Below are 115,343 nucleotides of genomic sequence, written 5' to 3'. Positions count from 1 at the left end.
CCAAAGGTGCACTCGAATACGGCACGCAAATGGTCGGCGGCGTAACGCCGGGCAAAGGCGGCCAAACGATCGATTTCGATCTGGAGAACGGCTCCAAAGTAACGCTGCCGATCTTCAATTCCGTCAAAGAAGCGGTTGCCGCTACGGGCGCTACCGCATCCGTCATCTACGTCGCGCCTCCGTTCGCGGCCGATTCCATCATGGAAGCGGTGGACGCGGAGCTTGACCTCGTCATCTGCATCACGGAAGGCATTCCGGTGCTCGACATGGTCAAAGTCATGCGCTACATGGAAGGCAAGAAGACTCGCTTGATCGGCCCTAACTGCCCGGGCGTCATTACGCCGGGAGAGATCAAGATCGGCATCATGCCGGGTTATATCCATAAAAAAGGCCATGTAGGCGTCGTGTCCCGTTCCGGTACGTTGACGTACGAAGCGGTTCACCAATTGACGACCCGCGGCATCGGCCAATCGTCGGCGGTCGGCATCGGCGGCGACCCGGTCAAAGGATCCGAGTTCATCGATATCCTGAAGCTGTTCAACGAAGATCCGGACACGTACGCGGTCATCATGATCGGCGAAATCGGCGGAACGGCAGAGGAAGAAGCGGCGGAGTGGATCAAGGCGAACATGACGAAGCCGGTCGTCGGCTTCATCGGCGGCGCTACGGCTCCGGCCGGCAAGCGCATGGGACATGCGGGCGCGATTATCTCCGGCGGCAAAGGCACGGCGGCCGAGAAGATCGCCACGCTCGAAGCCTGCGGCGTCCGCGTCGCTCCTACGCCTTCCGACATGGGCGCGACGCTCGTCGCCGTCCTCGAGGACAAAGGCTTGCTGGAGAAATGCAAAGGCTAATCGCAGACGCGCAAGCGATTGCGCGAGCGATAACAGAATAACGGCTTAACGGCAAGGCAAGCAGCCTTCCGCACCCTCCGATCGAGGGCGTGGAGGGCTGTTTGCCGTTGTTCCGACGCGTTTAATCAGAGAGGACGGGATTCGATATGGCATTCAGCAGAAACAGACCGGCATTAACGCTCGGGGACGTTCGCAAATCGCGAATGACGAGAGAGCTGCTCATCGCGCTGCACGAGACGCCGGGCGTCGGAGATCTAACGATATGCGGCATCGTGCAATACGGCATGCGGCATCCGCAACGGTTGCTGGGCAACGCGGAGTCGTTGCGAGCGGGCGATTGGCGGGAGATGGGGCTGTCGGACGCCCAAGCGGCGGCCGTCGTCGACAGCTTGCGCCCGGAAGCGCGCAGGCGGCGCGCGCAGCGATACCGGGAATCGGATATCGGCATCATGACGTACCTGGACGATCGCTATTCTCCGATCTTGCGGGAAATCTCCGATCCGCCATGGGTGCTATATTATAGAGGAAACTGGGAGTTGGCGCATCGCCCCGCGGTCGCCATCGTCGGCACGCGCCAAGCGACCGCTTACGGCCGCAAAGTCGCGGAGGAGCTCGGCGCGGGCTGCGCGCGGCGGATGACCGTCGTCAGCGGGCTGGCGCGAGGCATCGACGCGGCGGCCCATATCGGCGCCTTGCGCGGCGAACAAGGCACGATCGCGGTGCTCGCGTCTCCGGTAGATCAGTGCTACCCTCCGGAGCATCGCCGCTTGTACGACGACATCGTAAGGACCGGGCTCGTGCTCTCGGAGACGGTGCCGGATTCGCCGCTCCATCCCGGCATGTTCCCGATGCGCAACCGCGTCATCGCGGGGCTGTCGATGGGCGTCGTCGTCGTGGAGGCGGCCGGGCAGAGCGGCGCGCTCATCACCGCCGACCTCGCGCTCGGCTACAATCGCGACGTCTTCGTCGTGCCGGGACCGATCAACTCTCCGCGCAGCAGGGGGGTACTCGAATATTTTCGCAAGGGCGCCGCTCCGGTGCTGGACGAGACGGATATTTTCACGTCGTATAAGTATCGGTTGCCGCCCGAACCGGAGCGCTCCGAGGACGCTCCCGCGAAGGCCGAGGCAACGGGAACGGCAGAGGCGGAATGGACGCCGGAGGAGCGCCTCGTCTACGAATTGGTGCTCGACCGTCCCCGTTCGATCGACGAGCTGACGGAGGAATCTGGCATGACGTTTGGACTTTTGCAATCGGTTCTGCTATCTTTGTTAATAAAACGAAGAGTTCACCAGCAACCCGGTTCCGTATATAAGGTCCTATAGCGTAGCGAAAGGCGCTTCGCGGCAGGACTTGTCGACCGTAGGAGAGGAGGAATGGACGTGGCCGATTCACTCGTAATCGTGGAATCCCCGGCGAAAGCCAAGACGATCGGTAAATATCTAGGCAGCAAATTCATCGTCAAAGCGTCCATGGGCCATATTCGCGATTTACCAAAGAGCCAGATCGGGGTAGAGGTCGATAACGACTTCCAACCGAAGTACATCACGATCCGCGGCAAAGGCAGCGTGCTCAAAGAATTGAGAGACGCCAGCAAAAAAGTGAAAAAAGTATATCTCGCGGCCGACCCGGACCGCGAAGGAGAAGCGATCGCCTGGCATCTCGCCCATTATCTCGAACTGGACGAGAAAGACGCCTGCCGGGTCGTATTCAACGAGATTACGAAGCAGGCAGTCAAGGACGCGTTCAAGACGCCGAGACCGATCGACATGGATCTGGTCAACGCCCAGCAAGCGCGAAGGGTGCTCGACCGTCTCGTCGGCTACAAGATCAGCCCGCTGCTATGGAAGAAGGTCAAGAAGGGGCTGAGCGCCGGACGCGTGCAATCGGTCGCCGTCAAGCTGATCTACGACCGCGAGAACGAGATCAAAGCGTTCGAGCCGGAAGAATATTGGAGCATTACCGCGCATCTGCTTAAAGGGAAGAACGCGTTCGAGGCGAAGTTCCACGCGCTTAACGGCGAGAAGAAGGAACTGAAGAGCGAAGCCGACGTGAAGGAAGTCGTGGCGCTGCTAGGGAACAAACCGTTCGAAATCGGCGAAGTGAAGGAGAAGGAGAGACAGCGTAACCCGTCTCCACCGTTCATCACGAGCTCGTTGCAGCAGGAAGCCGCCCGCAAGCTGAACTTCCGCGCGTCGAAGACGATGCAGATCGCCCAGCAGCTGTACGAGGGCGTCGATCTCGGCAAAGAAGGCACAGTCGGACTTATTACCTATATGCGTACCGACTCGACGCGGATTTCGCCCGTCGCGCAAGAAGAAGCGAAAGCCTACATCGAGGAGCGCTACGGCGCCAAGTTCTATCCGGAGACGCCGCGCGTCTATATCAAGAAGAACGCCAACGCGCAGGACGCCCACGAAGCGATTCGTCCGACGTCCGTCCTTCGCGACCCGGAATCGGTCAAAGCGTTCGTGTCCCGAGATCAATTGCGCCTCTATAAGCTCGTATGGGAACGGTTCGTCGCCAGCCAGATGGCGTCCGCGATTCTCGACACGATGACCGTCGACTTGGCTTGCGGACCGGTGACGTTCCGCGCCAACGGCTCCAAAATGAAATTCGCCGGCTTCACGAAAGTGTACGTCGAGGGCAACGACGACGGCACGACGGACGAAGACCGCTTGCTGCCGGCGTTGTCGACCGGCGAGAGCGTTCAATCGCAGCAGATCGATCCGAAGCAGCACTTCACGCAACCGCCGCCGCGCTATACCGAGGCCCGCCTCGTGCGGGCGCTCGAGGAGCTCGGCATCGGTCGTCCGAGCACGTACGCGCCGACGCTGGAGACGATCCAGAAGCGCTATTACGTCGCCATCGAGGAGAAGAAATTCGTGCCTACGGAGCTCGGGGAGCTCGTCATACAGCTCATGGAGGAGTTCTTCCCGGAAATTCTCGACGCCGAGTTCACCGCCCATATGGAAGGCGATCTCGACCACGTCGAAGAAGGCAACCAAGATTGGGTCAACGTCATCGGCGACTTCTACAAGTCGTTCGAGAAACGGCTTGCGGTCGCGGAAGAAGAAATGAAGGAAGTCGAAATCCGCGACGAACCTTCGGACGAAATCTGCGACAAGTGCGGCAATCCGATGGTGTACAAGATGGGGCGCTTCGGCAAGTTCCTTGCTTGCTCCGGCTTCCCGGACTGCCGCAATACGAAGCCGATCGTGAAGGCGACCGGCGTCACTTGCCCGAAGTGCAAGGAAGGGCATATCGTCGAACGGCGCAGCAAGAAGGGCCGCATGTTCTACGGCTGCGACCAATACCCGGCTTGCGATTACGTCTCTTGGGATAAGCCGATCGCCAAGCCGTGCCCGGATTGCGGCGGCATGATGGTGGAGAAGCGGGTGAAGGGCGAGTCGCATTACAATTGCACCGTCTGCACCCACTCGGAGGAAGCCGCGGAACCCGATGAAGCGGCCGAGGCGGATATCGATTATTAAAGCAGGCAGCAGGAGGATTCGGAAGTGAGCGATCTACGATCCGTGACGGTAATCGGCGCAGGCTTGGCCGGGAGCGAGGCCGCTTGGCAAATCGCCAAGATGGGCGTCCCCGTCACTTTATACGAAATGCGTCCCGTGCGCAGCACGCCCGCCCACCATACGGACGGATTCGCGGAGCTCGTATGTAGCAACAGCCTTAGAGCGAACGGACTTACGAACGCGGTCGGCGTCTTGAAGGAAGAGATGAGAAGGCTCGATTCGCTCGTCCTGGCAAGCGCGGACTTGCACGCGGTGCCCGCGGGCGGAGCGCTCGCGGTCGATCGCGACTTGTTCTCGGGGGAAATCACTAGAAGATTGAAAGAGCATCCGCTCGTTACGGTCGTGACCGACGAGGTGAAGGAGATTCCGAAAGACGGCATCGTCGTCGTCGCGACGGGTCCGCTCACGTCGCCGGAGCTGTCCGAGAGCATCAAGCAAATGATGGGCGAAGAATACTTCTACTTCTTCGACGCGGCGGCGCCGATCGTCGAGAAGGATTCGATCGACATGGAGAAGGTGTATCTCGCGTCGCGCTACGACAAGGGCGAGGCCGCCTACTTGAACTGCCCGATGAACGAAGCCGAATTCGATGCGTTCTACGAGGCCATAACGACCGCTGAAGTCGCGGCGGTGAAAGATTTCGAGAAGGAAATGTATTTCGAGGGCTGCATGCCGATCGAAGTCATGATGAAGCGAGGCAAGCAGACGGCGCTCTTCGGACCGATGAAGCCGGTCGGCCTCGTCGATCCGCGCACGGGCAAGCTGCCGCACGCGGTCATCCAGCTTCGCCAGGACAACGCGGCGGGCACGCTGTACAATATCGTAGGCTTCCAGACCCACTTGAAGTGGGGAGAGCAGAAGCGGGTGTTCTCGATGATCCCGGGTCTGGAGAACGCCGAGTTCGTCCGATACGGCGTCATGCATCGCAATACGTTCATCAACTCGCCGAAGCTGCTTCATCCGACGTACCAATTCCGCGGCCGCGATACGCTGTTCTTCGCCGGTCAAATGACGGGCGTCGAGGGCTACGTGGAATCCGCCGCCTCCGGAATGATCGCCGGAATGAACGCGGGCAGGCTCGCGCAAGGACTCGAACCGCTCGTGCTGCCGGCGCATACGACGCTCGGAAGCATGGCGCAATATATTACGACGGCGGACTTCAAGCACTTCCAGCCGATGAACGCGAACTTCGGATTGTTCCCCCCGCTGGGCCATAGGGTGCGCAGCAAGAAGGAGAAGAACGAAGCGATCGCGGCTCGGGCGCTGGAGAGCGTTGACGCATTGAGCGAGCAGTTGAAAGGCAACGAGGGCGGCGAAGTCGCAGCCCACTGAAGCAGCGGCAGCTTCCATCCGGAAGCCGCCGCTTTGCCGCTTTAACGGTGACCCCGGGTTTTTACCAATTGACGATCGAGGAGGCACGATCCATGGACATGAGCTTTCACGCGACGACGATATGCGCGGTTCGCCATAACGGCAAAGGGGCGATCGCGGGAGACGGCCAAGTGACGTTCGGCAACAGCATGGTCATGAAGAACAGCGCCAAGAAAGTGCGCCGGTTGTACCGCGGCCAAGTGGTGGCCGGTTTCGCGGGCTCAGTCGCCGACGCGATCACGTTGTTCGAGAAGTTCGAGGGCAAGCTCGAGGAGCATCACGGCAACTTGCAGCGCGCGGCCGTCGAACTCGCCAAAGACTGGCGTTCCGACCGCGTGCTGCGCCGCCTCGAGGCGATGATGATCGTCGTCGACGCGACCGGCATGCTGCTGCTCTCCGGCAACGGGGAAGTCATCGAGCCTGATGACGGCATTCTGGCGATCGGATCCGGCGGCAGCTTCGCGCTGGCGGCGGCACGCGCGCTCGTGCGCCACGCCCCCGCGATGGACGCCAAGGCGATCGCCCGCGCGGCGCTCGAGACCGCTTCGGAAATATGCGTATTCACGAACGCCAATCTGGTCGTCGAAGAGATTTAGGAGAGAGTTCGTAGTGAGTGGGTTCGAGCCCGACGAAGATTCAATAGGAGGCGAAGAGAATGAACGAGAAGCTTACGCCCCGTCAGATCGTGACGGAGCTCGATAGATACATCGTCGGCCAGAAAGCCGCCAAGCGCTCCGTCGCCGTCGCGCTGCGCAACAGGTATCGCCGCAGCCTGCTGCCCGAGCAGATGCGGGACGAGGTCGTGCCGAAGAACATTCTGATGATCGGCCCGACGGGCGTCGGCAAGACGGAAATCGCCCGCAGGCTCGCGAAGCTCGTGCACGCTCCTTTCATTAAAGTAGAGGCGACGAAATTCACCGAAGTCGGTTACGTCGGTCGCGACGTCGAATCGATGGTACGCGACTTGGTCGAGACGGCGATTCGGATGGTGAAGGAAGAGCGCACGGAGAAAGTGAAGGACAAGGCGGAGCAGGCCGCGAACGAGCGGCTGGTCGCGCTGATCGTTCCCGCGCCGGCGAAGCCGAAGACCGGCCGCAATCCGCTCGAGATGCTGTTCGGCGGCAACAGCACGCCCGCGGACGAACCGGATCCGGTCGATCCGAGCTTGGAAGGCAAACGCCGCGACGCGAAGACGAAGCTCGAAGCGGGACTGCTCGAGAAGGACATCGTCGAGATCGACGTCGAGGATGCGTCCCCGAGCATGCTCGATATGTTCTCCGGACCCGGCCAAGAACAGATGGGCCAGAACATGCAGGAGATGCTCGGGCAGTTCATGCCGAAGAAGCGCAAGAAGAGACGCTTATCCGTGAGCGAGGCGCGCAAGGTGCTCGTCGTCGAAGAAGCGAATAAACTGATCGACATGGACGACGTGATCTCGGAATCGGTTCGCAGAGCCGAGCAGTCGGGCATTATTTTCATCGACGAGATCGACAAGATCGCCAGCCAAGGCCGCGGGCAAGGTCCGGACGTGTCCCGGGAAGGCGTGCAGCGGGACATCCTGCCGATCGTGGAAGGCTCTACGGTCATGACCAAGTACGGGCCCGTGAAGACGGACTACGTGCTGTTCATCGCCGCGGGGGCGTTCCACGTCGCGAAGCCTTCCGACCTGATTCCGGAGCTGCAAGGCCGCTTCCCGATCCGAGTGGAGCTGACGAGCTTGACGGACGAAGATTTCGTCCGCATTCTGACGGAGCCTCAGAACGCGCTGACGAAGCAATACACCGCGTTGCTCGAAACGGAAGGCATCGCCGTGACGTTCACCGAAGCCGCGATCGCCGAGCTCGCCAGAATGGCTCAGGAAGTGAACCGCAACACCGAGAACATCGGCGCGCGCCGGCTTCATACGCTGCTCGAGAAGCTGCTCGAGGATTTGTCGTTCGAAGCGCCGGAGCTGCAGCTCGAGGAAATGTCCATTACGCCGGAATACGTGCGGGAGAAGCTTGCGAGCATTGCAAGCAATCGCGATTTGAGTCAATATATTTTATAGCTTAAAGCGAATGATTGATTGTTGGGCAACACCTAGGAGGAAACAAACACATGACGCTGTTGATGAAAACCCGCACGCTGAACCGGCTGCTTCAGAGGGCGGCGGGCAAACCGCTCAACTTCCGCGAAATGGCGGAAGGCTTGCGCGAGACGATTCAAGGAGACGTATTCGTCGTCAGCCGCCGCGGCAAAATTCTGGGCGCCGCTCACTCCGCGGTTTTCCAGGACATGTGGCTCAGGCAGGAGCAACCGGAAGAGCTTCGATTCCCGGGCGAGACGAACGATCGGTTGCTTCGCATCGCGGAGACGGTCGCCAACGCGACTCCTTCGGAGACGCTGTCCCCCGTGCAGGAAGCGTTCGCGAACGCGGTCGTAACGATCGTGCCGATAATAGGAGGCGCGGACCGCCTCGGTACTTTAGTCCTAGCAAGAGAGAATCACTCCTACGGGGACGACGATCTGATACTGGCGGAATACGGGTCCACGATCATAGGAATGGAAATTTTGCGCGAGCGGGCGGAGGAACGGGAAAGCGAAGCAAGGAGCAAAGCGATCGTATCCGTCGCGGTCAATTCGCTGTCGTTCAGCGAGCTGGAGGCGGTCGAGCAAATATTCGAGCAGTTGGAAGGCAAAGAAGGGCTTCTCGTCGCCTCGAAAATCGCCGATCGCGCGGGCATTACGAGATCGGTCATCGTCAACGCGCTCCGGAAGCTCGAAAGCGCCGGCGTCATCGAGACGAGATCGCTCGGCATGAAGGGGACGTATATCCGGATCATCAACGTCCAGTTGCTTCAAGAGCTCCAGCACCGCAAAAACTAAACAATAACTAAACAAAAACGCATCGCTAATAGATAAAGCCCTGATCTTCGATTTTGAAGATTAGGGCTTTATTCTTATTGTCACGAGACAACATGTCGTAGATGATGTTCTTAGAATTTTTTAATCTGTCACAACATGTAGATTATTTTGTTGAAAGTCCGAATCTCGTGTCGATTTAAGCAGGAATATAGCGTAGAAGTGTTGAATGTAAAAGAGTCGTATTGTGAGAGAATTGTCATGAAAGCTCGGGAAAGAGGCGACGAGAATGGATTTATTGGGCGGTGCATCGTTTCAACGCCTGGAAAGCGCGATCAACGCCGCATCGATGCGGCAGCGCGTGTTGGCGAACAATATCGCCAACGTGGATACGCCTCACTACAAAAGGTCTGACGTCGCGTTCGAAGAAATGCTGACGCAGGCGATCGGCAATCAGGACGGCTTGCAAGGTACGTTGCCCGGCCGCGTGACGAACGCGAAGCACATCCCGATCAACGGATCGTCTTCCGCCGCCGTGCCGAAGCCTCTGGTCGTCACGGAAGATTCGACCTCGATCAACAATAACCGAAACAACGTCGACATCGATAAAGAAATGTCGCTCATGGCCGAGAACCAACTGCGGTACAACTTGTTCGTACAACAGGTTAACCACGAAGTGAAGATGATGAGAACCGGAATCGAAGGGAGGGCGTAACGGATGAAGCTCGGAGGATTCGATATAAGCGCGTCGGCGTTGACCGCCCAAAGGCTTCGTATGGACGTCATCTCCTCGAATATCGCGAACGCGGAGACGACGAGAGCCGGTTACGTAGACGGTCAATTCGTGCCCTACCGGCGCAAGACGGTCGTCGTGGAGCCTTCGCAAACGTCGTTCCGCGATCTGCTGAACCAGCAGCTTGACGGTTCCGGGTCGCAAGGCGTCAAGGTGACGAAGATTCAAGAGGACCAGACGCCGTTCAAGCAAGTGTACAACCCGTCCCATCCGGATGCGGACGCCAGCGGAATGGTGTTCATGCCGAACGTCGACATCATGAAGGAAATGGTCGACATGATCTCCGCGTCCCGCTCCTACGAAGCGAACGTGACGGCGCTTAACGCCAGCAAGGCCATGTTCATGAAATCCTTAGAGATCGGCCGCTAGAACGAATAGAAGCGGCTATACGTACATTGCGAGAACGGGGGCGCTAAATAATGATTACGAACAATCTCATCACTCCGGTGAATCTGGGATCCATAAGCGGCATTAAACCGGCGGAACGCCTGACGACGCCTGCCGAAGCGACCGAAAGCTTCGCTACCTTCCTGAAGCAAGCGATCGACGGCGTGGCCGCGCAAGAGACGAACGTACATAAGGTGAACGATCAATTCATTATCGGACAAGCGGACGTGAACGACGTGCTGATCGCTTCGTCCAAAGCCGAGCTCAGCCTTGCCTTAACTTCACAGGTGCGCAATAAGGTCGTAGAGGCTTATCAGGAAATCATGCGGATGCAACTATAATCGCGACATTATGACGTAGCTTTCACACGAAGGGCGATTCGCATGAACGACCGCGCGTCGCCCGGCGTGCTAACCGCTGGTGAGGTGAAATCGTGAACGAGAAGTGGGCAAGGGTTCGAGAAAGGACGCTCGGTTTCTGGAACCAGTACAACAAAACGCAAAAGTGGGTACTTGCCTCGACGGCTGTGCTGCTGCTTTTCATCATCATATTTCTAACGAGTTATTTCACGAAGACGGAATATTCGATCGCTTATCAGAACTTGGACGAGACGGATGCGGCCGCGATCATTCAATACCTGGACGGCAGCGGAATCAGTTATAAGCTGAGCCCGGACGGCACGAGCATCTCGGTGCCCAGCGCCTCGGTAGCCAAGGTCAAAGTCGACGTCGGATCGCAAGGGCTCGTGCAGAACGGTTCCGTCGGATTCGACGAGCTGAGCCAGGCGTCGTCCGGCATCGGATCGACCGACAAGGAATTCGAGGTCAAGCTGCGCAACGCGCTGAACGGCGAAATCCAGCAGTTGCTCTTAAGCAAGCAAGGAGTAGCCAGAGTCAAGGCGATCGTGACGTTGCCGGAAGAGAGCGTGTTCCTGAACGAGTCCGACCGCGAGAAGGCGATCGCCTCCGTCGTCATGACGTTCAAGCCCGGCTATCGTCCGAAGCAAGAGGAAGTCGACAGCTACTTCAATCTCGTGAAGTCGGCTGTGCCGAATCTCGCGATCGAGAACATCACGGTTAGCAACAGCACGGGCGGAGATTTGTCCCCGTCCGCGCAGATCGGCGGAAGCGGCGCCGTAGGCGGCGACCTGTTCGAGAGCCAGGCGAATATCAAGACGGCGTTCGAGACCGATCTGAAGCGGAACATCCAGTCGTTCCTGTCCCCGATCGTCGGCATGGACAACATCGTCGTCAGCGTCGTATCGTCGCTGAACTTCGATAAGATCCAGACGCAGGAGCAACTCGTCCAACCGTTGCCGGACAACGACAACAACGGCATCAAGATCAGCGAGCAGACGTCTTCCGAGACGTACACGGGAACGGACGGCCAGACCGGCGGCGTGGCGGGCACCGGAGAGACGGACATCGCCAACTATCCGGGCGGTTCGAGCTCCGGCACGACTTCCTCCGAGAAGACGTCGTCGACCGTGAACTGGGAAGTCAACCGCATTACTAATAATATCGACCGCGGACCGTATAAAGTTAACGACCTTACGATTAATGTCGGCGTTGACTCCGCGGTCATGGACGACGCGAAGCGTACGGAGATTCAAGGCGCGCTCGTCAGAAGCGTGCGCGTCCTGCTCGCCGAGTCCGGGCTCGACTTGACGGATGAGCAGATGGCCGATCGCGTATCGGTTATCGCGCAGGCGTTCGAAGACGGATCCGCAGGCGCGAGCGGCGGCGCTTCGAACTCCGGATACTTGCTCGCCGGCATCGGTTTGCTGGCGCTCGCGTTGCTCGCCGGAGGCGGATACGTCGTCTACAGCCGGCGCAAGAAAGCGGCGCGGGAAGCGGCGGAACTCGCCGCGATGCCTCGCTCGGAATTGCCGACGATCGATATCGACAACGTCGCCAACGAAAGTCAAGTGCGCAAACAATTGGAAAGCCTTGCCAAGCGTAAACCGGATGAATTCGTTAATCTTCTCCGGACTTGGCTCGTGGACGAATAGAGGTGGCAGTGGTGGCGAAACCCTTTCAACTATCCGGACGTCAAAAAGCGGCCATTCTGCTGATTACGTTAGGACCGGACGTCTCCGCGCAAGTGTTCAAGCACTTGCGCGACGACGAAATCGAGCAATTGACGCTCGAAATCGCGAACGTCCGCAAAGTGGACAGCTCGGAGAAGGAATCGATCCTGAGCGAATTCCACCAAATCTGCGTCGCGCAAGAGTACATTTCCCAAGGCGGCATTACGTACGCCAAGGAAATCTTGGAGAAGGCGCTCGGATCCCAGAAGGCGCTGGACATTCTGAACCGGCTTACGGCAACGCTGCAGGTTCGGCCGTTCGACTTCGCCCGCAAGGCGGAGCCGTCTCAAATTCTCAACTTCATTCAGAACGAGAACTCTCAGACGATCGCATTGGTGCTTTCTTACTTGCAGCCCGAGCAATCGTCGGCCGTGCTCTCCTCGCTTCCGCAGGATAAGCAAGCGGACGTCGCCCGGAGAATCGCTCTCATGGACAGCACGTCGCCGGAAGTCATCGCGCAAGTCGAGCGCGTGCTGGAACAGAAGCTGTCGGCTACCGTCACGCAGGATTACACGAACGCGGGCGGCATCGAAGCGATCGTTCAAATCCTGAACGGCGTAGACCGCGGTACCGAGCGCACGATTCTCGATTCTCTGGAGATTCAGGATCCGGAGCTCGCGGAAGAGATCAAGAAGCGGATGTTCGTGTTCGAGGACATCGTCAACCTGGACAACCGTTCCATCCAGCGCATCATTCGCGACATCGACAACGCCGACCTGCAATTGGCGCTCAAGGTGGCCAGCGAAGAAGTGCGCGAAGCGATCTTCCGGAACATGTCGAAGCGGATGTCCGAGACGTTCAAGGAAGAGATGGAATACATGGGACCGGTTCGGCTCAGGGACGTCGAAGAAGCGCAGACCCGAATCGTATCGACGATCCGCAGGCTGGAAGAGGCAGGAGAGATCATCATCGCGCGCGGCGGAGGAGACGATATAATTGTCTAATCTGATCAAATCCTCTCATGTCATCTCGCTGGAAGATTTGAAGAAGGTCGAAATTCTGCAAAGAATCGCGGTTTTACCGCAAAATATTTCGCGATCCGACAGCGCAACCGAAGGAAATCAGGAGCCCGACGTCGAAACACAAACGTTGAAGGACCGGATCCTGACGGATGCGGAGGATACCGCGCAGGCGATCGTCGCCGGCGCGATGGAGGAAGCCGAACGCATTCGCGAAGAGGCCAAGCAAGCGGCGGAAGCCTGGTGGCAATCGAGAAGGGAAGCCGACGACGAGCATCGGGAAACTCACGCGAGGCAAGGGTACGAGGAAGGCTATCGCACCGGAGCCGAAGAAGCCGCGGAAGCGGTCGGCCGTCAGTGGGACGACCGCATGAAGGAAGCCGAGAACGTCGTCGCGCAAGCTTACATAACGAAGGAATCGGTCGTTGCGGAGGCCGAACGGTTCGCCGTCGAGCTAAGTTGCTCGATCGCGGAGAAGATCATCGGCCGGCAATTGAACGAGGCGCCGGAGATGGCGCTGAAGCTGTTCGGACAAGCGCTCTCCCGAAGGAAAGAACAAGGCGTCATCGTACTATGCGTATCCCCGGCGCAGCTTGCGTTCGTGCAAGCGGCGAAGGATGAACTTCTATCGAGCCTGGATTCCCAAGCGGAGCTGCAGATCGTTCCCGACTCTTCCGTCAAGCATGGCGGATGCATCGTTCGGTCCGCATACGGCAGCATCGACGCGCGGGTAGACACGCAGTTGGAAGCGATCAAGCAGCAATTGCTTCGCATCGCCGACCAAGCCGCGGAGGAGGCGATCCGCGATGCAGGAGCTTGACGCAAGGCGTTACGCGGAAGCGCTAAGGCAGATCGACCCCGTAAGAGTGAACGGCAAGGTCATGCAAGTCATCGGTCTTACCGTCGAATCCGAAGGGCCCGACGCGAGTATCGGCGACGTATGCGCGATCCATCCGATGAAAGGCGGCGCCCCCGTCTTGGCCGAGGTCGTCGGCTTTCGGAACAATCGCGTGCTGCTGATGCCGTTAGGCGAGTTATATTCGGTAGGCCCCGGCTGCGACGTCGTCGCGACGGGCGGTCCGCTAACGGTGCAAGTCGGCTCGGAGCTGCTGGGCAAAGTGCTGGACGGGCTCGGGAGACCGCTGGACGGATCTCGTCTTCCGACGCGGATGGCGCATTACTCGACGCACAGCGTCCCCAGCAATCCGCTCATGCGTCCGAGAGTAACCGAGCCGCTCGGTATCGGCGTTCGCGCCATCGACGGATTGCTTACGGTAGGGCAAGGCCAACGGATCGGCATCTTCGCCGGTTCGGGGGTAGGGAAGAGCACCCTTCTCGGGATGGTCGCCCGCAATACTTCGGCAGACGTCAACGTTATCGCGCTCGTCGGAGAACGCGGCCGTGAAGTGCTGGAGTTCATCGAACGCGATCTCGGACCCGAAGGTCTCGCGCGCTCCGTCGTCATCGTGGCGACGTCCGATCAGCCGGCGCTCGTCCGGATGAAAGGCGCTTTGATCGGAACGACGATCGCGGAATATTTCCGCGATCGCGGGATGAACGTCATGCTGATGATGGATTCGGTGACGAGGTACGCGATGGCGCTTCGGGAAGTCGGACTCGCCATCGGCGAGCCGCCGGCGACAAGAGGCTACACGCCGTCGGTGTTCGCCGCGCTGCCGAAGCTGCTGGAGAGGGCCGGGACCGGTCCGACCGGATCGATCACCGCGTTCTATACGGTGCTCGTAGACGGAGACGACATGAACGAACCGATCGCCGACGCGGTGCGCGGCATACTCGACGGGCATATCGTGCTGCACCGGAACTTGGCGAACAAAGGTCATTTTCCGGCCATCGACGTCCTGTCCAGCGTAAGCCGGGTCATGAAGGACATCGTAACCAAAGATCAGCAGAGCGCCGCGGAGCAGTTGAAACGGTTGCTCTCGATCTATCGCGACGCGGAGGATTTGATCAATATCGGCGCCTATCAACAAGGGTCCAATCCCGATATCGACAAGGCGATCCAATACATCGAATCGATCCGCGCATACACGCAGCAACGTACGGACGAGAAGATCACCCTGGAGGAAGCGCAAGAGAGGCTGCTAATCGATTTCTTCAAACGATAGGCGGCGCCGGCGACCTCGAATCCGATCATGCGGGAGATGACCTTAAGCGACTATGCGATTCCAATATCCGTTGCAGAAGATCGTCGATCTGAAGGGCAGCGAGAAGTCGATGGCCGAATGGGAATACGCCGCCGCGCTCGGCAAGCTTCGGCAAGAGGAAGAGAAGATGGCCGATCTGGTCCGGGAGCAACGCGAGCTCGAGCAGACGCTCGAACAGACGGCGCTGCGGCCGACGCCTCTCACGAGGATCAACGCGTTGCAGCAATATTTAGAAGTGCTGGGCGAGAGAATCAAGCTGCAGCGCGAAGACGTAAGGTCCGCGGCCTTCGAAGCGGAATATCGGCAGAGCCGTCTAGCGGACCGGATGATCGACGAGAAAGTATGGTTGAACGCCAGGGATCGCGCGCATGAACGATTCAAGTTCGAATGGCTGAGCAAGGAACAGAACGAGCTCGACGAAATCGCGATCGTTCGCGCGGCAGCCGCTTCTCGACTGGCGTAACGATCGGCAGACGATTCCAATAGTAGAGTTCGTATAACGTATTCGATAGACAAGGAGGGAGAAACGTGGCGAGCGCAGACGTGGAGAAGGAAAGTTACAGCGGCTTCGAACGCTTTCTCTTCTTCGTTACCCCCATCTTGTTCACCGCCGTATTGCTCGGCGTGCTGCTCTTGATGTTCAACGCGGAGTGGCGTCACGCGGCGCAGGATCTTGGCAATAAGATTCCGCTCGTGAAGTCGATCGTACCGGATCCGGCCGAACCGGAACCGACGGAAGCGTCGACGGACGAGGAATTGACGGTGAACAACGCCAAGGACAAGATCGCGGAGCTTAACGCGTTGCTGACGGACCGGGATAATTCGCTTCGGCAAGCGACGGAACAAGCGCAGCAGGATGCGAAGAAGATCGAAACGATGCAAGCCGAGCTCGATTTGCTCAAGCAGGAAAGCACGGATCGAACGATTACGGCCGATGCATACGAGGACAAGATCGAATCGCTGGCCGACATGTACGCCAAGATGACTCCGAGCAAAGCCGGACCGATCCTCGAGAATATGACGCTCGACGAAGCGGCGCTCGTGCTTGGCGCGATGACGACGGAACAGCGCGGCAAAGTGCTCGAGCGCATGACGCCGAAACGCGCGGCCGACGTCACGATGAAGCTGAAAGACGCGGAATCCGTGAACGACCGCGAAATCGCCGCGCTGCAATCGCGAATCGCGGAGCTCGAGGTCGGAGCGGGCGAGGATGCGACGACGTTGGATTCGGCGGAGCTTAACCGGACGTTCTCGGCCATGGCTCCGGACAGGGCAGCCGACTTGCTGCTCCAGATGGCCACGACGAGCCAGTCGAAAGCGCTGCGCATTCTCGGCGTCCTGGATAACGCTTCGAGGTCGGCCATTCTGGCGGAGATGACGGCAACGGACAAGAAGACGACCGTCAACCTGATCAGCAAGCTGATGCCCGTAAATCCTTAAGCGGTTCCCTCTATCCGCTCAAGCGCAAGACCATGCGATTGAAAGGAGGTGAATACAAGATGAATATGTCGATCGCTTCGGCACCTATGGCCGTAAGCACAGCTACGACGACCTCTCAGACCGGAGCTTCGAACGGAGCCGCCGGCGGCAACGGATTCGCGGGCGCGCTCGTTCAAGCCATCAACGGTACGACGAACGCCCAGTCTCAAGGCGGAACGCCGGTGCCGCTCGGATTAGCCGGACTGCTCGGACAGCTGGGGTTGTCGCAGTCGAACGCGGAGACGAACGATCTCATGCAGCTCTTATCCGATCTCGTGGAACGGCTTGGACAGCTGGAAGAGGGCGAATCGCTAACGGACGAGCAAATGAGCTCGCTAGCCGCCCTGTTGGCCGCATTCCAAGGCGTCATGCAAGAGCTCTCGTACGCGCAATCTACGAACGTATCGACTTCGGACGATGGTTCGGCGACGCTTATCCCTTTATTGACTACCGCTGAATCGCAATCGAATCCATCGGCGGTCGTTAGCGGACTCAGACAGACATTGCAGCAAATCGCGACGATGCTGGAGAACGATGCGGGCTTCGCGGCGGGAACTTCGGCGCTGAACGGCGAGATCAAGACGTTGTTGCAGGCGCTCGGTAACCAGTTGCCGGCAGCGAACAACGCCAATGCGACGCAAGCTAGCGCCGAGCAAACAGACGACGCGACTGCGGTAGAACAACGCGGCGAAGCTCCTAAATCGAACGACGCAGCTAACGCGAACGTCTCGAAGGAAGCGATGAACCAATCGCAGACGGTTGCGGTCGAGACCAAACGCTCCGCCCCCGCGTTGCGCGATCCGGTGTGGAGATTCCAAGTCGTAGACAACGCGAACGTCTCCGCCGAGAGCCAGAGCGCGAACGTCGCGCCGGTACTAGCCGGAGAGGAAGCATCCGAGACGGGAAGCCAGCAAGCATGGACGCTGCTGACGGGCGACGCGAAATCGACCGAAGCGCTGCAAGCGAAACCGGTTTTGCCGGCGCAAGTGCCGGTACAACAATTCGCGGAGCAATTGGACAAATTCCTCGTGAAGCAGTTTCTGCTGACGCAAGGCAATGGCATTACGGAAGCGAAATTGACGCTGACTCCGGAACATCTCGGTCAAGTCGATATTCGGATCGTCATGCAGAACGGACAGTTGACCGCGCAGTTCATGGCAGAGAACGGCATGGCTCGCGATATGCTCGAGAACCAGATGGCGCAGCTTAGAGCGTCGCTGCAAGCCCAGGGCTTGCAAGTCGACCGCTTGGAAGTCGTGCAGCAATCTTCGTCCTCGGCTAGCGCTTCGTTCATGCAGCAAGATCATCGCCAGCACGCCTCCGGCGGCAACGGCAACAACGCGGACGGAAACGGCGGAGGAACGTACGACGAGAAGCTCGGCTTCGAAGACGAGCTCGAGAGAACGACTACGCTTCGCGAGATCGGTTATGGCAGCTCGCTGAACGTCACGGCATAACGCCGTATGAAGGAGGTGACACCCGTGGCAAACAGCGTCGTGGGCACGATGAACGTATGGCCCTATTACTCGGCCAGCAACGTTCAGGCGGCCGCAAGGCAACCCGTGAAGGAATTAGGCAAAGACCAATTCCTGCAAATTCTCGTTACGCAGCTTCGCAACCAGGACCCGATGCAACCGCTTCAAGACAAAGAATTCATCGCTCAGATGGCGCAATTCTCCTCGCTCGAGCAGATGATGAACATGTCCAAGGAAGTGAGCGCCCTGAGGCAGTCGGCAGGAATGGTAGCCGGACTGATCGGCAAGTCGGTAACTTGGTTCGAATCGACGGAAGAAGGCGGCGTAACGGAACGCGGAGGCACCGTAGACTCGATCGTATGGAGAGACGGCTTGCAGTACGCGAAAGTTCAGAACGCGGAAGTTCCGATCGACGAAATTCTATCCATATCCGAGCAAGCTGCAACGGGCGGCGAGTCGGAGGTGAAGTGACGTGAGTGACCGGATCGTCGCCCACCAATTCACGACGGGGCGCGCCGGACCGATTCAGGTTCATCGCAACGTCAACCGCAACTCCGCCGAAGCTAACGCGAACGGCGTATCGTTCAAGGAACTGCTTGATCGCCAGCAGTTGAAGTTCAGCACGCACGCGCAGCAACGATTGGAACAGAGGGGCATCGTGCTGATGCCGGATCAACTGAACCGGATCGCCAGCGCGATAGACCAGGCGGCGGCCAAAGGCGCGAGAGACTCGCTCGTCCTGTTCAAGGACATCGCGATGATCGTGAACGTGCCGAACCGTACGGTCGTAACGGCGATGGACGGCAATTCGATGCGGGAGCACGTCTTCACGCAGATCGACAGCGCGGTCGTCGTCAGCTAGACAAGCAATTCGGGCTGGTCCTTCTCATTAGGGAGCCCTTGGCCGCGGACCGATTGAAGCGGCTATATTCCAACCATTTACGGGAGGTATTCCTCACATGTTGCGTTCTATGTACTCCGGCGTGTCCGGCATGCGCGGCTTCCAGACGAAGCTCGACGTCATCGGCAACAACATCGCCAACGTGAACACGATAGGCTTCAAAGGCGGCCGCGTCATGTTCAAAGACATTCTCAGCCAATCGATGTCCGGCATTACGGCTCCGGTCGAAGGAACGTCCGGCGGCGTCAACGCCAAGCAAGTCGGCCTGGGCGTCGCGATCGCTTCGATCGATACGGTCCATACGCCGGGCAGCGCGATGACGACGAACGTTCCGACGGACTTGCGTATCGACGGCGACGGATTCTTCGTCGTAAGTCCCGGCGAAGACGGCCCGCAATATTTAACCCGCGCCGGCAACTTCACGCTGGACGCGAACCGCCAGCTCGTTAACGGCGACGGAATGTTCGTCATGTCGGCCGACGACGGCGGCATCATCACGCTGGACGAAGGCGTAACGGCGTTCTCGATCTCGCAAGACGGCACGATCGTCTCCATCGACCAAGACGGCATCGCGACGCCTACCGACTTCCGCATCGGCGTAGCGAAGGTCGTCAACCCGGGCGGCTTGGAGAAAGTCGGGGGCAACCTGTACCGGATGACGCCGAACGCGAACCCGGAAGGCGAGCTCGTCGTAGGCGGCGCGGCGGATTTGGAAACCGGAACGGGCGCGATCATCGCGGGACAATTGGAAATGTCTAACGTCGACCTGACGAACGAGTTCACGGAGATGATCGTCGCGCAGCGTGGCTTCCAAGCGAACTCCAGAATCATCACCACTTCCGACGAAATTCTGCAAGAAGTCGTCAACCTGAAACGCTAATTGATCTGAACTACTGCCCCGGGAGAGCTGGCGCGGCCAGCTTCTCCCCAGGCAGCTTGGAGGGCCTAGGTTATGATACTCGTAACGCGGCTTAACGGCACCAAGCTCCACTTGAACGCCTTGTTGATCGAGACGGTGGAGGAAATGCCCGACACGCTAATTACGCTTACGACTGGCAAGAAGTACATTGTTACCGAAAATTCTTCGGACGTAATCCGGGCCATCCGGCATTACTTGCGCAGCATCGGCGTGTTAGCGGCGATTACCAGCAAAGCGGACACGCAATCGGAGGGAGCTTCGTCATGAAAAAACTGTTGCCTTGGCTTGTATCGCTGTTACTGGCGATTACGCTCATCGCGATCGTCGTCATTTATTTCTGGTCCACGATGTTCGAGGACAAAAAGTCCGCGGATCCCGACCAAGAGGCGAAGGAGAGCGTCGAGAACGTTCAAGCCGCCCCGCCGATTTCTGCGGATGAAATGCTCAAAGTTACTTCCGAATTAACCGATATCAAGACGAATTTGTCCGATCCGGATTACATCGTCATCCTGAGTTTCGCCTTCACGCTCGAAGACGAGGATGCGAAGGAAGAATTCGACAAGATCAAGGACATCAAGATCAAGCCGCTCGTCAACCGCGCGCTGTGGGTCATGAGCCCGGAAGACATGAGCGGAACGAAAGGCAAAGACCAGCTTACCGCCGGCCTGATCAATTCGGTTAACTCCGTGCTCTCGGAAGGTAAACTAACGAAAGTGGAAATTACCGATTTCATGATCTCGCCGATCTAATATTATCCAAGTTCACAGGCAGAAAGGGGTGAGAGGTTTGGTTGATGTTCTGTCGCAAAATGAGATAGACGCGCTTCTAGCCGCGCTGTCTTCCGGTGAAATGGACGCGGAGGAGCTCAAAAAAGAGGATACGCAGAAAAAAGTGCGCGCGTACGACTTTAAACGCGCGATGCGGTTTTCTAAAGATCACCTTCGGAGCTTGACGCGTATCCACGAAAATTTTGCGCGCTTTTTGACAACCTATTTCTCCGCTCAGCTACGAACGTTCGTGCAAATCAACGTTGTACAAGTAGAACAGCTTCCTTACGATGAATTCATTCGCTCCATCCCGAAGATGACTGTGCTTAATATTTTCGAAGCGGAGCCGCTAGAAGGCCGGATGGTACTCGAAGTGCATCCGAACGTCGCGTTCGCCATGCTGGACCGGTTGCTCGGCGGCGCGGGTTCCGCTCCTTCGAAGATCGGCAGCCTGACCGAGATCGAAACGATCATCATGGAGAAGATTTTCAGCCGGGCGTTCGAGAGCCTGCAGGAAGCGTGGCGGACGATCATCGATCTTCAGCCCCGTCTGGAAGCGCTCGAGACGAATCCGCAGTTCATGCAGATCGTATCGCCGAACGAGACGATCGCCCTCATTTCCTTAAGCACGAAGATCGGCGACACGACGGGGATGATCAACCTGTGCATCCCTCATATCGTTATCGAGCCGATCATGCACCGGCTGTCCGTTCACCATTGGTTCGTCAACCAGAAGAAATCAAGAGCGCCCGAAGAACAGCAACTGCTGGAACAGCGGGTCAGCAAGGCCAAGCTTCCGATCATCGCGGAATTGGGCAGCTCCCGCATCTCGGTCCGGGAATTTCTCAGCCTCGGCGTCGGGGACGTCATCGCGCTCCACAAGACGACGGAAGAAGGCTTGGAAGTCAAGGTCGGGGACAAGGTGAAATTCATCGCCAGCCCGGGTACCGTGCGAGACAAGATGGCGATTCAGATCGATGAAATCGTCAGCGAAGGAGTGGAAGAAATCAATGACGAGTAAAGACTATTTGTCCCAAGAAGAGATCGATGCGCTGCTTCGCCAATCGTCCGGCGGCGACGATACGCCGGCATTCGGCGGCTCGGCTTACCCGGTCGAATTGACGATCGACGATTACTTGACGCCGCTCGAGCAAGACGCGCTCGGCGAGATCGGCAACATTACATTCGGTAGCGCTGCCACCGCGTTGTCCACGCTGCTCGGCCGCAAAGTCGATATTACGACGCCGACCGTGAACATAATCGCGCGGGAGCAATTCGAATCGGAATTCCCGAGACCTCACGTAGCGGTTCATGTCCGGTACGTCGACGGATTCGAGGGCATCAACTCGTTAGTCATCAAGTCGCACGACGCGCAAGTTATCGCGGACTTGATGCTCGGCGGAGACGGCAGCGTTACTTCCGAGGAACTTAACGAGATTCACATCAGCGCCGTTCAGGAAGCGATGAACCAGATGATGGGTTCGTCAGCGACGTCGATGTCGACGATCTTCAACCGACTCGTGAACATTTCGCCTCCCGGCATCGATATTATGGACGTCCCCAACAACTCCGGCGTTAGCAACCTGCCGACGGAGGAAGTGTACGTCAAAATTTCGTTCCGGCTCAAAATCGGCGATTTGATCGATTCCACCATTATGCAGTTGCTCGCGGTTCCGTTCGCCAAGGAACTCGTTCGCTCGCTGATGGGCGGCGTCGAGGAATCGGCTCCCGCGCCGCAACCGGCAGTCGCTCAAGCGCCGCCGCAACAGGCTTACGTCGCTCCTCCGCAGCAGGCGCCGGCTTATGCGCAAGCGCCTCCGCCGGTACATCAAGCGCCTCTGCAGCCGAGTTACGCACCGCCTCCGCAGCCGAGCTACGCGCCGCCGATGCCTGCTCCGTATCCGCAGACGCTCGGCGCCGCGCCGAATCGGAACGTGAACGTGAATCCGGTGCAATTCGCCAATTTGCAAGGCGGCGGCTTCGCGCAGGCGGACGACACGAACCTCAGTCTACTGCTCGATATACCTCTGAAGGTGACAGTTGAGCTAGGTCGCACGAAGAAGCAGATCAAGGAGATTTTGGAGCTGTCCCAGGGCTCGATCATCGAGCTCGACAAGCTGGCGGGCGAGCCGGTGGATATTCTCGTCAACAACAAATTGATCGCCAAAGGCGAAGTCGTCGTAATCGACGAGAACTTCGGCGTACGCGTCACGGACATCGTTAGCCAATGGGATCGGGTCCAAAAAATCCAATAAGCACATCGGGAGGAAATTGAAATGGCAAATCGCATCCTTATCGTAGACGACGCAGCATTCATGCGCATGATGATTCGCGACATTTTGACGAAGAATGGGTATGAGGTAGTCGGAGAAGCGCAAGACGGTTCGCAAGCTATCGAGAAATACAAAGAGCTTCACCCGGACCTCATCACGATGGACATCACGATGCCAGAGATGGACGGCATTACCGCGCTCAAGGAAATTCGCAAGCTCGACGCGAACGCCAAAGTCATTATGTGCTCCGCCATGGGCCAACAGGCAATGGTTATCGATGCGATTCAAGCAGGCGCCAAAGACTTCATCGTGAAGCCGTTCCAAGCCGACCGCGTTATCGAAGCGATCAAGAAAACATTGGGTTAAGTCAGGAGGCGTCATTAATCGATGCGAGGATTTCGACTGTCTGAAGATCTCCCCAAGGCGGGCTCATCATGGGATTTACTCTGGGTATTGTTCGTCCTGGGCATTATCGTCGGACTGATCGTTCTATCGCTTCGATTTCTCGCGAAGCGTAACCGCGGGTGGTGGATGAACCGCTCGCTTCGTTCGTTAGGGGGCTTGACGCTCGGTACGAACAAGTCGGTGCAGATCGTCGAATGGAACGGACGGATTTACGTCCTTGGCGTAGGCGAAGACATTACGCTGCTGGAGTCGATTACCGATACGGAGACGGTGGCCGCCTTGTTGGCGGACCACGATTCCTCGGAAGTCGCCAAGGGGAACCCGTTGCCCGCGTGGCTGCGCAAGTGGACCGCGCGCAACGACCCGCAAGCAGACGAATCGCCGGCCAACGGCGCGAGCACCTTCGAGAAGACGCTCGAGAGCCGGCTCCGCGAGATGACCGAGAGAAGGCAGCGGGTGGAGCAGCTCATGGATCAACGCCGCGGCCCAGATCGGACGGATGAGGAATGAATAGAAAATGGCTCTATAGCATTGCCGCGGCAATGACCGCGTTCCTCGCATCGGGGAGCACGGCATTCGCGGAAGGTTCAATCATAACGATAGGCACGGGAAGCGAAGACGGTCAAGTAGGCGCATCGGCCCTATCGCTTTTGTTGCTTATTACGATTCTAAGCCTTGCGCCGGCAATACTCGTACTCATGACAAGCTTCACCCGGATCGTCATCGTGCTCGGATTCGTCCGAACGTCTCTCGGCACGCAGTCGATGCCGCCCAACCAGGTATTGATCGGTCTCGCGCTGTTCTTGACGCTCTTCATCATGGCGCCGACGTTCTCGCAAGTGAACGAACAAGCGCTTCAGCCTTACTTGAAGGGCGAGATCAGCCAGACCGTCGCCCTCGAGAAGGCCGCCGACCCGATGAAGGAATTCATGTACAAGCATACGCGTCCGAAAGACCTGCTCTTGTTCATGGAGTACACGAAGACCGAGAAGCCGGAGACGTATAAGGACATCCCGATTACGGTGCTCGTGCCGGCATACGCGATCAGCGAGCTGAAGACCGCTTTCCAGATGGGATTCATGATCTTCGTGCCCTTCCTCATCATCGATATGGTCGTCGCCAGTACGCTGATGGCGATGGGGATGATGATGCTTCCGCCAGTCATGATATCGTTACCGTTCAAGATCTTGCTCTTCGTGCTCGTCGACGGTTGGTACCTGATCGTGAAGTCGCTGTTGACCAGCTTTAGCGCTTGAGTAGAACGTATGCGCATATCCATGCGGGAGGGACAAGATGAGCACCGAATTCATAATCGGACTTGCCGGTCAGGCACTATATACCGTACTGAAAATCAGCGCGCCGATGCTCGGAATCGGATTGATCGTCGGTCTGCTCGTCAGTATCTTCCAAGCGACGACCCAAATTCAAGAGCAGACGCTCGCGTTCATACCTAAAATCGTCGCCGTGTTCGTCGCCATTTTGCTGTTCGGTCCGTGGATGCTTAATCTCATGATGGACTTCACCAGCAATTTGCTCGGAAACTTGGCGAATTACATTGGATGATGCCCAAATGAATCTACTCATGCAGGCATTTCCTGCTTTTCTGCTCGTGTTGTGTCGAATTTCCGCGTTTTTTGTAGTGGCGCCGATTTTTTCGTCCCGGACGTTTCCGCGCACGATTAAAGTCGGGCTGGCGTTCTTCGTCTCAGTCATGGTGTTCCTGACGATCGGATACGATACGAGCATCGTCGCTGACGGCAGTTACGTTCTGGCGATCATGCGAGAAGTGTTCGCCGGATTGCTGATCGGATACGTCGCTTACTTGTTCTTCACGATCGTGCAAACGGCGGGCGGCCTCATGGACTTGCAAATGGGCTTCGGCATCGCCAACATCGTCGATCCGTTCACGGGCGCATCGGCGCCGATGCTCGGCAACCTCAAGTACATGTTGATGATGCTCGTCTTCTTGTCGATCAACGGCCATCATTACTTGCTGACGGCAATCATGAACAGCTACGAATGGCTGCCGCTCGACAACAAGCTGTTCGAGACGTATTACGGCGGCAACATTACCGAATTCCTGACGCGGACGTTCGCGGATACGTTCCTGCTCGCGCTGCAAATCTCCGCTCCGATCGTCGTCACGATGTTCTTGACGGACTTCGGTCTCGCGTTGCTCGCGAGAACGGCGCCGCAATACAACGTGTTCGTCATCGGGGTGCCGATCAAGATTCTCGTCGGATTGGCCATTCTCATCCTGCTGCTGCCGGGCTTCGGAGCGCTGTTCCAGATGCTGTTCGACCACATGTATAACGCGCTTGAGAAGTTGTTCGTCGTCATGCAAGGGAAGTAAGGAACCGATTACTCGCTAGCGGCTAGGAGGAAGCATCGTGTACCGTTATCGCCTGAGGATGAATTTGCAGTTGTTCGCGGGCGAGAAGACGGAAAGGGCGACGCCCAAGAAGCGCCAGGAAAGCCGTCAAAAAGGCCAAGTCGCCAAGAGCATGGAAATTCCTGGTGCCTTAATCTTGCTGGCGACGATCTGTTGCTTGATCATGTTAGGGCCGTTCTTCAGCCATCAAATCAAAGGCATGTTCAGCGACATCTTCATGCATCGCTTGGAAATGGAAGTGTCGGAGGAGAACGTCCTCAGCATGTTCACGCACTACGCGATCGAGATTCTGAAGTTTCTCGCGCCGATCTTCATTATCGTCATCATCGTCGTATTCGGAGCTTCGTACGTGCAGATCGGTTGGCTGATTACGGGCGAGCCGCTCAAACCGAAGCTGGAGAAGCTGAATCCGATCAACGGCATGAAGAGCATGTTCGGAGTCAGAGCGCTCGTCGAGTTTCTGAAAAGCTCGTTAAAGCTGACGATCATCGGTCTCGTCGTCTTTATCGTCATCATGTCGGAGAAGAACGAGTTCCTGAAGCTGGCGTCCGTTCCGATCCAAGACATCTTCGACTTCGTCGCGGGACTCACGATCCGGCTAGGACTGTTCGTCGCCGTTCTGCTGTTCGTACTCGCGATCTTCGATTACATGTACCAGAAATACGAATACGAGAAAAACTTGAAAATGAGCAAGCAAGACATTAAAGACGAGCACAAAAACGCCGAGGGCGATCCGCTGATCAAAGGGAAAATCCGCGAGAGGCAACGCCGGATGGCGATCATGCGGATGATGCAGGAAGTGCCCAACGCGGACGTCATCATCACGAACCCGACCCACTTCGCGGTCGCGCTTCAATACGACGGCTCCAAGATGGACGCGCCGAAGGTCGTCGCCAAAGGGCAAGACTATCTGGCCTTGCGCATCCGGGAGATCGCCAAGGAGCACAACGTCATGACCATGGAAAACAAGCCGCTCGCCCGCGCGCTGTACGAACGGACGGAAATCGGGGAAAGCGTTCCCGCCGACCTGTTCCAAGCGGTAGCGGAAGTGCTGGCATACGTATATCGGCTTAAGGGCCGACGGAAATCTTAGCTTGATAGAAACTCCCTACATAATCGCTTCGAGATTTCATACGCGAGGCTCGGTTTCAAAGGTTGCTACGAAATTCGGTCGGCTCGCGACCGGTGCGCCTCTATAAGATCGGAGAATCTCTCGAAGAGTGCAGAGGGAAAGGGTTGTTACGAAGAGTTTACGTCCGCCTTTCGAATCGAATGGCAACCGTCATCCATCAGTTCAAGCCATTCGATGAGAACAGCGGCGGAGTAATAACCCTTTCCCGGCGCACGGCTTCGGCGGGAGCGAGCATTAGATCTTTAAGACTGCACCGTAAAGCGAGAGAACGTTGTTGAGGGGGTTGGCGGCATGAAAATTCGGGACTTAAGCATATTGGTCGGCATCATCGGCATCGTCCTGATGTTGGTCGTTCCGATTCCCGCGGGTTTGCTGGACATTTTGCTGATCATCAACATTTCGATCGCGATCATGATCTTGTTGATCGCGATGAATACGCAAGACGCGCTTCACTTCTCCATCTTCCCTACGTTATTGCTCATTACGACGATATTCAGGTTGGCGCTTAACGTCTCCACGACCCGCTTGATCTTGTCGGAAGCGGAAGCCGGTCACGTCGTCGAGACGTTCGGACGGTTCGTCGCGGGCGGCGAAATCGCCATCGGATTCGTCGTATTCCTTATTCTGGTCGTCGTTCAGTTCATCGTTATCACGAAAGGTTCGGAACGCGTAGCCGAAGTCGGCGCGCGCTTCACCCTCGACGCGATGCCCGGCAAGCAGATGAGCATCGACGCGGACTTGAACGCCGGACTCATCAACGAACAGCAAGCGAGAGAGCGGCGGGAGAAGATCGAGAAGGAAGCCGACTTCTACGGCGCGATGGACGGCGCGAGCAAGTTCGTCAAAGGCGATGCGATCGCTTCCATCATCATCGTATTGATCAACCTCATCGCCGGCTTCATCGTCGGCATGGTATTCCATGACATGTCCGCCATGGAAGCGCTCGAGACGTATTCGATCCTGACGATCGGCGACGGTCTCGTGAGCCAAATTCCGGCGCTCTTGATCAGCGTCGCCGCCGGCATCATCGTTACGAGGGCGGCTTCGGAAGGGAATCTGGCGCACGACGTTACGAAGCAAATGCTCCGTTATCCGAGACTGCTGTATATCGTAGCGGGTACCGTCGCGCTGCTCGGCATCGCGACGCCGATTCCGATGCTTAGCACGATTCCGTACGCGGCGCTCCTTGCGATCGTAGGGTATCGGCTGCAGACGAACCTAGATCGCCAGAAGGAAGAAGAGGAGCTCCTCGTCGAGGAGAAGCAGATCGAGGAAGTTCGCAGTCCCGAGAGCGTCATCAGCTTGCTGCAGGTCGATCCGATCGAATTCGAATTCGGATACGGGCTTATTCCTCTCGCGGACACGCAGCAGGGGGGCGACTTGCTCGACCGGATTATCATGATCCGCAGGCAATGCGCGCTCGAAATGGGCCTGATCGTCCCCGTTATCCGAATTCGCGACAATATTCAACTAAAACCGAACGAATACGTCATCAAAATGAAAGGAAATACGGTAGCTCGTGGCGAATTATTGCTACATCACTACTTAGCCATGAGTCCGGGGTTCGACGACGACTCGATTTCGGGTATCGAGACCCAGGAACCTGCGTTCGGTTTGCCGGCATTATGGATCGACGAAGCGATGAAGGAAAGAGCGGAGATGTCCGGCTATACGGTCGTCGATCCGCCGTCCGTCGTCGCCACCCATCTGACCGAGGTGATCAAGAAGTACGCGCACGAACTCATCGGCCGCCAAGAGACGAAGACGCTCGTCGAGAGCGTCAAGGAAACGTATCCGGCGCTCGTCGACGAACTCATTCCGTCGATCATGTCCGTCGGCGACGTTCAGAAGGTTCTCTCCAAGCTGTTGAAGGAGAAGATCTCGATACGCGACCTGGTCACGATCTTCGAAACGATGGCGGATTACGGGAAATTCACGAAAGATCCGGAGGTGCTGACCGAATACGTTCGCCAGAGCTTGTCGCGGCAGATTACGCAACAATACGCGAGCGCCGCTGAGCCGTTGAAGGTCATCACCGTGAGCCCGTCCCTGGAGAAGAAAATCGCGGAGTCGGTTCAACAATCCGATCAAGGCAGCTACTTGGCGATGGACCCGGTATCGTCCCAGACGATTTATCAGCGTCTAACCGAGCAGGTGAACCGCCAGATTCAGTCCGGGCAGCAACCGATCATCTTGACTTCTCCGACGATCCGGATGTATTTGCGCCAACTGCTGGAACGCAGCCTGCAAGATATTCCCGTCATCTCTTATAGCGAATTGGAACCAAGCATTGAAGTGCAGAGCGTCGGGGTGGTGAGCGCATGAAGGTAAAACGGTATATCGTCGAAGATTTGCCCGAAGCGGTTCAACAAATCCGGAGCGACTTAGGGTCGGATGCCGTCATTCTCAATACGAAAGAAATCCGCGTCGGCGGATTTCTTGGCATGTTCCGCAAGAAACGCATGGAGGTTATCGCCGCGCTCGACGAATCGGCCAAGAAGCCGGCCGATCGAAGACCCTCGCCGCCGCCGCGGATGCCCGAGCGCGAACCAGCGCCGATAGCGGCTCAGCAACAGGAGTCTACGGCCGCGTTGGCAACGATGCTGCCTCCAAGCGCGGTGCGGGACAGATACGCGCAGAAGCCGTTCGCCGAGCAGGCGCGGCCTTCCGGGTCGCCGCAACCGGCATCCGCCGCTCCTTCGGCGTTCAAGGACGCCTTGAACGGGGTGGCCGCGGCAAGGCCGGAACCGCGTCCCCTACCGAATCCGATGCCGACTCTTGGAGAGCCGAGCGCGCCGGAGCGCCACGCGGACGCGCAGGCGAATACGCTGGCCGTCGCGGCCAGAGTGCTCGAGGAACGGGAGAGCAAGCAGAAGGAACCGGTAACCGCCGCGGTATCGCGCGAGCCGGAAGCCTCGGTCGAAGAGACGAGCGCGCTCTTGCAAGAGCTTCGATCCATGAAAGACATGATGCTGAAGCTACAGAAGCAGCAGACGTACCGGTCGATGCCGGAATCGGTTCTCAAGTGGAGCAAGCGATTGGCCGAGCAAGGCGTCGAGCCGATCTACGTCGAGCAGTTCGCGGAAGCGGTCAACGAGCGGCTGGGCATTAGCAACGACGATCCGGCAGCCTGTTACGAAGCCGCCAAGAGCGTGCTGAGGGAATGGCTGCAGCCGTCGCGGAGCTACGGTCTGTCGCCGAACGCGAGAGTCGTACACTTCGTCGGTCCGACGGGCGTCGGCAAGACGACGACGATCGCGAAGCTCGCGGCCGAACAGTCGATCAATTACCGTCGCCAAGTCGGCTTCATTACGGCGGATACGTACCGAATCGCCGCGGTCGACCAATTACGCACTTACGCCGATATTCTGAACGTTCCGCTGGAAGTCGTATTCTCGCCAAGCGAGTTGACGCGGGCTTACAAGAAGCTCGAAGATCGCGATCTCGTATTCATGGATACCGCGGGCCGCAATTACCGCAACGAGCTGTTCGTATCGGAAGTCAATAGCTTGCTTGCTCCGGGCGAAGAGAGCGAGACGGTGCTCGTGCTCAGCATGACCCATAAGTACACCGACATGAAGCTCGTCGCGTCCCAATTCGCGAAGTACGGCGTCGACCAGTTGCTGCTCACGAAATTCGACGAAACCGATACGTTCGGCTCCGTGCTTAACCTAATCAAAGCGTTCTCGTTCCACATCTCCTATATCACCTGCGGACAGACCGTTCCGGACGATATCCGTCCTTACGATCCGGAGGATCTCGTTCGCCGCCTGCTGGGGGATTCCGCCCATGAATGATCAAGCGGAGGCGCTTCGTCATCTGGTGCACGCCAAGAGCTCCGATGCGGCGAAAGCAACCCGGATCGTTACGATTACGAGCGGCAAAGGAGGCGTCGGCAAGTCGAACTTCAGCTTGAACTTCGCGATGGCGCTGCAGAAGCGCGGATACAGCGTGCTCGTCTTCGATGCGGATATCAGCTTCGCGAACATCGACGTGTTGCTCGGAACGCCCGCGAAGTATAACCTGATGCATCTGCTGCAGGGCGAGAAGTCGATCTGGGAGATTATCCAGACCGGACCGAGCGGGTTGCAGTTCATCGCAGGCGGCTCCGGGTTCAAGGACCTGGTCAGACTGAGCGATCACCAGTTGGAGTACTTCGCGCAGCAGATCGGCAAGCTTCACGGCCACGTCGATTTCATTCTGTTCGATACGGGCGCCGGTCTCTCGAAAGAAACGGTGCGCTTCATTACGGCGGCCGACGAGACGATCGTCGTCACGACTCCGGAACCGACGTCGATAACGGACGCTTACGCGCTTATCAAAATGTTGAACACGATGGGACATCAGGTTTCGTTCCGTCTCGTCGTTAACCGCGTTACCGACGATAAGGAAGGCAAGCAGACGTCCGATAACATGCGACAGGTCGCGAATACGTACTTGGGCTTGGATCTGCCGGTACTCGGCTATATACCGGACGACGCGAACGTATCCAAAGCGGTGAAGAGGCAGACGCCGCTATCCGTCGCTTATCCGGATTGCTCGGCCTCTCGGGCGATCGACCGAATCGCATCCGGTTTTCTGCTGGAGGACCGGTCCGCGCCTGCATCCCGCGGCGTTACGGGCTTCCTGCAACGAATGAAAAGGCTGTGGAGTTAATCTTCGCGATCGGGCAACATGAGTTTTCCTAGCAGCTAGACAACGGGGGAGGAACGCGATATGCCGGAATACAACGTACTGATCGTGGACGATTCGCCGTTCATGCGCAAGGTGTTCAGCGACGTCATCGACGCTGATGCGGCGTTCAACGTGCTGGCGACCGCGGGCAACGGCAAGGAAGCGGTAGAACTTGCGTTGAAGCTGAAGCCGGACATCATTACGATGGATCTGGAAATGCCGCAAATGAACGGAATCGAAGCGCTCCAGCGCATTATGTCCGTACGGCCGACCCCTGTCATCATGTTGTCCGCCGTAACGGACAACGGTACGAGAGATACGATCAAAGCGCTGCAGCACGGCGCCTTCGACTTCATCCGCAAGCCCGACGGCGCGGTGAAGCTGGACATTCATCAAGTCGGCGAGCAGTTGATCGAGAAGCTGCACATCGCCGTATCGACGGTCAGCATGGGCTCGTTCCGGATGATGCCGGCGGTCGAAGAGAAAACCGAACCGATTCCGAAGGCGGAGCCGCTCCAGCAAGTTTCCGCGATCGAGTCGCGGCATGAGGCGCCTCCTGCTGCGGATCTTCCGCCGCCCGCGCCGAAACCGGATTCGCCGGCGAAAGAACCGCCGAGATTGTACGCCGAGAGTAAACGGACGATCGCCGAGCCTCCGAAGACGCCGTCGACGCAAGTCGAGAGCCGAACGCCGGCGTCATCGCCGCCGGCCGGGCAGCGCGAAGCGGCGCCGAAGCCGGCAGCGGCCGAAGCCCGTGCCGCGCAACCGCTTCCTCGCGCGACGGAACCGAAACCGGCCGCGAAATCGTTGGTCAAGAAGGCTGCCGCGGCCGCGGCGATGCCCGCGCCGCCTCCGGTAACGGCAGAACCGTTGTCGCCTGTGCCTCCGAGGCCGCAGCCGAAATCGAAGTCCGCGTCCTCGGCGTTCGCGGACGTCGTCGCGATCGGAACGTCGACCGGCGGTCCTCGGGCGCTGCACGAAGTGCTGACGGGCATCCCGGCCGGTTTCCCGGCGCCGATCCTGATCGTCCAGCATATGCCGCCGAAATTCACGCATTCCCTTGCGCAGCGTCTCGACTCGTTCTGCAACATCCGCGTATGCGAGGCGACGGACGGCGAGCTCGTCGAGAGCGCAACCGCCTACATCGCGCCGGGAGGCAGGCATATGTCGCTGATCAAGGACGCGTTGGGCGGCTATCGGATCCGCTTAAGCGACGATCCGCCTCGAAGCGGACATAGACCGTCCGTCGATTATTTGTTCGAATCGCTGATCGATTACCCCGCCTTGAAGAGGCATGCGGTATTGATGACCGGCATGGGCAGCGACGGAGCGAAAGGGATGAAGGCGCTGCAAACCGGCGGCGCGCAGACGTTGATCGCGGAATCCGAAGAGACGTGCGTCGTGTACGGCATGCCGAGGTCCGCGATCGAGCTCGGCGCCGCGACGCAGGTATTGCCGCTTCAAGCGATCTCTTCCGCGCTCGCGCGCGAAGTGCGCCCGCGCAAAACGTAACTTAGCATTCGTAAGCACAGCCAACCAGGAGGTGTCCGTCCCGTGGAAATGAATCAATATTTATCCATCTTCATCGATGAGGCGAACGATCATCTGCAATCGCTTAACGAAAATATGCTTCGGCTCGAGCAGTCGCCGGAAGACATCGGCATCGTTCAAGTTATTTTCCGTTCGGCGCATACGCTGAAAGGGATGTCCGCGACGATGGAATTCAAGGATCTCGCATCCTTGACGCACGAGATGGAGAACGTGCTAGACCTCGTGCGCAACGGCAAGCTCAACATGAACGGCAATATCTTCGATACGTTGTTCAAGTGCTTGGACGAATTGGAAGCGATGGTGCAAGACGTCATTAACGGCGGGACGGGCAGCGGCGACGTAACGGAGCTCGTCGAGAGGCTGAAAGCGATCGTGAAGGGAGATTTCGGCGCCGGAACTTCGAAGCCGCAAGCCGCGGCCGCGCAAGCCGTTCAACCGGCTTCTCTCATGCTGGACCAGTACCAGCTCTCCGTTCTGAAGCAGTCGATCGAGAGCGGTCACCGGGCGTACTTCATCGAAGTGAAAGTGCGCGAGGATTGCTTGCTGAAGGCGGCCAGAGCTTATATGGTGTTCGACGTGCTCGAGCGCAACGGCGAAGTCGTGAAGGCGCATCCGTCCGTTCAGGAAATCGAGCAAGAGCAATTCGATCGTTCATTCGCGGTCTACTATATTTCGCAAGTGGAAGAGAGCGTGCTCAGAGAGGGCATCTCCCGCGTATCCGAGATCGAATCGGTTACGATCTCTCCGGTAGATCGGGGAGCCTTGGCCGACTTGGGCCGCGCGACGAACGATACGGCGACGGCGGTAGCCGAAGCGCAGAGCGCGAGCAACGAAGTCGCGGCCGCGGCGGCTACGTCAACGGCAGCGGAAGCGAGCGCTCCGCGCGCGGCGGCCGCAACAGCCGGGGCTGCCGCCAACGCCGCTCCTCGCACGATCCGCGTCGATATCGAGCGATTGGATACGCTGATGAACTTGTTCAGCGAACTGCTCATCGACCGCGTCCGTCTGGAGCAGCTCGCCTCGGAAGTTCGCCGCAACGACTTGACCGAGACGGTCGAGCACATGGCGCGCGTCAGCGCCGATCTGCAGAATATCGTGCTTAAGCTCCGCATGGTGCCGGTGGAAAGCGTATTTAACCGGTTCCCGCGCATGGTGCGCGATTTGGCGAAGTCTCTCGACAAGAAGGTCGATCTGATCATTACGGGCGCGGATACCGAATTGGACCGCACCGTCATCGACGAGATCGGCGATCCGCTCGTCCATTTAATCCGCAACGCGGTCGATCACGGGGTCGAGTCGATCACGGACAGAGTCAAGGCAGGCAAACCGGAAGTCGGCACCGTTCACTTGCGCGCGTTCCATAGCGGCAACCACGTCTTCATCGAGATCGAAGAGGACGGCAAAGGCATCAACCGTCCGAAGGTGCTCGAGACCGCCATTAAACGAGGCGTCGTTACGGCCGAAGAGGCGAAGAAGCTGACCGACGACGAAGTGAACATGCTGATCTTCGCCGCGGGCTTCAGCACGGCGGACAAAGTATCCGATATTTCCGGCCGCGGCGTCGGTCTAGACGTCGTCAAGTCGAAGATTACCTCGCTCGGCGGTCACGTATCCGTGCACTCCAAGCTTGGCTCCGGCACGAAGTTCTCGATTCAGCTGCCGCTCACGCTGTCGATTATCGCGGCGATGCTGATCAAGCTGGGCACGGAGAAATACGCATTCCCGCTGTCTTCGATCGTGGAGACCGGCTCCATCAAGAGTACCGCCATCCGCACCGTCCACGGCACGCAGATGATCGATTACCGCAACGCGATCATTCCGATCGTGTCGCTGGCAACGCTCGTGGATTCCCCGAATTACGACGAGGCAGGGGAGCAGGAGACGGAGATCGTCGTCGTTCGCAAAGGGGACAAGCTCGCCGCCGTCATGGTGGACGAATTCATCGGCCAGAGCGAGATCGTCCTGAAGCCGCTCGGCAAATATCTCAGCGGCGTCGTCGGCGTCGTCTCGGGCGCCACGATTCTCGGCGACGGTCAAGTCGCGTTGATTATCGATCCGAACGCACTCATTAAGTAAACTACCTGACTCTATTGAGGAGGTTTCATCCATGGCAGAGGAATTGAAAGTAATCGTGTTTACTTTGGCGCATGAAGAGTACGGCATCGAGGTCGATAAGGTTCGCACGATCGAGCGGCTCATGCCGATTACCCGCGTGCCGAAGACGCCGGCGTTCGTGAAAGGCGTCATCAATCTGCGCGGCGTCGTCATCCCGGTCATCGACCTGCGCGGACGGTTCTCGCTCCCCGAGTCGGAGCTCGGCGATAACTCCCGGATCATCATCGTCGCGGCGAACGATCTCGAAGTCGGCTTCATCGTCGATTCGGCGAACGACGTCATCGACTTGACGAGCGACGCGATCGAGAATCCGCCGGAAGTCGTCGGCGGCGTGAAGGCCAAGTATTTGAGCGGCGTCGCCAAGATCGGCGACAATCGCCTGCTGATCCTGCTCAATCTATCGGAAGTGCTCAATCGCGGAGAAATCATTCAGCTAGAGCAGTTTGGGGAATAAGCCGTGAATCTCTTCCACAGCAATGCGGATTTCAAGATGGACGTGCTTCGCGAAGTCGGCAACATCGGGGCGGGCAATGCCGCCACCGCGCTCTCGCTGCTGTTGGACAAGCCGGTAGACATGGCGGTTCCGACGGTCAGTCTGTTGCCCTTCGAAGCGATCGCGGAACGGGTCGGCGGCTCCGAAGCCGTCGTCATCGCCATCTTCCTTCGCGTAGAAGGCGACGCGCCGGGCAACATGTTCTTCATTATTAACCGCGAGCCAGCGAGAAGGCTGCTGCAAGGCTTGCTAGGGTTCGAAGCCGCCGAGAACGACGATTACAGCGAGCTCGAGCTATCGGCTTTGAACGAGATCGGCAACATTCTGGCCGGCTCTTACTTGTCATCGCTGGCGGATTTCACGGGTTTGCACATGTCGCCGACCGTGCCGTCGTTGTCGGTGGACATGGCGGGCGCGATTCTGAGCTACGGCCTGCTCCAATTCGGCACGATGGGCGATGACGCTCTTCTGATCGATACGACGTTCCTGGAAGGTCAACAAGAAGCGGAAGGGCACTTCTTCCTCATCCCGGATCCGGAGTCGTTCGACAAGCTGTTTCGTGCGTTGGGAGTGCCGATCTAATGACCGAGGGTGTTCTCATCAAGGTAGGGATGGCGGATCTGAACATCGCCGAGCAAGGCGCGCTGATCCGAACGACCGGGCTTGGCTCCTGCGTCGGATTAACGTTGTTCGACGCCCATCTGAAGCTCGGCGGCATGGCTCACATTATGCTGCCTTCTTCCGAGATCGCGCGCGAAGGACAATTGAACATCGCGAAGTATGCGGATACGGCCGTCCCCGAGCTGATCGGACGAATGAAGGACAAGGGCTCGTCGATCCATCGGCTCGTCGCCAAAATGGCGGGAGGCGCCCAAATGTTCGCCTTCGCCGGAGGTTCCGATACGATGCGAATCGGTCCCCGGAACGTCGAGGCGACGAAGCTGGCGCTATCGCAGCTCGGAATCCCGCTCATCGCGGAAGATACGGGCGGCAATTACGGCCGCACGGTCGAGTTGGATAGCCGTACCGGCATGTTCATGATCCGGAGCGTGCAGTTCGGAGTAAAGGAGATTTAACTGATGATCGGTTCATGGCGCATTAATGCCGGTTTCGGCGCTTTCGGCGCTATATTGACATTTTTATTCTCGTATTCGGACAACCCGGCAGGAACGACGCTGATCCGTTGCGTATATGCGTTCCTTGCCTTCGCGGCGGTGGCGTTCGCGATGACTCTCGTGCTCGGCGTGCTGCTGCAGCCCGGCAGGAAGGATGCGCCGCCGATTACGGGTCAGCAGGACGGAACCGAAGAGGAACGCGGCGTTAAGCTGGACTTGGTCACCCCCGACGAAGGGGACGAATTGACGGAGATGATGAAAGAACGTTGGGCGGACGGCAAAGGCGAAGCGCCAAGCTTCCAGCCGCTCGTGCCCAAACGGTTGGTGTCGCTTGACAATCCCAATCCGGAGGAAGTGGTTCAGGCGATTCGTCGTCTGACGGACGAATAAGGATGGTGAAGCAAGAATGGCCATGCAAGCAAGCTCCAAATTATCCAATCACGGACTTTGGTTGAGATGGAAGGAAGAAGAGGATTCCGAGGCGCGCAAGCTGCTGATCGAGCACTACTTGCCCCTCGTGGATTACGTGTCGAGCCGTATGGCCGTCGGTTTGCCCAAGAACGTTACGAAGGACGATCTGGCGAGCAACGGCGTCATGGGGTTGATCGACGCGATCGAGAAGTTCGATTACCGGCGCGGGCTCCAATTCGAGACATACGCTTCCTGGAGAATTCGCGGCGCCATTCTTGACGGATTGCGCCAGGGCGACTGGGTGCCGAGATCGGTACGCGACAAAGCGAAAAAAATGGAGGATGCATATGCCGTGCTCGAGCAGAAGCATTTGCGCTCGGCAACGGACGAAGAAGTATGCGCCTATTTGAATATAAGCGATCGGGACTTTCAACACATGCTGCAGGAGGTCGCCGTCGCGGCCGTCTGTTCGCTCGAGGATCCGATTCGCGAGGAAGAGTCGGAGACGAGATTGTCCTTGCTCGTCGACGATAAAGCGGTTAATCCCGAATCGACCGTTCACGATACCTACTTGAAGGAATCGCTCGTTCACGGCATACAGAAGCTGACGGAGAAAGAGCGAACGGTCGTATCGTTGTTCTATTATGAAGATTTGTCCTTAAGCGAAATCGCGGAAGTCATGTGCCTGTCGCCTTCCCGGATCTCGCAATTGCATTCCAAGGCGATTCTCAGGTTGAGAGGCGCGTTAGCCAAGCAGAAGGAACAATTGTTGCAGAACGGTTGATGAGGAGGAATTCCAATGCCTGAACACGAGAAGATTACGCTCGAAGAGAGTCTTCAGGTAACGGTAAGCGACGATAAGCTGAGCGCTTATCTCGTTTTCCGGCGCGTCGAGGGCAGCATGGCGCTGACGGTACGGGAGCTGGAGCAGTTTCTGAGCACCAAAGGCATACGATACGGGTTGCAAACCGACACGCTCTACTTGATATCGCAGAAACCGCAAGACTTTTACTTCAGTCAAAATCTCGTCGCGGTCGGCACGACTCCGCGCAACGGGGTAGACGGCTCGATTCGGGTGCTCTTCGAGGCGGGCGACCATAGCAAAGGCCCGCAGGAAAGGGAAGACGGGAGCGTCGATTATAAAGAAGTGAAGCAGTTGGCGAACGTCAAAGCCGGCCAATTGATCGCAGAGCGGATTCCCGCCGAACCGGGCGTTCCCGGCAAAGCCGTCACGGGGGAAGATTTGCCGCCGAAGGACGGGAAGGACGCTCTCTTCAAAATCGGCAAAAACGTCGTCGTTAATCCGGAGAAAACCGGCATGTACGCGGCGATCGACGGTCTCGTGACGAGAACGGACAAAGAGAAGCTGAACGTATTCCCGGTATACGAAGTCAACGGCGACGTCGACTACAATATCGGCAATATCGATTTCGTAGGCACGGTCGTCATTCGCGGCAATATCCTTACCGGATTCCGGGTGAAAGCTTCGGGCGACATTCGAGTTACCGGGGGTATCGAAGGCGCCGAAGTCGAATCCGACGGTTCCGTCGAAATATCGGGAGGCATTATCGGAAGCAACAAGGGCCACGTGAAAGCCGGACGCAACGTGAAATGCTCCTTCATTCAGGAAGGCAACGTATTCGCGGGCGAAGACGTCGTCGTCTCTCAGAGCATCATGCATTCGAACGTGCGCGCGGGACGCAACGTGATGTGCGCCGGAGCGAAGGGGCTCATCGTAGGCGGACTCGTGCAAGCGGGAGACCGGGTAACGGCGAGAATGATCGGCAATTCGATGTCGACGGCGACCGCGATCGAAGTCGGCGTCAGACCGGAGCTGCGGCTCGAGCTGAACGAGCTTAGGGCGACGATCCGGCAGTTGTCCGAATCCTTGGACAAAACCGAGAAAGCGCTCGCTTTGCTCGATCAATTGGCTGCGACGGGACAGTTGTCGCCGGATAAGCTGGCGCTTCGCACGAAGCTGTCCGCGACGAAGCGGCAGACGCTCGAAGAACTTAGAAACGCGAAGGAGCGCATTCTCGAGATCGAGAAGACGTTGGAAGACGCTTCGACCGCTCGCGTCGACGCCGTTCATACGCTCTGGGGCGGCACCAAAATCGTCATCGGCCGTTATACGCGCTTCGTTAAGGATAGCGCGCAACGCGTTACGTTCCGGTTCATGGACGGCGACATCGTCATGGTACCGTTCTTTTAAGTAATCTATGGACGTACGAACGGTCAAACTAAAGCGGATACATGAGGGGGGATCGCGATGGCGTACAAGTCGATCGATTTCCAAGCTTCATTGCCTCGAGCCGTCGAAATGACGCCGCTCGCCCACCAGCAGCAACATAAGCCGATCAGCGAACAAACCGCGCTCGGGCAGCAACAGTTGAAATCCGCCGAGCAGCAATCGCATCGCAGCGCCAAGACGGAATCGGCCACGGGCGGCACGATCAACGATCGCGATCCGGGAGACGGAGCCGATCGCCAAGCGCCCGGCAAGAGGCGCAAGCCCGAAGGGCGGCACGATTCGGAAGCGAAGCCGGCCGATCATCCGTACAAAGGCAAACATATCGATTTCATGGGTTGACCGCACAGCAGAAGGAAGGGAACTCAAGTGACGCTAAGTCCGTGGTTAAGCATCGTACTGCTCGGCGTGGCGATTGCGGGATACGCGTGGATGATGCCGAAGCAGGCCAACCGCGATAAGAGCTCGGACAAGCAAGGCGACGCGGCTTACGAGCAACTGCTCGAAGACTTGGAAGCAGAAAACCGGGAGCTCATCGATGCCGTCGCCAAGTTCAAGCGGGAGCAAGACGAGACGGTCGATAAGCTAGGCCGCAGAATCGTGGATATGGAACATCAAATGAAGCTATGGTCGTTGCAGACCGCGGCAGCGGCGGCACCTCATGCGTTCGTCGCGCAACCGTCGCCGGCGGCCGTAGAGCCGTCGCTTCGCGAACCGCTCCCGATTCCCGCGGCGCCTGTCGCGCGCCCGGACGTTCATGTCTATCATGAGCAGCCGGCGGAACCCGAACCGGCTATCGCGGAGATCGACGTATCGATTCGCGGAAGGTACCAAGAGCTTCTGGCGCTGCACGACAAAGGGAGATCGATCGAGCAGATCGCCAAGACGCTCGGCATGAACAAAGGCGAAGTGCAACTGATTCTGCAGCTCGCCCGCAGAGAGGAAGAGCAGCATGCGTAAACACCGGAGCTGGCTCATGGGGCTCGGCATCGGGCTTATTCTAGGCGCTTCGATGCTGCAGCTCATACTCGCGGCCAAGGAACAAGCCGGCAACGCCGCCGAGCTGCCGATGACCCGCGAGCAACTGGAAGAGGAAGCTAGCCGTGCGAACTTCGTCGTCTATCCGAAGGATGAAACGCTGTATACGGAAGAGCAACTGCAAGTGAAGCTGGAGGAAGCAGCGGCTAAGGCCGAGACGGAGAAGGAGTCCGAGCCGGAGCCGTCGGAATCCGCGAAAGCAACGGACGAGCCGGCGAGCGAGGAAGAGTCCGCTTCGAATGCAGCGCCGCAATCCGAAGAACAGCCTTCTTCGGGCACGGCTAAGGAAGACGATGCGAAGACCGGCGAAGAGTCCGTCAAGCTGTACGTGAGTCCCAAGATGACGCTGCAGGAAGTCGGCAAGAAGCTCGAAGAGCTTGGCGTCGTCGCCGACGGGGCGGACTTCGTCGCCCAATCGAAGGCCATCGCCACGAAGCTGGACGTCGGCACGGCCGTATTCTCCGGTAAACCGACGTACGAGGAAATCCGACAGGAGCTTACCCGCAAAAAGCCGTAACGGCGCGGGTATTTTTTTTGCCTATCGCCCGGTTCGCCATTGCACTGCCGACGTCGATATGCTATATTATTTTTCGGTGTAAAAAACACACGCTTTTCAATTCCGTCAACGGTGCTTATTTCGCGAATGCGGGTAAGTTTTGGCGGAAAACGCGAGAAGCGGCGGAGATTCACCAAAAACCACTAGGAGGTACAGATCACATGGCAGTCATTTCCATGAAGCAACTGCTTGAAGCGGGCGTGCATTTCGGTCACCAAACGCGCCGTTGGAACCCGAAGATGGACAAGTACATCTTCACCGAGCGTAACGGCATCTACATCATCGACCTGCAGAAGACGGTCAAGAAAGTCGACGAGGCTTACAACTTCGTACGCCAGCTTGCCGAGCAAGGCGGAACGATGCTGTTCGTCGGCACGAAGAAGCAAGCGCAAGATTCCGTTAAGGAAGAAGCGGAGCGCAGCGGTCAATACTACATCAACCAACGTTGGTTGGGCGGTACGCTGACGAACTTCTCCACGATCCAGAAGCGTACGGACCGTTTGCACCTGCTGACGAAGTGGGAAAACGACGGCACGTTCGAAGTGTTGCCGAAGAAAGAAGTCATCATTCTCCGCAAAGAGAAAGAGCGTCTCGAGAAGTTCCTCGGCGGCATCAAGAACATGCGCAAGCTTCCTGACGCGCTGTTCATCATCGACCCGCGCAAAGAGCGCATCGCGGTAGCGGAAGCTCGCAAGCTCGGTATCCCGATCGTAGGCATCGTCGACACGAACTGCGACCCGGACGAAATCGATTACGTAATCCCAGGTAACGATGACGCGATCCGCGCCGTTAAGCTGCTCACGGCTAAAATGGCTGACGCGATCGTAGAATCCCGCCAAGGCGAAGAAACGACGGCTTAATAGCCCCGTTATATCATAAGAACACGGAAAGGGTGGTCAGAAGAGAACCTTCTCACCGCCCTTTTTGCAAAAAGAGAACATACGAACGTTAGCCCCGCGCCAAGCGGCGACGGGCTTATCCACGAGGAGGATGCTTAGGATGGCTATCAATGCAGCAGACGTAAAAACGCTTCGCGAAAGAACGGGAGCAGGCATGCTCGATTGCAAAAAAGCGTTGGAGGAAGCAAACGGGGATCTGACGAAAGCGGCTGAGCTTCTTCGCGAGAAAGGCCTTTCCGCGGCAGCCAAAAAAGGCGACCGCATCGCGACGGAAGGCGTCGTAGAATCGTACATCCACGGCGGCGGCCGTATCGGCGTTCTCGTCGAAATCAACTGCGAAACCGACTTCGTCGGCAAAACCGAGCAGTTCAAAGCTTTCGCGCGCGACATCGCGATGCACATCGCGGCTGCCAACCCTAAATTCCTGGGTCGCGAAGAAGTATCCCAAGCCGAGCTGGACAAAGAGAAAGAAATTCTCCGCAACCAAGCGCTCAACGAAGGCAAGCCGGAGAAAATCGTCGACAAAATGGTCGAAGGCCGCATGAACAAGTACTACGAAGAAAACTGTCTCATGGAGCAAGCGTTCGTTAAAGATCCGGACAAGACGATCACGACGCTGCTGAACGAAAAAATCGCCACGATCGGCGAAAAAATCTCGATTCGTCGCTTCGCTCGCTTCGAGCTCGGCGAAGGCCTCGAGAAAAAAGTAGACAACTTCGTCGAGGAAGTTATGGCTCAGGCGAAAATATAAGCAAAAAAGAAAAGAAGGGAACACGGAGTGTTCCCTCTTTTTTGAGCGAACGCGCGCAAAGAAATAACAGAACAATCGATGGAGGTACAAATGTTGGAGCGTCCCGTATTTAAACGCGTGGTATTAAAGGTGAGCGGCGAATCCTTATCCGGGAACAACGGTTACGGTATCGAAGCGTCGACCATCTTGTCGATCGCCGAACAAGTGAAGGAAGTCGTCGAGCTCGGCGTAGAAGTCGCGATCGTATGCGGCGGAGGCAACATCTGGCGCGGCATCGCCGGCAGCCAGAAGGGGATCGATCGCGCGACCGCGGACTATATGGGCATGCTCGCGACGGTCATGAATTCCCTCGCGCTTCAGGATGCGCTCGAGCAGATCGACGTGCCTACACGGGTGCAAACTTCCATCGCCATGCAACAAATCGCGGAGCCGTACATTCGCCGGAGAGCGATTCGCCATCTCGAGAAAGGCCGCGTCGTCATCTTCGCCGCGGGCACGGGCAATCCGTTCTTCTCGACCGATACGACCGCGGCGCTTCGCGCGGCGGAGATCGAGGCCGAAGTCATTCTGATGGCGAAGAACAAAGTCGACGGCGTATACAGCGCCGATCCGTTCAAGGATCCGACCGCTGAGAAGTACGAGAAGCTGACGTACATGGACGTCCTCGCCAAGAACCTCGGCGTCATGGATTCCACCGCTTCGTCGCTCTGCATGGACAACAACATCCCGCTTCTCGTATTCGCGATCACCGAGAAAGGAAACATTAAGCGTGCCGTCCTCGGCGAGAAGATCGGCACCATTGTGAAGGGGAGTCTAGACTAATGCCTCAAGCGATTAAGAAGAATGCCGAAGAACGCATGGAGAAGGCGCTCGGCGCCTTGAAGCGCGACCTGCAGACGCTTCGCGCGGGACGCGCGTCGTCCGCGATGCTCGACCGCGTGGAAGCCGACTACTACGGAACGCCGACGCCGATCAATCAGATGGGCTCGATCAATACGCCGGACTCCCGCACGCTGATCATTCAGCCGTGGGACAAGACGGCTCTCTCGCTCATCGAGAAAGCGATCCTGAAGTCGGATCTGGGGCTCACGCCAGCGAACGACGGTTCGATCATCCGCCTCAACATCCCGCCGCTGACGACGGAGCGCCGCGCCGATCTGGCGAAGCAGACGAAGAAGTTCGGCGAGGAAGCGAAGGTCGCGATCCGCAACATTCGCCGCGACGCGAACGACGACATCAAGAAGATGGAGAAGGGCGATATCTCGGAAGACGAATCCCGCCGCCATCAAGAGGACGTACAGAAGATCACGGACCGTTACGTCGCCGACGTGGACAAAATCCTGCTCGCCAAAGAGAAAGAGATCATGGAAGTGTAATCGGCTTCCGTCAGAGCCCCTCCGACAGGTGGGGTTTATTCTCTTTTGTATCACGGGCAAGATCAACGCGCGCTGAGGGGGAAGGACGATGAGCTTCATCAAGTGGCTTCGCAAGCTTCGGATCGGGGAGTCCGCATCCTCGGGCGCATCGGCGGCGAGCGATCGCGGGGAACCGATCGAAGGCAACGTTCCGGAGCATGTGGCCATCATTATGGACGGCAACGGGCGGTGGGCCAAAGCACGCGGGCTTCCGAGGATCGCGGGACATCATAACGGGATGAAAGCGGTCAAGACGGTGACGAAAGCGGCCGATCGCATCGGCGTGAAAATATTGACCTTGTACGCGTTCTCCACGGAAAATTGGAAACGACCGAAAACCGAGGTCGAATTCCTGATGAAACTTCCGCAAGAATTTCTGTCGCTGGAACTCGACGAATTGATCGAGAACAACGTGCAGGTCCGAATGATGGGCAAGCGCGAGCTGCTGCCCAGCCATACGGTCGCGGCGCTGGAGGAAGCGGTGCGCCGCACGCGGCATAATACCGGACTCATCCTTAACTTCGCGCTGAATTACGGCAGCCGCGACGAGATGGTCGAAGCTTCTCGCGAGCTTGCGCGGCAAGCCGCCGCGGGTCGGCTAGACCCGGACGATATCGACGAGGAGATGTTCGGACGCAAGCTGTTATCCGGCGAGTTGCCGGATCCGGACTTGCTCATTCGCACGAGCGGCGAGCTGCGGCTTAGCAACTTCATGCTCTGGCAGTTGGCGTACAGCGAGTTCTGGTTTACCGACGTCTACTGGCCGTCGTTCGGCGAAGAGCATCTATACGAAGCGATTAGGGAATACCAGCGGCGGGCGCGTCGCTACGGGGGGCTTTGACAGCATGAAACAACGGATCATCAGCGGCGTGACCGCAGGTTTGGCATTCGTCTTCTTGCTCTGGGCGGGCGGATGGTATTATATGGCGTTTCTCGTGGCGCTCGCGCTCGTCGGATTCTGGGAGTTCGTGAAGCTGAACGGACAATCGTGGCTCAGGCCCGACGTTCTGATCGGGTTCGCGGCGGTCGGTATCTTCGCGTTGCCCGAGTTCCCGTTCGACTGGGACATGCCTTCGTTCAAAGTCATGGCATGGTTGCTCATGTTCGTCTTATTGACCGGAACGGTTTTCAGTAAGAACCGTATACAACTAGAGCACGTGAGCATTCTGTTCCTCGGCGTCATCTACGTCGGGATCGGATTTCATTATATGGCGGCCACGCGCGAGATGGATAACGGCATCTTCTGGTCGGCACTTACGTTCTTCTGCATCTGGGCGTCGGACGCGGGGGCCTACTTCGTAGGGAAGGCGATCGGGCGCACGAAGCTGTGGCCGGCGATCAGTCCGAACAAGACGATCGAAGGCGCGCTCGGAGGACTCGTCATCGCGATGATCACGGCCGGCGTCTTCGCATATTGCCGCCCGGAGCTGCTCGGCTACGGCGATGCCGCCCTTATCGGATTGGCTGCCGCCGTCGCGGGACAACTCGGGGACCTCGTACAGTCGGCTTACAAGCGGTTCCGCGGGGTGAAGGACTCCGGCAACCTGTTGCCGGGGCACGGCGGCGTGCTGGACCGGACGGATAGCTGGTTGGTCGTATTCCCGCTCGTCCACTTGCTAGGCCTGCTGCCGCAATAGCGGACGGAACGGATCGAACCATTACATAGAAGTCGGCAAGCGGAGGATTCATCATGAGAAAAATAGCGGTACTCGGCAGCACCGGTTCGATCGGGACGCAGACGCTCGACGTCATCTCCCGGGATCCGGAACGTTACGAGGTGGTCGGATTGGCGGCCGGCGGCAACGTGGAGCTGTTGCTTCGGCAAGTACAAGAGTTCCGGCCGAAGCTCGTTTCGGTAGGTACGAAGGAAGCTGCGGATTCGCTGCGGACGCAAGTGCCGGCCGGCGTTAAAGTCGTGCACGGCGAGGAAGGCTTGATCGAGGTAGCCGCCGGCGCGGGCGCGACGTACGTCGTCTGCGCGCTTATCGGCAGCATCGGCCTTCGCTCCACGCTCGCCGCGATCGACGCGGGCGCGGACATCGGAATCGCGAACAAGGAGACGCTCGTGACGGCGGGCCACATCGTCATGCAGCGCGCGCGGGACAAGGGCGTTCAGTTGTTGCCGGTCGACAGCGAGCATTCGGCGATCTACCAATGCTTGAACGGGGAAGACGGCAAGGCGGTCAAACGGATCGTGCTGACCGCGTCCGGCGGCAGCTTCCGGAATCGCACGCGCGAGCAGTTGCGCGGCGTCACGGTCGAAGACGCGCTGAAGCATCCGAACTGGAGCATGGGCGCCAAGATTACGATCGATTCGGCGACGATGGTCAACAAAGGGCTCGAGGTTATCGAAGCGCACTGGCTGTTCGGACTGCCGTACGACCGCATCGACGTCGTGCTGCACCCGGAGAGCATTATCCATTCGATGGTCGAATTCGTCGATACGAGCGTTATCGCTCAGCTCGGCAATCCGGATATGCGCGTGCCGATCCAGTATGCACTTACCTATCCGGAACGCCGGCCGTCGCCCGCTTCGCCGCTCGATTTGCTCGCGGCGGGGGCGCTTCACTTCAAGCCGATGGACTTCGAACGGTTTCCTTGCCTGAAGCTCGCCTACGAGGCTGGACGGACGGGGGGCACGGCGCCGACGGTGTTCAACGCCGCGAACGAAATCGCCGTCGCGAGGTTCCTGAAGGGCGAAATTCCGTTCCTCGCGATCGAAGACGCGATCGCGGACGTGCTCTCTCGCCACGAAGCGATCGCGTCGCCCGACCTCGATACGATCTTGGCCGCGGACGGCTGGGCGCGCCGCGAAGCGTTAGCTTTGTAAATATCGCGTGGCCGGTATTCTCTTGTACCGCTTGGGAGAATAATGTTAATCTAAGATCAGCCACGCTTGTTCGGGCTTGGATAGGGAGCTGAAGCAATGGGGAACATCCAGGTCGCGTTATTGACCGTATTTATGTTTTTTCTGCTCGTATCGTTGCATGAATGGGGTCACTTCTACTTCGCCCGCCGGGCCGGCATTTTGGTTCGCGAGTTCGCGATCGGGTTCGGGCCGAAGCTGTTCTCGATTAAGCGCGGGGAAACCCGATACACGCTGAGGCTGTTGCCGATCGGCGGCTTCGTCCGCATGGCGGGCGAAGATCCCGAAGTCGTCGAGGTGCAAGCGGGCCAGACGATCGCGGTCCGGATCAAGGACGGCAAGGTGACGCGCCTCTATCTCGACCGCCTGGACGAACGTTCGCAAGTGCTTCGCGGCGAGATCAAGGCGATCGACTTGGAGAAGCACTTGTACGTAACGCTCGACGTCGACGGGGACATCGAACGGTTCGACGTCCATCCGGCTGCGCTCATCGTCGCCCGGGGGCAAGAGACGCAGATCGCGCCGCTCGACCGCCAATTCGGCCAGAAGCCGGTAAGTAAACGCGCGCTCGCGATATTCGCCGGACCGGTCATGAACTTCTTGCTCGCGTTCGTGCTGTTCGGATTGTATATCGTGCTGCAAGGAACGCCGCAGAAGGTGTACATCAACGAAGTGGAGCAAGGCTCGCCCGCCGCTAGCGCGGGGCTGACGGCCGGCGACCACGTGAAGTCCGTCAACGGACTGATCGTCGGCGGAGACGTCGATACGTTCATCGCCCAGATTAACGGATCCGCGGGCGTTCCGATGCAATGGATCGTAGAACGGGGCGGCCAGGACGTCGATATTACCGTGACGCCGAACGCGTCTACCGGGAAGGTCGGCATCTATCCGGCATACGGAGACTTTAAGAAACCGGGCGTAGGAGAGACGATCAAGTACGCGGGCACGACGATGGTCGATATGACGCAGCGCATATTCGAAGGGTTCCGCAAGCTCATCTTCGGAGAGTTCAAGCTCGACGATCTCGGCGGACCGGTGAAGACGACGCAGATGACGGTGGAGATCGCGAAGCAAGGCATCGCGCAGCTCACGATGTGGGCGGGCATTCTCAGCTTGTATCTCGGCATCTTCAACCTGCTGCCGATTCCCGCGCTGGACGGAAGCCGGCTCATGTTCCTCGGTCTCGAAGCCGTCAGGGGCAAGCCGATCGATCCGAACCGCGAGAGCATGGTTCACTTCGTCGGTTTCGCGATGTTAATGCTTCTCATGGTCGTCGTCACTTATAACGACATCGTAGGACTTGTAAGAAATTAGTCGTCAGGAGTTGGGGAAGCGTCATGTCGAAGGATTCGAAGGCACAAGGATTCGTAACGGAAATTACGCCGCAGGGAGAGGACTTCTCCCGTTGGTATATAGACGTCATCAAGAAAGCCGAATTGATGGACTACTCTCCGGTTCGCGGCTGCATCGTCTTCCGTCCGGAAGGCTACGAGATTTGGGAGAAAATCCAGCAAGAGCTGGACCAGCGCTTCAAAGCGACGGGACACCGCAACGCGTACTTCCCGATGTTCATTCCGGAGAGCTTCTTCCAGAAGGAAAAGGAGCACGTCGAAGGGTTCAACCCCGAGCTTCCGTTCGTAACGGAAGCGGGCGGCGAAATTCTGGAAGAGCGGCTTGCCGTACGTCCGACGTCCGAGACGATGTTCGGGCATATGTACGCGAAGTGGATCAATTCGTACCGCGACTTGCCGATGCTCATCAACCAATGGGCGAACGTCGTCCGTTGGGAGAAGCGGACGCTGCCGTTCCTGCGCACGAGCGAATTCCTCTGGCAGGAAGGCCATACCGCGCACGAGGACGAGGCGGACGCGCGCAAGGAAACGATGCAGATGCTCGACGTGTACACCGAATTCGTCGAGAACGTGCTTGCCATTCCGGTCATCAAGGGCGAGAAGACGCCTTCCGAACGGTTCGCCGGCGCTGTCGACACGTATTCCATCGAAGCGATGATGAAGGACGGCCGCGCGGTACAGGCAGGCACGTCCCACTATCTCGGCACGAAGTTCGCGGTCGCGTTCGATATCAAATATTTGGACCGAGAGAACACGCAGCAGTTCTGCCATACGACGTCTTGGGGCGTTAGCACGCGTCTCATCGGCGCGCTGATCATGGTGCACGGCGACGACCGAGGTCTCGTCATGCCGCCGAAGGTCGCTCCTACGCAAGTCATCATGATTCCGATCGGTCCGCCGAAGACGCGCGACGTCGTGCTAGGCAAGACGGACGAGCTGTTCGGGCAATTGAAGGCGGCGGGCGTTCGCGTTCGCGTCGACGACCGGGCCGACGTATCGCCGGGCTGGAAGTTCAACGAATACGAAATGCGCGGCGTACCGATCCGTCTCGAGCTCGGACCTCGCGATATCGAGAACGGCCAATGCGTGCTCGTCTCCCGCGTCACCGGCGAGAAGAAACCGGTCGCGCTCGATAACCTCGTCGCTGAGGTCGAGACGCTGCTCGAGCAAATTCACGGCGACATGTACGCGAAGGCGTTGGCGTTCCGCGAGGAGAACTCGTTCTCCGTCGACACGCTGGACGAATTCAAGGCCGCGATGGAGCAAAGCCGCGGCTTCGGTCTTGCCGGCTGGTGCGGATCCGACGCGTGCGAGAGCACCGTCAAGGCGGAGACCGGCGCGACGAGCCGGAACATTCCGTTCGAGCCCGCTGAGCACAAGCCGACTTGCCTCGTTTGCGGAGACGCGGCGAAGCATACGGTCGTATTCGCGAGAGCGTATTAATTCACTTTCAACTTTCAGATCGGGGTCGATTCTCCTTCCTACGCGGCGGGGGATCGATCCTTTTCATTGTCGGCTGGAGCCGCGTACGCGCTGGAATCTCGTTCCTCGTATTGATGGGGGATACGGGTTCAGGTAGAATAGGCAGAGAGCAAGCGGAGAGGAATGTGAAGATGCAGCCGACGGATAAACAACGGCACGGCTTCGAGGTGCTGCTGCAGCAAGCGGCGCTGCCGGCCGAATGGAAACGCGAATATTATTCTAACGGCTATTTGGATCGTTTGGAGATCAGTCCTTCCAAGAAGACATGGACTTTCTATATCGGATTGGACCAGTTGCTGCCCGCAGCGGTGTACGTCGGCATGATCGAGCGGATGAGAGCGAAGCTCGGTCATCACGCGGATATTCACGGCGTGCTGTTATATGCGGATCATGTGCCTACCGGCGCTATCGTGAAAGATTATTGGAGCTTGTTCGTCGAATACATGCAGCAGACGGTCGTTTCGGTGAACGGGTGGCTCGCCAAAGCGGAAGTCGACTTCGACGACAAAGACGTCGTGACCGTCACGCTGATGACGGAGATGAACTTGGAACTCGCCAAGAAGAAAGAGATCGACGCCTGCGCGGTTCGTTACTTCGAGGAACGATTCCGGCGCACGTCGCGAATCAAGCTCACGGTCGGCGAAGCCAGACCGGAGATGATCAACGAGTTCACGCAGAAGATCCAGCAGGAGAATCGAGACGCGATCGAACAACTGATGGCGGATTCCAGAGAGCAGGCGGCGCTGGCGGAAGGCGAAGCGCCGCAAGTGCTGCAGCACGGCTACGAGATTAAGGAAGACCCGATATCGATCTCGCAGGTGCAAGAGGAAGAGAAGAAGGTCACGCTGCAGGGCGCGATTTTCGGTCTCGAGATGAAAGAGCTGCGAACGGGCAGCACGCTGTTCACGTTCAACGTGACCGACTTCACCGACTCGATCGGCTGCAAGATGTTCGCCAAGAACAAGGACGACGCGAAGATGCTCTCCCTGCTGAAGAACGGCATGTGGGCGAAGCTGCGGGGGAAGGTCGAATACGACCGGTTCATGAACCCGCCGGAGCTGATCGTCTTCCCGAACGACATTCGCGAAGTCGTCGCCCCGCCGGAGCGCAAAGACGACGCCGAGCACAAGCGCGTCGAGTTCCATCTTCATACGACGATGAGCACGATGGACGCGGTCACGCCGGTAGACGTCTACGTCAAGACGGCCGCGAAGTGGGGGCATAAGGCGATCGCCGTCACCGACCACGCCAACGTGCAATGTTACCCGGACGCGAACAAGGCGAGCAAGAAGCACGACATCAAGGTGCTGTTCGGCGTCGAGGCGAACGTCGTCAACGACGCGGTGCCGATGGTGCTGAACCCGCGGGAAGAGAGCTTGGAGGACGCGACCTACGTCGTGTTCGATATCGAGACGACGGGCTTGTCCGTCACGAACAACAAGATTATCGAGCTTGCAGGCGTCAAGATGCGCAAGGGCCAGGAAATCGACCGGTTCGCGACGTTCATTAATCCGCATGAACCGATTCCTTATAACATCCAACAATTGACGAACATTACGGACGACATGGTCAAGGACGCGCCTGAGCTCGAGCCGAAGCTGCGAGAATTCGTAGCCTTCATCGAAGACGCCGTCCTCGTCGCGCATAACGCGCGGTTCGACGTCGGTTTCATGCAGGAAGCGTGCAAGCGCCACGGGCTGCCGCCGATTCAGAATCCGGCGCTGGATACGCTGGAGCTGGCGCGCTTCCTGCACCCGAACATGAAGAACCATCGGCTGAACACGCTCTCCGATCTGTACAAGGTATCGCTCGAGAGCCATCACCGCGCCATCGACGACACGCTCGCGCTCGCGGGCATCCTGAACGGATTGATCAAGGACGCGGCGGCCAGAGGCGTCATGTCGTTGCACGTTCTTAACGAAGTGAACGAGAACAGCTGGAAGACGACGCGTCCGTTCCATTGCGGCGTATACGCGCTTAACGCCGTCGGCAAGAAGAACTTATTCAAGCTCATCTCGATGTCCCATACCGAATATATGAATCGCGTCGCCTGCATGCCGCGCAGCAAGCTGATCGAGCTGCGCGAAGGACTGCTCGTCATCTCCGGCTGCGAGAAGGGCGAGCTGTTCGAGACGGTGCTCAACAAGTCGCAGGAGGAAGCGGAGGAAGTGGCGGCGTTCTACGACGTGCTCGAGATTCAGCCGCTCGACTTCTACATGCACTTGCTGGACAAAGGTCTCGTCGGCAGCCGGGCGGAGCTCGAAGAGGCGCTGCGCCGCATCGTCCGCATCGGCGAGAAGCTCGGCAAGCCGGTCATCGCGACCGGCAACGTCCATTACTTGACGCCGCGGGAGAAGCTGTTCCGCGACATTACGATTCTCGGCATTACCGGGTTCAGCCCGTTGAAAGACCAGCGCAAGCCGGACGCGCACTTCCGGACGACGAACGAGATGCTCGAGGCGTTCGAGTTTCTCGGCAAGGACAAGGCGTTCGAGGTCGTCGTCACGAACACGAACGAGCTCGCCGACCGGTTCGAGCCGTTCGGCATGTTCCCGAAGACGGGCGGCCCGACCGATAACGGCCTGTTCTCGCCGATCATCGAAGGCGCCGACGAAGAAATCCGCAACACGTGCTACACGACGGCGAAGGACATGTACGGCGACGAGCTGCCGGAGGTCGTAACGGCGAGGCTTGAGAAAGAGCTTGTGCCGATCATCAAGTACGGCTTCTCGGCGAACTACCTGATCTCCGAACGGCTCGTGAAGAAGTCCAACGCGGACGGCTATCTGGTCGGCTCCCGGGGTTCGGTCGGCTCGTCGGTCGTCGCGATGTTCCTCGGCATCTCCGAAGTTAACCCGCTGCCCGCGCACTATCTATGCAAGAACAAGGAGTGCAAGCATAACGAGTGGATTCTCGACGGCAGCATCCCGTCCGGCTTCGACATGCCGGACAAGGCTTGCCCGCAATGCGGCACGATCATGAAGGGCGACGGCCAGGACATCCCGTTCGAGACGTTTCTCGGTTTCAAGGGAGATAAAGTTCCCGATATCGACTTGAACTTCTCGGGCGAGTACCAGCCGCACGCGCATAACTATACGAAGGTGCTGTTCGGCGAGAAGAACGTGTTCCGGGCGGGCACGATCGGCACGGTCGCGGAGAAGACGGCGTACGGCTTCGCGAAGAAATACGAGGAAGAGCACGGCAAGAGCTGGCGCGGCGCGGAACTTAACCGTCTGGCCGCGGGCTGTACCGGCGTCAAGCGCAGCACCGGTCAGCATCCGGGCGGCATCGTCGTCGTTCCGGATTATATCGACGTGGAAGACATTACGCCGGTCCAGTTCCCCGCGGACGATAAGAACTCCGAGTGGAAGACGACGCACTTCGATTACCACGCGTTCGACGAGAACTTGCTCAAGCTCGATATTCTCGGTCACGACGACCCGACGATGATGCGGATGCTCCAAGACTTGACCGGCGTCGATCCGACGACGATCCCGATGAACGATCCGAAAGTCATGAGCCTGTTCAATTCCGTCGACGCGCTTAAGGTGACGCCGCAGCAGATTCGTTCCCCGGTCGCGACGTTCGGGGTGCCGGAGATGGGAACAAGGTTCGTCCGCCAGATGCTCGAAGAGACGAAGCCGTCCTCGTTCGCCGACCTGCTGCAAATTTCGGGCTTGTCGCACGGGACGGGCGTATGGCTCGGCAACGCGCAAGAGCTGATCAAGAACGGCACGTGCACGATCAAGACCGTAATCGGCTGCCGCGACGATATTATGTTATTCCTCATCTATAAAGCGGGAATGGACGCGTCCCTCGCGTTCAAGATTACGGAGAGCGTTCGTAAGGGCAAAGGCTTGACGACGGAATGGATCGACGAGATGAAACGCTGCAAAGTGCCGCAATGGTACATCGATTCCTGCTTGCGCATCGAGTACATGTTCCCGAAGGCGCACGCGTCGGCTTACGTTATCTCCGCGGTTCGCACGGCCTTCTTCAAGCTGTATTACCCGATCGAATATTATGCGACATATTACTCGGTACGGGCTGCCGACTTCGACGTCGAGCTGTTCTGCCAAGGGTACGACGCGATTCTGAAGATGCTCGTCGAGATCGAGGCCAAGGGGTTCCAGGCGACGACGAAGGAGAAGAACATGATCTCCATTCTCGAGATGGGACTCGAGATGACGGCTCGCGGCTTCAAGATCAAGCCGATCGACTTGTACCGTTCGGACGCGACGCGCTTCATCGTGGACGGGGACAGCCTCATTCCGCCGTTCGGCGCGATCCCCGGCGTCGGGGAGAACGCGGCCCGCAACATCGCGGCTTCGCGCGAGGAAGGCGACTACCTGTCCGTGGAAGATTTCCAGCAGCGCTCGAAGGCGACCAAGACGATCGTCGAAGTGCTTAGCGGCATGGGCGTTTTCCGCGGCTTGCCGGAATCGAACCAGCTATCGTTGTTTTAATACCCCACAAAGTGAAGTTTCGCTTCGAAGCTTAGTCCGATTACTTTGCGGGGACCCCGGACTTATACGTCGCGCGCTGCAGCTAACCTTTCTGTTGCCAGTCGCTTTCCGGTTATGGTATATTAATTTTGGTAATCATGTGGATATCACTGTCTGCAGAAGAGTGGGGAAACCCACTCTTTAAGTTTTGTCAACGGCCTTTTAACGTTGCGACTGCGCGCGGTTATCCATTTGAAGCATCGGGAGGTATACCCATTTGAGCGTATCGAAAATCAAATCCATCGTCGAAGAGTTCGCCGAGCCGTTCTTGGCGGAAGGCGGATTCCAGCTGGTGGACGTGGAATATGTGAAGGAAGGCAGCAACTGGTTTTTGCGCGTATACGTGGACAAGGACGGCGGCATCGACATCGACGATTGCGGCCGTATTTCCGAATTCGTAAGCGCGAAGCTGGATGAGCTCGATCCGATCTCCGAAGCGTATTTCCTCGAAGTCAGCTCGCCAGGCGCGGAGCGCCCGCTGAAAAAAGCGGACGACGTCGCACGCGCGGTAGGCAAGCATGTATTCGTGACGACGTACGAACAGATCGACGGAGCGAAGGAGTTCGAAGGCAAACTCGAAGGCTTCGACGGAGAGACGTTGACGATAACCGTCGGCAAGCGCAAACATGCGATTCCCTACGGCAAGGTGGCTTCCGCGAGACTAGCCATCGTGTTCTAACCTAATTAGGCAGCGAATGTAGAGGACAACGGCACGCCCACCGCTTTCATTTTTATGAAGGTGAGTTCGTTCGAGCCCGTCGAAGATTTTATTATAATGAGGAGGAATGATCTTGACATGAGCATGGAGTTCATTGAAGCGCTGACCGAAATCGAGCGCGATAAGGGCATTAGCAAAGACGTCCTGATCGAAGCTATCGAAGCGGCACTTATCTCCAGCTACAAACGTAACTTTAATACGGCGCAGAACGTACGCGTGGACATTAACCGTACAACTGGGCAAATTAAAGTATACGCGCGCAAAACGGTTACCGAGGAAGTGCTCGACCCGCGGATGGAAATCTCGATCGAAGCGTCCCGCGCGATCAACCCGCATTACCAGCTCGAGGACATCGCCGAGATCGAAGTAACGCCTCGCGACTTCGGACGCATCGCGGCGCAAACCGCGAAGCAGGTCGTTACGCAGCGCATCCGCGAAGCGGAGCGCGGGCTCATCTACCATGCGTTCGTCGATAAAGAACAAGATATCGTCACGGGCATCATTCAGCGGATGGATTTGCGCAACCTGTACGTCGATCTAGGCAAAGTAGAAGCGGCGCTGCCGCTGACCGAGCTGATGCCTACCGATAAGTTCAAGCAGGGCGATCGCGTCAAGTCGTACATCACGAAAGTCGAGAACACGAGCAAAGGGCCCCAAATCATCCTATCCCGTACGCATCCGGGGCTGCTGAAGCGACTGTTCGAGCTCGAGGTTCCCGAAATTTTCGACGGCACGGTCGAGATCCGTTCGGTTGCCCGCGAAGCGGGATTCCGTTCGAAGATCGCCGTTCACTCGCGCAACGAGGAAGTCGATCCGGTCGGCTCCTGCGTCGGCCAGAAGGGCATCCGCGTTCAATCGATCGTGACCGAGCTGAAGGGCGAGAAGATCGATATCGTCAGATGGTCCGAGGCGGTCGACGAATACGTCGCCAACGCGCTGAGCCCGTCCAAGGTGCTCGAAGTCATCGTGTTCGAAGCCGAGAAGATGGCCCGCGTCATCGTGCCGGATTACCAGCTGTCGCTGGCGATCGGCATTAAAGGCCAGAACGCGCGCCTCGCGGCGAAGCTGACCGGTTGGAAAATCGATATCAAGAGCGAATCGCAAGCCGAGCAGGAATACGGACGTCCGAAATCGACCGGCGCGACGATGCATCAGGACAGCGTATCGATCGACTAGGCCGGCGGTTGCTTGCGATACGCGTTCTCGCGAAACGTAGGGGGGATCGCCGTGAGACCGAGGAAGATACCGCAACGCAAATGCGTCGCCTGCCAACAGATGATGGCGAAGAAGGAATTGATCCGGATCGTGCGCTCTCCGGCAGGAGAGATCGCGATCGACCTGACCGGCAAGAAGCCGGGCCGGGGCGCGTATCTGTGCGGCAAAGTGTCTTGCTTCAAATTGGCCAAAAAGTCCAGGGCGTTCGAGCGGGCGCTCGCGACGCCGGTGGATGCGGAAATATACGACCGTCTGGCGGCGGAGTTCATTCGCGTGGAGGATGAGTTCCAGGCCGCGAAGGAGCAAAGCGATCAAGATGACGGCAACGAATAAAGCGTTGTCCAGGTTAGGTCTTGCGATGAGAGCCGGCAAGCTCGTCAGCGGCGAGGAAATCGTCATGAAGGCGATTCGCTCGGGCGAAGCGAAGCTGGTGCTGCTCGCGCAGGACGCATCGGACAATACGAGCAAGAAGTTCGCGGATAAATGCAACAGCTACGGGGTTCCGCTGGTCGTCGGGTTTACCCGCTACGAGCTCGGAGCCGCGGTAGGCAAACCGGAACGCGTGATCTTCGCGGTTACGGACCGGGGGTTCGCCGACATGCTTAAGGTCGGCTTTGGTTCATCATTCGGAGGTGGAGAATATTGAGTAAACAAGACGACAACAAAGATAAGCTGAGGGTGTACGAGTACGCCAAGCAGCTCAATATGAGCAGTAAAGAAATCATCACGATTCTCAAAAGACAGAACATGCCCGTCAACAACCATATGAGCGTTATGGAAGACGGAATGACGGGAGCCGTCGAGAAGTTCTTCCGCGACGTGAAGGCGAACGCGGCGGCCAAGATGGCGCAAACCTCGTCTAAACCGGCTCCGAACCAAGGCGGCGGCGACCGCAGACCTTCCGGCGGAGCTCCGGCTTCTTCCGGCGCGCCAGCGCCAAGCCAGCCGTCGGCGCCTCGTCCATCGGCGCCTGCGCCAACCGCGGCTCCTAGCGCGGCCGCTTCCGCACCGGCGCCAGCGCCGCAATCGGCAGCTCCGGCGCCTGCGCCGGCACCTTCTTCCGCGCCATCGGCACCCGCGGCATCCGCGGCTCCTTCGCAAGGCGACGGCCAGCGTCCGCAAGGCCAAGGCGGCTACAACCGCGACGGCGGGCGTCCGCAAGGCCAAGGCGGTTACAACCGCGACGGCCAGCGTCCGCAAGGTCAAGGCGGCTACAATCGCGACGGCCAACGTCCGCAAGGCCAAGGCGGCTACAACCGCGACGGCCAGCGCCCGCAAGGTCAAGGCGGCCAAGGCGGCGGCTACAATCGCGACGGCCAACGTCCGCAAGGCCAAGGCGGTCAAGGCGGAGGCGGCTATAACCGTCCGCAAGGCCAAGGCGGTCAAGGCGGAGGCGGCTATAACCGTCCGCAAGGCCAAGGCGGTCAAGGCGGAGGCGGCTATAACCGTCCGCAAGGCCAAGGCGGTCAAGGCGGAGGCGGCTACAACCGTCCGCAAGGCCAAGGCGGCCAAGGCGGAGGCGGTTACAACCGTCCGCAAGGCCAAGGCGGTCAAGGCGGAGGCGGCTACAACCGTCCGCAAGGCCAAGGCGGCCAAGGCGGCGGCTACGGCAATCGCCCGCAAGGCCAAGGCGGTCAAGGCGGCGGCTACGGCAACCGTCCGCAAGGCCAAGGCGGAGGCGGCTTCGGCGGCAACCGCGGTCCGAGCAGCGCGCCGAGTTCGAGCCCGGCGTTCGGCGCTCGCGGCGGCGCTCCTGTAGCGTCGGCCGGCCAACGCGGCACCGGCGGCCGTACCGATGCACGTCCTGCGGGACGCGGCGACGGCAAACGCGACGGAGACTTCAACCGGAACAATCCGAACGCGGCCGGCAAACGCAAAGACAGCACGAACGGCCGGTTCGACGACGGAAGACAAAACTTCCGCAGCCCGAAAGGGAAAGGCGGCAAAAACGCGCGTAAAGGCAGCATGCCGCCGCGCGAGAAGATCGACAACACGCCGAAGAAAGTTATCGTCCGCGGAAGCATGACGGTAGGCGAATTGGCGAAGTTGCTTCATAAAGACGCTTCCGAGGTCATCAAGAAGCTGTTCATGATGGGCGTCATGGCGACGATCAACCAAGAAGTCGACGTCGACACGGTCCTTCTCGTCGCCGGCGACTACGGCGTGGAGACGGAAGTGAAAATCGTCGTCGAAGATATGCAATTCGAGACGGTCGAAGAGAACGACGAAGAAGCGGATCTCGTTGCGCGTCCGCCGGTCGTTACGATCATGGGTCACGTCGACCATGGTAAGACGACGCTCCTGGACGCCATTCGCGAGACGAAAGTCGCGAGCGGCGAAGCCGGCGGCATCACGCAGCACATCGGCGCTTACCAAGTCGAGATCAACGGCAAGAAGATCTCGTTCCTCGATACCCCGGGCCACGAAGCGTTCACGATGATGCGGTCGCGCGGCGCCCAAGTAACGGATATCACGATTCTCGTCGTGGCGGCCGACGACGGCGTCATGCCGCAGACGGTCGAGGCGATCAACCACGCGAAGGCGGCCGGCGTGCCGATCATCGTAGCGGTCAACAAAATCGATAAACCGGACGCGAATCCGGATAAAGTCAAGCAAGAGCTGACCGAGCACGGTCTCGTTCAAGAAGCGTGGGGCGGCGATACGATCTTCGTCGAAGTGTCCGCTAAGCAACGCATCAACCTGGACGGCCTGCTCGAGATGATTCTCCTCGTGGCGGAAGTGAACGACTACAAAGCGAACCCGGACAAACGCGCGCGCGGTACCGTCATGGAAGCCGAGCTAGACAAAGGCAAAGGTCCCGTCGCCCGCGTGCTGGTGCAGAACGGTACCCTTAAAGTGGGCGACGCCTTCGTGGCGGGCGACTGCTTCGGACGCATCCGCGCGATGACGAACGACCGCGGCCGCCGCATCAAGGAAGCGGGTCCTTCGACGCCGGTCGAAATTACCGGTCTGACCGAAGTTCCGCAAGCCGGCGATCCGTTCATGGTGTTCGAAGACGAGCGCAAGGCGCGCGAAATCGCCGACAAGCGTTCCATCAAGACGCGCCAGGAAACGATGAAGGCGAACCAAGCGGTTACGCTCGAGGATCTGTTCAGCAAAATCAAAGAAGGCGAAATCAAAGAGCTCAACGTCATCCTCAAAGCCGACGTGCAAGGCTCCTTGGAGGCGCTCAAAGGCTCGCTCGAGAAAATCGAAATCGAAGGCGTGCGCGTCAGAACGATTCACAGCGGCGTAGGCGCGATTACCGAATCCGATATTCGTCTCGCCAGCGCGTCGTCCGCGATCGTCGTCGGCTTCAACGTTCGTCCCGAATCGGGCGCTCAAACGACCGCGGAGCAAGAGAAAGTGGACGTACGCCAGCACTCGATCATCTACAAAGTGATCGAAGAGATCGAACATGCGATGAAGGGCATGCTAGATCCGGTGTTCAAAGAAAAAATCATCGGCCACGCCGAGGTCCGCAACATTTTCAAAATCAACAAAGGCACGATCGCCGGCTGTATGGTTACGGACGGCAAAATGCAGCGCAACGTTCAAGTACGCCTGCTTCGCGAAGGCAAAGTCGTGCACGAGGGCAAGCTCGATTCCCTCAAACGCTTCAAGGACGATGCCAAGGAAGTGTCCGAAGGCTACGAGTGCGGCATAACGCTCGAGAAGTTCAGCGACCTGAAGGAACTCGACATCATCGAAGCGTTCATCATGGAATCCGTTGAGCGCTAAGCACCGATCGAATGAGGTGAAGCTTGCATGGCCAAATTCCGCGTAGGGCGGGTCGGCGAACAGATCAAGAAGGAGATCAGCTCCATCATCCAGACGGAGCTGAAAGATCCTCGCATCGGTTTCATTACCGTAACCGGCGTCGACTTGACGAACGACCTGTCCTTGGCCCGGGTATATATTAGCATCCTGGGCAGCGATGAACAGAAGGAAGAAACGCTGAAAGCGATCGGCCGGGCGAACGGATTCCTCCGTTCGGAGCTCGGTCGTCGCGTCAAGCTTCGGCATACGCCCGTGATGGAGTTCAAGTTCGACAGCTCCATCGCTTACGGCAGCCGGATCGAAGCGTTGCTCGCGAAGATCAATCAACAGTCGTTGGAGTAGAGTTAAGGGGGAAACAGCATGTGGGCGAACGCTTTGCAGGAAGCCGCCGCGTTCATTCGCGATAGGGACGACTTCCTGGTCGTGTCTCATGTGCAGCCCGACGGGGATGCCATCAGTTCGACGGTAGCCATCGGATGGTTGCTTGCGAAGCTGGGCAAAACGTATACGATGCTGAACGAAGGCCCCGTGCCTTCCCGGCTTCGTTATCTATGGAGAAGCGACGACATCGTCACGATCGGAGAGGATGGGGCGCCGACCCGGCATTATCGGAACGTCATCTGCGTCGATTGCGCCGATTACGCCCGCATCGGCCGGGGACAAGCATGGGTCGCGGAAGGCGCGGACGTGCTGAACATCGACCATCATCCGACGAACGACGCATACGGTCTCGTTAACGTGCTGCGGTTCGATGCAGCCGCGACGGCAGAGATCATCATCGCGCTCATCGACGAGATGGCTTACCCGATCGACGCGGATGTCGCGACCGCGATCTATACCGGCATCTTGACCGATACCGGAGGCTTCCGCTACGCGAACACGAGTCCCGACGTCATGGCCATCGCTTCGCGCCTGCTGCAAGCCGGCGTGAACGGTCCGGAGCTCGCGGAGCTGTTGCTCGAGCGGATGTCGGTCGGGCAGATGCAGATGATCCAGCGCGGGCTGTCGCGATTATCGTTCAGCGAAGATCATCGAATCGCGTGGCTGTGGGTGACGTCGGAAGACTTGGCGGATACCGGTGCGACGAACGAAGATTTGGAGGGGCTCGTCAATTACCCTCGCAATATCGAAGGCGTCGAAGTCGGTTTGCTGTTCAAGGCGAACGGCGAGACGTCCGTGAAGGTCAGCCTTCGTTCCTCCGGTCTCGTGAACGTCGCGGCCGTCGCGCAGCATTTCGGCGGAGGCGGGCACGTCCGCGCCGCGGGCTGCCGGCTGACCGAACCGCTCGACGAGGTCGTCTCGCAAGTCGTATCGGTCGTGCGGAAAGCGTTGGACGCGCATGAGTAGCGCCCAAGAACGGCCGATCGACGGCGTGATCGCGATCTGGAAGCCGGCCGGCTTCACGTCGCACGACGTCGTGGCGAAAGCCCGCCGCATTCTGCGAGAGAGGCGCATCGGGCATACCGGGACGCTCGATCCCGCCGTTACCGGCGTGCTACCGTTATGCGTCGGCCGCGCGACTCGGTTCGTCGAATATTTGCAAGAGCAGCCGAAGACGTACGAAGCGGCGCTTCGATTCGGGCTAGCGACGGATACCGAAGATATGACGGGCAACGTGATCGAAGAGAAGGACGCTTCCTACCTAAGCGAGGATGCGATCATCGAAGCGGCGCGTTCGTTCGTCGGGGACATCGACCAAATTCCTCCGATGGTGTCCGCGGTCAAGATGAACGGCAAGCGTCTGTACGAGCTCGCTCGCGAGGGCATCGTCGTCGAGCGGCCTTCCAGGCGCGTAACGATATACGAGCTGGACGTTCTGTCGGTTAGCACTTCGGCTCCGTATCCGACGCTGCGATTCTCGGTTGCATGCTCCAAGGGGACGTACATTCGCACGTTGTGCGTCGATATCGGCAAGAAGCTCGGCGTTCCGGCCGTCATGGCGGAGCTCGTGCGTACCGAGAGCGCCGGTCTCGGCCGGGAGCAATGCGTGACGCTCGAACGACTGGCGGAGTTGAAGGAGCAAGGGCGGTTGGAAGAGACGCTGATCTCCGGCGACTCGCTGCTGAAGATGCCGCGAACGGTCGTATCCGAACCGGAAGCGACATATGTTCTGCAAGGGAAGACGATCGCGGGCGGGCGGCTGCAGCCGCCGCCGGATCAGGATGGACTTTGGAAGCTGTATCGGTCCGACGGCGCGTTCCTCGGCTTGTTCGAAGCCGGCGAAGGCGCGCGGACGGTCCGTCCGGTGAAGGTGTTCCACCCCGCGAACGATCAGGGGGCCGGGAACATCGAGTCCGAGTAAGCAGGGGGACATCAAGTGGAACGATACGATTTATACGCTAACAACGTCGCCGCGGCGGGCATGCTGCCCGAGGGCGCTTGCAAATCGCAAGGCATCTCGCTTGCGGTCGGGTTCTTCGACGGGGTGCACCTGGGGCATCAAGAAGTGATTCGCCAGGCCGTCGCGTTGGCGAAGCAGCAGGGCTACGTGCCGGCTGTCATGACGTTCGACCCGCATCCGCGAGTCGTACTCGGTCACGGCTCCCAATATACGACCGTATTGACGCCCGTCGAGGATAAGCTCGCGTTGTTCGCCGAACTCGGCGTCGAAGCGGCTTACGTTATCCACTTCGACCGTCCGTTCTCGGAAGTGACGGCGGAGCGGTTCGTCAAGTCGCTCATCGCGCCGATCGGCGTGCGCGTCGCGGTCGTCGGCTTCGACTTCAAGTTCGGTTATCGCGGAGAAGGCAACGCGGATACGCTTCGCGCGTTCGGCGACGGCCTTCAGGTACACGTCGTATCGCCGGTATTCGAGGGCGGCGGCAAGGTAAGCAGCACCCGCGTGCGGGAGCAGCTTGCCGAAGGCGAGCCGCGAATCGCTTCGCGATTGCTCGGCAGGCCTTACGCCGTTCGCGGCGTCGTCGTTCACGGCGACGCCAGAGGCCGCCTGCTCGGATACCCGACGGCCAACGTCAATCCGGGGCAGCCTTACGTCATTCCGAGGTTCGGCGTCTATGCGATCGAAGCGGACGTGCTGCCGAAGCCGGGATCAGTCGAAGGCCCCGCGCGTTATCGCGGCGTGCTCAACGTCGGCGTTCGGCCGACGTTCGACGCCCCGGGCGGCCAACTGAAGCTGGAAGCGCATCTGTTCGATTACGACGGCGACTTGTACGGCCGCGAAATGGCGCTCATTCTTCATTCCTTCATTCGGCCGGAGCGCAAGTTCGAATCGATCGACCAGCTCGTCGCCCAGATCGCGAAGGACGCCGAGCAATCGCGCGCCTTGTTGAGCGAGCCGTTCCGCACCTAGGCGGAACATGGGCATTGTATATGCCTATGCGGATGTGCTATACTATTCAACGTTGCTGAATCGAAGCCGTACGGCTATCGCGGTAAGCAAACATAACCTTAGCTTGGCAGCGCGCCTCACACCGACGCCTGCGAGGCTAACGGCGATTCTAATGAAGGAGGTGTATCCAGGATGGCATTGACACAAGAACGTAAACAAGAGTTGATCGAAACGCATCGCACGCATGCGTCGGACACGGGATCCCCGGAAGTCCAAATCGCTATCCTTACGGAGAACATCAACAATCTGACGAACCATTTCCGGTCGCACAAGAAAGATCACCACTCGCGCCGCGGTTTGCTCAAGATGGTTGGCCAACGCCGTAAGCTGCTCGTTTACCTGAAAAACAAAGACGTTAGCCGTTACAGCGCGCTCATCGCGAAGCTCGGTCTGCGTCGCTAATTTTAAACCGCACGAAAGCAACCTGGCTCAGCCGCTACTTGGACTTTTGGTCCGAAGAGGCACCGGGTTGCTTTTTTCCCATGTTGGGGCCGCGCTCGCATGCGAGTCGATGCCTAAGCGGCCGTAAAGCAGGAAATAATGGGAAGAGTGTCGAATGTACATAAAGTTGTCTTGGCAAGAACGACCATTCGAAGCTTGCAAGGTCGCTTCGTCGTTCAGGCCGGCGTGACGGGCGGAAGCTCGCACTTAGAGGAGGGAATTGTTTTGGAACAACGTGTGGAGATGTTGCTCGGCGGACGTCCGTTCGCATTGGAGACGGGACGTCTGGCCAAGCAAGCGAACGGCGCGGTCGTCGTTCGTTATGGAGATACGGTGGTGCTATCCACTGTAACGGCTTCGACGGAGCCTAAGGATCTTGATTTTTTCCCGCTTACGGTTAACTACGAAGAGAAGCTGTACGCGGTAGGTAAAATTCCGGGAGGCTTCATTAAGCGCGAAGGACGTCCGAGCGAGAAGGCGATTCTCGCCAGCCGTTTGACCGACCGTCCGATTCGTCCGCTGTTCTCGGAAGGCTTCCGGAACGACGTTCAAATCGTTAGCCTCGTACTTAGCGTCGATCAAGATTGTTCGCCGCAAATCGCGGCGATGATCGGCACGTCCGCGGCGCTATCGATCTCGAACGTGCCGTTCAACGGTCCGATCGGCGGCGTTATCGTCGGTCGCGTCGACGGCCAGTTCATCGTCAACCCGACCGTCGAGCAGGAAGCGAAGAGCGACCTGTACGTCGTCGTCGCAGGCACGCGCGACGCGATCATGATGGTGGAAGCGGAAGCCGACGAAGTATCCGAGTCCGATATGCTCGAAGCGATCATGTTCGGCCACGATGAGATCAAGAAGATCGTAGACACGATCGACGAGCTCGTCGCCAAAGCCGGCCAACCGAAAATGGCGGTCAAGCTTCATGCGGTGGATTCGGTCGTAGAATCGGAAGTTCAAGGCTATGCGCAAGCTCGCCTCGTAGAAGCGGTACGCATCTCCGAGAAGCACGCGCGCCAGGAAGCGATCGACGCGATCAACGCGGAGACGGTCGAACATTTCGCGGTTCAGTATGCCGAGACGCCAAGCAAGCTGAAAGACGTCAAAGAAGTGCTGTACGATATCGTCAAGAACGAAGTGCGCCGCCTGATCACGCACGACAAAGTCCGTCCGGACGGACGCGGATTGTCCGAGATCCGTCCGATCGACAGCGACGTATCGATCTTGCCTCGTACGCACGGTTCCGGTCTGTTCACGCGCGGTCAAACCCAAGCGCTCAGCATCTGCACGCTCGGGCCGCTCGGCGAAGTTCAAATTCTCGACGGCATCGGCTTGGAAGAGTCGAAGCGGTTCATGCACCATTATAACTTCCCGCCGTTCTCGGTCGGGGAAGCCCGTCCGCTCCGCCCGCCGGGTCGCCGCGAAATCGGACACGGCGCGCTCGGCGAACGCGCGCTGCTGAAGGTCATTCCGTCGGAAGCGGAATTCCCGTACACGATCCGTCTCGTCTCCGAGGTGCTCGAGTCGAACGGCTCGACGTCCCAAGCGAGCATCTGCGCGAGCACGCTCGCGATGATGGACGCCGGCGTTCCGATCAAGGCGCCTGTCGCGGGCGTCGCGATGGGACTTATCAAAGACGGCGACCACACGTCGATCTTGACGGACATTCAAGGGATGGAAGACCATCTCGGCGATATGGACTTCAAGGTAGCGGGGACGGCGGCCGGCATTACGGCGATTCAGATGGACATCAAGATCGACGGCATCGATCGCGCCATCCTGACCGACGCGCTCGCTCAAGCGAAGGAAGGCCGCCTCCATATTCTCGGCAAGATGCTCGAGACGATGCAAGAGCCGCGCAAGTCGCTTAGCCCGTACGCGCCGAAGATCATCACGCTGAAGATCAATCCGGACAAAATCCGCGACGTCATCGGCTCCGGCGGTAAAATCATCAACAAAATCATCGAGGAAACCGGCGTTAAGATCGATATCGAGCAAGACGGCACCGTCTATATCGCATCGACGGACGAAGCGGCCAATAACCGCGCCCGCGCGATCATCGAAGGCATCGTGAAGGAAGTCGTCGTCGGCGAAGTGTATACCGGCACCGTCAAGCGGATCGAGAAGTTCGGCTGCTTCGTCGAAATTCTTCCGAACAAAGACGGGCTGATTCACATCAGCCAAGTCGCGAACGAGCGCATCGCCAAAGTCGAGGACGTCCTCAATATCGGCGACGTCGTACAGGTTAAAGTTACCGAGATCGACAACATGGGACGCATCAACTTGTCCCGCAAAGCGCTGCTCGGTTCCGAGCAACCGTCGAACGCGTAAGCCTTACGGTCTTCCGTCATATGCAACGAACGAAAGAGACGAGCAATCGGTCTCTTTTTGTTTTGCATAAATAAGGGCTTACAATGGGATGCTCACTCATAATCGAGGTTATCCGGGCATAGGATTGAGGCAGGATAACGTGGACAAGATTGGGGTGTGACGGTTGAAGGGAACGAAACCGCCGGTTAAGGCGTTCGCGATGATCATCTGTTTGCTGCTCGTTGTATTCGCGGGAACGTATGGCCCGTTAGATGAATATTTGTCCGCGGTCAAGCGGACGAACGCTGCCGATGCCGTCTTCGGTCCGGTCGCTGCCAATGACGAGTTGCTCGGTTGGATCGAACGGAAGGCTGCGGAAAAGACGCAGCCGGCGATCGACGCGGTCAACGACCGGATATGGCGCGCGATACCGGGTTACGACGGCCGCGAAGTCGACGTGCAGGCGACCTATCGCAAAGCCGTCGCCGCCGGTATCCAAGCGCCGGTGACCGATAACGGCTTCCCTTGGGTGTATCGCGACGTCAAGCCGCGCATCGGACTGGCGGAATTGCCGCTCTTGCCGATCTATCGGGGCAATCCGGCGAAGCCGATGGTCGCGCTGATGATCAACGTCGCATGGGGAGACGAATTCTTGACTTCGATGCTCGATCAGCTTGCGGCGGCGGACGTTCACGCGACGTTCTTCCTGGACGGCATGTGGCTGTCCAAGCATGCGGACGCTGCGAAAGACATGATCGCAAGGGGGCATGAGCTGTCCAACCACGCCTACTCCCATCCGAACATGAGCCAGATCGGACCCGCCAAGCAGCGGGAAGAGATCGGCAAGACGGAGAAGCTGCTGAAGGAGTTAGGGGTACGCAACCAATGGTTCGCGCCGCCGTCCGGCGATTATAACGGACAAACGGTCAAGGTCGCGGCCGAGTTCGGGCTGCGTACCGTGCTGTGGACGCTCGATACGCTTGATTGGAGGAAGCCGCCTTCATGGTCCATCGTAGCGAAAGTAACCTCACGGGTCGGACCCGGAACGCTTATCCTGATGCATCCGACCGAATCGTCGAAGGGCGCGCTGACCGGGATGATCAAGGCGATTCGGGCCAAAGGCTACGCGCTCGGCACCGTGTCGGAGACGCTATCGTCGGATCGCGCGTAAGCCGGCGGCCATTGGATGGCGATGACGGCGCGCTAGACGATTCAGACGGGCTGCGACCGTTGATGCTTGTTGTGGCACTTGTCGGAATTTGGTATAGTGGTATCATTCCAAAGGGGGAGATCGGGTGAAAAAGTACCAACTAGGCAACGGACTCCGCGTGATGATCGAATCGATTCCCGGCGTCAGATCGGTATCGTTCGGCATCTGGGTCAAAACCGGTTCCCGCTACGAAAATTTGGACAACAACGGGATATCCCATTTTATCGAACACATGCTGTTCAAAGGGACGAATCGCCATAGCGCCAAAGATATCGCCGACCGCTTCGACGGCATCGGCGGCAACGTCAACGCCTTCACGTCCAAAGAATACACGTGTTATTACGCGAAAGTGCTCGACGAGCACTTGCCTATCGCCGTCGACATCTTGGCCGATATGTTCTTCAACTCCCAATTGGCGGAGGAAGAGCTTGCCAAGGAGAAGAACGTCATCCTCGAAGAGATCGCGATGTACGAGGACACGCCGGACGATACGGTGCACGACCTCGCTTCCAGCGCGGCGTACGGCGATCATCCGCTCGCTTACTCCATTCTCGGAACGGCTGAACGGCTGAACGCGATGGGGCCGGCGATGCTGCGAGAATATATGGGCCAGCGCTATCGGATCGACAACACCGTCATCAGCATCGCGGGCAACATTACGGAAGAGGTTCTCGCGCTGCTGGAGCAGCATTTCGGCCACTTCAACGTCACCGGAGCGGATCAAGTCGTCCACGCGGCTTCGTTCCATTCGAACGCCCTGTTCCATAAGAAGAAGACGGAGCAGAATCATCTCTGCTTAACGTTCCCGGGGTGTTCGATCCAAGAGCAGAACATGTACGCGATGATTCTGCTGAACAATACGATCGGCGGCGGCATGAGCTCGCGTCTGTTCCAAGAAATCCGCGAGAAGCGCGGTCTCGCGTATTCCGTCTATTCCTACCATACTTCGTATGCCGACAGCGGACTGTTCACGGTATACGCGGGCACGGCTCCGAAGCAGACGCAGGACGTGTACGACCTGACGATGGAGATGCTTAACGACGTCGCGGCGAAGGGGCTCAACGAAGCCGAGATTTCGCGCGGCAAGGAACAGCTCAAGGGCAACCTGATTCTCAGCTTGGAGAGCACGAGCAGCCGGATGAACCGTCTCGGGAAGAACGAGTTGATGCTGGGTCGCCACTATTCGCTGGACGATATGTTGGCGCGCATCGACCGCGTGACGCTGGACGACGTGAACGGCATGATCAAGTCGATGATGGAGCAGCCGTGCGCGGTCGCCCTCGTCGGCGCGAGCGACAAAGTGTTGTCGGGAATCGGGAGGGAATTCGTTGTATCCAATTCAACTGAAGCGGCTGCCGGGGAATGAAGACGTTCCGCTGCCGCAGCAAATGTCCGAATGGGCCGCGGGCTTCGACGTCCATGCGGCGGTAGCTGAACCGGTCGAACTCGCGCCGGGGCAACGCGCGTTAATCCCGACCGGCTTCGCGATGGCGATGCCGAGGGAGCTCGAAGCGCAGGTCAGACCTCGCAGCGGTCTCGCGTTCAAGCACGGCATCACTTGCTTGAACACGCCCGGCACGATCGACGCGGACTACCGCGGCGAAGTGAAGGTGCTGCTCATTAATCTGGGGCAGGAGCCGTTCACGATCAACCGCGGCGAGCGCATCGCGCAGATCGTGTTCCAGGAAGTGCCGCGCGTCAGCTTGCAGGAAGTGACCGAGCTTCCGGACACCGTCCGCGGCGCGGGGGGCTTCGGGCATACGGGACGATAGTTACGATGAGTTGATTACGATGGGGGAGGAACATGTATATCCTTTCGCTGCTGTTACGGTCCCGAATTCTGAATGGTAAACCCGTAACAAGGTGAATTCGGGACCGTAAAGGCAGGCGCTTCGCTCTTCAGGACATACATGTTCCTCTTGTTCATCGTAATATCGTTTGGAAATAGGGTGTGAAGGAGTTGTCCCGATGTATGGGGACAACTCCTTTTACTATATTACTGAAGTTCAACGCGGCGACATCGAGTTACGATTGCTGAAATGGATCAACATCGAAGCATGAAAGAGTGGGATATATGTCCTGAAGAGTGAAGCGTCAGCCTTTACGGACGTGAAATCACCTTGGTCTCTCCATTCGGATTTCACGGCCGTAACAGCTGCGTAAGGGGATGTATCCCGCGTCACCCCCACAAGACACACACAATGCGCTGTCCCTTCACCCCTCGCTGGGCGCATGCATACGATGATCTATGCATAAGCAAGCAAACGAAGGGAGGGGACACGATGCTCACGGGAGCGCAGATCGTACTCGCCGGCGGCGACGCGAGGCAGCTCGAGGTGATCCGCCGCCTGACCGAGCTCGACGCATCGGTCACGCTATGCGGCTTCGATAGGCTGGATACGCCTTACAGCGGCGTAGTCAAAGCGGATTGGACGCCCGACATCTTGGAAGCAGCCGACGCATTGGTGCTTCCCGCGGTCGGCACCGACGACGCCGGGACGATCTCGACCATATTCACCGATCTTGAACTGAAGCTGACGGATGACCATCTATCGGCTGCTCCCAAGACATGCAAGGTCGTCACCGGCATGGCGAAGCCTTATTTGAAGAAGCTATGCGAGAAGCATCACATCGAACTCGTCGAACTGTTCGAGCGCGACGACGTCGCCATCTACAACTCGATTCCGACGGCCGAAGGCGCCCTCATGATGGCGATTCAGAACACCGATATTACGATCCACAACTCGAATTGCATGGTGCTCGGCCTCGGACGAACCGGCTTCACGATGGCTCGGACGCTGCATGCGCTAGGGGCTCGAGTGAAGGTCGGCGTGCGCCGGGACGAATCGTTCGCGCGCGCTTTCGAAGCCGGTTTCGAGCCGTTCTATATGCCTGATATCGCGCGTCTGGCGGGGAATATCGACTTGATTTTTAACACAATTCCGACTATGATAGTCACAGCACAAGTGATCGCACAACTTCCCCTGCGCGCATGTATTATCGACCTGGCCTCGAAGCCCGGAGGAACCGATTTCAGGTTCGCCGAGAAGCGAGGAATCAAGGCGCTGTTGGCACCCGGATTGCCGGGTATCGTGGCACCGAAGACGGCGGGTCGCATCATCGCGAACAGTCTGATCCAGATCGTTCTGGAAGACATCCGACTACGGGGGAATCAACCATGAATTGGCAAGGATTAACGGTAGGATACGCCTTATCCGGCTCGCATTGCACGCTCGCGGAGATCATGCCCCAAATCCAGCGCTTCATCGATGCGGGCGCGTCCGTCGTGCCGATCGTCTCTTCGACGATCATGACGACGGATACGAGATTCGGCAAATCGGAAGATTGGCAGAAGGCGCTCAAGGATATTACCGGCAACGACATCATTTCGACGATCGTCGAAGCCGAACCGCTCGGGCCCTCCAAGAGGCTGGACGTTCTGGCGATCGCCCCTTGCACGGGCAACACGACGAGCAAGCTGGCGAACGCGATGACCGACGGTCCCGTGCTCATGGCCGCGAAGTCGCAGATGCGCAACGGACGTCCGCTGGTGCTCGCCATCTCCACGAACGACGGACTCGGCCTTAATGCCGCGAACATCGCCAAGCTGCTCGTCACGAAGAACATCTACTTCGTTCCGTTCGGCCAAGATAACCCGCAGGCGAAGCCGAATTCTCTCGTCGCGCGCATGGATCTCGTTCTGGAGACGTGCGAAGCGGCGCTGCAAGGCAAACAATTGCAACCTTTGCTCATTGAGCGGTTCCTATACGCTTGAGATATATTCGCAGCACCCGAGGGGAGAAGGACCAATATGTCGACACAAACGTTGTTTAACGTTGCCGTCGTGGGAGCGACCGGCGCCGTTGGGGAACAAATCATCAGATTACTAGACGAACGCAACTTCCCGCTTGCCAGCTTGAAGCTGCTCTCTTCCGCGCGTTCCGCGGGAACGAAGATCGCTTTCAAGGGCAAGGAGTTCATTGTAGAAGAAGCGACGCCGGATAGCTTCAAGGGCGTGGATATCGCGTTGTTCAGCGCGGGCGGCGACGTCAGCAAGGCGCTTATTCCGCATGCCGTATCCCACGGCGCCGTATGCATCGACAATACGAACGCATACCGCATGGATCCGGAGACGCCGCTCGTCGTTCCGGAAGTCAATATCGACAAGATCAGCGAGCACAAGGGAATCATCGCGAATCCGAACTGTTCGACGATCCAGATGGTCGCGGCCCTTAAACCGCTCTACGACCGTTACGGCATCAGCCGCATCATCGTATCCACGTACCAAGCGGTATCCGGCGCCGGCGCGAAAGCGATCGGCGAGATGCTTCGCCAATCCCGCGAAGTGCTGGACGGCAACGATCCGAAACCGGACATTCTTCCGTCCGCTTCCCTGCCCGTGAAGCATCAGATCGCCTTCAACGTCATTCCGCAGATCGATAAGTTCACGGACAACGGCTTCACGCTCGAAGAGATGAAGATGATCCGCGAAACGAAGAAAATCATGGGCGACGAAACGCTGGAAGTTACGGCGACTTGCGTGCGCGTGCCCGTCGTATACGGTCACTCCGAGTCGGTCTACGTCGAATTGAAGTCCGACTTCGACGTCGATGAAGTGAAGAACCTGCTATCCGATGCGCCGGGACTCGTATTGCTCGACGACCCTGCGGGACAGCAATATCCGATGCCGGCATTCGCGGCCGGCAAGAACGAGACGTTCGTAGGCCGCGTACGCCGCGACATCTCGAACCCGCGCGGTTTGAATCTGTGGATCGTCTCCGACAACCTGCTCAAGGGCGCGGCATGGAACGCGGTTCAGATCGCCGAGTACATCGCGATACCGCAACAATAATAGAACAAATCGCAGCAGCGTTCCTACCTTCTTCCCGCTAACGGTTCCGCTCCGAGTGGAGGAAGAGAAGATGGACCTGATCGTGCAAAAATTCGGTGGGACGTCGCTATCCGACGAACAAAGTCGGCGCCACGTCCTCCGTCATATTGTCCGCGAACGCGATGCGGGACGCTCGATCGTCGTCGTCGTATCGGCGATGGGAAGGCGAGGGGAGCCTTACGCGACCGATTCGCTGCTGGAGTTGATCAGGAACAACGGCAATGCGTTGCCCGCCAGGGAGAGGGATTTGCTGCTGTCTTGCGGCGAATTGATCTCCGCGGCGACGCTGTGCAGCTTGCTGATCGCGGAAGGCATTCCGGCGGTCGCTTTGACCGGAGGACAGGCAGGCATCGTGACGGACGCAAGGTACGGCGCCGCTCGGATTCTGCGGATTAAGGCCGATGCGGTTCGCCAGCATATGGCCGAGGGCCGAGTCGTCATCGTCGCCGGCTTCCAAGGAATGACCGAGCACGGGGAGACGACGACGCTCGGACGCGGCGGCAGCGACACGTCGGCGACGGCGCTAGGAGCTGCGCTTCGCGCTTCGATCGTCGACATCTACACCGACGTCGACGGCATCTTGACCGCCGATCCGCGGTGGGTGCCCGGCGCGCGCCAGTTGCCGATCGTCAGCTATGAAGAGATCAGCAACATGGCGAACAACGGAGCGAAGGTCATTCATCCGAGGGCGGTGGAGATCGCGATGAAGGCGGGCGTGCCCGTACGCGTGCGATCGACGTTCTCGGACGGCGAAGGAACGCTTGTGACCCGCTCGGAGACGATGCGGGAGAAAGGCGTATGGACCGATCGGACGGTTACGGGGCTCGCCCACGTCAGCGGCGTTACTCAGCTTGCGGTCCATAGCGACAACGGTCCGTCCGAGCTGCAGCTTCGCGTCTTTCGCGCGATGGCGACTCACGGCATAAGCGTAGACTTCATCAACGTCATGCCCGCCGGGGTTCATTATACGGTCCCGGCAAGCGATACGGACATGGCGGTGAAGCTGCTCCGAGCCCTGGATTTCGAACCGTTCGTACGCCGCGGCTGCGCGAAAGTGTCGCTCATCGGCGGAGGCATGAACGGAGAACCGGGCGTCATGGCGGGCATCGTGGAGGCGCTCACGACCGCGGGCATTTCGATACTGCAATCCGCGGATTCCAATACAACGATATGGGTGCTCATCGCAGAGGCCGATCTTGCGGCGGCGCTGCAGGCATTGCATGCCGCATTCGGGCTGCATATCGCCTAGGCGATGGGGAACAAGGGGGAAGATCGAATGAGTTTCGGGCGTCTGATTACGGCAATGGTTACCCCGTTCGACGAACAACTGAACATCGATTGGGACACGACGGGCCGATTAATGGATTATTTAATAGAAGTACAGAAATCCGACAGCTTGGTCGTCAGCGGGACGACGGGAGAGTCTCCGACGCTTACCGACGACGAGAAGGTCGCGCTGTTCCGGTTCGCGGTGAAGCATGCCGCCGGCCGCTGCAAGATCATCGCGGGAACGGGAAGCAACGAGACGGCCCATTCCGTCATGCTGACGAAGAAGGCCGAAGAAGTCGGCGTGGACGGGGCGCTGCTCGTGGCTCCTTACTATAACAAGCCGAATCAAGAAGGCATTTACCAGCACTTCAAGGCCGTCGCCGATGCGACGAGCTTGCCGATCATGATCTATAACGTACCGTCGCGCACGGTTACGTCGATCTCGGTCGCGACGACGCTTCGTCTCGCGCAAATTCCGAATATATTCGCGACGAAGGAATGCGCGGGGCTCGAGCAAGTGACGGAGATCGTCGCAGCCGCGCCGGAAGGCTTCGTCGTCTACAGCGGCGACGACGCGGTCACGCTTCCGGTGTTGTCCGTCGGCGGCTACGGCATCGTCAGCGTCGCGAGCCATATGATCGGCGCGCAGATGAAGGAGCTTATCGAGACGTATCTCGCGGGCGACGTGAATCGGGCGATCGCACTGAACCAACAATGCTTTCCGTACTTCAAAGGGCTGTTCAACTGTCCGCATCCGGTACCGAATCCGGTCGCGGTCAAGCATGCCCTCGGGTTGCGCGGTTTGCCCGTCGGCGGCGTAAGATTGCCGCTCGTTCTCGCGAACGAGGCAGAGGCGGACTTCATTCAAGCGCTAATCAAAGCATAACGATCGGATTAACGTCGGCCGCCGCCCAAGTCCCTTACAGCGAAGCCGATGTCCGGAGGATATCGGTTTTTTGCTGTGGCAAATCCTGTATGCGCGAACTTGTTTTTGCGGAGTTGCTTCATGTATAATGGTTGAGAGTGATTGGGTGCGGCCAATATTTTGCAAATTGATAATTTCATATCGAACGGGATCGTCGAGATGATTCGGGAGGTACTAGACTTGTCCAAGAAGAACAACCAAGACAAATTGCTCATTTTCGCGCTCGGCGGCGTAGGTGAGATCGGCAAAAACATGTATTGCATCCAGTATGCAAACGACATCGTAGTCGTAGACGCCGGTCTTAAATTTCCGGAGGAAGAGATGCTCGGCATCGACGTCGTCATTCCGGATATTACTTACTTAATCGAGAACCGCGATAAAGTACGGGGAATTCTGCTCACGCACGGCCACGAAGACCATATCGGCGGCCTTCCGTACATTCTGAAACAACTGAACGTTCCGATCTACGGAACGAAGCTGACGCTCGGCCTCGTCGAGAACAAGCTGAAGGAAGCGGGATTGCTAGGCGATACGAAGCGCCATCTGATCAACGAAGCGACGGAGCTTCAGATGGGCTCGATGAAAGCAAGCTTCTTCCGCACGAACCACAGCATTCCTGACTCGGTCGGCGTATGCCTCGAGACGCCGGAAGGCATCGTCGTCCATACGGGCGACTTCAAGTTCGACCATACGCCGGTGAACGAGCAGTATGCGGACTTGCAACGGATGGCAGGCATCGGCAGCCGCGGCGTGCTCGCGCTGCTGTCGGACAGCACGAACGCGGAGCGCGCGGGATTCACGCCGTCGGAGAGCAACATCGGCAAAGAATTCGAAGAGATTTTCCGCAGCTCCAAGCAACGCGTCGTCGTGGCGACCTTCGCTTCGAACGTGCACCGGATCCAACAGGTCATTAACGCCGCCATGGAAACTCGCCGCAAGATGACCGTCATCGGACGCAGCATGGTGAACGTCGTGACGATCGCTTCCGAGCTCGGTTACTTGAACATTCCGGAAGGCATGCTTATCGAGCCGGAGGAAGTGAACAAGCTGCCGGCGGACCGCGTCGTCATTCTGTCGACCGGCTCCCAAGGCGAACCGATGTCCGCGCTTACGCGCATGGCAAGATCGACGCACCGCAAAGTCGACATCCTGCCTGGCGATACCGTCGTCATCGCCGCTACCCCGATCCCGGGTAACGAGCGTTACGTCGGCCGCACGGTCGACGAATTGATGCGCCTCGGCGCCCACGTGATCTACGGTCCGGGCTCGATTTCCGGCGTACACGTATCCGGCCATGGCAGCCAAGAAGAATTGAAGCTGATGCTGAACCTGATTCGGCCGCAATATTTCATTCCGATCCATGGCGAATACCGGATGCTGCGCCACCACGGCTTGCTAGGCGAAGCGGTGGGCATTCCGAAGGAAAATATTTTCCTGATCGATAACGGAGACACGGTCGAATTCCAGAACGGCCAAGGGCGCAAAGCCGGCAAAATTCCGGCAGGCAACGTCCTTATCGACGGCCTCGGCGTCGGCGACGTCGGCAACATCGTCCTTCGCGACCGGAAGCTGTTGTCCCAAGACGGCATTCTCGTCGTGGTCGTCACGCTGAGCAAGCAAGACGGCACGATCTTGTCCGGTCCGGACATTATCTCGCGCGGCTTCGTCTACGTGAGAGAGTCCGAAGGCTTACTGGAAGAAGCGAACCGGATCGTAACCGGTACGCTGCACAAGCTTATGAACGACAACGTCAACGAGTGGGCGTCGCTCAAGACGAACGTCAAAGACGCGCTCGGCAGATTCTTGTACGAGCAAACGAGACGCAGGCCGATGATCTTGCCGATCATCATGGAAGTATAAAGAAACAGAACACCCCACACTCATCGAAGCCGTTCATCGGTCGCCCAGCGACTCGATGAACGGTTTTTGTTTGCGGTTCGAATAGGATAATAACGGTTGGCATGCCGTATAAATGCTCCCTTGCCGTCCATACTATGTCAAGCTATTCGACCGTAACGATGGAGGGATCATCTTGAGCGACAAGGACAAGAGAGACGCGACCGGGGAGCAGCCTGCTCCGAGCACGACGAATCCGAACCCCTCGGAAGAAACGCGGAAAGCCGCGGCCGCGACGGAGTCGATCGTGCAGCTCGGAACGGCGCCGCTGCCGCCGGGCGAATCGAACATCTTCTGCTTGACGATTATCGGGCAAGTCGAAGGACATCTGATGCTGCCTCCGCAGAACAAGACGACGAAATACGAGCATGTCATTCCGCAGCTCGTCGCGGCGGAGCAGAATCCGAAAATCGAAGGGCTGCTCATCGTGCTCAATACCGTCGGAGGCGACGTGGAGGCCGGACTCGCGATCGCGGAGATGATCGCTTCGCTCAGCAAGCCGACCGTAACGGTCGTGCTCGGCGGGGGCCATTCGATCGGGGTGCCGATCGCCGTATCGGCGGATTACACGTTCATCGCGGAGACGGCGACGATGACGATTCATCCGATTCGCATGACGGGTCTGGTCATCGGCGTGCCGCAGACGTTCGAATATTTGGAGAAAATGCAGGAGCGCGTCACCCGCTTCGTTACCCGCCATTCGAAGGTAACGGAGGAGACGTTCAAGGAGCTCATGTTCAAGACGGGCGAGCTGACGCGCGACATCGGTACGACGGTCATCGGCGCGGACGCGGTCAAGCACGGGCTCATTCACGCGGTCGGCGGACTCGGCGACGCGCTTCGGGAGCTGAACCGGCGAATCGCCGAGCGCAAAGCGCCCAAGCCGGAGGGGGTAACGGCAGGATGACCCTCTATACGACGATGCCGCTCGAGCTCGTGCTCGACGGCATGCAGAACGAGCCGGGACCGTTCGTCGAGATCGACCACGACGGCATGACGATGCAGGTCATGCCGACCGCGCCAGGCGTCGGCACGATCGTACGGTTATTGTCGGCGCCGCTGGAGAGGTACCTTAGCCCCGAATATACGCCGGGACGAACGATCTATTATGCGGCCCGACTGCCGATTGTAAGCGATACCGTACAAGAGATGCCCGGGTTATAACGTCCCGGTAACGTCTGCCAACCGCGGGTCAACTGTGGTATAATGTTGAACCGGGAGGTGGCAACTTTGCCCAAACGCAAAAAAAAGCGGGCTTCGTTCGGAGCAAGCTTGAAATACGAAGTATACGGCATTCTATTAATAACGCTATCGGTCATCGCCATCTCCGGGGAAGCCGCCGTCGGACGGTCGTTGTCGAAGCTGTTCGGCTTCCTGCTGGGCATCCATTACTACATGCTTGCGCTTGCCGGCATCTGGGTCGGCTTATACGTGATGGTGAAGCGCGCCTGGCCGCGCGGCTGGACGTCGCGCCGGTCGGGCTTCATTATCGTGGCGTTGGGATTCACGCTGTGGAGCTCCATGGCGGCGATCGACAACAGTCTCGGCGTCATCGACGCCGTGACGCCTTCGAGCATCGTCAGCCAGACGATGGACCAGCTGCGGGAGCAGCTATGGTCGGTGCCGCCCGAGGAAGACACGGCGATTACCGAGAAGGCGATCGGCGGCGGGATGACCGGAGCGCTGCAATATTCGATGCTCTACTGGCTGTTCGGTTACTACGGCGCCAAGTTCGTTCTGATCATCGAATTCGCGATCGCGCTGTTGCTGATCACGAATCGCTCTTACGTCGAGATGGGCCGCGCGGTCAAGCTGTTCCTCATGCGCGTCATGCCGCTGCTCGCAGCGCGGTTCTCTTCCGGCCGCAAGCTGCTCCGGGCGAAGGCGATTCCGGTCAAAGGCGCGGGCAAGCCCGCGACGATGCCGGCGCTTCCGCTCGAGCCGGACGACGATCCGTTGGACGAGCAGCCGCTTATGCCGAGGGAACGGAAGACGCCGCTATTCTTCCAGCTGTTCCACGGGAAGCCGGAGCGCGAGACGGGCTCCTCTCATGAAGATCAATGGGACGACGAAGAGCCGGTGGAGATGACTTCTCCGAAGAAGGCCGAACCGTCCGGATTCGGACGGAGAGGGCAGTCGCCGGAGAAGGCGAAGCCGACGATCGAGACGCAATACCAAGAAGATACCGAGCCGGCGCCGCCGACGGGATTCGTACCGCCGGTTCCCCCGGCCGTTCCTGCGCAGCCGCCCGTCCAACCGCAGCCGCGGTTCACGGATTTCGCCGCGCAGGCGTATCCGAGCGACGCTTGGAACGACGCCGCGGACGACGCGGACGACGACGCGATGCCGGCTCCCGATCGGATCGTACAGGCCGAGCTCGACTTCGAAGAGGAGCGCCTGCCGGGATTGGAGGAGGCTCAAGCCGCGACGTCCGGCGCGGCCGTTGCGGACATGTCCAACGCAAGCGCAACCGGCACCGCAGCCGCAGCCGCAGCACCGAAGCCGCCGCGCAAAGTGCCGAAACCGTATCGCCTGCCGGGCATGAACCTGCTGGACAAGCCGGCTTCTTCCGGCAAGTCCGGCAATGCCGCCGATTACATGAGCACGGCCCGCAAGCTGGAAGCGACGCTCGAGAGCTTCGGCGTCCGCGCCAAGGTGCTCGACGTGGCGCGCGGTCCGGCGGTAACGCGTTACGAGCTGCAGCCCGACGTCGGCGTCAAGGTGAGCCGGATCGTCAACTTGACGGACGATATCGCGCTCGCGCTCGCCGCCAAGGACATCCGGATGGAAGCGCCGATTCCCGGCAAATCCGCCATCGGCATCGAAGTGCCGAACAACGAGGTCAGCGTCGTCACGCTGCGCGAGGTGCTCGAGACGCAGCCGTTCCAAGAGTCCGCGGCGAAGCTGACGATCGCGTTCGGACGCGACATCTCCGGCCAGCCGATCGTCGGCAACCTGGCGAAGATGCCGCACTTGCTCGTCGCCGGCGCGACGGGCTCCGGCAAGTCCGTCTGCATTAACGGCATCATTACGAGCCTGCTCTACAAGGCGAAGCCGGATGAAGTGAAGTTTCTGATGATCGACCCGAAGATGGTCGAGCTGAACGTATACAACGGCATACCGCACCTGCTCGCGCCGGTCGTCACCGACCCGCGCCGCGCGTCGCTTGCCCTGAAGAAGATCGTCGTCGAGATGGAGAAGCGTTACGAGAAGTTCTCCAAGTCCGGCACGCGCAATATCGAGGGTTACAACGCGCTTATGATGAGCGGGGACAATCCGGACGGCGTGCTGCCGTACATCGTCGTCATCGTCGACGAGCTCGCCGACCTCATGATGGTCGCCGCCGGCGACGTGGAAGACGCGATAACGCGCCTTGCGCAGATGGCCCGAGCGGCGGGCATCCATCTGATCATCGCGACCCAGCGTCCGTCCGTCGACGTCATTACCGGCGTCATCAAGGCCAACATTCCAAGCCGGATCGCGTTCGGCGTGTCGTCGCAGGTCGACTCGCGGACGATTCTCGACATGGTCGGCGCGGAGAAGCTGCTCGGGCGCGGCGACATGCTGTTCTTGCCGATGGGCGCGTCCAAGCCGATCCGCGTGCAGGGCGCGTTCCTGTCTGACGGCGAAGTCGAGTCCGTCGTCGGTTACGCCCGCGGACAAGCCGAAGCCGAATACAACGAGGATCTCGTTCCGGAGATCGACGATTCGGAGCCGGCCGACGCGGACGACCTCGACGAGCTGTTCGACCAGGCGGTCCAGATCGTCATCGAGGCGAAGCAAGCGTCCGTGTCGCTGCTCCAGCGGCGCATGAGGATCGGCTACAACCGCGCCGCGAGGCTCATCGACTCGATGGAGGCCAAAGGCGTCGTCGGCCCTTACGAGGGCAGCAAGCCGCGCGAGGTGCTCATGACGATGGAGCAATATCAGCAACGCATCCCTTCCTAAGAACCTTCAGCAAGGCCTGCGATCCGATACCGGATCGCGGGCCTTTTTCGTTCCGCGCGAGGAACTGGGTATAAGAGGCATTGCCCTATCTCATACTAACGGGCGAACGACCAACCAGTACAAACATAAGAAAGGCGTGAACGCTAGTGAGCTATCGTCTGGTCATTCTGACCGTGTGCTTGATGTTCGGCTTGCTCGGCCTCTATTCGTTGCAGCACCACGGACTGAGCCGGGAGACGTTCGGGACGGCGACGCTGAAGCAAGGCTCGACGGGCAAGGACATCTACGAGCTGCAAGGCAGGCTGAAGGCGTTAGGGTACTTCAACGGCAAGGTCGACGGCGTCTTCGGAGCGAAGACGAAGAACGCGGTCACCTGGTTCCAATGGAAGTTCGGCTTGAAGTCGGACGGAGTCGTCGGATCGAAAACGAAGCTCAAGCTATGGAACGCGACGAAGAACTGGAAGCCTACCGCGGAGGAATTGCCGGGAGGCGGCGGAGGAACGGCTTCGCCCGGTTCGGGATCGTCCGGATCGTCGGCTAAGCTGCCGGCTTCCAATGATCTCGGCCTGACGGACAAGGATATGAAAATGATGGCGAACGCCGTCTACGGAGAATCCCGAGGCGAGCCGTACATCGGCCAAGTGGCGGTCGCCGCGGTAATCCTGAACCGGGTTAAATCGTCGCAATTCCCGAATACGGCGACGGGCGTCATCTTCCAGCCGGGCGCGTTCACGGCGGTCGCGGACGGCCAAATCTGGCTTACCCCGAACGACAGCGCGTTGAAAGCGGTGAAGGACGCGGTCAGCGGACTCGATCCGACGGACGGCTGCCTGTACTACTTCAACCCCGAAACCGCGACGTCCAAATGGATCTGGACGAGACCGCAATACAAGACGATCGGAAAGCATATTTTCTGCCGGTAAGCGGGGTTGCGGGGACAAATTTCCACTATTTGCTTCCGGCTTGTTCAATCGGTTAGAATGGGGCTGAACGCAGCGAGACGAAGACGCGAATTCACTGATAAGGGGCATGATCACAATGTCTGAACAGTTCCAGAGAGGCACGCTCGGCCGGCTGCGGCTGCACGTCCTGCCGACCAAGCGCTTCAAGACGTTCGCCGTGTCGTTGTTCGCCGGCATACCGCTTACCGAGTCCGGGGTGACGCCGATCGCGCTCACCCCTTTCGTGCTTCGTCGGGGTACGAGATCGTACCCGGAGACCCTCTCGTTCCGCGAGAAGCTCGACGACCTGTACGGAGCAGGCTTCGGCTTCGACCTGTATAAGCGCGGCGACAACCAAGTGGTCCAGTTCAGACTGGACATCATTAACGACCGGTTCGTCTCGGCGAAGGAATCGCTTCTCGGCGAGGCGCTCGGATTCCTCGGCGAGGTGCTGACGGCGCCCGCCCTGGAAGACGGACGATTCCGCTCGAAGTACGTGGAAGCGGAGAAGACGACGGTAAGCAAGCGAATCGACGCCATTATCAACGATAAAATCCGGTACGCGTCGGAACGGTGCGTCGAAGAGATGTGCAAGGGCGAGCCGTACCGGCTTCCCGCGCTCGGACGCAAAGACGAGCTGGCCGCCTTGGACGGCGCGGCGCTCTACGAAGCGTACCGCAAGTGGTTAAGCGAAGCGAGCCTGGACTTGTACGTCGCGGGCGACACGACGCTGGAGGAAGTCGAGGCGTTCGCCAAGCGATCGTTCGACTTGCCGGGCGGCACGCCCGCGTCTTACGCGGCGCCGAAGCTCGTGCCGGCGAGAGCCGACATACAGACGATCGTCGAGAGGCTCGAGGTCGGGCAAGGCAAGCTGAATATGGGCCTGCGCGTCGGTTCGACTTACGGCAGCCCGGATTACGCGTCGTTGCTCGTCTATAACGGCCTGCTCGGCGCGTTCCCGCATTCGAAGCTGTTCATCAACGTCCGGGAGAAGGCGAGCCTGGCGTATTACGCTTCTTCGAGGCTCGACGGGCACAAGGGCATCATGACGCTGCAATCGGGCATCGAGATCAAGAACTACGAGCGGGCTTCGCGCATTATGCAGGAGCAGCTCGACGCGCTTCGGGCCGGGGACTTCGCGGAGTCGGATCTGCAGAAGACGAAGGCGATGATCGTCAACCAGCTGCGCGAAATTCAAGATTCGGCGTTCGAACGCATCTCGTTCGACTTCAGCAACGTGCTCTCTAGCGTGGAGCGGACGGGCGAAAGCTTCATCGCGGATATCGAAGCGGTTACGGCGGAGCAAGCGACGGCCGCTTCGCATCTCGTTAAGCTCGACACGATCTACTTCTTGCGCGACCGGAAGGAGGAGGCTTAAGATGCCGATCTTGGACTATCCGAATTTGCAGGAAAAGCTCTGGTACGAGAAGCTGGACAACGGGCTCGAGGTGTTCGTCCTGCCGAAGCCCGGCTTCACGAAGACGTACGCGACGTTCACGACGCGGTACGGTTCGGTAGACAACCACTTTACGCCGCCGGGCGGGGAGACGATCCGCGTGCCCGACGGCATCGCGCACTTCCTCGAGCACAAGATGTTCGAAGAGCCTGAGGGAGATATATTCTCCAAGTTCGCCGCCCAAGGCGCTTCGGCCAACGCTTATACGAGCTTCGACCGCACCGTCTACTTGTTCTCCGCGACGAAGGACGTGTCCGCCAACCTCGATACGTTGCTGCACTTCGTGCAAAATCCGTACTTCACCGACGAGAACGTCGACAAGGAGAAGGGGATCATTATCCAGGAGATCGACATGTACCGCGATAATCCGGACTGGCGCGTCTACTTCGGCTTGAACGAGGCGATGTACGCGAAGCATCCGGTCCATATCGATATCGCGGGAACGGCCGAGTCGGTTACGTCGATCACGAAGGAAATGCTGTACGACTGCTACTATGCCTTCTACCACCCGTCGAACATGACGGTGTTCGTCGTCGGCGGCGTCGATCCGGAGGAGACGCTCGCGCAAGTGAAGCGGGATCAAGCCGGCAAGACGTTCCGCGGAGGCGGCGACATCGCCCGCTTGTTCGAAGAGGAACCGCGCGGCGTGCACCAGAAGCTGAAGGAGATCAATCTGCCCGTATCGCTGCCGAAATGCATGTTCGGCTTCAAGGATGCGCCGGCGCCGGAAGGCACGGATCAAATCCGGTTCGAGATCGCGACGAAGATCATGCTCGAAGCGCTCATCGGTTCGAGCTCGGCGTTGTACCAATCGCTGTACGACGACAATCTGATCAGCGACAACTTCGGCCATGAGTTCAATACCGGGCCGGGCTACGCCTTCTCCGTCATCGGAGGCGAGACGCGCGATCCCGACGAGCTCGTCCGGCGCGTATCCGAAGCGATGGTGGAAGCGGCCGCCAAGGGCATTCCCGAGGAGATCTTCGAGCGGACGCGCAAGAAGCGGATCGGCGCGATGCTTCGCATGATGAACAGTCCGGAGGCGATCGCGAGCGAGTTCACGCGCTTCCGCTTCAAGGGAGGAGACTTGTTCCGGTCGATCGAAGCGTTCGAGAGCCTGACGCTGGACGAAGTGAACGCGAGGCTGCGCGAGCATGCGCGGCCGGAGCAATTGGCGGTGGCGGTCGTAAGAAGCGGAGGCGAACCTTCTTGACGCGCGTCGCGCTAGTCACCGGCGGTTCCCGAGGGATCGGGGCCGCGGTGGCCGTGCGGCTCGCCTCGGACGGGGTCGACGTCATCGTGCAATATTACGCCGCCGGGGAACAAGCGGAAGCGGTGGCCGCGCGCTGCCGCTCCATGGGCGCCAGAGCGGTCGCCGTGCGCGCGGATGCCCGGTCCGGCTCCTCGCTGCGCGAGATGAAGGCCATGCTCGACGCGGACGGCTGGATGCCGGATATCGTCGTTCATTGCGCCGGCGTCGCGCATTACGGCTTACTCGAGGAGACGGATGAGGCGTTATTGGACGATATTCTCGGCTTGCATCTGAAGAGCGCCTACCATCTGACGAAGCTGTACGGTCCCGCGATGGCGTGGGGCAGAAGGGGCAGATTCGTCCATCTATCCAGCCTGTGGGGCGTCGTCGGCGCCGCCGGGGAAGCGATCTACGCGGCGTCCAAGGGCGGGTTGAACGCTTTCGTCAAGTCGATGGCGAAGGAGCTGGCGTCTTCCGGCGTCACGGTCAACGCGGTCGCCCCCGGCGCGATCGACACGGACATGCTCGCCTCTCTCGACGATTCGGACAAGGCGTCCCTTCGCGCCGCGATACCGCTCGGCCGGCTGGGCAAGCCGGAGGAAGTCGCGGACTTGGTACGCTTCCTCGTCTCCGACGATGCGTCGTACGTGACGGGCCAAGTGATCGGCTTGAACGGCGGCTGGAACGGGGAAGGCGCATAAAACGGGGGATTCCGGCGCATATTATCGATGAGCTTTTATCCCGTTCCACCACGAGGAGGCTGCTACATGTCAACCGTACTCAGCGATTTCGACACTTGGAAGAAGTTTTTGGGCGACCGCGTCAGCGCCGCCAAGAAGCTAGGCATCAACGAAGAAGCGATCTCCAAGCTTGCTTACGAGATCGGTTCGTTCCTCGACGCGAAGGTCGATCCGAAGAACGACGAGGAACGCGTGCTTAAAGAGCTGTGGGACGTAGGGGACGAAGGCGATCGGAAGACGATGGCGAAGCTGATGGTGAAGCTCGCCGATCAAAGCTGACGCAAGTCGCAATCATTCGGGAAGCCTCCGCAAGGAGGCTTTCTGTCCGATATGGCTTGCAAGCGCGTTATTTCGCGTTCCGCATAGGACTTTCGCATTAATAAATCGTTTTATTTTGCAGGATAACGGCGAGCGTTGTAGAATAACAAAGAATGACGAAAAAATCGCAGCAAGACGTCGCTTGAATCGGATGAGGTGCAATGATGGAGCCTAAACAATGGTACATGGAATATAAAATTCATAAGAATAGGCCGGGCTTGCTCGGCGATATCGCTTCGCTGCTCGGGATGCTGGAAGTGAACATACTGACGATCAACGGCGTGGAAGACCGGACGCGCGGCATGCTGCTGCAGACGGACGACGACGAGAAGATCGAACTGCTCGGCAAGATGCTGACCAAGGTAGAGAATATTACCGTAAACACGATTCGGCCTCCGCGGCTGACGGATATATTGGCGGTTCGGCACGGCCGTTACATCGAGAGGGATTCCGACGATCGGAAGACGTTCCGCTTCACGCGGGACGAGCTCGGCCTCCTCGTCGATTTCCTCGGAGAGCTGTTCAAGCGCGAAGGCAATCAGACGATCGGCCTTCGCGGCATGCCTCGCGTCGGCAAGACCGAATCGATCATCGCGGGCAGCGTCTGCGCGAACAAACGTTGGACGTTCGTATCGTCGACGTTGCTCAGACAGACGGTACGCAGCCAGCTGTCGGAAGAAGAGATGAATCCGAACAACGTGTTCATCGTCGACGGCATCGTGAGCACGATCCGCTCGAACGAGAAGCATTACGCGCTGCTGCAAGAACTGATGGCGATGAACTCGACGAAAGTGATCGAGCATCCGGATATTTTCGTCAGGGAATCCCAATTCGATTACGACGTATTCGACTTCATTGTCGAACTGCGCAATACGCCGGACGAAGAGATCTCGTACGAGAACTTCACGACGGCCGGCATGGACGACGACCTGTAATCTTACATAACGATAGAAGTTGATAATCGAGGAGGTGAAGTCATGTCCGATCTGGGTGCGCTGCTGCGCAAGGCGCGCGAGCATCGCGGCTACTCGCTCGACGATGTCCAGGAACTCACGAAGATCCGCAAACGGTATTTGGAAGCGATCGAAACCGGCGATTACAAAGTGCTGCCGGGTTCCTTCTACGTCCGCGCGTTCGTGAAGACCTATGCCGAGACGGTCGGGCTTGATGCCGAGGAAGTGTTGCGGCTGTACCAGAAGGAGCTGCCGAAGTCGGCTTCGGTCGAGATCGGATCGGTCGAGCCGCGCATGCAGCCGAAGCGCCGCAGCGTTCAGCATAACGACAGATGGGGCAAAGTCGCGGTGTCGCTGCTCATGTGGGCGTTCCCGATTCTGATCGCCGCCGTCATCTATATTTATTACGCGAATACGAAGGACTCGGATCCGGAAGAGCTGGGTACCCCGCCGCCGATCACGTCCGACACGGCGACGCCGTCGCCGAGCATGACCGCCACGCCTACGCCGTCGCCGACCCCAACGCCGACTCCGACGCCGCCGCTTGTGCGGGTGGAGCTCACGGAGACGAAGTCGGGCAAGCAGTTCTATACCGTCACGGGCGGCAGCAAGATCGAAGTCGAAGTAACCGGCTACGTCTGGCTCGGCGTGTATCCGGGATCGGTGGCGAAGGGCAAGGGCCTCTATAACAAGACGATCACGGAGAAGGACGTTCCGGTGTCGCTCAGCTATCCGCTCGACCAGCAGCTGTACGTTAACGCCGGCCGGTCGGACCGGATCTCGATCAAGATCGACGGCGTCCCGTTCGACGACGGGGACAAGCCCACCGCGGGCAGGTTCGTCTTCACGCCGGCGACGGGAGAAGCGCAATCGGAATAACGACAATCGAGCCCTCTTCGGAGGGCTTTTCGTTTTTAGGAACGGAACGATCGTGCTATAATGGAAGAAAATTCGGGCAAGCGAAAGGAAGATTGGCGCAATGGCATCAGAATATTCGTTCGACGTCGTATCCAAAGTGGACATGCAGGAAGTGAACAACGCGGTCACGCAAGCGATGCGGGAAATCGAGACTCGCTTCGACTTCAAAGGAAGCAAGAGCGACATCAAGCTGGAGAACGAGCAGCTCGTCGTGGCTTCGGACGACGATTACAAGCTGAAGGGCGTCATCGACATCCTGCAGACGAAGCTGATCAAGCGCGGCGTTCCGATTCTGAACCTGGACTACGGGAAGATCGAGCCCGCCTCCGGGGGCACCGTTCGCCAAGTCATCAAGCTGAGACAGGGCATCGATCAGGAGAACGCGAAGAAGATCAATATCCTGATCCGGGACTCGAAGCTGAAGGTCAAAAGCCAGATTCAAGGAGACCAACTGCGAGTGACGGGCAAGAGCAAGGACGACCTCCAGAGCATCATGGGCCTTCTTCGCGGAGCGGGCCTGCCGCTCGAATTACAATTCTCGAATTATCGCTAAACGACGGCTTTTGACACGTATATAGCGTTCGTTTATACTTTGATGTGGGTTATCGTTACGGACGAACGGTTGGGGGATAGAAGCGATGCAAGAGTTAGTTAACATCACGCACGCATACGAATATGGGCTTTCAGGGGAGGGAATCGCGTGAACCTCGCCAACCGGATAACGCTTGCGCGTATTTTTCTCGTTCCGATCATGACGTTCTTCCTGCTCGTGAAGCTGGACGTGAACGATCTGTCGATCGGCAACTATTCGATCTCATGGAACCAAGTGTTCGCGCTGCTGCTGTTCATTATCGCGGCGAGCACCGACGGCTTGGACGGGTACATCGCCCGCAAACGCAAAATCGTCACCAATCTAGGCAAGCTGCTCGATCCGCTCGCCGACAAGCTGCTGATCGCGGCCGTACTTATTTCGCTCGTCGAAATACATAAGCTGGACGCCTGGGTAGCGATCGTCATCATCAGCCGCGAATGGGCCGTTACCGGCTTGCGTCAAGTCGCGTTGCTCGACGGCTCGGTCATGGCGGCAAGCAAATGGGGCAAGTGGAAGACGGCGGTGCAGATTACGATGGTCATCGTCATTCTGCTCAACAACTTCCCGTTCAACTTCATCGAGCTTCGCTTCGACGTCGTGACGATCTGGGCGGCCGTCATCATTACGGTCTACTCCGGCGTGGACTATTTCGTAAAGAACAAAAACTTGATTCCGGTGAACGACTGATCGTGTCGTTCGTCTCGGGTACATAACGAGGTGCAACCGTACGCATGAGAGCAGAGATCATTGCCGTAGGCACGGAACTGCTCCTCGGTCAGATCGTTAACACGAACGCCCAGTTTCTGTCGAGAGGGTTGGCAGAGCTGGGCATTGATGTTTATTATCAGACCGTGGTGGGAGACAACAAGGAACGATTGATCCAAGCGATCGAGATCGGAAGGGGAAGGGCGGACCTGCTCGTGTTCACCGGCGGTCTCGGACCGACGATGGACGATTTGACGCGCGACGCGCTCGCCGAGTATCTCGGCCGGGGCGTGTCGCTGCACGAACCGACGATGAACAAGATCATGTCGATGTTCTCGGGCCGCGGAGGCGCGTTCATCGAGAGCAATCGCCGCCAGGCGCTGCTCGTCGACGGGGCGGAGCCGCTGCGCAACGACACGGGTCTTGCGGTCGGCAACGCGCTTAGCGCGGACGGGACGCACTACTTACTGTTGCCGGGGCCGCCGCGCGAGATGAAACCGATGTTCGCGAACGACGGGTCTACATGGCTGAAGTCGCTCATGGGCGAAGCGGACGCTCTGCATTCGGTTATGCTGAAATTCGCCGGCATCGGGGAGTCGGGACTCGAGGACTTGCTGATCGATCTGATCCGCGAGCAGCAGGATCCGACGATCGCTCCGTACGCCGCGGAAGGCGAAGTAACGATTCGCGTGTCGACGAAGGCGTCCGGCGAGGAGGAAGCGGCTCGCAAGCTGGAACCGACGTTGATGGAAATCCGGGGACGCACGCCGCTTCATCTCTATGCGGAAGAAGATATTCCGATCGAAGCAGCGGTCATTCGCTTGCTCGCGTCCCAGCGCCGCACGGTCGCGTTGGCCGAAAGCTGCACGGGCGGCATGGTGGCCGCGATGCTGACGACGGTACCCGGCAGCGCGGACGCGTTCCGCGGGGGCGTGGTGAGCTACAGCAACTTGCTGAAGCACCGCGCGCTGGGGGTTCCTTCGGCGTTGCTCGAGGGCAACGATGCGCCGGGCGCGGTGAGCGCGGAGACGGCTTCGGCGATGGCCGAGGGCGCGCGCGAGCTGGCGGACGCGGACTTCGCCGTGTCGATTACCGGCGTGGCCGGGCCGGCGTCGTCGGAAGGCAAACCGGTCGGCCTCGTGTACATCGGGCTGGCGGAGCGGGGCAAGGAGACGCGGACGACGCAGCTGCAGCTGTCCGGCGACCGCGAGGGCATCCGCCTTCGCGCGTCGAAGCGGGCGCTGTACTTGCTGTGGCTCGCGCTGACGGGCCGGGGGTAAACTATGGGAGGCGCTGCTGGGCAAGCGCCTTATGGGCATTATCCCGTTGCGTCAGGCGGGGAGGCTGGGAGCGTTGGGGCGCGCGTCTTTGCGGGAATCTCGCGGAGAGTAACGGTGTGTCATGGCGCTAAATCCGCGAGTGTCGGGTTTTGTGGGGAATAACGCTGTGTCATGGCGCTAAATCTGCGAGTGTCGCGTCTTGTGCGAAATAACGCTGTGTCATGGCGCTAAATCTGCGAATGTCGGGTCTCGTGCGAAATAACGCTGTGTCATGGCGCTAAATCTGCGAATGTCGGGTCTCGTGCGAAATAACGCTGTGTCATGGCGCTAAATCCGCGAGTGTCGCGTTTTGTGGGGAATAACGCTGTGTCATGGCGCTATACCGCAGAAGAGCACGTACCGAACAAACCTTATCATCACTATCCCGTCGAGTCAGGGCGTTGGCTGCCGGAAACGGCAAGACTAAATAGTTAGCGCGTTCACAATTCTGTCAAACATGGTCTTTCAAGGAAGCTTGTCATCCGCAGTCGGTTATGATAAAGTTTTGTTGAAAGTTTCGGAAGAACCGGGGCGAAGATAACTTTGCTTCGGTTTTTTTTCGGAGAAAAATCGAACAAACGTTCTCGAAAGACTTGGCAAACGCTCGAAAACGCGGTATGATAGATTCATAAACGAACAGATGTTCTCAAAATGCTTGGCAAACGACCGCAAACGCGGTATGATGAAACTATTAAAGGATAAGGATGTGGGTGTGTTGTCAGATCGTCGCGCCGCATTAGACATGGCTTTGCGCCAGATTGAGAAGCAATTCGGTAAAGGTTCGATCATGAAGCTCGGCGAGAACGCCCATCTGCAAGTCGAGACGTCCTCCAGCGGCGTATTGGCGCTCGATATCGCCCTCGGCATCGGCGGGTTCCCGCGCGGACGTATTATAGAAGTGTACGGACCGGAATCGTCCGGTAAGACGACGGTCGCGCTCCACGCGATCGCGGAAGTTCAACGGAACGGCGGACAAGCGGCGTTCATCGACGCCGAGCATGCGCTCGACCCGATTTACGCGAGAAACCTCGGCGTCAACATCGACGAGCTGCTGCTCTCGCAGCCGGATACGGGCGAGCAAGCGCTCGAAATCGCGGAAGCGCTCGTACGCAGCGGCGCCGTAGACATTATCGTCGTCGACTCGGTCGCGGCGCTCGTGCCGAAAGCCGAGATCGAAGGCGACATGGGCGATTCGTTCGTCGGCCTGCAAGCGCGTTTGATGTCCCAAGCGATGCGCAAGCTGTCCGGCGCGATCAGCAAGTCGAAGTCGATCGCGATCTTCATCAACCAATTGCGCGAGAAAGTCGGCGTCATGTTCGGCAACCCGGAGACGACGCCGGGCGGACGCGCGCTCAAGTTCTACGCCAGCGTACGTCTCGACGTTCGCCGCGTCGAATCGATCAAGCAAGGCAACGACGTCGTCGGTAACCGGACGAAGATCAAGGTCGTGAAGAACAAAGTCGCGCCTCCGTTCAAGCAAGCGGACGTGGACATCATGTACGGCGAAGGCATCTCCAAAGAAGGCAGCATCATCGACATCGGCGCGGAGCAAGATATCGTGCAGAAGAGCGGCGCGTGGTTCTCCTTCTCCGGCGAGCGTCTCGGCCAAGGCCGCGAGAACGCGAAACAGTATTTGAAGGATCACCCGGACATTTCTCTGAAGATCGAGACACAAATTCGCGAGCTGCTTCTTAGTTCTGCAGCTAAGGCTAAGGCGGCTTCCGCGGCGAGCAGCGCCGCCGATGAAGACGAGGACGATTCGGAGTTCGCGGAAGAATAATATCGCAAGGAAACGAATGGAAACAGCTAGCGGCATATTGTGCCGCTATTTGTTTTTTTCTAACGAATGGCCGAGAGGTGGGACACAATGGTAAAGCCGAAGCGTCCGGGTCGATGGGGCGGCAACTCGAAGGATCAGCGCGTCGACGATAACGTCGCGGCGGATCCGCGCACCGTCATCGGAGCGACGATCGTCTCCATGGAAGCGCATCTGAGAAGATCGAAGATGTATAAGATTACGTTGGAGCTCGAGTTCGAGACGGATGAAGACGATCCTGAACTAGGGGGATACCGGGACAAGCGGAACACTTCTCCAGAGCAAGCCAACGAAGAGGATAAGAGCGGGTCGTGGCACGACGAAGTCGACGCCTTGATCGTGAGCGCGCAGACGGCGACGGAGCCTGGAGAAGCAACGCTAACGATCCACGAGGATACGCTGGTCGGTTGGCGCCTGTTGAAGGGGCGTCGGTTTACCGGAGAAGAATACAGGCTGTTGCTCGAGGAAGAACGGAAGGAAGAGGCGTATCGCGACGCGCTGGCGATGCTCGAGCGCAAAGCTCGAACGACGACGGAGCTGTCCAGGGCGCTGAAGCGCAAGGGCTATGCGCAAGAAGCGGTCTCGGGAGCGATCGATCGGCTGCGAGCGAACCGCATGGTGGACGATTCCGCGTTCGCGAAGCGATTCGCCGAGCAGCGGGCGACGAATCAGCGCAAAGGCCGGATGCTCATCCGCCAAGAATTGCTTCAGCGGGGCGTCGGACGTCCCGACATCGATGAAGCGATCGAACAGATCGAGCCGGAGGTCGAGCAGCAATCTGCGCTGGCGCTCGCTCGCAAGAAGTGGCCGACGACGGGCAGCGAGAGGGAACGCAAGATGAAGGTGATGGCGATGCTCATGAGGCGCGGCTATACCGGCTCCGTCGTCAAGTCGGCCGTCCAGCAAGCGGCTTCCGAGGCGGGCGACGATAGGGACGAAGACGACGCGGAGTGGAACGAGTACGACGAGTCGATGGATTGAGCGATGCTGCCCGGCGAGCTCGCTGTCCGTCGGCCGAATCGGAGAGGGAGACCGGCTCCCGGATACGTACCCGAAACCTTCGATCACCGTACACGAAACCTTCGATCACCGTACCCGAAATCTTCAATCACCGTATCCGGAACCAGTCGGCACCTTCCCGGAAGGTCCCGAGCACCGTGCCCGGAACCTTCCGGGAAGCTCTCCGAGCCGGATGTTTTCTACGCCGAAATAGCGCGGAGAACGTCACCGCGCGATTCGACGCGAAGCCGTTCGCTCGCCTAAGGGCAGCGAATCGAACGAAGCTTGCCATTATGGTGGCTTGACAAGCTATTTTCACAAAAGATACAATGATTTTGTATTAACCCTTCTCTTTCCGAAATCGGTTTCCTTCCAAAATCGGCTTCGGATCACGTTTTTTCGACCTTAAATGCAATGTTCACACGACAACAAAACGGTTTGGAAACCGGCAATGAACCAATTGAATAAGTATCCCCAAGCGAAACGCCTTGGTGATGCAACGAGGAGGTGAAGACCATGCCTGCATTAATCTGGGTCTTGATCGTTCTCGTTGTTGGCATCCTTAGCTTTGGGATCGGTTATGTCGTACGCAAATCCATTGCGGAAGCCAAAATTTCCAGTGCCGAGACGGCCGCGGGACAAATCGTCGAAGCGGCTAAGAAGGAAGCGGAAGCGCTTCGCAAGGAAACGGTACTGGAAGCCAAAGACGAGGTGCACAAGCTCCGTAACGAAGCGGAACGCGACATTCGCGAACGCCGCAACGAAATTCAACGCCTGGAAAGGCGGCTGCTACAGAAGGAAGAGTCGCTGGATCGCAAACTCGAAGCGTTGGAACGCAAAGAGGAGCAAGTCGCCAACAAAGAGAAACGTATCGAAGAGATGCAAGACCAGATCGAACTGCTGCATAAGCAACAGGTAACGGAATTGGAGCGTATCTCGAACCTGTCGACGGAAGACGCGAAGCAAATGATTCTAACGACCGTCGAGCAGGAAGTGCGCCACGAAACCGCGCAATTGATCAAGGAGATCGAATCGCAAGCCAAGGAAGAGGGCGACAAGAAAGCCCGCGACATCATCTCTCTCGCCATTCAGCGCTGCGCCGCGGACCACGTGGCGGAGACGACGGTATCCGTCGTATCGCTGCCTAACGAAGAGATGAAGGGACGGATTATCGGTCGCGAAGGCCGCAACATTCGCGCGCTGGAGACGTTGACGGGGATCGACCTCATCATCGACGACACGCCGGAAGCGGTCATCCTGTCCGGCTTCGATCCGATTCGCCGCGAAATCGCGAGAACTTCACTCGAGAAGCTCGTCGCGGACGGACGAATTCATCCGGCCCGCATCGAAGAGATGGTGGAGAAGTCCCGCAAGGAAGTGGACGAGAGAATTCGGGAGTACGGGGAACAAGCGACGTTCGAAGTGGGCGTCCATGGCCTCCACCCGGATCTGATCAAAATCCTCGGCCGTCTGAAATTCCGGACAAGCTACGGCCAGAACGTGCTGAAGCACTCGATGGAAGTCGCGTACTTGACCGGCCTGATGGCAGCCGAATTGGGCGAAGACGTGACGCTTGCGAAACGCGCCGGATTGCTGCACGATATCGGGAAAGCGCTCGACCACGAAGTGGAAGGCTCGCATGTCGAGATCGGCGTGGAATTGGGCAAGAAGTACAAGGAACATCCGGTCGTCATTAACAGTATCGCGTCCCACCATGGCGATGTCGAAGCGACTTCGGTCATCGCGATGCTCGTAGGCGCGGCCGACGCGCTGAGCGCGGCTCGTCCGGGCGCGCGTCGCGAGACGCTGGAGACGTACATTCGCCGGCTCGAGAAGCTGGAAGAGATCTCCGAATCGTTCGACGGCGTCGAGAAGTCGTACGCCATCCAAGCCGGACGCGAAGTTCGCGTTATGGTTCAACCGGAGAAGATCGACGATACGGAGGCGTTCCGCCTCGCGCGCGATATCACGAAGAAGATCGAGGGTGAACTGGATTATCCGGGTCACATCAAGGTTACGGTCATTCGCGAGACGCGCGCCGTAGAGTACGCGAAATAACGAACGGTAATGCAGGGAAGGCTGAGAAGTGGCTGCGGCAATTGCAGCCACTTTTCTTTATTGCTCGCAAGCAAGCATCGGAAGGATGAGTAGTCATGAGAGTCGTGTTCATCGGCGATATCGTCGGCAACGTCGGGAGAGATACCGTGAAGCGTCTGCTTCCCTGGTTGAAAGATAAATACCAACCCCATATCATTATCGCGAACGGGGAGAACGCGGCCGGCGGGCGCGGCATTAACGCAGCGATCACGCGCGAGCTGTACGAATGGGGCGTCCATGGCATTACGATGGGCAACCATACGTGGGATAACCGCGAAATCTTCGAGTTCATCGACGACGAATCCCGCATGATCCGTCCTTCGAACTTGCCGCACGGCACGCCGGGACGCGGAAGCATGATCGTCAAGGGAGGCGGCAAAGAGCTCGGCGTCGTCAACCTGATCGGACGGACGTTCCTTCCGCCGGCGGAATGCCCGTTCCGCGTCGCGGACGAGGAAGTCGAAGAGCTGCGCAAGCGGACGAAGTGCATCCTGGTCGACTTCCATGCGGAAGCGACGAGCGAGAAGATCGCCATGGGCTGGCATATGGACGGCTACGCGTCGCTCGTCGTCGGAACGCATACGCACGTGCAGACGAACGACGCTCGCATATTGCCGGGCGGTACGGCATACGTCACTGACGCGGGCATGACGGGGCCGCGCGACGGGGTGCTCGGCATGGACAGGGACACGGTCGTGCGCAGGTTCATTACCGGCATGCCTGCCAGGTTCACGGTCGCCGAGGGCAAGTGGATCTTAAGCGGCGTATTCGTCGACATCGACGAAGCGACGGGACGGGCGACCAAAGTGCAACTCATCTCCGTCGACGAGGACAATTGGATCGCCGTGTAACTATTATCAGATTATATTGACAATTTCATGGCCATACCTTCTCGGAAAAGAAGGAATTTTCGGTCGGGCTCACGAATATGTATGCCTTAGTGGGCCCATCCTTATGATTCCTACTGCAGCCGACCCCGCATCCATCGCTAACGTTGCAGGCAAGATGCAACCGATTCTCTCGCGTACAGCCTAGTGTTGGTTGTCATAAGAGGAGGTAATGGTCATGGAAGTCTTGAAAGTATCCGCAAAGTCGAATCCTAATTCCGTAGCCGGAGCACTGGCAGGCGTGCTTCGCGAACGCGGGGCTGCCGAATTGCAGGCAATCGGCGCGGGAGCGCTCAATCAAGCGGTGAAAGCGGTGGCGATCGCGCGCGGTTTCGTCGCGCCGAGCGGCGTGGATCTGATCTGCATCCCGGCCTTTACGGATATCGTAATCGACGGGGAAGATCGCACGGCGATCAAGTTGATCGTCGAACCGAGGTAAGACGATACAGATATAACGATAGTACGGTCGACCTGTTACGCAGATGACATGCTGAAGCGATGAGCGCGCGCGTTCGTCCATGGCATCTTCGCGGCAGGTTTTTTTGTGCGCGCGCCAAGGGATTAATCGATTCGGGAGGGGAATAACTGTGAAGGTAACGGATCTGCATGCCGACGTGATCTGCAAGCTGCTGGAGAATCCCGGGATGCGTTGGGGCAACGACGCTCGCGACGATCTATTCGACGTGACGCCGCAGCGGCTCTCGGAAGGCGGAATATCGCTGCAAGTGTTCGCGCTATACTTGCCGGACAAGGTGGCTCGCAATACGGATACGCTGTTCAGAGCGGCGGAGCTGTTCTGGAGCGAGATCCTGACGTCGCCGCGCATGAAGCTGATCCGCAGACCGGGCGACATCGCGGACGCGGAGCGCGAGGGACGGATCGGCGCGATCCTGTCCTTGGAGGGAGCGGACGGCTTGCAAGGCCAGCTGTGGGCGCTGCGGCTCATGCATCGTCTCGGCCTGCGCTTGCTCGGACCGACGTGGAACAACGCGAACTGGGCATGCGACGGGGCGATGGAGCCGCGCGGAGGCGGCTTGACGCGCGCGGGCAAGGAGCTTGTCGCCGAGTGTGGCAAGCTCGGCATTCTGATCGACGTCTCCCATTTGTCCGAACGCGGATTTTGGGATGTCTCGCAGCAGTCGGCGAAGCCGATTTTTGCATCGCATTCGAACGTTCGAGCGTATAAAGAGCATCCGAGAAATTTGCGGGATGACCAGTTGAAGGAGTTGATCCGGGCGGGCGGCTTGATCGGCGTCACGTTCGTGCCCTGGTTCTTGACCGAGCGCGAGCAGGCGACGACCGACGACGTGCTGCGCCACGTGGAATACGTCTGCGCGTTCGGCGGCGAATCGAACGTCGCGTTCGGCTCCGACTTCGACGGCATCGACCGCCATCCGGTCGGGCTGCGCCATCCGGGCCAATACCCGGCATTGATAGAAGCTCTCCTGAAGAGATACCCGGAATCGCTCGTGCGCGGGTTCGCCGGCGAGAACGCCAATCGCTTCTTCGCGAAAAATCTCTGAATCGAATGATGGAATATGTAATCGTTCTCATATGGGCATGAATTCCATCGAAAACGGTTATTAGTCGTTTACGCGAATAGGTCTTGCATTTTATACGGCGTGCACATAAGATTTAACTGTTTGATCATTTAAATTATATTGGGATTAGTGTCGAAAATCGACGAACGTAAGCTTAAGAGGAGATGGGCATGTGATCAGTCAACTGTCATGGAAAATCGGCGGCCAGCAAGGGGAAGGCGTCGAGAGTACGGACCGTATTTTCTCGACAGCGCTTAACCGGTTGGGTTATTACCTGTACGGGTACCGTCACTTTTCCTCGCGGATCAAGGGCGGACACACGAACAACAAAATCCGCATTAGCACGAACCCGATTCGAGCGATATCCGACGACCTAGACATCCTTGTTGCGTTCGACCAAGAGACCATCGATCTGAACGCGCACGAGCTTCGCGAAGGCGGAGTTATCGTGGCGGACGCGAAGTTCTCCCCGACGGTCCCGGAAGGCGTGCAAGCGCGCCTGTTCGCAGTTCCGATCACGGCGATCGCCGAAGAGCTTGGTACATCCCTAATGAAAAATATGGTCGCGTCCGGGGCTTCTTGGGCGCTGCTCGGCCTGTCCATGGACGTCTTCAATAAAGCGGTGGAAGAAGAGTTCGGACGCAAAGGGCCGGCTATCGTCGAGAAGAACATCGAGGCGGTGCGCCGCGGCGCGGAATTCGTCCTCGAGCAAGCGGGCGGACCGCTCGAAGAGTTCAAGCTGGCCGACGCCGACGGCAAGCAGAAGCTGTTCATGATCGGCAACGAAGCAATGGCGCTCGGCACGCTCGCGGCAGGCTGCCGCCTCATGTCCGCGTATCCGATTACACCGGCCTCCGAGATCATGGAATGGCTCATCAAGAAGCTGCCGAAATTCGGCGGCACCGTCGTTCAGACGGAAGACGAGATCGCGGCGGTCACGATGGCGATCGGCGCGAACTACGCGGGCGTCCGCACGATGACCGCTTCCGCGGGTCCGGGGTTGTCCCTCATGATGGAAGCGATCGGCCTGTCCGGTATGACCGAGACGCCGCTCGTCATCGTCGATACGCAGCGCGGCGGTCCGTCCACGGGCTTGCCGACGAAGCAGGAGCAATCGGACATTAACGCGCTGATCTACGGTACGCACGGCGAGATTCCGAAAGTGGTAGTTGCGCCGAGCACGATCGAGGAATGCTTCTACGATATGATCGAAGGCTTCAATATATCGGAGGAATATCAAGTACCGGTCATTATCGCGACCGACCTGCAGCTGTCTCTCGGCAAGCAGACATGCGAGACGCTCGACTACGACAAGATCGAGATCAAGCGCGGCAAGCTGCTCTCGGGCGACCTCCCGGCGACGGAGGACAACAAGCTGTTCAAGCGGTACGAGTTCACCGAGGACGGGGTATCCCCTCGCGTCGTGCCGGGCATGAAGCACGGCATTCACCACGTGACCGGGGTCGAGCACGACCAAGAGGGCCGGCCTTCCGAGAACGCGCTCAACCGCGAGAAGATGATGGATAAGCGGCTCGGCAAGCTGAACAAGCTGCGCATTACGGACGCGATCAAAGCGGACGCGCCTCACGCGAATCCGGATCTGCTCATCGTCGCGATGGGCTCGACCGGCGGCACGATCGAGGAGGCGCGCGAGCGCCTGACGGCAGACGGCGTCGCGACGAACCGCGTCATGGTGCGCCAGATGCATCCGTTCCCGAGCGACTTGCTGGCGCCGCATATCGCGAGCGCGAAGACGGTCGTCGTGCTCGAGAACAACGCGACTGGACAGCTCGCGAACTTGATCAAGCTGAACGTCGGCTCGCACGACAAGATCCGCAACCTGCTTAAATACGACGGAACGCCGTTCCTGCCTTCGGAAATTCACCAAGCGTGCAAGGAGCTGAAGTAAGATGGCGACATTCAAAGAGTTTCGCAACAACGTGAAGCCGAACTGGTGCCCGGGCTGCGGCGACTTCTCCGTACAGGCGGCGATCCAACGCGCGGCGGCGAACGTGGGTCTGGAACCGGAACAGCTCGCGGTCATCTCCGGCATCGGCTGCTCGGGCCGGATATCCGGCTATATTAACGCGTACGGCTTGCACGGCATTCATGGCCGCGCGCTGCCGATCGCGCAAGGCGTGAAGCTGGCGAACCGCGAGTTGACCGTTATCGCGTCGGGCGGCGACGGCGACGGCTTCGCGATCGGAATGGGCCATACGGTCCACGCGATCCGCCGCAACCTGGACGTGACGTACATCGTCATGGACAACCAGATCTACGGCCTCACGAAGGGCCAGACGTCCCCTCGTTCGGCGGAAGGCTTCAAGACGAAGTCGACGCCGGAAGGCTCGATCGAGTCGACGCTGTCTCCGCTGGAGATCGCTTTGTCGGCCGGCGCTACGTTCGTCGCGCAATCGTTCTCGAGCGACTTGAAGCAGCTCACGGCGCTCATCGAAGCGGGCCTGCAGCATAAGGGCTTCTCGCTCATCAACGTGTTCAGCCCGTGCGTGACGTTCAACAAGATCAACACGTACGATTGGTTCAAGGAGAACATCGTCAACCTGGATCAATTCCCGGAATACGATCCTTCGAACCGTATCGCGGCGATGACGAAGATCATGGAGACGCACGGCATGCTGACCGGTCTGATCTATCAGAACAAGGAGCGCAAGTCGTACGAGGATCTCGCGGTGGGCTTCAAGCAAGAGGGCCTCGCGAAGCAAGACATCAAACTGTCGCGCGAAGACTTCGACAAGCTGCTCACGGAGTTCAAATAAGGTTCACGATTGAAGAGGCGTACGGGCTTTGTCCCGTGCGCCTCTTGCGCTATACTGAGGGCATGAGCCACAATTTAACATCCCTGCAGAGAGGCCGTGATGCAACATGACAGAACCGAGACGAGTGCCGATCGGAATATCGGCGCGCCATATCCATCTATCGAGCGAGCATGTGCGGGCGCTGTTCGGCGAAGGGGCCGAGCTGACCGCGTTCAAGCCGTTGTCGCAGCCGAACCAATACGCGGCGAACGAGACGGTCGCCGTCCACGGGCCGAAGGGTTCGTTCGCCAAAGTGCGCATTCTCGGGCCCGTGCGCAAGGAGACGCAGCTGGAAGTGTCGCGCACGGACGCGTTCGCGCTCGGGTTGAACCCGCCGGTTCGCGAGTCGGGCAACATCGAAGGATCGCCCGGCATCCGCATCGTCGGTCCGGCGGGAGAAGTGACGGTGGACCGGGGCGTCATCGTGGCCGCGCGCCATATTCACTTCCATACAACGGACGCGGAGCGGTGGGGCATCGCGGATAAGCAAATGCTGCGGGTACGCGCCGGCGGCGAGCGCGGGGTCGTGTTCGAGCAAGTACTCGCGAGGGTGTCCGAGCAGTTCGCGCTGGACATGCACATCGATACGGACGAAGGCAATGCGGCGGGCCTCGCGACGGGCGACTTCGGCGAGATCCTGGACTAGCGCGCGCCATCTCGGCATAAGCTGAACGAATCTGGAGGCGATACGAATATGCGGAAAATCGCGAGCATGATGCTAATGATCGGGCTGCTGCTGCTGTCGGGAAGCCCGCTTGCCCTTGCGGCGACCCCGACGGCGGTCGAGCAAATCTCGGCGCAGCTGGCCGCGCGCTCGGCGACGTTCACGCTGTCGCTGCCGGACTTGAAGCAGGCGGAAGCGGTGTTCAAGCAAGCGATGCAAGCCGACGATTACACCGGCATGATCGTGAAGAGCTATACGATCCGTACGAAGGGCGTCGCGGGCTCGAAGAAAGGATCGGCGACGTACAAGGTCGTCTATCTGGAGAGCAAGGCGCAATCGGATTACGTGACGGCGCAGGCGAAAGCGATCGTGGCGAAGCTTACGACGAGCAAGATGAACGATTTCCAGAAAGAGAAGATCCTGCACGATTACATCGCCTCTCACGTGACGTACGACGACGCGCTGCGCAACTATTCGGCTTACGAAGCGCTCAAGACGGGACGCGCGGTGTGCCAAGGCTACGCGCTCTTGACGTACCGGATCATGACGGAAGCCGGCATACCGGTTCATATCGTATCGGGATCGGTCAGCACGGGGCTGCATGCTTGGAATAAAGTGATGCTCGGCGGCGCTTGGTACAACGTCGATACGACGTGGAATTCGCAGAAGACGGGCGTCGAGTACCGCTACTTCAACGTGACGGACGCGGCGCTGAAGCGGGACCACTCGTGGCAGGCGAACGGGCTGCCCGCGGCGACGACGGATTATCGCGGCACGCTGGAAGCGAAGATCAAGGCGAAGGACAAGTTCGCGATCGCCTATCAGTCGATCTTGAACGATCTCGGCGAACAAGCTGCAACGTTGGATGAAGCGATTAACGTCATTAACGATGCCATCTCCGATAAGAAGGCGACCGTGAAGTTCACGTACGTCTACGGCAAGCGGAATCTTCGCCAAGACGTTCAGGCGATGATGGACGGTCAAGAGGGCGCGAAGAAGATTGCAATCTCTTATAGTTACGCTAGCGGGACGGCTACGATCGAGGCGAAGCTCGGCTATTGACCGCGGATAGGATGGATATCTATCGGACGGAATGGTATAATTTCTTGATGGATATAGGCTTATAAGTGGAGGAGTGGATCCCGCTATGTCATCCGAGAAGGGGAATAAGGATTACGCCAGCTATTTCGACTTCTCCTCGGCCAAAGTCGTCCGGCAATCGGACGGCAAGACGATCTACCGGATCAACGGCCGAGACATCGCGATGCACTCCGCGCCCAGCTATTCCGAAGAGAAGAAGCGCGGCAAGGAAGAGATTCAGGTCCTTTACGAGAACGGTATTCCGGACGGGCTCGCCGGGCTCGGACGGGGGAAGAAATACCTCATCTATACGTACGGCTGCCAGATGAACGAGCACGACACCGAAATTATGCGCGGCTTGTTCGAGGCAATGGGTTACGAGGCGACCGACGTACGCAAGGAAGCGGACGTCATCCTGCTCAATACGTGCGCGGTTCGGGAGAACGCGGAGGACAAGGTGTTCGGCGAGCTGGGGCATCTGAAGATGCTCAAGCAGCAACGGCCGGAAGTCATACTCGGCATCTGCGGCTGCATGTCGCAGGAAGCGTCGGTCGTGAACCGGATCATGCACAGACAACCGCACGTGGACTTGATTTTCGGAACGCACAATATTCATCGGTTGCCTTACCTGCTGCAGGACGCCCATTACGGCAAGGAAATGGTCGTCGAAGTGTGGTCGAAGGAAGGCGACATCATCGAGAACTTGCCGAAGAAGCGCGCGGAAGGGCTTCGGGCTTGGGTGAATATCATGTACGGCTGCGACAAGTTCTGCACGTACTGCATCGTTCCGTATACGCGGGGGAAAGAGCGGAGCCGCCTGCCGGAGGACGTCATCGCGGAAGTCCGCGACCTGGCGCGCCAAGGCTACAAGGAGATTACGCTGCTCGGGCAGAACGTGAACGCGTACGGCAAAGACTTCGACGACCGGGACTACCGGTTCGGACACTTGATGGACGACATCCGCCGGATCGACATCCCGCGCGTCCGCTTCACGACGAGCCACCCGCGCGACTTCGACGATCACCTGATCGAGGTGCTGGCGAAGGGCGGCAACCTCGTCGAGCATATTCATCTGCCGGTGCAATCGGGCAGCACGGACATATTGAAGCGGATGAGCCGCAAATATACGCGCGAGCGGTTCTTGGACCTCGTCGGCCGCATTCGGGAAGCGATTCCGAACGCCGTGTTGACGTCGGACATTATCGTCGGATTCCCGGGCGAGACGGAGGAACAGTTCGAGGAGACGCTGTCGATCGTGCGAGAGGCGAACTTCTCGTCGGCGTACACGTTCATCTATTCGCCCCGCGAAGGCACGCCGGCGGCCGAGATGGACGACGACGTTCCTTACGAAGTGAAGCACGCGCGGTTAACCCGGTTGAACGAGCTCGTCGGAGAGCTGTCGCTGGCGAACCACCTCGAGCTGCAGGACCGGATCGTCGAGGTTCTCGTCGAAGGCGAGAGCAAGAACAACGCCGACGTGCTGACGGGCAGGACGCGGACGAACAAGCTCATTCATTTTCAAGGGCAGAAGGAATGGATCGGGCAGTTCGTGCACGTGCGCGTTACGGAGCCGAAGGCGTGGTACATCAAAGCGGAAGTCGTGGCGGGGCCGGATACGGCAGCCGTTCAAGCAGGATAATGAATCGAAATACGAACGCATAGACAGGAGAGAATCAGATGTCGGCACACGCACACGATCACGACCATCATCACGATCACGAGAATGGCTGCGGCATCCCGTCGTTCGACAGCCGGGAGCTCGTACTTCGCGAGGACATTATGGTCCGGGCCAAGGAATTGGCGGCGCTCATCACGACGACCGAAGAGGTCGAGCTATACCAGAAGTCGGAGAAGGTCATCCAGTCCCACAAACGGGTGCAGGATCTCATCGTTCTGATCAAGAAGAAGCAGAAGGAGCTCGTGGCCTTCCAGAATACGTTCAACAATCCGAAGATGGTCGAGAAGATCGAAGCGGAAATTTCCGAAATTCAGGACGAGCTCGACGGCATGCCGATCGTGCAGCAGTTCCAGCAAAGCCAAGTGGACGTGAACTACCTGCTGCAAAATATTATCTCGATCATTCGCGATTCGGTTGCCGAGACGCTCGACGTCGAGGGCAAGAAGCCGGCGGAAGATCCGGAAGAGTGCGACTAAGCGACCGGTGATGAATGGCGGGGGCGTTTTCACGAATAATGAGACCTTGAGTCTGCCAACCTACTGACGCCGGGGAATATCGATTCCCTCGCTTCAAGAAGGAGGCAACGACTCGTGACCGAAGGCATTCCGAACTCGCAGACGCGGGCGCCGAAGAGCGACGACCCGAAGAAGCAAGGCCGTTCCGCGGCGAAGAAGAAATCGAAATGAACGAAGAAGACCGCGCGGCAAGCCAAGCGCGGTCTTCTTGTATCGTAGGGAGCGGCGGGGATCCTTGGCGGCTTGTCGGGGCGATCGCGATTGCCTATGGGCATGGACTGGCCGAAGAGTTTACGTGCGTGCTAGGGTCGGCGACTGGATCGGCGACAAGCTGAGCACGGAATACCGTTGGTCGTAGATCAGCTTGTAAGGGACGTTGGGCGATAGCCGCCACTTGTTGAGCCAATATTGGGGCAGGCGCATCCGGTCGTCCGACAGGTTGGCGGGTACTTGCAGGCGGAGGCCGGCGATGTACTTGCCGTTGCGGACGCGAATCGGCAGGCCTTGTCTCTCGGGAATGCCGAGCCGGGATACGAGCTCGTAGCCGATCGAGATGTTAGCGGCGCTCTGCGCGTGAATGATCGCGGTCGCTTCGCTGATCGGCGTCGGCTGGATCGTCAGCGACTTCGCCGAGCTCATGTACGTGAGGGAATAACGGCGCAGCGCCTGCATCTGAAGGCGCTGGGCGAGCTCGTAGTTCATCTCCATGAAGTCCGCGAAGCATTCCCTCCCTTCGAGAAGCTGCACGTTCACGTTATGCGCCTTGGTCGTTCCGCGGACGAGGACGAGCGGCGTACTCCGGGGGATGGCCAGCAGTTCCGAGGCGGAATCTGTGCAGCCCAGCGTCAATACGACGGTGTTGTTCGGGATTTTGGCGATATACAAATCTAACCGGCCGGTTGCCATCTGGAAGGTACACGCTCCTTATCGAAAGTCGCAAGAATCGAAGAGGGTTGCTAGAGAGAGCGCACCTAATATCCGGTTCAAGCGCCACACAATCTTGTTAATTGTATGCCTGAGGCGTTCCGCTTGCTTGTACCTTCGTCCCGATCGGAGATGTCAACCGAGCTGTGCTCCCGCACAAAATGCAAAAAGCTCCCTGGCGGGAGCTTCGGCACGATTATATGTGGCTTAAGCGCGAGTGGCATTATTGGCGATTCGCCGGCTTGCGGGGCCGGATCGCCGGGATGACGGGTCTGAGCGAGGCGATGACGAGCGCTCCCGCTACGGCCTTCAGCGCGTCGCCCGTGAGGAACGGAGTCATGCCTTTGTCGATCGCGGTGCTAAGCGTCAACGTCTCGGAGTAGTGGGCGAGCCATGGCACACCGGTTACATACAGCAGCAACGAAGCCAGACATGTCGTGACGATCAGGGCGATCAGTTTCGGCAGCGACAGCCGCTTGCCGGGCTCGAACAGCCTATCGCAGACGAAGCCGATCAGGTAGGCGGCAATCGGGAACATCCAGATGAAGCCGGCGGTCGCGCCGGTCATCTTGGACAGTCCGGCGCCGTCTCCCATCAGGGGAAGGCCGGTTGCGGTTAGGATGATCACGATGAATATACTCAGGAATCCGTATGTAGCGCCTAGCAGTCCTCCCGCGAGAATGACGGCTAGCGTCTGGAGCGTAATCGGGACGGCGGAGAAGCCTAGCTTGATTTTCATATAGCTTCCTGCGATGAAAAGGGCGCCGAAAAGCGCAGTGAACACGATGCCTTTGATCCATTCGCTCGTATTCTGGCGTCTTGCCACGGTTGCGGCGGAGGATGGGGTAGTCATATTGTCAAAACTCCTTTCGAATGTTAACCTTGGTTTAGTGTTGTGGTTAACAATTCGGATTGTAGCACGAGATGGTTCGATTTGGGAAGAGGGAATTTACGATGGATAGTTCGGTTCTCGATCCGGTCATTCTGGATGGGGTATCCGTTATCGGCACGAACGAGAGCGGGGATGCGGCGACGCGGCTCGAGGACGTGCGGCTGACGCTGGCGCGGGGCGAGTGGTTGTACGTCGTCGGCGTGAACGGAAGCGGGAAGTCTACGCTGGCTCGGACATTGGCCGGCTTATATACGGAAGGCTTGGTCGGAAGCTATAGCCGAGGGTTCGCCGGGGAAGCCTGCAGCCCGATCGTGCTGCAGCAGCCGGAGGCGCAGCTGTTCGGCGAGACGCCGCGCGAGGAAGCGCAGTTCGCGCTGGAGTGGCGGCAGACGCCGGCTGAGCGGATCGCGTCGATGGCGGAAGACGTCTTGCGCCGAGTCGGGCTGCTCGCGCTCGCCGACGAACCGTGGGAGCGGTTGTCCGGCGGGCAGCGGCAGCTGGCGGCGTTCGCCGCGGCGATCGCGGGAGGCGCGCCGCCGATGCTCGTGCTCGACGAGGCGACCTCGATGCTGGACGAGGCGAATCGGGAGACGATCGAGCGCGAATCGCGTCGGCTGCAGCGGGAAGGCACCGCGATCGTCTGGGTGACGCAGCGGCTAGACGAGCTGGCGCCGGATTCTCGCGTCGTCGTCATGGAGAGCGGACGCGTCTTGTTCGATGGGGGCGTTCGCGAGATGTTGTTCGGCCAGAGCGGGGATGCAGGAGCGAAGGCTGAGGCGGGAACGAGGGCGGAAGCGGCAGAGAATGCTGATGATCCGCGCCAAGTGGGGGCGAGAGCAGCTTCGAATGCTGCTCCGAATGCGGAATCGCGGGACTCGGTTCCCCCGTGCGAACGGGCAGGGCTGCGTTTGCCGTATCTATCTTCTCTCGCATTACAGCTGCGGAGAAATGGTAGATTGGAAGGCGTATTACCGGTAACGGCTGCGGAATGGCAGGCGGCATCATTGACTCCGGTAGATGAGTGTCTTAGCGGCGCTAGTGAGACTCCAATCGGTTATTCGGTTGATCTATTGACATCTTCCGGTGGCCACTCGTCTACGTTTCATAGTCGTCCGCCGCTGCGTGCAGAAGGGGTTCCTTGGCGAGATGCGTCCGTCGAGACAGTTAGGGATGAGGGGCTGGAACTGACCGCTGGCAAGCTGACGCTGTTGATCGGCGCCAACGGCGCAGGGAAAACAACGCTGCTTGAGAAACTGGCCGGATTGAGGCCGCCGGAGAAATTGAATCCCTCGTATGGAGACGAACCGGTATGGGTGGCGGGGCGCTGGGGAAAGCGGAAGCTGAATGCCCGTTCGCTCATGCATTACAGCTATGTGCCGCAGAGCGCGGAGAACGGCTTGTTCGCGCGGACGTTGGCGGAAGAACTGCGCTTCTCCGCGCGGCCCTATCGGCTCGGGACAGAGCAATTGGCCGAAAGGATGACGGGGGCGCTGACGGCGGTCGGTTGGAGCGAACCGTGGATGGCGCGCGATCCGTATCTCATGAGCGGCGGCGAGCGGCGACGGGCGGCGTTGGCGGCGTCGTTCGTACCGCCAGTTGCGTGGCTGCTGATGGACGAACCGACCGCGGGCTTAGACGGTGTCGGGCATGAAATTGTCGGCAGATACTTAATGTCATTAAAAGAAAATGGAACCGGCATGCTGCTCATCTCGCACGATCTGGATTGGGCGTTGCCGCTAGCGGACGACGTGCTACTGCTCGACGCGGAAGGCGTCGTTCGGCGATGTACGCCTAAGCAGCTGCTGGCTCATCCGGAATGGTTGCGCGAAGCAGGGATAGCGGTGCCGCTGTGGCTGGAAATTGCGCGTCGGCTGCACCTGCAAGGCATTCCTGCCGAGCGATTGTGGTCGCCGCGCGATGCTGCGAGCGAGATCTTAGTACACGAGGACATTGCCGAAGGGAATGTAGTTGATGTAATTAATGACATTAATTCATCTGCGAGGACAGCTGGCAATGATACCGCTGCAGGTGACAGAGCTACCGGGCAATCGGGAGGTACGATAATTACGAGGATTCGCGGCGAAGTGCCTGGAGCGAGGCATCGATTAGGCTCATTCGACCCGCGTACGATCTGGTTATCCTACGTGCTGCTGTCGATTGGGATTTTCGCGCAGTCTTCATGGTTCGGAATCGCGACGGCAGGAGCCGTGACGTTGTTGTTGCTGGCCGCGGGACGCATCTCGTTATGGCGATGGCGGTCGCTGCTGCAAGGCTATGCGATCTTCTCGATCGTTGCATCGGCATTTTTCGCGATCGGAGCGGGTAGCGGGGGAATGTCATTCGATACGGATGCGTTCGCGGGCATGCTGCTACCTTTTACGAGGACGTATATCGTGCTGCTGCTCGGTCTTGGCATTCCGCTGGTCATGACGCCACTCTCTCTTCGCAATGCGCTGCAGAAGCTGCTGACGTTCGGAGGGAAGACGCCGGGACCGGCGCACCGCCTCATTCTGACGGTCACGATCATGATTCGGTTCATTCCGGTACTTGTGGCGGAATGGGGCAAGTTCGCACGGATCGAGCTGTCCCGGGGTAAGCTGCGGTCTGGCAAGGCGTGGAGGATCGTCGCTCGTATGCGGGATATGGCGTTGCCGTTCATGCTATCGCTTTTCCGCCTTGGGGACGAGATCGCGGTTGCCCTCGAAAGCCGCGGCGTAACGATGGACAGCCGGCCGACTTCAGCGACGAAGCTTCGGTGGGCAGGACGTGATTACGCGTTCGTCGTCTGCGCGTTGCTGCTTGCGGTGGCGATGTGGATGTATGCTAGGGTGTGGGGGTAAGAATCTCCCAAACGATAGACTGATACGTTAATTGGGCCAGCGTTGCAGCTAGACGCGAATGAGCTCGCAATGGTATGATCGGACTAATCGCATAAACTCGAAAGCATCGAGAGACTATTTCCGCGCGGCGCGGGAACGGTCTCTTTTTTGCGTTAGCGGAATGTGGTAGTGGGTTTCCAAATTCTAGGTTGGTTGATAAAATGAGAGGGGATATCGCATGAACGTTCGATTGCGGAAGAGGAATGAGGGAGAGCTACTTGTAGAAGGTCCGTACGATGAGGAGTGGGTCTCGCGCGTTCGAAAGCTGTCATTCCGTAGATGGGATCCTTACGAACGGGCATGGGTCATTCCTAATACGACGGACAGCTTGCAGCAGCTGTTGCGACAGTTCGAAGGAATAGCGTTACTCATCGACGATGCCTTGTTGGAGGAGTCTGAGTTATTAAGCGAGTATGCGCTGAAATCCATGCCCGTTCGGTTAGAAACCATCGAATTGGAACAATCCAGTTGGAACACCCGAGTAAAGCGTCAATTGATGATTAGATTGAGACTTAAAGGCTATAGCGTACAGACGGTGCGGACGTATATAAGTCATGTCGAACGATTCTATCGATTTTACGATGGGCATCGCACTGTGCCTGTCTATGATCTATTAACTGTATATTGCGAGAAGTTGATCGGCGAAGAACGTTCTCATGCTTACGTGAACCAAGCAATTAGCGCAATCAAGCTGTTCTTGAATCAAGTGTGCGGTTTGACGGAAGGCAGATTCGCTTACGTTCGTCCGAAGAAGAAGCGCAAGCTGCCGAACGTCTTGTCCATGAAGGACGTGAAACGGCTGCTAGACGGAGTACGAAACGTGAAGCATCGTACGATTCTGTTGCTCACGTACTCGTCAGGCTTGCGAGTCAGCGAGGTTGTCAGACTGAAGTTCGGCGACTTGGATGCCGACAGGCGGACGCTGCTCGTACGTCAAGGAAAGGGGAGGAAAGATCGGATAACCGTGCTGTCAGAGCATGCTTTTGCGGCGGTACAGACATATATCCTAAGCTACAAACCGGATAAGTGGTTATTCCCCGGCCAGCGACCGAACAGTCCGATCAGCGAAAGATCGGTTCAGAAGATGTTCGAGAAAGCGTTATTCGATGCGGAGATTAAGAAAGACGTCAGCCTGCATTGCCTGCGCCACTCGTTCGCCACCCATCTGCTCGAAGGCGGCATCGATATTCGCTACATCCAGGAGCTCCTGGGGCACAGAAACGTGCAGACGACTGAAATATACACGCACGTCGCCACGAGGAATATAAAGAATATTAAGAGCCCTCTCGATACAATGATGGAGTGAGGTGACGAGTTCGTAGATTCATGTCTATTCAATTAATATACGAAATACGTAAATCCAAATTGAATGTAGATATAAACGAATACGTAGATTAGTTAGTTATACGCCATTGCCTAAATTCATTGAAGAACATCCATCCCAGACCCAAACCTGAAAACCTGCATTTTAACAGAGAAGGATGTCGAGGAAGAATTCCAACCATTCCTATTAGTTAGTTTCAGATCGCAAGCGTACTGATACAACGACGAATATGAATGGTTGAATGCAGGTTTCAGAACGTTTGGGTCGGGCACGTAAGATTCGTCAAGAGCACTTAACTCGATTGAAGATCTTGATTCAACACCATTCAGTTACTCCGTAAACCTTGTCCAGACACATACCGCGGCGCACGAATGGATGCGCACTGACGGTATGAGATACTTTGGACAAGGCAAGGGCACGAAGTAACAGAAATTGAATCAAGATTTCACATCAAGAGCACGAGTTAAGTGACGATTCTTACTTGGATGATTCGAGGAAGAAGGCAACGGCGTATAACACAATATTCACGCATCGGGACGACTCCGTCGCCCCTCGGTCCGGCAGAAGTCCGATGAGAATCGATGAGGCATTTCAGTACACGGGGAAGCATTTAGCAGCCGGACACACCCGCACCACCTAACCGCATCGCGGTCGTCCCTTCGGGACTTAAGGTGGTGGGGCGTCGTGAATACGATAACGTTATCTGCAATTGCCCAAATCAATGAAGTGCATCCATCCCTGACCCCAAACATGAAACCAAAGTGGACACGAAGGGATCTCAACGAAGAAGTCGAACAATTCATATTAGTCAGTAACCCTTTTCTCGCCGAGGACGGCGATGAAGATGAATTGTTCGACGAGCTTGTCCACTTGATTTCATAACCGTTTGGGTCGGGAACGAAAGATTCGTTTATGAATTCTTAATTCTAATGAAGATCTTGATTCTAGAACATCAGTTACTTGATAAAGTCTCACACCGATCGACCGATCCAGCGCCGCACCAATGGTGCATTGTGGATCGACCGAAACCTCGGGATGAGACTTCAAGTACCTGATAGACAAAACGAATCAAGACTTCAAAAACAGAGTTAAATCAAAAAGTAAACGAATCTTTCTTGGATGAATCGAGGAAGAGGGCAACAGCAGATAACACAATATTCACGCTACGGGCCGGCATTCGCCGTCCCTCGGTCCGGATAGAAGTTAGAAGCTTATCAAAGAGGCATTTCAGTTTCAGGGAAGTAGATTCAGCCGGACACACCCGCACCACCTAACCGCATCGCGGCCGCCCCTGGCGGGGCTTAAGGTGGTGGGACGTCGTGAATACATGAACGTTATCCGAAACCTCCGAGTGCTATAAGAGCGTTGGAAAGAGCATTTAATTAATGCAATTAAGAATTCGATACTCGCGGCAGCATGAAGTGAGTAATGATACTTTTGGTGTCGCAGTGAACTGTATAAATAATTGATGATATCTGCTCTTGTATGGATTACAATTCCATTTAAGGGCTGTATTTATATTAAGAGCTAAGAACAGATAAAGATCCAGACAGATAAGATCAAAGACAGATGAAGATCAAAGACAGATGAAGATCAAAGACAGATGAAGATCAAAGACTATTAGAATCTAATAGAGATCCAAAAGTTGGAGATCCAAAACAGTTTGAAGAACAAAACAGAAAAGATCATAAGTGTAAGTTATTCGAGAAGTCGGAGGCATCGGATAACACCATATTCACGCATCGGGGCATTCGCCCCTCGGTCCGGCTGGAGTAGAAGAGGATTCGACGAGGCATTTCAGTAGCAAGGAAGCAGAATCAGCCGGACACATCCGCACCACCTAACCGCATCGCGGCCGCCCTTCGGGCTTAAGGTGGTGGGACGTCGTGAATACAATAACGTTATGTGACATTGCTCAAATACATATTCAAGGAGCCAAATAACATGTGGGCTGATGCACTTGATGAACACCAACAAATATTTCTTAAGTCTTTATTTAACACTGTCCCACAATTACTTAGTGTCAGCATTCTTGAAATAAAAATTGAATACGGTGATAGTGTTTCCATAAGGTTCGATTTACCTGAATATGCAGATAAGCCACCTCAAAAATGGACGAATCAGGGATATAATACGGTTCAAATTCAGTTGGATTTTTCTGGTGTATATATTTGCGATATTCAATTAAGTAGAAATTCAAACAGTGATAAGCATTTAAATAATATTGAAATAATTAAAAATGAAGAAGAGAAGATGATTAATATAATTCTCGATGGGTCTTTTAAAGGAAAAATTAAAGCAGATTATGGATTTATTCAATCAATACAAGGATATATAAATGAAACTAAATAATTTGTGCTGGTATTTCATTGAAGGAGCAACGTCACATAACACCATATTCACGCATCGGGCATTCGCCCTCGGTCCGGCACGAAGTTAGAAGTGGATTCGGAGAGGCATTTCAGTAGCGGGAAGTAGATCAGCCGGACACATCCGCACCACCTAACCGCATCGCGGCCGCCCTTCGGGCTTAAGGTGGTGGGACGTCGTGAATACAACAACGTTATATGAAAGTCAGCTAGAGCTTATTAAGATCAGGAGCAGTTTGTTCAAAGTCAGAAGTGCATGCGTGTCCGCGGTAAATATCATTTGAGCCTTTCGGGAGTAGCTTAGTTGAACGAATTTAGCAAACCTAATGTAAGAGCAGCACGACGAAATTTTCGTGCCAAAGAAATATGATAATGAAGGCAGCTCAATGAAGTCAGCGTGTCAACATTCAGCAAATCTATCAGTAAGGAAGGCATACGACAGACTTATCGTAGAAACATTAAATAAAGCGTTATGAAGGTAAGATCCAGGAAGTCAGCGTGACAACATTCAGCAAAACCGGGGGAATGAAATGGACGATAAATATAATCCATATAAAGACGAAACCATTCATACTACCCAACCAGAAGAACTGAGAGATGAGTTACATACAAGAGAAGGATTCAATGATGTGTTAAAGCATTATGACTCTGTAAATGGGTTTCAAGCTCCCAAGCAATTAAGACAAATTCCGAAATCGATAAGATTTATAACGAAATGGTTAATTATTTTGTTTGTCGTGATATCCATCGTGGCTATAATAGGCCAGTTAATAGATGTAATAGATCATTTATAAAGCATAAGAAAGTCAAGATCAGCGTGTCCGCTTAGTGAATGTAATTCGAGGAGGAGCTGACCTTCATATAACACCATGTTCACGCATCGGGCATTCGCCCTTGGTCCGGCAGGAGTCTGAAGTAGATTCGATGAGGGATTTCAGTATTCGTGGAAGAGGAATCAGCCGGACACATCCGCACCACCTAACCGCGTCGCGGCCGGCTCCTGACGGAGCCTTAAGTTGGTGGGACGTCGTGAACACATGAACGTTATCGGAAATTCTCGAGTGCTGATAAGAGCGTTCAAAAACGATTAAAGAACTGAAAATACATTAAACAAAGTAGTCGCGTGAGATTCCGAAGATTGATTTACTTCGGCGCCGCGGCTTTTATTTATGCGGATTTAAAGTGCGGATTTAGAATGGCTGGGTTATAATTCCATTAGAATAGAAGTCGAAAACAGATGAAGATCAAAGACTAATGAAGATCAAAGACTAATGAAGATCAAAGACTAATGAAGATCAAAGACTAATTAAGATCAAAGACTGATGAAGATCAAAGACTGATGAAGATCAAAGACTGATGAAGATCAAAGACTGATGAAGATCTAGTGCACGAGTTAGATCAAGATCAGATTTGTGAGTGGATCAAGAGGTCGAGAACTTCCGATAACACCATATTCACGCATCGGGACGACCCTGTCGCCCCTCGGTCCGGTAAGAAGTTAGAGGTTGATCGAAGAGGCATTTCAGACTCGAGGAAGCATAGCCAGCCGGACACATCCCACCACCTAACCGCATCGCGGCCGCCCTACGGGCTTAAGGTGGTAGGACGTCGCGAATACAATAACGTTACATGAAATCGGGGAAGAGCATATTAATTCAAATACAAAGGGGACATGACAGTGGGATATATTGAAGATCTAAGAGAAGTAGTTGGTAATAGACCTTTAATCTTGGTCAGACCTAGTGTTGCAATCATTAATAAACTCGGGCAAATCTTATTAGTTAAATATCAAGATCAGACATGGGGGATCCCAGGTGGGCTCATGGAACTCGGTGAATCGACAGAGGCATGTTTAAGAAGAGAAGTTAAGGAAGAGATCAATTTAAACCTCAAATCAATGCAGTTATTCGGCGTCTTCTCTGGGAAAGAACTCTTTACAAAACTTAGAAATGGTCATGAATATTACAATGTAATAATTGGATACATAAGTACAGAATATGATGGAGAACTCAAACCGGACGGTCAAGAAGTCCTTGAATGTGAATTTTTCAATTTAAATGAAGTTCCTGAAGAAACGAACTCATATATTAAAGAAAAGTTAGAACAACTAAAACCAAAGTTAAAGCAGATTTTGCAAGCAACTCAATGAAGACCCCGACATCATGTAACACCATATTCACGCATCGGGCATTCGCCCTCGGTCCGGCACGAAGTTAGAAGAAGATTCGGAGAGGCATTTCAGTGTCGAGGAAGCAGAAGCAGCCGGACACATCCCACCACCTAACCGCGTCGCGGCCAGTCGCTTCGCTCCTTTAAGGTGGTAGGACGTCGTGAATACAATAACGTTATCTGCAATTGCCCAGAGCAATGAAGACCATCCATCCCAGACCCAACCCTGAAACCCTGGTATTCAGAGAGGTGTGTCAGTGAAGAAGTCGAATAATTCATATTAGTTAGAACCATATTTGGTTGCTGTCACTATGAATCATATGAATTGTTCGACAACCAGGTTTCAGATCGTTTGGGTCGGGAACGAAAGATTCGTTATAGCTATTTAACTCTAGTGAAGACCTTAATTCTAAAGAGATCAGTGACTTGTAAAGTCTCATTCAGACTTATAGTTCGGCGCCCAATGGTACGCTGAACTAAACGTTCTGTTCGAATGAGACTACAAGTACTGATCAAAACAAATCAGATACTTGAAAGTCTCATTCAGTCTTAAGTTCGTCGCCCCAATGGTACACCGAACTAAACGATCTGTTTAGAATGAGACAACAAGTACTGATTAAAATGATAGAATCAAGGCTTCATAATCAGAGTTAAATCAAAAAATATAACACGAATCTTTCTTGGATACTCGAAGAAGTGGGCAACAGCAGATAACACCATGTTCACGCTACGGGCCGGCGTTCGCCGTCCCTCGGTCCGGACCGGAGCTCGATGCATTTCGATGAGGCATTTCAGTATACAGGGAAGCTGGAGCAGCCGGACACATCCGCACCGACTAAGCGCATCGCGCCCGGCAGCTACGCTGCCTTAAGTCGGTGGGACGTCGTGAACACATGAACGTTATCAGAAAGTCAGCAAGAGCTGATTAAGTAAATGGCGTGTCCGCGGATATTGGTTATAGAAGGGATCTCGGTGAAGTCAGTGTGTCAACAAAAAGCAAAGCTATATGAGTAGTCATCTCGGTGAAGCCAGCATGTCAACATTCAGCAAACCTATATGAGTGGGCTTTTCGGAGAAGCTAGCGTGACAACATTCAGCAAACCTATATGAGTAGGCTTTTCGGAGAAGTCAGCGTGACAACAATCAGCAATCTTTATGAGTAGGCTTTTCGGAGAAGTCAGCGTGACAACAATCAGCAATCTTTATGAGTAGGCTTTTCGGAGAAGCCAGCGTGACAACATTCAGCAAACCTATATGAGTGGGCTTTTCGGAGAAGCCAGCGTGACAACATTCAGCAGAGCTATATGTGAAGGCCAATCAATGAAGCTAGAGTGTAAAGATATA

At 57.8% G+C, this 115,343-nt stretch carries 107 protein-coding genes (1 of these 107 running past the window's edge); 105 read left to right on the top strand and 2 right to left on the bottom strand.

What is annotated here, in order from left to right:
• From sucD to ACFQZG_RS09125, 99 genes are all read left to right on the top strand, one after another.
• Positions 1 to 854: the 3' portion of a succinate--CoA ligase subunit alpha gene (gene sucD / locus ACFQZG_RS09615; protein WP_378151815.1), read on the top strand. The gene continues 73 nt to the left of window position 1, outside the view; only the last 854 of its 927 coding nucleotides appear in the window; its start codon lies beyond the left edge, outside the window; it ends in the stop codon at positions 852 to 854.
• 146 nt (positions 855 to 1,000) lie between these two features.
• Positions 1,001 to 2,179, top strand: coding sequence for a DNA-processing protein DprA (dprA, locus tag ACFQZG_RS09610; protein ID WP_378151813.1), 1,179 nt, complete (start codon positions 1,001 to 1,003; stop codon positions 2,177 to 2,179).
• A 57-nt stretch (positions 2,180 to 2,236) separates the two neighbouring features.
• Positions 2,237 to 4,348: a type I DNA topoisomerase gene (gene topA / locus ACFQZG_RS09605; RefSeq protein ID WP_378151811.1), complete on the top strand. Its 2,112-nt coding sequence runs from the start codon at positions 2,237 to 2,239 to the stop codon at positions 4,346 to 4,348.
• A 24-nt stretch (positions 4,349 to 4,372) separates the two neighbouring features.
• A complete protein-coding gene (gene trmFO / locus ACFQZG_RS09600) occupies positions 4,373 to 5,719 on the top strand; it encodes an FADH(2)-oxidizing methylenetetrahydrofolate--tRNA-(uracil(54)-C(5))-methyltransferase TrmFO (RefSeq protein WP_378151809.1) in 1,347 nt (448 codons plus the stop codon).
• Positions 5,720 to 5,811: 92 nt separating this feature from the next.
• Positions 5,812 to 6,354, top strand: a complete 543-nt coding sequence (hslV, locus tag ACFQZG_RS09595; protein WP_378151807.1) for an ATP-dependent protease subunit HslV — start codon at positions 5,812 to 5,814, stop codon at positions 6,352 to 6,354.
• Positions 6,355 to 6,413: 59 nt separating this feature from the next.
• Positions 6,414 to 7,805 carry an ATP-dependent protease ATPase subunit HslU gene (hslU, locus tag ACFQZG_RS09590; protein WP_378151805.1) on the top strand — a complete coding sequence of 464 codons (1,392 nt, stop codon included), beginning with the start codon at positions 6,414 to 6,416 and terminating at the stop codon, positions 7,803 to 7,805.
• A gap of 50 nt (positions 7,806 to 7,855) precedes the next feature.
• Positions 7,856 to 8,623, top strand: a complete 768-nt coding sequence (gene codY / locus ACFQZG_RS09585; RefSeq protein ID WP_378151803.1) for a GTP-sensing pleiotropic transcriptional regulator CodY — start codon at positions 7,856 to 7,858, stop codon at positions 8,621 to 8,623.
• 265 nt (positions 8,624 to 8,888) lie between these two features.
• Positions 8,889 to 9,314: a flagellar basal body rod protein FlgB gene (gene flgB / locus ACFQZG_RS09580; RefSeq protein WP_378151801.1), complete on the top strand. Its 426-nt coding sequence runs from the start codon at positions 8,889 to 8,891 to the stop codon at positions 9,312 to 9,314.
• A gap of 3 nt (positions 9,315 to 9,317) precedes the next feature.
• Positions 9,318 to 9,761: a flagellar basal body rod protein FlgC gene (gene flgC, locus ACFQZG_RS09575; protein ID WP_378151799.1), complete on the top strand. Its 444-nt coding sequence runs from the start codon at positions 9,318 to 9,320 to the stop codon at positions 9,759 to 9,761.
• Between the two features lie 50 nt (positions 9,762 to 9,811).
• Complete coding sequence (gene fliE, locus ACFQZG_RS09570; RefSeq protein ID WP_378151797.1) at positions 9,812 to 10,120, top strand: flagellar hook-basal body complex protein FliE; 309 nt, start codon at positions 9,812 to 9,814, stop codon at positions 10,118 to 10,120.
• Positions 10,121 to 10,212: 92 nt separating this feature from the next.
• Complete coding sequence (gene fliF, locus ACFQZG_RS09565) at positions 10,213 to 11,790, top strand: flagellar basal-body MS-ring/collar protein FliF (protein WP_378151795.1); 1,578 nt, start codon at positions 10,213 to 10,215, stop codon at positions 11,788 to 11,790.
• Positions 11,791 to 11,801: 11 nt separating this feature from the next.
• Positions 11,802 to 12,812 carry a flagellar motor switch protein FliG gene (gene fliG / locus ACFQZG_RS09560; protein WP_378151793.1) on the top strand — a complete coding sequence of 337 codons (1,011 nt, stop codon included), beginning with the start codon at positions 11,802 to 11,804 and terminating at the stop codon, positions 12,810 to 12,812.
• Entirely contained in the window at positions 12,805 to 13,647 is an 843-nt protein-coding gene (locus ACFQZG_RS09555; RefSeq protein WP_378151791.1) for a FliH/SctL family protein, read from the top strand. The genes fliG and ACFQZG_RS09555 overlap by 8 nt, the downstream gene beginning before the upstream one ends.
• Positions 13,634 to 14,953, top strand: a complete 1,320-nt coding sequence (gene fliI / locus ACFQZG_RS09550; RefSeq protein WP_378151790.1) for a flagellar protein export ATPase FliI — start codon at positions 13,634 to 13,636, stop codon at positions 14,951 to 14,953. The genes ACFQZG_RS09555 and fliI overlap by 14 nt, the downstream gene beginning before the upstream one ends.
• A 52-nt stretch (positions 14,954 to 15,005) precedes the next feature.
• On the top strand, positions 15,006 to 15,455 hold the full coding sequence (fliJ, locus tag ACFQZG_RS09545) for a flagellar export protein FliJ (RefSeq protein WP_378151788.1): 450 nt from the start codon (positions 15,006 to 15,008) through the stop codon (positions 15,453 to 15,455).
• Positions 15,456 to 15,520: 65 nt separating this feature from the next.
• The gene (locus tag ACFQZG_RS09540; protein ID WP_378151786.1) at positions 15,521 to 16,432 is read left to right on the top strand and encodes a MotE family protein; all 912 of its coding nucleotides are present in this window, start codon (positions 15,521 to 15,523) and stop codon (positions 16,430 to 16,432) included.
• A 59-nt stretch (positions 16,433 to 16,491) separates the two neighbouring features.
• Positions 16,492 to 17,928, top strand: a complete 1,437-nt coding sequence (locus ACFQZG_RS09535; RefSeq protein ID WP_378151784.1) for a flagellar hook-length control protein FliK — start codon at positions 16,492 to 16,494, stop codon at positions 17,926 to 17,928.
• 24 nt (positions 17,929 to 17,952) lie between these two features.
• A complete protein-coding gene (locus ACFQZG_RS09530) occupies positions 17,953 to 18,417 on the top strand; it encodes a flagellar hook capping FlgD N-terminal domain-containing protein (RefSeq protein ID WP_378151782.1) in 465 nt (154 codons plus the stop codon).
• A gap of 1 nt (position 18,418) precedes the next feature.
• Positions 18,419 to 18,808, top strand: coding sequence for a TIGR02530 family flagellar biosynthesis protein (locus tag ACFQZG_RS09525; RefSeq protein ID WP_378151780.1), 390 nt, complete (start codon positions 18,419 to 18,421; stop codon positions 18,806 to 18,808).
• 97 nt (positions 18,809 to 18,905) lie between these two features.
• Positions 18,906 to 19,727: a flagellar basal body rod protein FlgG gene (flgG, locus tag ACFQZG_RS09520; RefSeq protein WP_378151778.1), complete on the top strand. Its 822-nt coding sequence runs from the start codon at positions 18,906 to 18,908 to the stop codon at positions 19,725 to 19,727.
• 72 nt (positions 19,728 to 19,799) lie between these two features.
• Positions 19,800 to 20,033, top strand: coding sequence for a flagellar FlbD family protein (locus tag ACFQZG_RS09515; protein ID WP_378114423.1), 234 nt, complete (start codon positions 19,800 to 19,802; stop codon positions 20,031 to 20,033).
• Positions 20,030 to 20,515 (top strand): flagellar basal body-associated FliL family protein, encoded by a 486-nt coding sequence (locus ACFQZG_RS09510; RefSeq protein ID WP_378151776.1) that lies wholly within the window; start codon positions 20,030 to 20,032, stop codon positions 20,513 to 20,515. The genes ACFQZG_RS09515 and ACFQZG_RS09510 overlap by 4 nt, the downstream gene beginning before the upstream one ends.
• 37 nt (positions 20,516 to 20,552) lie before the next feature.
• Complete coding sequence (fliM, locus tag ACFQZG_RS09505) at positions 20,553 to 21,554, top strand: flagellar motor switch protein FliM (protein WP_378151774.1); 1,002 nt, start codon at positions 20,553 to 20,555, stop codon at positions 21,552 to 21,554.
• Positions 21,544 to 22,788, top strand: coding sequence for a flagellar motor switch phosphatase FliY (gene fliY / locus ACFQZG_RS09500; protein ID WP_378151773.1), 1,245 nt, complete (start codon positions 21,544 to 21,546; stop codon positions 22,786 to 22,788). Before fliM ends, fliY begins: the two co-directional genes overlap by 11 nt.
• A gap of 21 nt (positions 22,789 to 22,809) precedes the next feature.
• Entirely contained in the window at positions 22,810 to 23,172 is a 363-nt protein-coding gene (locus tag ACFQZG_RS09495) for a response regulator (protein ID WP_378151771.1), read from the top strand.
• A 21-nt stretch (positions 23,173 to 23,193) separates the two neighbouring features.
• On the top strand, positions 23,194 to 23,721 hold the full coding sequence (locus ACFQZG_RS09490) for a flagellar biosynthetic protein FliO (RefSeq protein ID WP_378151769.1): 528 nt from the start codon (positions 23,194 to 23,196) through the stop codon (positions 23,719 to 23,721).
• Complete coding sequence (fliP, locus tag ACFQZG_RS09485; protein ID WP_378151767.1) at positions 23,718 to 24,467, top strand: flagellar type III secretion system pore protein FliP; 750 nt, start codon at positions 23,718 to 23,720, stop codon at positions 24,465 to 24,467. Before ACFQZG_RS09490 ends, fliP begins: the two co-directional genes overlap by 4 nt.
• Positions 24,468 to 24,504: 37 nt before the next feature.
• A complete protein-coding gene (gene fliQ / locus ACFQZG_RS09480) occupies positions 24,505 to 24,774 on the top strand; it encodes a flagellar biosynthesis protein FliQ (protein WP_378151765.1) in 270 nt (89 codons plus the stop codon).
• Positions 24,775 to 24,781: 7 nt separating this feature from the next.
• Entirely contained in the window at positions 24,782 to 25,564 is a 783-nt protein-coding gene (fliR, locus tag ACFQZG_RS09475) for a flagellar biosynthetic protein FliR (RefSeq protein WP_378151763.1), read from the top strand.
• Positions 25,565 to 25,622: 58 nt separating this feature from the next.
• Positions 25,623 to 26,696 carry a flagellar biosynthesis protein FlhB gene (flhB, locus tag ACFQZG_RS09470; protein WP_378152546.1) on the top strand — a complete coding sequence of 358 codons (1,074 nt, stop codon included), beginning with the start codon at positions 25,623 to 25,625 and terminating at the stop codon, positions 26,694 to 26,696.
• A 330-nt stretch (positions 26,697 to 27,026) separates the two neighbouring features.
• Entirely contained in the window at positions 27,027 to 29,060 is a 2,034-nt protein-coding gene (gene flhA, locus ACFQZG_RS09465) for a flagellar biosynthesis protein FlhA (RefSeq protein ID WP_378151762.1), read from the top strand.
• Positions 29,057 to 30,532, top strand: coding sequence for a flagellar biosynthesis GTPase FlhF (gene flhF / locus ACFQZG_RS09460; protein ID WP_378151760.1), 1,476 nt, complete (start codon positions 29,057 to 29,059; stop codon positions 30,530 to 30,532). Before flhA ends, flhF begins: the two co-directional genes overlap by 4 nt.
• Positions 30,525 to 31,391 (top strand): MinD/ParA family protein, encoded by an 867-nt coding sequence (locus tag ACFQZG_RS09455; RefSeq protein WP_378151758.1) that lies wholly within the window; start codon positions 30,525 to 30,527, stop codon positions 31,389 to 31,391. The genes flhF and ACFQZG_RS09455 overlap by 8 nt, the downstream gene beginning before the upstream one ends.
• 60 nt (positions 31,392 to 31,451) lie before the next feature.
• Positions 31,452 to 32,921 (top strand): protein-glutamate methylesterase/protein-glutamine glutaminase, encoded by a 1,470-nt coding sequence (locus ACFQZG_RS09450; protein WP_378151756.1) that lies wholly within the window; start codon positions 31,452 to 31,454, stop codon positions 32,919 to 32,921.
• A gap of 42 nt (positions 32,922 to 32,963) precedes the next feature.
• On the top strand, positions 32,964 to 35,036 hold the full coding sequence (locus tag ACFQZG_RS09445) for a chemotaxis protein CheW (protein WP_378151754.1): 2,073 nt from the start codon (positions 32,964 to 32,966) through the stop codon (positions 35,034 to 35,036).
• A 31-nt stretch (positions 35,037 to 35,067) separates the two neighbouring features.
• Positions 35,068 to 35,529: a chemotaxis protein CheW gene (locus tag ACFQZG_RS09440; protein WP_378151752.1), complete on the top strand. Its 462-nt coding sequence runs from the start codon at positions 35,068 to 35,070 to the stop codon at positions 35,527 to 35,529.
• A gap of 36 nt (positions 35,530 to 35,565) precedes the next feature.
• Positions 35,566 to 36,150, top strand: a complete 585-nt coding sequence (locus ACFQZG_RS09435) for a chemotaxis protein CheC (RefSeq protein WP_378152544.1) — start codon at positions 35,566 to 35,568, stop codon at positions 36,148 to 36,150.
• The gene (locus ACFQZG_RS09430) at positions 36,150 to 36,644 is read left to right on the top strand and encodes a chemotaxis protein CheD (RefSeq protein ID WP_378151750.1); all 495 of its coding nucleotides are present in this window, start codon (positions 36,150 to 36,152) and stop codon (positions 36,642 to 36,644) included. Before ACFQZG_RS09435 ends, ACFQZG_RS09430 begins: the two co-directional genes overlap by 1 nt.
• A gap of 3 nt (positions 36,645 to 36,647) precedes the next feature.
• Complete coding sequence (locus ACFQZG_RS09425) at positions 36,648 to 37,073, top strand: hypothetical protein (RefSeq protein WP_378151748.1); 426 nt, start codon at positions 36,648 to 36,650, stop codon at positions 37,071 to 37,073.
• 16 nt (positions 37,074 to 37,089) lie between these two features.
• Positions 37,090 to 37,878: a FliA/WhiG family RNA polymerase sigma factor gene (locus ACFQZG_RS09420; protein WP_378151746.1), complete on the top strand. Its 789-nt coding sequence runs from the start codon at positions 37,090 to 37,092 to the stop codon at positions 37,876 to 37,878.
• Between the two features lie 15 nt (positions 37,879 to 37,893).
• Entirely contained in the window at positions 37,894 to 39,306 is a 1,413-nt protein-coding gene (locus ACFQZG_RS09415; protein WP_378151744.1) for a flagellar assembly protein A, read from the top strand.
• A 57-nt stretch (positions 39,307 to 39,363) separates the two neighbouring features.
• Positions 39,364 to 39,684 carry a hypothetical protein gene (locus ACFQZG_RS09410; RefSeq protein WP_378151742.1) on the top strand — a complete coding sequence of 107 codons (321 nt, stop codon included), beginning with the start codon at positions 39,364 to 39,366 and terminating at the stop codon, positions 39,682 to 39,684.
• 27 nt (positions 39,685 to 39,711) lie between these two features.
• Positions 39,712 to 40,302: a DUF6115 domain-containing protein gene (locus ACFQZG_RS09405; protein ID WP_378151740.1), complete on the top strand. Its 591-nt coding sequence runs from the start codon at positions 39,712 to 39,714 to the stop codon at positions 40,300 to 40,302.
• Positions 40,295 to 40,897: a hypothetical protein gene (locus tag ACFQZG_RS09400; RefSeq protein ID WP_378151738.1), complete on the top strand. Its 603-nt coding sequence runs from the start codon at positions 40,295 to 40,297 to the stop codon at positions 40,895 to 40,897. Before ACFQZG_RS09405 ends, ACFQZG_RS09400 begins: the two co-directional genes overlap by 8 nt.
• A gap of 200 nt (positions 40,898 to 41,097) precedes the next feature.
• Entirely contained in the window at positions 41,098 to 41,796 is a 699-nt protein-coding gene (gene rpsB / locus ACFQZG_RS09395) for a 30S ribosomal protein S2 (RefSeq protein ID WP_378114448.1), read from the top strand.
• A gap of 139 nt (positions 41,797 to 41,935) precedes the next feature.
• Positions 41,936 to 42,586 carry a translation elongation factor Ts gene (gene tsf / locus ACFQZG_RS09390; protein WP_378151736.1) on the top strand — a complete coding sequence of 217 codons (651 nt, stop codon included), beginning with the start codon at positions 41,936 to 41,938 and terminating at the stop codon, positions 42,584 to 42,586.
• Positions 42,587 to 42,679: 93 nt separating this feature from the next.
• Complete coding sequence (gene pyrH / locus ACFQZG_RS09385) at positions 42,680 to 43,408, top strand: UMP kinase (RefSeq protein ID WP_378151734.1); 729 nt, start codon at positions 42,680 to 42,682, stop codon at positions 43,406 to 43,408.
• The gene (gene frr, locus ACFQZG_RS09380; protein WP_378151732.1) at positions 43,408 to 43,962 is read left to right on the top strand and encodes a ribosome recycling factor; all 555 of its coding nucleotides are present in this window, start codon (positions 43,408 to 43,410) and stop codon (positions 43,960 to 43,962) included. Before pyrH ends, frr begins: the two co-directional genes overlap by 1 nt.
• Before the next feature lie 88 nt (positions 43,963 to 44,050).
• Positions 44,051 to 44,842 carry an undecaprenyl pyrophosphate synthase gene (locus tag ACFQZG_RS09375; RefSeq protein ID WP_378151730.1) on the top strand — a complete coding sequence of 264 codons (792 nt, stop codon included), beginning with the start codon at positions 44,051 to 44,053 and terminating at the stop codon, positions 44,840 to 44,842.
• Positions 44,843 to 44,846: 4 nt separating this feature from the next.
• Positions 44,847 to 45,638: a phosphatidate cytidylyltransferase gene (locus tag ACFQZG_RS09370; RefSeq protein WP_378151728.1), complete on the top strand. Its 792-nt coding sequence runs from the start codon at positions 44,847 to 44,849 to the stop codon at positions 45,636 to 45,638.
• Between the two features lie 53 nt (positions 45,639 to 45,691).
• Positions 45,692 to 46,831 carry a 1-deoxy-D-xylulose-5-phosphate reductoisomerase gene (locus tag ACFQZG_RS09365; RefSeq protein ID WP_378151726.1) on the top strand — a complete coding sequence of 380 codons (1,140 nt, stop codon included), beginning with the start codon at positions 45,692 to 45,694 and terminating at the stop codon, positions 46,829 to 46,831.
• Between the two features lie 96 nt (positions 46,832 to 46,927).
• Positions 46,928 to 48,181 (top strand): RIP metalloprotease RseP, encoded by a 1,254-nt coding sequence (gene rseP / locus ACFQZG_RS09360; protein ID WP_378151724.1) that lies wholly within the window; start codon positions 46,928 to 46,930, stop codon positions 48,179 to 48,181.
• Between the two features lie 23 nt (positions 48,182 to 48,204).
• Entirely contained in the window at positions 48,205 to 49,662 is a 1,458-nt protein-coding gene (proS, locus tag ACFQZG_RS09355) for a proline--tRNA ligase (protein ID WP_378151722.1), read from the top strand.
• A 170-nt stretch (positions 49,663 to 49,832) separates the two neighbouring features.
• Positions 49,833 to 54,167, top strand: coding sequence for a PolC-type DNA polymerase III (locus tag ACFQZG_RS09350; protein ID WP_378151720.1), 4,335 nt, complete (start codon positions 49,833 to 49,835; stop codon positions 54,165 to 54,167).
• A 256-nt stretch (positions 54,168 to 54,423) separates the two neighbouring features.
• Positions 54,424 to 54,885 carry a ribosome maturation factor RimP gene (gene rimP, locus ACFQZG_RS09345; protein WP_378151718.1) on the top strand — a complete coding sequence of 154 codons (462 nt, stop codon included), beginning with the start codon at positions 54,424 to 54,426 and terminating at the stop codon, positions 54,883 to 54,885.
• Between the two features lie 117 nt (positions 54,886 to 55,002).
• Positions 55,003 to 56,100, top strand: a complete 1,098-nt coding sequence (gene nusA / locus ACFQZG_RS09340) for a transcription termination factor NusA (protein WP_378151717.1) — start codon at positions 55,003 to 55,005, stop codon at positions 56,098 to 56,100.
• A 51-nt stretch (positions 56,101 to 56,151) separates the two neighbouring features.
• Complete coding sequence (rnpM, locus tag ACFQZG_RS09335; protein WP_378151715.1) at positions 56,152 to 56,472, top strand: RNase P modulator RnpM; 321 nt, start codon at positions 56,152 to 56,154, stop codon at positions 56,470 to 56,472.
• Entirely contained in the window at positions 56,456 to 56,785 is a 330-nt protein-coding gene (locus tag ACFQZG_RS09330) for a YlxQ family RNA-binding protein (protein ID WP_378151714.1), read from the top strand. The genes rnpM and ACFQZG_RS09330 overlap by 17 nt, the downstream gene beginning before the upstream one ends.
• On the top strand, positions 56,782 to 59,880 hold the full coding sequence (infB, locus tag ACFQZG_RS09325; protein WP_378151712.1) for a translation initiation factor IF-2: 3,099 nt from the start codon (positions 56,782 to 56,784) through the stop codon (positions 59,878 to 59,880). Before ACFQZG_RS09330 ends, infB begins: the two co-directional genes overlap by 4 nt.
• 27 nt (positions 59,881 to 59,907) lie before the next feature.
• The gene (rbfA, locus tag ACFQZG_RS09320; RefSeq protein WP_378151710.1) at positions 59,908 to 60,261 is read left to right on the top strand and encodes a 30S ribosome-binding factor RbfA; all 354 of its coding nucleotides are present in this window, start codon (positions 59,908 to 59,910) and stop codon (positions 60,259 to 60,261) included.
• Positions 60,262 to 60,279: 18 nt separating this feature from the next.
• Positions 60,280 to 61,266 (top strand): DHH family phosphoesterase, encoded by a 987-nt coding sequence (locus ACFQZG_RS09315; protein ID WP_378151708.1) that lies wholly within the window; start codon positions 60,280 to 60,282, stop codon positions 61,264 to 61,266.
• Positions 61,259 to 62,221: a tRNA pseudouridine(55) synthase TruB gene (truB, locus tag ACFQZG_RS09310; RefSeq protein ID WP_378151706.1), complete on the top strand. Its 963-nt coding sequence runs from the start codon at positions 61,259 to 61,261 to the stop codon at positions 62,219 to 62,221. Before ACFQZG_RS09315 ends, truB begins: the two co-directional genes overlap by 8 nt.
• Positions 62,222 to 62,236: 15 nt before the next feature.
• Positions 62,237 to 63,229 carry a bifunctional riboflavin kinase/FAD synthetase gene (locus ACFQZG_RS09305; protein WP_378151704.1) on the top strand — a complete coding sequence of 331 codons (993 nt, stop codon included), beginning with the start codon at positions 62,237 to 62,239 and terminating at the stop codon, positions 63,227 to 63,229.
• A 171-nt stretch (positions 63,230 to 63,400) separates the two neighbouring features.
• A complete protein-coding gene (gene rpsO, locus ACFQZG_RS09300) occupies positions 63,401 to 63,670 on the top strand; it encodes a 30S ribosomal protein S15 (RefSeq protein ID WP_378114467.1) in 270 nt (89 codons plus the stop codon).
• A gap of 264 nt (positions 63,671 to 63,934) precedes the next feature.
• Entirely contained in the window at positions 63,935 to 66,037 is a 2,103-nt protein-coding gene (pnp, locus tag ACFQZG_RS09295) for a polyribonucleotide nucleotidyltransferase (RefSeq protein ID WP_378151702.1), read from the top strand.
• Between the two features lie 199 nt (positions 66,038 to 66,236).
• Positions 66,237 to 67,187: a polysaccharide deacetylase family protein gene (locus ACFQZG_RS09290; protein WP_378152542.1), complete on the top strand. Its 951-nt coding sequence runs from the start codon at positions 66,237 to 66,239 to the stop codon at positions 67,185 to 67,187.
• A 124-nt stretch (positions 67,188 to 67,311) separates the two neighbouring features.
• The gene (locus tag ACFQZG_RS09285; RefSeq protein WP_378151700.1) at positions 67,312 to 68,592 is read left to right on the top strand and encodes a M16 family metallopeptidase; all 1,281 of its coding nucleotides are present in this window, start codon (positions 67,312 to 67,314) and stop codon (positions 68,590 to 68,592) included.
• Entirely contained in the window at positions 68,555 to 68,998 is a 444-nt protein-coding gene (gene dut / locus ACFQZG_RS09280) for a dUTP diphosphatase (protein WP_378151698.1), read from the top strand. The genes ACFQZG_RS09285 and dut overlap by 38 nt, the downstream gene beginning before the upstream one ends.
• A gap of 510 nt (positions 68,999 to 69,508) precedes the next feature.
• Entirely contained in the window at positions 69,509 to 70,408 is a 900-nt protein-coding gene (gene dpsA / locus ACFQZG_RS09275) for a dipicolinate synthase subunit DpsA (protein ID WP_378151696.1), read from the top strand.
• Entirely contained in the window at positions 70,405 to 71,001 is a 597-nt protein-coding gene (locus ACFQZG_RS09270; protein ID WP_378151694.1) for a dipicolinate synthase subunit B, read from the top strand. The genes dpsA and ACFQZG_RS09270 overlap by 4 nt, the downstream gene beginning before the upstream one ends.
• A 36-nt stretch (positions 71,002 to 71,037) precedes the next feature.
• Complete coding sequence (locus ACFQZG_RS09265; RefSeq protein WP_378151692.1) at positions 71,038 to 72,078, top strand: aspartate-semialdehyde dehydrogenase; 1,041 nt, start codon at positions 71,038 to 71,040, stop codon at positions 72,076 to 72,078.
• 70 nt (positions 72,079 to 72,148) lie between these two features.
• Complete coding sequence (dapG, locus tag ACFQZG_RS09260; protein ID WP_378151690.1) at positions 72,149 to 73,366, top strand: aspartate kinase; 1,218 nt, start codon at positions 72,149 to 72,151, stop codon at positions 73,364 to 73,366.
• Between the two features lie 27 nt (positions 73,367 to 73,393).
• A complete protein-coding gene (gene dapA, locus ACFQZG_RS09255) occupies positions 73,394 to 74,272 on the top strand; it encodes a 4-hydroxy-tetrahydrodipicolinate synthase (RefSeq protein WP_378151688.1) in 879 nt (292 codons plus the stop codon).
• Between the two features lie 219 nt (positions 74,273 to 74,491).
• On the top strand, positions 74,492 to 76,171 hold the full coding sequence (locus ACFQZG_RS09250) for a ribonuclease J (protein ID WP_378151686.1): 1,680 nt from the start codon (positions 74,492 to 74,494) through the stop codon (positions 76,169 to 76,171).
• Positions 76,172 to 76,343: 172 nt separating this feature from the next.
• The gene (locus ACFQZG_RS09245; protein ID WP_378151684.1) at positions 76,344 to 77,114 is read left to right on the top strand and encodes a ClpP family protease; all 771 of its coding nucleotides are present in this window, start codon (positions 76,344 to 76,346) and stop codon (positions 77,112 to 77,114) included.
• A complete protein-coding gene (locus ACFQZG_RS09240; RefSeq protein ID WP_378151682.1) occupies positions 77,111 to 77,371 on the top strand; it encodes a YlzJ-like family protein in 261 nt (86 codons plus the stop codon). Before ACFQZG_RS09245 ends, ACFQZG_RS09240 begins: the two co-directional genes overlap by 4 nt.
• Before the next feature lie 66 nt (positions 77,372 to 77,437).
• Positions 77,438 to 80,155 (top strand): DNA translocase FtsK, encoded by a 2,718-nt coding sequence (locus ACFQZG_RS09235; RefSeq protein WP_378151680.1) that lies wholly within the window; start codon positions 77,438 to 77,440, stop codon positions 80,153 to 80,155.
• Positions 80,156 to 80,301: 146 nt separating this feature from the next.
• Entirely contained in the window at positions 80,302 to 81,078 is a 777-nt protein-coding gene (gene sleB, locus ACFQZG_RS09230) for a spore cortex-lytic enzyme (RefSeq protein WP_378151678.1), read from the top strand.
• Positions 81,079 to 81,193: 115 nt separating this feature from the next.
• The gene (yfmF, locus tag ACFQZG_RS09225; RefSeq protein WP_378151676.1) at positions 81,194 to 82,474 is read left to right on the top strand and encodes an EF-P 5-aminopentanol modification-associated protein YfmF; all 1,281 of its coding nucleotides are present in this window, start codon (positions 81,194 to 81,196) and stop codon (positions 82,472 to 82,474) included.
• 1 nt (position 82,475) lies between these two features.
• Positions 82,476 to 83,765: an EF-P 5-aminopentanol modification-associated protein YfmH gene (gene yfmH / locus ACFQZG_RS09220; RefSeq protein WP_378151674.1), complete on the top strand. Its 1,290-nt coding sequence runs from the start codon at positions 82,476 to 82,478 to the stop codon at positions 83,763 to 83,765.
• The gene (ymfI, locus tag ACFQZG_RS09215) at positions 83,762 to 84,505 is read left to right on the top strand and encodes an elongation factor P 5-aminopentanone reductase (protein WP_378151672.1); all 744 of its coding nucleotides are present in this window, start codon (positions 83,762 to 83,764) and stop codon (positions 84,503 to 84,505) included. Before yfmH ends, ymfI begins: the two co-directional genes overlap by 4 nt.
• Before the next feature lie 66 nt (positions 84,506 to 84,571).
• Positions 84,572 to 84,823 (top strand): DUF3243 domain-containing protein, encoded by a 252-nt coding sequence (locus ACFQZG_RS09210; protein WP_378151670.1) that lies wholly within the window; start codon positions 84,572 to 84,574, stop codon positions 84,821 to 84,823.
• Between the two features lie 203 nt (positions 84,824 to 85,026).
• Complete coding sequence (locus ACFQZG_RS09205) at positions 85,027 to 85,797, top strand: DUF3388 domain-containing protein (RefSeq protein ID WP_378152540.1); 771 nt, start codon at positions 85,027 to 85,029, stop codon at positions 85,795 to 85,797.
• 42 nt (positions 85,798 to 85,839) lie between these two features.
• Positions 85,840 to 86,694, top strand: a complete 855-nt coding sequence (locus tag ACFQZG_RS09200) for a helix-turn-helix domain-containing protein (RefSeq protein WP_378151668.1) — start codon at positions 85,840 to 85,842, stop codon at positions 86,692 to 86,694.
• 100 nt (positions 86,695 to 86,794) lie between these two features.
• Positions 86,795 to 87,286 carry a YajQ family cyclic di-GMP-binding protein gene (locus ACFQZG_RS09195; protein ID WP_378151666.1) on the top strand — a complete coding sequence of 164 codons (492 nt, stop codon included), beginning with the start codon at positions 86,795 to 86,797 and terminating at the stop codon, positions 87,284 to 87,286.
• A 147-nt stretch (positions 87,287 to 87,433) separates the two neighbouring features.
• On the top strand, positions 87,434 to 88,012 hold the full coding sequence (gene pgsA / locus ACFQZG_RS09190; RefSeq protein ID WP_378151664.1) for a CDP-diacylglycerol--glycerol-3-phosphate 3-phosphatidyltransferase: 579 nt from the start codon (positions 87,434 to 87,436) through the stop codon (positions 88,010 to 88,012).
• 44 nt (positions 88,013 to 88,056) lie between these two features.
• The gene (locus ACFQZG_RS09185) at positions 88,057 to 89,310 is read left to right on the top strand and encodes a competence/damage-inducible protein A (protein ID WP_378151662.1); all 1,254 of its coding nucleotides are present in this window, start codon (positions 88,057 to 88,059) and stop codon (positions 89,308 to 89,310) included.
• A 754-nt stretch (positions 89,311 to 90,064) separates the two neighbouring features.
• Positions 90,065 to 91,129, top strand: coding sequence for a recombinase RecA (recA, locus tag ACFQZG_RS09180; RefSeq protein ID WP_378151660.1), 1,065 nt, complete (start codon positions 90,065 to 90,067; stop codon positions 91,127 to 91,129).
• Positions 91,130 to 91,216: 87 nt separating this feature from the next.
• A complete protein-coding gene (locus ACFQZG_RS09175) occupies positions 91,217 to 92,146 on the top strand; it encodes a regulatory protein RecX (protein WP_378151658.1) in 930 nt (309 codons plus the stop codon).
• Positions 92,147 to 92,680: 534 nt separating this feature from the next.
• Positions 92,681 to 94,222 carry a ribonuclease Y gene (gene rny, locus ACFQZG_RS09170; protein WP_378151656.1) on the top strand — a complete coding sequence of 514 codons (1,542 nt, stop codon included), beginning with the start codon at positions 92,681 to 92,683 and terminating at the stop codon, positions 94,220 to 94,222.
• A gap of 95 nt (positions 94,223 to 94,317) precedes the next feature.
• Positions 94,318 to 95,112: a TIGR00282 family metallophosphoesterase gene (locus ACFQZG_RS09165; protein ID WP_378151655.1), complete on the top strand. Its 795-nt coding sequence runs from the start codon at positions 94,318 to 94,320 to the stop codon at positions 95,110 to 95,112.
• Positions 95,113 to 95,326: 214 nt separating this feature from the next.
• Positions 95,327 to 95,587 (top strand): stage V sporulation protein SpoVS, encoded by a 261-nt coding sequence (gene spoVS, locus ACFQZG_RS09160; RefSeq protein ID WP_027084382.1) that lies wholly within the window; start codon positions 95,327 to 95,329, stop codon positions 95,585 to 95,587.
• A gap of 148 nt (positions 95,588 to 95,735) precedes the next feature.
• Positions 95,736 to 96,671 carry a dipeptidase gene (locus ACFQZG_RS09155; RefSeq protein ID WP_378151653.1) on the top strand — a complete coding sequence of 312 codons (936 nt, stop codon included), beginning with the start codon at positions 95,736 to 95,738 and terminating at the stop codon, positions 96,669 to 96,671.
• A gap of 190 nt (positions 96,672 to 96,861) precedes the next feature.
• Positions 96,862 to 98,598 carry a 2-oxoacid:acceptor oxidoreductase subunit alpha gene (locus ACFQZG_RS09150; RefSeq protein ID WP_378151651.1) on the top strand — a complete coding sequence of 579 codons (1,737 nt, stop codon included), beginning with the start codon at positions 96,862 to 96,864 and terminating at the stop codon, positions 98,596 to 98,598.
• 1 nt (position 98,599) lies between these two features.
• Positions 98,600 to 99,466: a 2-oxoacid:ferredoxin oxidoreductase subunit beta gene (locus ACFQZG_RS09145; RefSeq protein ID WP_378151649.1), complete on the top strand. Its 867-nt coding sequence runs from the start codon at positions 98,600 to 98,602 to the stop codon at positions 99,464 to 99,466.
• Between the two features lie 106 nt (positions 99,467 to 99,572).
• Positions 99,573 to 100,151 carry a phosphate propanoyltransferase gene (gene pduL / locus ACFQZG_RS09140; RefSeq protein WP_378151647.1) on the top strand — a complete coding sequence of 193 codons (579 nt, stop codon included), beginning with the start codon at positions 99,573 to 99,575 and terminating at the stop codon, positions 100,149 to 100,151.
• Positions 100,152 to 100,199: 48 nt separating this feature from the next.
• Complete coding sequence (locus ACFQZG_RS09135; protein WP_378151645.1) at positions 100,200 to 101,231, top strand: transglutaminase domain-containing protein; 1,032 nt, start codon at positions 100,200 to 100,202, stop codon at positions 101,229 to 101,231.
• Positions 101,232 to 101,316: 85 nt separating this feature from the next.
• Positions 101,317 to 102,888, top strand: coding sequence for a tRNA (N6-isopentenyl adenosine(37)-C2)-methylthiotransferase MiaB (gene miaB, locus ACFQZG_RS09130; protein WP_378151643.1), 1,572 nt, complete (start codon positions 101,317 to 101,319; stop codon positions 102,886 to 102,888).
• A 38-nt stretch (positions 102,889 to 102,926) separates the two neighbouring features.
• Entirely contained in the window at positions 102,927 to 103,403 is a 477-nt protein-coding gene (locus tag ACFQZG_RS09125) for a YlbF/YmcA family competence regulator (RefSeq protein WP_378151641.1), read from the top strand.
• A 330-nt stretch (positions 103,404 to 103,733) separates the two neighbouring features.
• On the opposite strand, the gene ACFQZG_RS09120 is transcribed toward ACFQZG_RS09125, so the two are convergent.
• Positions 103,734 to 104,348 (bottom strand): hypothetical protein, encoded by a 615-nt coding sequence (locus ACFQZG_RS09120; protein ID WP_378151640.1) that lies wholly within the window; start codon positions 104,346 to 104,348, stop codon positions 103,734 to 103,736.
• A gap of 241 nt (positions 104,349 to 104,589) precedes the next feature.
• The gene (locus tag ACFQZG_RS09115; protein ID WP_378151638.1) at positions 104,590 to 105,219 is read right to left on the bottom strand and encodes a biotin transporter BioY; all 630 of its coding nucleotides are present in this window, start codon (positions 105,217 to 105,219) and stop codon (positions 104,590 to 104,592) included.
• A gap of 101 nt (positions 105,220 to 105,320) precedes the next feature.
• Here ACFQZG_RS09115 and ACFQZG_RS09110 point away from each other — a divergent pair, with 101 nt between their 5' ends.
• The 6 genes from ACFQZG_RS09110 (at position 105,321) to ACFQZG_RS09085 (ending at position 113,979) form a co-directional block, all read left to right on the top strand.
• The gene (locus ACFQZG_RS09110) at positions 105,321 to 108,098 is read left to right on the top strand and encodes an ATP-binding cassette domain-containing protein (protein WP_378151636.1); all 2,778 of its coding nucleotides are present in this window, start codon (positions 105,321 to 105,323) and stop codon (positions 108,096 to 108,098) included.
• Positions 108,099 to 108,801: 703 nt separating this feature from the next.
• On the top strand, positions 108,802 to 109,443 hold the full coding sequence (locus tag ACFQZG_RS09105; protein WP_378151634.1) for a tyrosine-type recombinase/integrase: 642 nt from the start codon (positions 108,802 to 108,804) through the stop codon (positions 109,441 to 109,443).
• Between the two features lie 702 nt (positions 109,444 to 110,145).
• On the top strand, positions 110,146 to 110,343 hold the full coding sequence (locus tag ACFQZG_RS09100; RefSeq protein ID WP_378151632.1) for a hypothetical protein: 198 nt from the start codon (positions 110,146 to 110,148) through the stop codon (positions 110,341 to 110,343).
• A 1,062-nt stretch (positions 110,344 to 111,405) separates the two neighbouring features.
• Positions 111,406 to 111,813, top strand: a complete 408-nt coding sequence (locus tag ACFQZG_RS09095; protein WP_378151630.1) for an Imm50 family immunity protein — start codon at positions 111,406 to 111,408, stop codon at positions 111,811 to 111,813.
• Positions 111,814 to 112,360: 547 nt separating this feature from the next.
• A complete protein-coding gene (locus ACFQZG_RS09090; protein WP_378151629.1) occupies positions 112,361 to 112,624 on the top strand; it encodes a hypothetical protein in 264 nt (87 codons plus the stop codon).
• Between the two features lie 884 nt (positions 112,625 to 113,508).
• Positions 113,509 to 113,979 carry an NUDIX hydrolase gene (locus ACFQZG_RS09085; RefSeq protein ID WP_378151627.1) on the top strand — a complete coding sequence of 157 codons (471 nt, stop codon included), beginning with the start codon at positions 113,509 to 113,511 and terminating at the stop codon, positions 113,977 to 113,979.
• Positions 113,980 to 115,343: the final 1,364 nt, after the last annotated feature.

The organism is Cohnella sp. GCM10027633 (genome assembly GCF_042675445.1).
GTDB lineage: Bacteria > Bacillota > Bacilli > Paenibacillales > Paenibacillaceae > Cohnella.
The sequence above is the reverse complement of the archived record's forward strand: the minus strand, read 5'-3'. Positions and strand labels throughout refer to the sequence as shown.

Bases quoted from the DNA above. Each gene is read 5' to 3' on its own strand.
- flgC (WP_378151799.1), top strand. From the start codon at position 9,318: ATGAAGCTCGGAGGATTCGATATAAGCGCGTCGGCGTTGACCGCCCAA.
- ACFQZG_RS09440 (WP_378151752.1), top strand. From the start codon at position 35,068: ATGGCAGAGGAATTGAAAGTAATCGTGTTTACTTTGGCGCATGAAGAG.
- flgB (WP_378151801.1), top strand. From the start codon at position 8,889: ATGGATTTATTGGGCGGTGCATCGTTTCAACGCCTGGAAAGCGCGATC.
- yfmH (WP_378151674.1), top strand. From the start codon at position 82,476: ATGCCGATCTTGGACTATCCGAATTTGCAGGAAAAGCTCTGGTACGAG.
- dprA (WP_378151813.1), top strand. From the start codon at position 1,001: ATGGCATTCAGCAGAAACAGACCGGCATTAACGCTCGGGGACGTTCGC.
- ACFQZG_RS09090 (WP_378151629.1), top strand. From the start codon at position 112,361: ATGGACGATAAATATAATCCATATAAAGACGAAACCATTCATACTACC.
- codY (WP_378151803.1), top strand. From the start codon at position 7,856: ATGACGCTGTTGATGAAAACCCGCACGCTGAACCGGCTGCTTCAGAGG.
- ACFQZG_RS09165 (WP_378151655.1), top strand. From the start codon at position 94,318: ATGAGAGTCGTGTTCATCGGCGATATCGTCGGCAACGTCGGGAGAGAT.
- fliQ (WP_378151765.1), top strand. From the start codon at position 24,505: ATGAGCACCGAATTCATAATCGGACTTGCCGGTCAGGCACTATATACC.
- hslU (WP_378151805.1), top strand. From the start codon at position 6,414: ATGAACGAGAAGCTTACGCCCCGTCAGATCGTGACGGAGCTCGATAGA.
- ACFQZG_RS09125 (WP_378151641.1), top strand. From the start codon at position 102,927: ATGTCGGCACACGCACACGATCACGACCATCATCACGATCACGAGAAT.
- fliR (WP_378151763.1), top strand. From the start codon at position 24,782: ATGAATCTACTCATGCAGGCATTTCCTGCTTTTCTGCTCGTGTTGTGT.
- hslV (WP_378151807.1), top strand. From the start codon at position 5,812: ATGGACATGAGCTTTCACGCGACGACGATATGCGCGGTTCGCCATAAC.
- rbfA (WP_378151710.1), top strand. From the start codon at position 59,908: ATGGCCAAATTCCGCGTAGGGCGGGTCGGCGAACAGATCAAGAAGGAG.
- ACFQZG_RS09195 (WP_378151666.1), top strand. From the start codon at position 86,795: ATGGCATCAGAATATTCGTTCGACGTCGTATCCAAAGTGGACATGCAG.
- tsf (WP_378151736.1), top strand. From the start codon at position 41,936: ATGGCTATCAATGCAGCAGACGTAAAAACGCTTCGCGAAAGAACGGGA.
- spoVS (WP_027084382.1), top strand. From the start codon at position 95,327: ATGGAAGTCTTGAAAGTATCCGCAAAGTCGAATCCTAATTCCGTAGCC.
- dpsA (WP_378151696.1), top strand. From the start codon at position 69,509: ATGCTCACGGGAGCGCAGATCGTACTCGCCGGCGGCGACGCGAGGCAG.
- nusA (WP_378151717.1), top strand. From the start codon at position 55,003: ATGAGCATGGAGTTCATTGAAGCGCTGACCGAAATCGAGCGCGATAAG.
- rpsO (WP_378114467.1), top strand. From the start codon at position 63,401: ATGGCATTGACACAAGAACGTAAACAAGAGTTGATCGAAACGCATCGC.
- ACFQZG_RS09350 (WP_378151720.1), top strand. From the start codon at position 49,833: ATGCAGCCGACGGATAAACAACGGCACGGCTTCGAGGTGCTGCTGCAG.
- flgG (WP_378151778.1), top strand. From the start codon at position 18,906: ATGTTGCGTTCTATGTACTCCGGCGTGTCCGGCATGCGCGGCTTCCAG.
- rny (WP_378151656.1), top strand. From the start codon at position 92,681: ATGCCTGCATTAATCTGGGTCTTGATCGTTCTCGTTGTTGGCATCCTT.
- ACFQZG_RS09365 (WP_378151726.1), top strand. From the start codon at position 45,692: ATGAGAAAAATAGCGGTACTCGGCAGCACCGGTTCGATCGGGACGCAG.
- fliI (WP_378151790.1), top strand. From the start codon at position 13,634: ATGCAGGAGCTTGACGCAAGGCGTTACGCGGAAGCGCTAAGGCAGATC.
- pduL (WP_378151647.1), top strand. From the start codon at position 99,573: ATGACAGAACCGAGACGAGTGCCGATCGGAATATCGGCGCGCCATATC.
- ACFQZG_RS09450 (WP_378151756.1), top strand. From the start codon at position 31,452: ATGCCGGAATACAACGTACTGATCGTGGACGATTCGCCGTTCATGCGC.
- fliE (WP_378151797.1), top strand. From the start codon at position 9,812: ATGATTACGAACAATCTCATCACTCCGGTGAATCTGGGATCCATAAGC.
- ACFQZG_RS09240 (WP_378151682.1), top strand. From the start codon at position 77,111: ATGACCCTCTATACGACGATGCCGCTCGAGCTCGTGCTCGACGGCATG.
- ACFQZG_RS09400 (WP_378151738.1), top strand. From the start codon at position 40,295: ATGCGTAAACACCGGAGCTGGCTCATGGGGCTCGGCATCGGGCTTATT.
- ACFQZG_RS09210 (WP_378151670.1), top strand. From the start codon at position 84,572: ATGTCAACCGTACTCAGCGATTTCGACACTTGGAAGAAGTTTTTGGGC.
- ACFQZG_RS09200 (WP_378151668.1), top strand. From the start codon at position 85,840: ATGTCCGATCTGGGTGCGCTGCTGCGCAAGGCGCGCGAGCATCGCGGC.
- proS (WP_378151722.1), top strand. From the start codon at position 48,205: ATGTCGAAGGATTCGAAGGCACAAGGATTCGTAACGGAAATTACGCCG.
- ACFQZG_RS09490 (WP_378151769.1), top strand. From the start codon at position 23,194: ATGCGAGGATTTCGACTGTCTGAAGATCTCCCCAAGGCGGGCTCATCA.
- rseP (WP_378151724.1), top strand. From the start codon at position 46,928: ATGGGGAACATCCAGGTCGCGTTATTGACCGTATTTATGTTTTTTCTG.
- flhA (WP_378151762.1), top strand. From the start codon at position 27,027: ATGAAAATTCGGGACTTAAGCATATTGGTCGGCATCATCGGCATCGTC.
- ACFQZG_RS09120 (WP_378151640.1), bottom strand. From the start codon at position 104,348: ATGGCAACCGGCCGGTTAGATTTGTATATCGCCAAAATCCCGAACAAC.
- ACFQZG_RS09510 (WP_378151776.1), top strand. From the start codon at position 20,030: ATGAAAAAACTGTTGCCTTGGCTTGTATCGCTGTTACTGGCGATTACG.
- frr (WP_378151732.1), top strand. From the start codon at position 43,408: ATGCCTCAAGCGATTAAGAAGAATGCCGAAGAACGCATGGAGAAGGCG.
- ACFQZG_RS09515 (WP_378114423.1), top strand. From the start codon at position 19,800: ATGATACTCGTAACGCGGCTTAACGGCACCAAGCTCCACTTGAACGCC.
- ACFQZG_RS09265 (WP_378151692.1), top strand. From the start codon at position 71,038: ATGTCGACACAAACGTTGTTTAACGTTGCCGTCGTGGGAGCGACCGGC.
- ACFQZG_RS09315 (WP_378151708.1), top strand. From the start codon at position 60,280: ATGTGGGCGAACGCTTTGCAGGAAGCCGCCGCGTTCATTCGCGATAGG.
- miaB (WP_378151643.1), top strand. From the start codon at position 101,317: ATGTCATCCGAGAAGGGGAATAAGGATTACGCCAGCTATTTCGACTTC.
- ACFQZG_RS09095 (WP_378151630.1), top strand. From the start codon at position 111,406: ATGTGGGCTGATGCACTTGATGAACACCAACAAATATTTCTTAAGTCT.
- ACFQZG_RS09270 (WP_378151694.1), top strand. From the start codon at position 70,405: ATGAATTGGCAAGGATTAACGGTAGGATACGCCTTATCCGGCTCGCAT.
- ACFQZG_RS09425 (WP_378151748.1), top strand. From the start codon at position 36,648: ATGATCGGTTCATGGCGCATTAATGCCGGTTTCGGCGCTTTCGGCGCT.
- fliP (WP_378151767.1), top strand. From the start codon at position 23,718: ATGAATAGAAAATGGCTCTATAGCATTGCCGCGGCAATGACCGCGTTC.
- ACFQZG_RS09430 (WP_378151750.1), top strand. From the start codon at position 36,150: ATGACCGAGGGTGTTCTCATCAAGGTAGGGATGGCGGATCTGAACATC.
- ACFQZG_RS09290 (WP_378152542.1), top strand. From the start codon at position 66,237: ATGATCATCTGTTTGCTGCTCGTTGTATTCGCGGGAACGTATGGCCCG.
- ACFQZG_RS09185 (WP_378151662.1), top strand. From the start codon at position 88,057: ATGAGAGCAGAGATCATTGCCGTAGGCACGGAACTGCTCCTCGGTCAG.
- ACFQZG_RS09370 (WP_378151728.1), top strand. From the start codon at position 44,847: ATGAAACAACGGATCATCAGCGGCGTGACCGCAGGTTTGGCATTCGTC.
- dapA (WP_378151688.1), top strand. From the start codon at position 73,394: ATGAGTTTCGGGCGTCTGATTACGGCAATGGTTACCCCGTTCGACGAA.
- ACFQZG_RS09415 (WP_378151744.1), top strand. From the start codon at position 37,894: ATGCCTGAACACGAGAAGATTACGCTCGAAGAGAGTCTTCAGGTAACG.
- dapG (WP_378151690.1), top strand. From the start codon at position 72,149: ATGGACCTGATCGTGCAAAAATTCGGTGGGACGTCGCTATCCGACGAA.
- ACFQZG_RS09205 (WP_378152540.1), top strand. From the start codon at position 85,027: ATGGAGCCTAAACAATGGTACATGGAATATAAAATTCATAAGAATAGG.
- ACFQZG_RS09375 (WP_378151730.1), top strand. From the start codon at position 44,051: ATGAGCTTCATCAAGTGGCTTCGCAAGCTTCGGATCGGGGAGTCCGCA.
- flhB (WP_378152546.1), top strand. From the start codon at position 25,623: ATGAATTTGCAGTTGTTCGCGGGCGAGAAGACGGAAAGGGCGACGCCC.
- ACFQZG_RS09135 (WP_378151645.1), top strand. From the start codon at position 100,200: ATGCGGAAAATCGCGAGCATGATGCTAATGATCGGGCTGCTGCTGCTG.
- fliJ (WP_378151788.1), top strand. From the start codon at position 15,006: ATGCGATTCCAATATCCGTTGCAGAAGATCGTCGATCTGAAGGGCAGC.
- ACFQZG_RS09410 (WP_378151742.1), top strand. From the start codon at position 39,364: ATGGCGTACAAGTCGATCGATTTCCAAGCTTCATTGCCTCGAGCCGTC.
- ACFQZG_RS09420 (WP_378151746.1), top strand. From the start codon at position 37,090: ATGGCCATGCAAGCAAGCTCCAAATTATCCAATCACGGACTTTGGTTG.
- ACFQZG_RS09330 (WP_378151714.1), top strand. From the start codon at position 56,456: ATGACGGCAACGAATAAAGCGTTGTCCAGGTTAGGTCTTGCGATGAGA.
- yfmF (WP_378151676.1), top strand. From the start codon at position 81,194: ATGTCTGAACAGTTCCAGAGAGGCACGCTCGGCCGGCTGCGGCTGCAC.
- ACFQZG_RS09455 (WP_378151758.1), top strand. From the start codon at position 30,525: ATGAATGATCAAGCGGAGGCGCTTCGTCATCTGGTGCACGCCAAGAGC.
- truB (WP_378151706.1), top strand. From the start codon at position 61,259: ATGAGTAGCGCCCAAGAACGGCCGATCGACGGCGTGATCGCGATCTGG.
- ACFQZG_RS09535 (WP_378151784.1), top strand. From the start codon at position 16,492: ATGAATATGTCGATCGCTTCGGCACCTATGGCCGTAAGCACAGCTACG.
- ACFQZG_RS09175 (WP_378151658.1), top strand. From the start codon at position 91,217: ATGGTAAAGCCGAAGCGTCCGGGTCGATGGGGCGGCAACTCGAAGGAT.
- ACFQZG_RS09145 (WP_378151649.1), top strand. From the start codon at position 98,600: ATGGCGACATTCAAAGAGTTTCGCAACAACGTGAAGCCGAACTGGTGC.
- fliY (WP_378151773.1), top strand. From the start codon at position 21,544: ATGACGAGTAAAGACTATTTGTCCCAAGAAGAGATCGATGCGCTGCTT.
- rpsB (WP_378114448.1), top strand. From the start codon at position 41,098: ATGGCAGTCATTTCCATGAAGCAACTGCTTGAAGCGGGCGTGCATTTC.
- flhF (WP_378151760.1), top strand. From the start codon at position 29,057: ATGAAGGTAAAACGGTATATCGTCGAAGATTTGCCCGAAGCGGTTCAA.
- ACFQZG_RS09115 (WP_378151638.1), bottom strand. From the start codon at position 105,219: ATGACTACCCCATCCTCCGCCGCAACCGTGGCAAGACGCCAGAATACG.
- ACFQZG_RS09495 (WP_378151771.1), top strand. From the start codon at position 22,810: ATGGCAAATCGCATCCTTATCGTAGACGACGCAGCATTCATGCGCATG.
- ACFQZG_RS09110 (WP_378151636.1), top strand. From the start codon at position 105,321: ATGGATAGTTCGGTTCTCGATCCGGTCATTCTGGATGGGGTATCCGTT.
- ACFQZG_RS09435 (WP_378152544.1), top strand. From the start codon at position 35,566: ATGGACGTGCTTCGCGAAGTCGGCAACATCGGGGCGGGCAATGCCGCC.